Source organism: Asanoa iriomotensis (genome assembly GCF_016862515.1).
GTDB lineage: Bacteria > Actinomycetota > Actinomycetes > Mycobacteriales > Micromonosporaceae > Asanoa > Asanoa iriomotensis.
The window spans coordinates 1-113,655 of sequence record NZ_BONC01000020.1; the positions used below are offsets into that span (position 1 = coordinate 1).

General features: G+C 71.5%; 104 protein-coding genes and 2 pseudogenes (1 of these 106 only partly in view). 50 read left to right on the forward strand and 56 right to left on the reverse strand.

The window, feature by feature from the left end; translation table 11 throughout:
• From kdpB to Air01nite_RS15910, 3 genes are all read right to left on the reverse strand, one after another.
• The coding region (gene kdpB / locus Air01nite_RS15900; RefSeq protein ID WP_203703141.1) for a potassium-transporting ATPase subunit KdpB at positions 1 to 1,761 on the reverse strand (1,761 nt) is incomplete at its 3' end.
• A 7-nt stretch (positions 1,762 to 1,768) separates the two neighbouring features.
• A complete protein-coding gene (gene kdpA, locus Air01nite_RS15905) occupies positions 1,769 to 3,424 on the reverse strand; it encodes a potassium-transporting ATPase subunit KdpA (protein ID WP_203703142.1) in 1,656 nt (551 codons plus the stop codon).
• A complete protein-coding gene (locus Air01nite_RS15910; protein WP_203703143.1) occupies positions 3,424 to 3,513 on the reverse strand; it encodes a potassium-transporting ATPase subunit F in 90 nt (29 codons plus the stop codon). Before Air01nite_RS15910 ends, kdpA begins: the two co-directional genes overlap by 1 nt.
• A gap of 195 nt (positions 3,514 to 3,708) precedes the next feature.
• Between Air01nite_RS15910 and Air01nite_RS15915 the strand changes: the two genes are divergently transcribed.
• Positions 3,709 to 4,320: a pyridoxamine 5'-phosphate oxidase family protein gene (locus tag Air01nite_RS15915; RefSeq protein WP_203703144.1), complete on the forward strand. Its 612-nt coding sequence runs from the start codon at positions 3,709 to 3,711 to the stop codon at positions 4,318 to 4,320.
• On the opposite strand, the gene Air01nite_RS15920 is transcribed toward Air01nite_RS15915, so the two are convergent.
• From Air01nite_RS15920 to Air01nite_RS15935, 4 genes are all read right to left on the reverse strand, one after another.
• The gene (locus Air01nite_RS15920) at positions 4,314 to 5,546 is read right to left on the reverse strand and encodes an alanine--tRNA ligase-related protein (protein ID WP_203703146.1); all 1,233 of its coding nucleotides are present in this window, start codon (positions 5,544 to 5,546) and stop codon (positions 4,314 to 4,316) included. The two genes, Air01nite_RS15915 and Air01nite_RS15920, sit on opposite strands and share 7 nt — an antisense overlap.
• A gap of 240 nt (positions 5,547 to 5,786) precedes the next feature.
• Positions 5,787 to 6,515 carry an aminotransferase class IV gene (locus tag Air01nite_RS15925; protein ID WP_203703148.1) on the reverse strand — a complete coding sequence of 243 codons (729 nt, stop codon included), beginning with the start codon at positions 6,513 to 6,515 and terminating at the stop codon, positions 5,787 to 5,789.
• A gap of 89 nt (positions 6,516 to 6,604) precedes the next feature.
• On the reverse strand, positions 6,605 to 7,603 hold the full coding sequence (locus Air01nite_RS15930) for a S1 family peptidase (protein ID WP_203703271.1): 999 nt from the start codon (positions 7,601 to 7,603) through the stop codon (positions 6,605 to 6,607).
• A gap of 203 nt (positions 7,604 to 7,806) precedes the next feature.
• Positions 7,807 to 8,571: an enoyl-CoA hydratase/isomerase family protein gene (locus Air01nite_RS15935; protein WP_203703149.1), complete on the reverse strand. Its 765-nt coding sequence runs from the start codon at positions 8,569 to 8,571 to the stop codon at positions 7,807 to 7,809.
• A gap of 28 nt (positions 8,572 to 8,599) precedes the next feature.
• On the opposite strand from Air01nite_RS15935, the gene Air01nite_RS15940 reads away from it, so the two are divergent.
• Positions 8,600 to 9,115 (forward strand): mycothiol transferase, encoded by a 516-nt coding sequence (locus Air01nite_RS15940; RefSeq protein ID WP_308439968.1) that lies wholly within the window; start codon positions 8,600 to 8,602, stop codon positions 9,113 to 9,115.
• Here the strand turns inward: Air01nite_RS15940 and Air01nite_RS15945 are convergent.
• Positions 9,102 to 10,055, reverse strand: coding sequence for a pirin family protein (locus Air01nite_RS15945; protein WP_203703151.1), 954 nt, complete (start codon positions 10,053 to 10,055; stop codon positions 9,102 to 9,104). The two genes, Air01nite_RS15940 and Air01nite_RS15945, sit on opposite strands and share 14 nt — an antisense overlap.
• A gap of 25 nt (positions 10,056 to 10,080) precedes the next feature.
• Between Air01nite_RS15945 and Air01nite_RS15950 the strand changes: the two genes are divergently transcribed.
• From Air01nite_RS15950 to Air01nite_RS15960, 3 genes are read left to right on the forward strand one after another with little or no spacing between them, the layout of a single operon-like run.
• The gene (locus Air01nite_RS15950) at positions 10,081 to 10,815 is read left to right on the forward strand and encodes an MBL fold metallo-hydrolase (protein ID WP_203703152.1); all 735 of its coding nucleotides are present in this window, start codon (positions 10,081 to 10,083) and stop codon (positions 10,813 to 10,815) included.
• 17 nt (positions 10,816 to 10,832) lie between these two features.
• On the forward strand, positions 10,833 to 11,471 hold the full coding sequence (locus tag Air01nite_RS15955) for a DUF2461 domain-containing protein (RefSeq protein WP_203703153.1): 639 nt from the start codon (positions 10,833 to 10,835) through the stop codon (positions 11,469 to 11,471).
• Positions 11,472 to 11,488: 17 nt separating this feature from the next.
• The gene (locus Air01nite_RS15960; protein WP_203703154.1) at positions 11,489 to 12,223 is read left to right on the forward strand and encodes a PIG-L deacetylase family protein; all 735 of its coding nucleotides are present in this window, start codon (positions 11,489 to 11,491) and stop codon (positions 12,221 to 12,223) included.
• On the opposite strand, the gene Air01nite_RS15965 is transcribed toward Air01nite_RS15960, so the two are convergent.
• Together Air01nite_RS15965 and Air01nite_RS15970 are read right to left on the reverse strand one after the other, a co-directional pair.
• Positions 12,220 to 12,864, reverse strand: a complete 645-nt coding sequence (locus tag Air01nite_RS15965) for a response regulator transcription factor (RefSeq protein ID WP_203703156.1) — start codon at positions 12,862 to 12,864, stop codon at positions 12,220 to 12,222. The two genes, Air01nite_RS15960 and Air01nite_RS15965, sit on opposite strands and share 4 nt — an antisense overlap.
• Positions 12,804 to 14,708 carry a sensor histidine kinase gene (locus Air01nite_RS15970; protein WP_239090740.1) on the reverse strand — a complete coding sequence of 635 codons (1,905 nt, stop codon included), beginning with the start codon at positions 14,706 to 14,708 and terminating at the stop codon, positions 12,804 to 12,806. The genes Air01nite_RS15965 and Air01nite_RS15970 overlap by 61 nt, the downstream gene beginning before the upstream one ends.
• Positions 14,709 to 14,841: 133 nt before the next feature.
• Here Air01nite_RS15970 and Air01nite_RS15975 point away from each other — a divergent pair, with 133 nt between their 5' ends.
• Both Air01nite_RS15975 and Air01nite_RS15980 read left to right on the forward strand, forming a co-directional pair.
• A complete protein-coding gene (locus Air01nite_RS15975) occupies positions 14,842 to 15,600 on the forward strand; it encodes an ABC transporter ATP-binding protein (protein WP_203703158.1) in 759 nt (252 codons plus the stop codon).
• Complete coding sequence (locus Air01nite_RS15980) at positions 15,585 to 17,108, forward strand: hypothetical protein (protein WP_203703159.1); 1,524 nt, start codon at positions 15,585 to 15,587, stop codon at positions 17,106 to 17,108. Before Air01nite_RS15975 ends, Air01nite_RS15980 begins: the two co-directional genes overlap by 16 nt.
• A gap of 65 nt (positions 17,109 to 17,173) precedes the next feature.
• On the opposite strand, the gene Air01nite_RS15985 is transcribed toward Air01nite_RS15980, so the two are convergent.
• Positions 17,174 to 17,860, reverse strand: a complete 687-nt coding sequence (locus Air01nite_RS15985; RefSeq protein WP_239090741.1) for a fasciclin domain-containing protein — start codon at positions 17,858 to 17,860, stop codon at positions 17,174 to 17,176.
• A 219-nt stretch (positions 17,861 to 18,079) separates the two neighbouring features.
• Between Air01nite_RS15985 and Air01nite_RS15990 the strand changes: the two genes are divergently transcribed.
• A complete protein-coding gene (locus Air01nite_RS15990; protein ID WP_203703161.1) occupies positions 18,080 to 21,196 on the forward strand; it encodes a putative bifunctional diguanylate cyclase/phosphodiesterase in 3,117 nt (1,038 codons plus the stop codon).
• On the opposite strand, the gene Air01nite_RS15995 is transcribed toward Air01nite_RS15990, so the two are convergent.
• The gene (locus Air01nite_RS15995; protein WP_203703163.1) at positions 21,193 to 22,089 is read right to left on the reverse strand and encodes a Gfo/Idh/MocA family protein; all 897 of its coding nucleotides are present in this window, start codon (positions 22,087 to 22,089) and stop codon (positions 21,193 to 21,195) included. The genes Air01nite_RS15990 and Air01nite_RS15995 overlap by 4 nt on opposite strands.
• Here Air01nite_RS15995 and Air01nite_RS16000 point away from each other — a divergent pair.
• Positions 22,088 to 22,513, forward strand: a complete 426-nt coding sequence (locus tag Air01nite_RS16000) for a hypothetical protein (RefSeq protein WP_203703164.1) — start codon at positions 22,088 to 22,090, stop codon at positions 22,511 to 22,513. The two genes, Air01nite_RS15995 and Air01nite_RS16000, sit on opposite strands and share 2 nt — an antisense overlap.
• Complete coding sequence (locus Air01nite_RS16005; protein ID WP_203703165.1) at positions 22,506 to 22,925, forward strand: hypothetical protein; 420 nt, start codon at positions 22,506 to 22,508, stop codon at positions 22,923 to 22,925. The genes Air01nite_RS16000 and Air01nite_RS16005 overlap by 8 nt, the downstream gene beginning before the upstream one ends.
• A gap of 145 nt (positions 22,926 to 23,070) precedes the next feature.
• Here the strand turns inward: Air01nite_RS16005 and Air01nite_RS16010 are convergent, their stop codons facing one another.
• The 5 genes from Air01nite_RS16010 to Air01nite_RS16030 all read right to left on the reverse strand — a co-directional run bounded on the left by Air01nite_RS16010 (position 23,071) and on the right by Air01nite_RS16030 (position 27,839).
• Positions 23,071 to 23,493, reverse strand: a complete 423-nt coding sequence (locus Air01nite_RS16010) for a hypothetical protein (RefSeq protein ID WP_203703166.1) — start codon at positions 23,491 to 23,493, stop codon at positions 23,071 to 23,073.
• Positions 23,494 to 23,502: 9 nt separating this feature from the next.
• Positions 23,503 to 24,588 carry a helix-turn-helix domain-containing protein gene (locus Air01nite_RS16015; protein WP_203703167.1) on the reverse strand — a complete coding sequence of 362 codons (1,086 nt, stop codon included), beginning with the start codon at positions 24,586 to 24,588 and terminating at the stop codon, positions 23,503 to 23,505.
• 76 nt (positions 24,589 to 24,664) lie between these two features.
• Positions 24,665 to 25,417: a 3-oxoacyl-ACP reductase FabG gene (gene fabG, locus Air01nite_RS16020; RefSeq protein ID WP_203703168.1), complete on the reverse strand. Its 753-nt coding sequence runs from the start codon at positions 25,415 to 25,417 to the stop codon at positions 24,665 to 24,667.
• 43 nt (positions 25,418 to 25,460) lie between these two features.
• Positions 25,461 to 27,113, reverse strand: coding sequence for an alpha-amylase family protein (locus tag Air01nite_RS16025; RefSeq protein WP_203703169.1), 1,653 nt, complete (start codon positions 27,111 to 27,113; stop codon positions 25,461 to 25,463).
• 48 nt (positions 27,114 to 27,161) lie between these two features.
• Positions 27,162 to 27,839 (reverse strand): SDR family oxidoreductase, encoded by a 678-nt coding sequence (locus Air01nite_RS16030; protein WP_203703170.1) that lies wholly within the window; start codon positions 27,837 to 27,839, stop codon positions 27,162 to 27,164.
• Between the two features lie 93 nt (positions 27,840 to 27,932).
• Here Air01nite_RS16030 and Air01nite_RS16035 point away from each other — a divergent pair, with 93 nt between their 5' ends.
• The 4 genes from Air01nite_RS16035 to Air01nite_RS16050 all read left to right on the forward strand — a co-directional run bounded on the left by Air01nite_RS16035 (position 27,933) and on the right by Air01nite_RS16050 (position 30,795).
• Complete coding sequence (locus Air01nite_RS16035; protein ID WP_203703171.1) at positions 27,933 to 28,496, forward strand: TetR/AcrR family transcriptional regulator; 564 nt, start codon at positions 27,933 to 27,935, stop codon at positions 28,494 to 28,496.
• Positions 28,493 to 29,329: a hypothetical protein gene (locus tag Air01nite_RS16040; RefSeq protein ID WP_203703172.1), complete on the forward strand. Its 837-nt coding sequence runs from the start codon at positions 28,493 to 28,495 to the stop codon at positions 29,327 to 29,329. Before Air01nite_RS16035 ends, Air01nite_RS16040 begins: the two co-directional genes overlap by 4 nt.
• A gap of 26 nt (positions 29,330 to 29,355) precedes the next feature.
• Positions 29,356 to 29,832, forward strand: a complete 477-nt coding sequence (locus Air01nite_RS16045) for an RBBP9/YdeN family alpha/beta hydrolase (RefSeq protein ID WP_275408205.1) — start codon at positions 29,356 to 29,358, stop codon at positions 29,830 to 29,832.
• Positions 29,833 to 29,961: 129 nt separating this feature from the next.
• On the forward strand, positions 29,962 to 30,795 hold the full coding sequence (locus Air01nite_RS16050; RefSeq protein WP_203703174.1) for an alpha/beta fold hydrolase: 834 nt from the start codon (positions 29,962 to 29,964) through the stop codon (positions 30,793 to 30,795).
• On the opposite strand, the gene Air01nite_RS16055 is transcribed toward Air01nite_RS16050, so the two are convergent.
• Entirely contained in the window at positions 30,792 to 32,135 is a 1,344-nt protein-coding gene (locus Air01nite_RS16055; protein WP_203703175.1) for a DUF1501 domain-containing protein, read from the reverse strand. The two genes, Air01nite_RS16050 and Air01nite_RS16055, sit on opposite strands and share 4 nt — an antisense overlap.
• Positions 32,136 to 32,139: 4 nt before the next feature.
• The gene (locus tag Air01nite_RS16060; protein WP_203703176.1) at positions 32,140 to 33,927 is read right to left on the reverse strand and encodes a DUF1800 domain-containing protein; all 1,788 of its coding nucleotides are present in this window, start codon (positions 33,925 to 33,927) and stop codon (positions 32,140 to 32,142) included.
• Positions 33,928 to 34,068: 141 nt separating this feature from the next.
• On the opposite strand from Air01nite_RS16060, the gene Air01nite_RS16065 reads away from it, so the two are divergent.
• From Air01nite_RS16065 to Air01nite_RS16095, 6 genes and pseudogenes are all read left to right on the forward strand, one after another.
• Positions 34,069 to 34,353, forward strand: a complete 285-nt coding sequence (locus tag Air01nite_RS16065; RefSeq protein WP_203703283.1) for a DUF6412 domain-containing protein — start codon at positions 34,069 to 34,071, stop codon at positions 34,351 to 34,353.
• 151 nt (positions 34,354 to 34,504) lie between these two features.
• Positions 34,505 to 35,179: a YidC/Oxa1 family membrane protein insertase gene (locus Air01nite_RS16070; RefSeq protein WP_239090742.1), complete on the forward strand. Its 675-nt coding sequence runs from the start codon at positions 34,505 to 34,507 to the stop codon at positions 35,177 to 35,179.
• Between the two features lie 75 nt (positions 35,180 to 35,254).
• Positions 35,255 to 36,622: a carbohydrate-binding protein gene (locus Air01nite_RS16075; protein WP_203703178.1), complete on the forward strand. Its 1,368-nt coding sequence runs from the start codon at positions 35,255 to 35,257 to the stop codon at positions 36,620 to 36,622.
• 156 nt (positions 36,623 to 36,778) lie between these two features.
• Positions 36,779 to 37,564 (forward strand): annotated as a pseudogene (locus Air01nite_RS41935) (cellulose binding domain-containing protein); the annotation flags it as partial.
• A 1-nt stretch (position 37,565) separates the two neighbouring features.
• Positions 37,566 to 38,548, forward strand: a pseudogene (locus Air01nite_RS16090) (chitinase); the annotation flags it as partial.
• An 86-nt stretch (positions 38,549 to 38,634) separates the two neighbouring features.
• On the forward strand, positions 38,635 to 40,188 hold the full coding sequence (locus Air01nite_RS16095) for a cellulose binding domain-containing protein (RefSeq protein ID WP_239090743.1): 1,554 nt from the start codon (positions 38,635 to 38,637) through the stop codon (positions 40,186 to 40,188).
• A gap of 55 nt (positions 40,189 to 40,243) precedes the next feature.
• Here the strand turns inward: Air01nite_RS16095 and Air01nite_RS16100 are convergent, their stop codons facing one another.
• Positions 40,244 to 40,684 (reverse strand): VOC family protein, encoded by a 441-nt coding sequence (locus Air01nite_RS16100; protein ID WP_203703179.1) that lies wholly within the window; start codon positions 40,682 to 40,684, stop codon positions 40,244 to 40,246.
• A 118-nt stretch (positions 40,685 to 40,802) separates the two neighbouring features.
• Between Air01nite_RS16100 and Air01nite_RS16105 the strand changes: the two genes are divergently transcribed.
• Positions 40,803 to 41,096 (forward strand): DUF1330 domain-containing protein, encoded by a 294-nt coding sequence (locus tag Air01nite_RS16105; protein WP_203703181.1) that lies wholly within the window; start codon positions 40,803 to 40,805, stop codon positions 41,094 to 41,096.
• Positions 41,097 to 41,465: 369 nt separating this feature from the next.
• On the opposite strand, the gene Air01nite_RS16110 is transcribed toward Air01nite_RS16105, so the two are convergent.
• The 5 genes from Air01nite_RS16110 to lysX all read right to left on the reverse strand — a co-directional run bounded on the left by Air01nite_RS16110 (position 41,466) and on the right by lysX (position 48,525).
• Complete coding sequence (locus Air01nite_RS16110) at positions 41,466 to 42,245, reverse strand: inositol monophosphatase family protein (RefSeq protein WP_203703182.1); 780 nt, start codon at positions 42,243 to 42,245, stop codon at positions 41,466 to 41,468.
• A gap of 17 nt (positions 42,246 to 42,262) precedes the next feature.
• On the reverse strand, positions 42,263 to 42,919 hold the full coding sequence (locus tag Air01nite_RS16115) for a DedA family protein (RefSeq protein ID WP_203703183.1): 657 nt from the start codon (positions 42,917 to 42,919) through the stop codon (positions 42,263 to 42,265).
• 73 nt (positions 42,920 to 42,992) lie between these two features.
• On the reverse strand, positions 42,993 to 44,432 hold the full coding sequence (locus Air01nite_RS16120) for an FAD-binding oxidoreductase (protein ID WP_203703184.1): 1,440 nt from the start codon (positions 44,430 to 44,432) through the stop codon (positions 42,993 to 42,995).
• Positions 44,433 to 44,491: 59 nt separating this feature from the next.
• Positions 44,492 to 45,172 carry a DUF998 domain-containing protein gene (locus Air01nite_RS16125; RefSeq protein WP_203703185.1) on the reverse strand — a complete coding sequence of 227 codons (681 nt, stop codon included), beginning with the start codon at positions 45,170 to 45,172 and terminating at the stop codon, positions 44,492 to 44,494.
• On the reverse strand, positions 45,169 to 48,525 hold the full coding sequence (lysX, locus tag Air01nite_RS16130) for a bifunctional lysylphosphatidylglycerol synthetase/lysine--tRNA ligase LysX (protein WP_203703277.1): 3,357 nt from the start codon (positions 48,523 to 48,525) through the stop codon (positions 45,169 to 45,171). Before lysX ends, Air01nite_RS16125 begins: the two co-directional genes overlap by 4 nt.
• A 134-nt stretch (positions 48,526 to 48,659) precedes the next feature.
• On the opposite strand from lysX, the gene Air01nite_RS16135 reads away from it, so the two are divergent.
• From Air01nite_RS16135 to rocD, 6 genes are all read left to right on the forward strand, one after another.
• Entirely contained in the window at positions 48,660 to 49,469 is an 810-nt protein-coding gene (locus Air01nite_RS16135; protein ID WP_203703186.1) for a hypothetical protein, read from the forward strand.
• Positions 49,470 to 49,514: 45 nt separating this feature from the next.
• Positions 49,515 to 50,660, forward strand: coding sequence for a carboxylate-amine ligase (locus Air01nite_RS16140; protein WP_203703188.1), 1,146 nt, complete (start codon positions 49,515 to 49,517; stop codon positions 50,658 to 50,660).
• Entirely contained in the window at positions 50,653 to 52,029 is a 1,377-nt protein-coding gene (locus tag Air01nite_RS16145) for an FAD-dependent oxidoreductase (protein ID WP_203703190.1), read from the forward strand. Before Air01nite_RS16140 ends, Air01nite_RS16145 begins: the two co-directional genes overlap by 8 nt.
• A gap of 59 nt (positions 52,030 to 52,088) precedes the next feature.
• The gene (locus Air01nite_RS16150; protein WP_203703191.1) at positions 52,089 to 52,820 is read left to right on the forward strand and encodes a thrombospondin; all 732 of its coding nucleotides are present in this window, start codon (positions 52,089 to 52,091) and stop codon (positions 52,818 to 52,820) included.
• 234 nt (positions 52,821 to 53,054) lie between these two features.
• Positions 53,055 to 53,903 carry a dimethylargininase gene (ddaH, locus tag Air01nite_RS16155; RefSeq protein WP_203703192.1) on the forward strand — a complete coding sequence of 283 codons (849 nt, stop codon included), beginning with the start codon at positions 53,055 to 53,057 and terminating at the stop codon, positions 53,901 to 53,903.
• Positions 53,900 to 55,114 carry an ornithine--oxo-acid transaminase gene (rocD, locus tag Air01nite_RS16160; protein WP_203703193.1) on the forward strand — a complete coding sequence of 405 codons (1,215 nt, stop codon included), beginning with the start codon at positions 53,900 to 53,902 and terminating at the stop codon, positions 55,112 to 55,114. Before ddaH ends, rocD begins: the two co-directional genes overlap by 4 nt.
• A gap of 259 nt (positions 55,115 to 55,373) precedes the next feature.
• Here rocD and Air01nite_RS16165 read toward each other — a convergent pair whose 3' ends face one another.
• Genes Air01nite_RS16165 through Air01nite_RS16175 form a run of 3 tightly spaced genes read right to left on the reverse strand, consistent with a single transcriptional unit; the run spans position 55,374 to position 57,863 of the window.
• The gene (locus Air01nite_RS16165) at positions 55,374 to 56,480 is read right to left on the reverse strand and encodes an FHA domain-containing protein (RefSeq protein ID WP_203703194.1); all 1,107 of its coding nucleotides are present in this window, start codon (positions 56,478 to 56,480) and stop codon (positions 55,374 to 55,376) included.
• Positions 56,477 to 56,770 carry a 4a-hydroxytetrahydrobiopterin dehydratase gene (locus Air01nite_RS16170; protein ID WP_203703195.1) on the reverse strand — a complete coding sequence of 98 codons (294 nt, stop codon included), beginning with the start codon at positions 56,768 to 56,770 and terminating at the stop codon, positions 56,477 to 56,479. Before Air01nite_RS16170 ends, Air01nite_RS16165 begins: the two co-directional genes overlap by 4 nt.
• Positions 56,771 to 56,822: 52 nt before the next feature.
• Positions 56,823 to 57,863, reverse strand: a complete 1,041-nt coding sequence (locus tag Air01nite_RS16175) for a cation diffusion facilitator family transporter (RefSeq protein WP_203703196.1) — start codon at positions 57,861 to 57,863, stop codon at positions 56,823 to 56,825.
• A 90-nt stretch (positions 57,864 to 57,953) separates the two neighbouring features.
• On the opposite strand from Air01nite_RS16175, the gene Air01nite_RS16180 reads away from it, so the two are divergent.
• Complete coding sequence (locus Air01nite_RS16180) at positions 57,954 to 58,715, forward strand: hypothetical protein (protein WP_203703197.1); 762 nt, start codon at positions 57,954 to 57,956, stop codon at positions 58,713 to 58,715.
• A 52-nt stretch (positions 58,716 to 58,767) separates the two neighbouring features.
• Here Air01nite_RS16180 and Air01nite_RS16185 read toward each other — a convergent pair whose 3' ends face one another.
• The 4 genes from Air01nite_RS16185 to Air01nite_RS16200 form a co-directional block, all read right to left on the reverse strand.
• Complete coding sequence (locus tag Air01nite_RS16185) at positions 58,768 to 59,769, reverse strand: fatty acid desaturase family protein (protein WP_203703198.1); 1,002 nt, start codon at positions 59,767 to 59,769, stop codon at positions 58,768 to 58,770.
• A gap of 134 nt (positions 59,770 to 59,903) precedes the next feature.
• Positions 59,904 to 63,392, reverse strand: coding sequence for an SCO7613 C-terminal domain-containing membrane protein (locus Air01nite_RS16190; protein WP_203703199.1), 3,489 nt, complete (start codon positions 63,390 to 63,392; stop codon positions 59,904 to 59,906).
• A gap of 48 nt (positions 63,393 to 63,440) precedes the next feature.
• Positions 63,441 to 64,481, reverse strand: coding sequence for a 1-acyl-sn-glycerol-3-phosphate acyltransferase (locus Air01nite_RS16195; RefSeq protein WP_203703200.1), 1,041 nt, complete (start codon positions 64,479 to 64,481; stop codon positions 63,441 to 63,443).
• A complete protein-coding gene (locus Air01nite_RS16200; protein WP_203703201.1) occupies positions 64,481 to 65,329 on the reverse strand; it encodes a patatin-like phospholipase family protein in 849 nt (282 codons plus the stop codon). The genes Air01nite_RS16195 and Air01nite_RS16200 overlap by 1 nt, the downstream gene beginning before the upstream one ends.
• A gap of 101 nt (positions 65,330 to 65,430) precedes the next feature.
• Here Air01nite_RS16200 and Air01nite_RS16205 point away from each other — a divergent pair, with 101 nt between their 5' ends.
• The gene (locus tag Air01nite_RS16205; protein WP_203703202.1) at positions 65,431 to 66,726 is read left to right on the forward strand and encodes a serine/threonine-protein kinase; all 1,296 of its coding nucleotides are present in this window, start codon (positions 65,431 to 65,433) and stop codon (positions 66,724 to 66,726) included.
• On the opposite strand, the gene Air01nite_RS16210 is transcribed toward Air01nite_RS16205, so the two are convergent.
• Positions 66,691 to 67,962 carry an ABC transporter ATP-binding protein gene (locus Air01nite_RS16210; RefSeq protein ID WP_203703203.1) on the reverse strand — a complete coding sequence of 424 codons (1,272 nt, stop codon included), beginning with the start codon at positions 67,960 to 67,962 and terminating at the stop codon, positions 66,691 to 66,693. The two genes, Air01nite_RS16205 and Air01nite_RS16210, sit on opposite strands and share 36 nt — an antisense overlap.
• Positions 67,963 to 68,114: 152 nt before the next feature.
• On the opposite strand from Air01nite_RS16210, the gene Air01nite_RS16215 reads away from it, so the two are divergent.
• The 3 genes from Air01nite_RS16215 to Air01nite_RS16225 are packed head-to-tail and all read left to right on the forward strand — an operon-like array spanning position 68,115 to position 70,215.
• Positions 68,115 to 69,416, forward strand: coding sequence for a sensor histidine kinase (locus Air01nite_RS16215; protein WP_203703205.1), 1,302 nt, complete (start codon positions 68,115 to 68,117; stop codon positions 69,414 to 69,416).
• A complete protein-coding gene (locus Air01nite_RS16220) occupies positions 69,407 to 69,568 on the forward strand; it encodes a hypothetical protein (protein ID WP_203703207.1) in 162 nt (53 codons plus the stop codon). The genes Air01nite_RS16215 and Air01nite_RS16220 overlap by 10 nt, the downstream gene beginning before the upstream one ends.
• On the forward strand, positions 69,556 to 70,215 hold the full coding sequence (locus Air01nite_RS16225; protein ID WP_203703209.1) for a response regulator: 660 nt from the start codon (positions 69,556 to 69,558) through the stop codon (positions 70,213 to 70,215). Before Air01nite_RS16220 ends, Air01nite_RS16225 begins: the two co-directional genes overlap by 13 nt.
• On the opposite strand, the gene Air01nite_RS16230 is transcribed toward Air01nite_RS16225, so the two are convergent.
• The 10 genes from Air01nite_RS16230 to Air01nite_RS16275 form a co-directional block, all read right to left on the reverse strand.
• On the reverse strand, positions 70,209 to 71,030 hold the full coding sequence (locus Air01nite_RS16230) for a hypothetical protein (protein ID WP_203703210.1): 822 nt from the start codon (positions 71,028 to 71,030) through the stop codon (positions 70,209 to 70,211). The genes Air01nite_RS16225 and Air01nite_RS16230 overlap by 7 nt on opposite strands.
• Before the next feature lie 42 nt (positions 71,031 to 71,072).
• Positions 71,073 to 71,228, reverse strand: coding sequence for a hypothetical protein (locus Air01nite_RS16235; protein WP_239090744.1), 156 nt, complete (start codon positions 71,226 to 71,228; stop codon positions 71,073 to 71,075).
• A 69-nt stretch (positions 71,229 to 71,297) separates the two neighbouring features.
• Positions 71,298 to 74,699, reverse strand: coding sequence for a metalloprotease (locus Air01nite_RS16240; protein WP_203703212.1), 3,402 nt, complete (start codon positions 74,697 to 74,699; stop codon positions 71,298 to 71,300).
• A gap of 258 nt (positions 74,700 to 74,957) precedes the next feature.
• The gene (locus Air01nite_RS16245) at positions 74,958 to 76,490 is read right to left on the reverse strand and encodes a S1C family serine protease (RefSeq protein ID WP_203703213.1); all 1,533 of its coding nucleotides are present in this window, start codon (positions 76,488 to 76,490) and stop codon (positions 74,958 to 74,960) included.
• 5 nt (positions 76,491 to 76,495) lie between these two features.
• Complete coding sequence (locus Air01nite_RS16250) at positions 76,496 to 78,127, reverse strand: sensor histidine kinase (RefSeq protein WP_203703214.1); 1,632 nt, start codon at positions 78,125 to 78,127, stop codon at positions 76,496 to 76,498.
• Between the two features lie 8 nt (positions 78,128 to 78,135).
• Complete coding sequence (locus Air01nite_RS16255) at positions 78,136 to 78,837, reverse strand: response regulator transcription factor (protein ID WP_203703215.1); 702 nt, start codon at positions 78,835 to 78,837, stop codon at positions 78,136 to 78,138.
• A 73-nt stretch (positions 78,838 to 78,910) separates the two neighbouring features.
• Positions 78,911 to 79,498, reverse strand: coding sequence for a PadR family transcriptional regulator (locus Air01nite_RS16260; RefSeq protein WP_203703216.1), 588 nt, complete (start codon positions 79,496 to 79,498; stop codon positions 78,911 to 78,913).
• On the reverse strand, positions 79,495 to 80,325 hold the full coding sequence (locus Air01nite_RS16265) for a DUF4097 family beta strand repeat-containing protein (protein ID WP_203703217.1): 831 nt from the start codon (positions 80,323 to 80,325) through the stop codon (positions 79,495 to 79,497). Before Air01nite_RS16265 ends, Air01nite_RS16260 begins: the two co-directional genes overlap by 4 nt.
• Positions 80,326 to 80,399: 74 nt before the next feature.
• Complete coding sequence (locus Air01nite_RS16270) at positions 80,400 to 81,239, reverse strand: lysophospholipid acyltransferase family protein (protein ID WP_203703219.1); 840 nt, start codon at positions 81,237 to 81,239, stop codon at positions 80,400 to 80,402.
• Positions 81,236 to 81,967: a GNAT family N-acetyltransferase gene (locus Air01nite_RS16275; protein WP_203703221.1), complete on the reverse strand. Its 732-nt coding sequence runs from the start codon at positions 81,965 to 81,967 to the stop codon at positions 81,236 to 81,238. Before Air01nite_RS16275 ends, Air01nite_RS16270 begins: the two co-directional genes overlap by 4 nt.
• Before the next feature lie 121 nt (positions 81,968 to 82,088).
• Between Air01nite_RS16275 and Air01nite_RS16280 the strand changes: the two genes are divergently transcribed.
• The 7 genes from Air01nite_RS16280 to Air01nite_RS16310 all read left to right on the forward strand — a co-directional run bounded on the left by Air01nite_RS16280 (position 82,089) and on the right by Air01nite_RS16310 (position 91,834).
• Complete coding sequence (locus Air01nite_RS16280; RefSeq protein WP_203703278.1) at positions 82,089 to 82,730, forward strand: hypothetical protein; 642 nt, start codon at positions 82,089 to 82,091, stop codon at positions 82,728 to 82,730.
• Positions 82,731 to 82,794: 64 nt separating this feature from the next.
• Positions 82,795 to 83,709 (forward strand): ABC transporter ATP-binding protein, encoded by a 915-nt coding sequence (locus Air01nite_RS16285; protein WP_203703222.1) that lies wholly within the window; start codon positions 82,795 to 82,797, stop codon positions 83,707 to 83,709.
• On the forward strand, positions 83,706 to 84,536 hold the full coding sequence (locus Air01nite_RS16290; RefSeq protein ID WP_203703223.1) for an ABC transporter permease: 831 nt from the start codon (positions 83,706 to 83,708) through the stop codon (positions 84,534 to 84,536). Before Air01nite_RS16285 ends, Air01nite_RS16290 begins: the two co-directional genes overlap by 4 nt.
• A gap of 133 nt (positions 84,537 to 84,669) precedes the next feature.
• Entirely contained in the window at positions 84,670 to 88,425 is a 3,756-nt protein-coding gene (locus tag Air01nite_RS16295) for a multifunctional oxoglutarate decarboxylase/oxoglutarate dehydrogenase thiamine pyrophosphate-binding subunit/dihydrolipoyllysine-residue succinyltransferase subunit (protein WP_203703224.1), read from the forward strand.
• Positions 88,426 to 88,428: 3 nt separating this feature from the next.
• Positions 88,429 to 88,608: a DUF6104 family protein gene (locus Air01nite_RS16300; RefSeq protein ID WP_203703225.1), complete on the forward strand. Its 180-nt coding sequence runs from the start codon at positions 88,429 to 88,431 to the stop codon at positions 88,606 to 88,608.
• Positions 88,609 to 88,649: 41 nt separating this feature from the next.
• Positions 88,650 to 90,692, forward strand: coding sequence for a phosphate acetyltransferase (pta, locus tag Air01nite_RS16305; protein ID WP_203703226.1), 2,043 nt, complete (start codon positions 88,650 to 88,652; stop codon positions 90,690 to 90,692).
• Positions 90,689 to 91,834, forward strand: coding sequence for an acetate kinase (locus tag Air01nite_RS16310; protein ID WP_203703227.1), 1,146 nt, complete (start codon positions 90,689 to 90,691; stop codon positions 91,832 to 91,834). Before pta ends, Air01nite_RS16310 begins: the two co-directional genes overlap by 4 nt.
• A gap of 10 nt (positions 91,835 to 91,844) precedes the next feature.
• Here Air01nite_RS16310 and Air01nite_RS16315 read toward each other — a convergent pair whose 3' ends face one another.
• Entirely contained in the window at positions 91,845 to 92,030 is a 186-nt protein-coding gene (locus tag Air01nite_RS16315) for a hypothetical protein (protein ID WP_203703229.1), read from the reverse strand.
• Between the two features lie 86 nt (positions 92,031 to 92,116).
• Between Air01nite_RS16315 and Air01nite_RS16320 the strand changes: the two genes are divergently transcribed.
• Together Air01nite_RS16320 and Air01nite_RS16325 are read left to right on the forward strand one after the other, a co-directional pair.
• On the forward strand, positions 92,117 to 93,040 hold the full coding sequence (locus Air01nite_RS16320) for an alpha/beta hydrolase family protein (protein WP_203703231.1): 924 nt from the start codon (positions 92,117 to 92,119) through the stop codon (positions 93,038 to 93,040).
• 194 nt (positions 93,041 to 93,234) lie between these two features.
• The gene (locus Air01nite_RS16325; RefSeq protein ID WP_203703233.1) at positions 93,235 to 94,131 is read left to right on the forward strand and encodes an alpha/beta hydrolase family protein; all 897 of its coding nucleotides are present in this window, start codon (positions 93,235 to 93,237) and stop codon (positions 94,129 to 94,131) included.
• Positions 94,132 to 94,185: 54 nt separating this feature from the next.
• Here the strand turns inward: Air01nite_RS16325 and Air01nite_RS16330 are convergent, their stop codons facing one another.
• The gene (locus tag Air01nite_RS16330; RefSeq protein WP_203703235.1) at positions 94,186 to 95,493 is read right to left on the reverse strand and encodes a hypothetical protein; all 1,308 of its coding nucleotides are present in this window, start codon (positions 95,491 to 95,493) and stop codon (positions 94,186 to 94,188) included.
• A gap of 387 nt (positions 95,494 to 95,880) precedes the next feature.
• On the opposite strand from Air01nite_RS16330, the gene Air01nite_RS16335 reads away from it, so the two are divergent.
• Positions 95,881 to 96,831: a phosphotransferase gene (locus Air01nite_RS16335; protein ID WP_239090745.1), complete on the forward strand. Its 951-nt coding sequence runs from the start codon at positions 95,881 to 95,883 to the stop codon at positions 96,829 to 96,831.
• 7 nt (positions 96,832 to 96,838) lie between these two features.
• Here Air01nite_RS16335 and Air01nite_RS16340 read toward each other — a convergent pair whose 3' ends face one another.
• Positions 96,839 to 97,249, reverse strand: a complete 411-nt coding sequence (locus tag Air01nite_RS16340; protein WP_203703237.1) for an ATP-binding protein — start codon at positions 97,247 to 97,249, stop codon at positions 96,839 to 96,841.
• A 105-nt stretch (positions 97,250 to 97,354) separates the two neighbouring features.
• Positions 97,355 to 97,759: a superoxide dismutase, Ni gene (sodN, locus tag Air01nite_RS16345; protein WP_203703238.1), complete on the reverse strand. Its 405-nt coding sequence runs from the start codon at positions 97,757 to 97,759 to the stop codon at positions 97,355 to 97,357.
• 26 nt (positions 97,760 to 97,785) lie between these two features.
• On the opposite strand from sodN, the gene Air01nite_RS16350 reads away from it, so the two are divergent.
• From Air01nite_RS16350 to Air01nite_RS16360, 3 genes are all read left to right on the forward strand, one after another.
• Positions 97,786 to 98,169 (forward strand): S24/S26 family peptidase, encoded by a 384-nt coding sequence (locus Air01nite_RS16350; protein ID WP_203703239.1) that lies wholly within the window; start codon positions 97,786 to 97,788, stop codon positions 98,167 to 98,169.
• 99 nt (positions 98,170 to 98,268) lie between these two features.
• Entirely contained in the window at positions 98,269 to 99,453 is a 1,185-nt protein-coding gene (locus Air01nite_RS16355; protein ID WP_203703240.1) for an NAD(P)-dependent malic enzyme, read from the forward strand.
• Positions 99,454 to 99,685: 232 nt separating this feature from the next.
• On the forward strand, positions 99,686 to 100,636 hold the full coding sequence (locus tag Air01nite_RS16360) for a zinc-binding dehydrogenase (RefSeq protein ID WP_203703241.1): 951 nt from the start codon (positions 99,686 to 99,688) through the stop codon (positions 100,634 to 100,636).
• On the opposite strand, the gene Air01nite_RS16365 is transcribed toward Air01nite_RS16360, so the two are convergent.
• Positions 100,624 to 101,046 (reverse strand): hypothetical protein, encoded by a 423-nt coding sequence (locus tag Air01nite_RS16365; protein ID WP_203703242.1) that lies wholly within the window; start codon positions 101,044 to 101,046, stop codon positions 100,624 to 100,626. The two genes, Air01nite_RS16360 and Air01nite_RS16365, sit on opposite strands and share 13 nt — an antisense overlap.
• A gap of 90 nt (positions 101,047 to 101,136) precedes the next feature.
• On the opposite strand from Air01nite_RS16365, the gene Air01nite_RS16370 reads away from it, so the two are divergent.
• Both Air01nite_RS16370 and Air01nite_RS16375 read left to right on the forward strand, forming a co-directional pair.
• Positions 101,137 to 102,087 carry a diacylglycerol/lipid kinase family protein gene (locus Air01nite_RS16370; protein WP_203703243.1) on the forward strand — a complete coding sequence of 317 codons (951 nt, stop codon included), beginning with the start codon at positions 101,137 to 101,139 and terminating at the stop codon, positions 102,085 to 102,087.
• A 418-nt stretch (positions 102,088 to 102,505) separates the two neighbouring features.
• Complete coding sequence (locus tag Air01nite_RS16375; RefSeq protein WP_203703244.1) at positions 102,506 to 102,763, forward strand: WhiB family transcriptional regulator; 258 nt, start codon at positions 102,506 to 102,508, stop codon at positions 102,761 to 102,763.
• Between the two features lie 97 nt (positions 102,764 to 102,860).
• Here Air01nite_RS16375 and Air01nite_RS16380 read toward each other — a convergent pair whose 3' ends face one another.
• From Air01nite_RS16380 to Air01nite_RS16400, 5 genes are all read right to left on the reverse strand, one after another.
• Positions 102,861 to 103,259, reverse strand: a complete 399-nt coding sequence (locus Air01nite_RS16380) for a hypothetical protein (RefSeq protein ID WP_203703245.1) — start codon at positions 103,257 to 103,259, stop codon at positions 102,861 to 102,863.
• 68 nt (positions 103,260 to 103,327) lie between these two features.
• Positions 103,328 to 104,155, reverse strand: a complete 828-nt coding sequence (locus Air01nite_RS16385) for a sirohydrochlorin chelatase (protein ID WP_203703247.1) — start codon at positions 104,153 to 104,155, stop codon at positions 103,328 to 103,330.
• Positions 104,137 to 104,898, reverse strand: coding sequence for a phosphoadenylyl-sulfate reductase (locus Air01nite_RS16390; protein ID WP_203703249.1), 762 nt, complete (start codon positions 104,896 to 104,898; stop codon positions 104,137 to 104,139). Before Air01nite_RS16390 ends, Air01nite_RS16385 begins: the two co-directional genes overlap by 19 nt.
• Before the next feature lie 4 nt (positions 104,899 to 104,902).
• A complete protein-coding gene (locus tag Air01nite_RS16395) occupies positions 104,903 to 105,085 on the reverse strand; it encodes a hypothetical protein (RefSeq protein ID WP_203703251.1) in 183 nt (60 codons plus the stop codon).
• Positions 105,082 to 106,767 (reverse strand): nitrite/sulfite reductase, encoded by a 1,686-nt coding sequence (locus Air01nite_RS16400; protein ID WP_203703253.1) that lies wholly within the window; start codon positions 106,765 to 106,767, stop codon positions 105,082 to 105,084. The genes Air01nite_RS16395 and Air01nite_RS16400 overlap by 4 nt, the downstream gene beginning before the upstream one ends.
• 417 nt (positions 106,768 to 107,184) lie before the next feature.
• On the opposite strand from Air01nite_RS16400, the gene Air01nite_RS16405 reads away from it, so the two are divergent.
• Positions 107,185 to 108,567 (forward strand): glycosyltransferase family 39 protein, encoded by a 1,383-nt coding sequence (locus Air01nite_RS16405; RefSeq protein ID WP_203703280.1) that lies wholly within the window; start codon positions 107,185 to 107,187, stop codon positions 108,565 to 108,567.
• Here Air01nite_RS16405 and Air01nite_RS16410 read toward each other — a convergent pair.
• Positions 108,564 to 110,081 carry a sensor histidine kinase gene (locus Air01nite_RS16410; RefSeq protein WP_203703255.1) on the reverse strand — a complete coding sequence of 506 codons (1,518 nt, stop codon included), beginning with the start codon at positions 110,079 to 110,081 and terminating at the stop codon, positions 108,564 to 108,566. The two genes, Air01nite_RS16405 and Air01nite_RS16410, sit on opposite strands and share 4 nt — an antisense overlap.
• Before the next feature lie 20 nt (positions 110,082 to 110,101).
• Positions 110,102 to 111,136: an SIS domain-containing protein gene (locus Air01nite_RS16415; protein WP_203703281.1), complete on the reverse strand. Its 1,035-nt coding sequence runs from the start codon at positions 111,134 to 111,136 to the stop codon at positions 110,102 to 110,104.
• Between the two features lie 146 nt (positions 111,137 to 111,282).
• Between Air01nite_RS16415 and Air01nite_RS16420 the strand changes: the two genes are divergently transcribed.
• Complete coding sequence (locus tag Air01nite_RS16420; protein WP_203703257.1) at positions 111,283 to 111,570, forward strand: hypothetical protein; 288 nt, start codon at positions 111,283 to 111,285, stop codon at positions 111,568 to 111,570.
• A 55-nt stretch (positions 111,571 to 111,625) separates the two neighbouring features.
• Here Air01nite_RS16420 and Air01nite_RS16425 read toward each other — a convergent pair whose 3' ends face one another.
• Positions 111,626 to 113,212 carry an MDR family MFS transporter gene (locus Air01nite_RS16425; RefSeq protein ID WP_203703282.1) on the reverse strand — a complete coding sequence of 529 codons (1,587 nt, stop codon included), beginning with the start codon at positions 113,210 to 113,212 and terminating at the stop codon, positions 111,626 to 111,628.
• Positions 113,213 to 113,337: 125 nt separating this feature from the next.
• Here Air01nite_RS16425 and Air01nite_RS16430 point away from each other — a divergent pair, with 125 nt between their 5' ends.
• A protein-coding gene (locus Air01nite_RS16430; RefSeq protein ID WP_373310424.1) for a TetR/AcrR family transcriptional regulator crosses the window boundary here: on the forward strand, positions 113,338 to 113,655 show its 5' portion. Its footprint extends 237 nt past the window's final position; the window shows 318 of its 555 coding nt (coding positions 1-318); it begins with the start codon at positions 113,338 to 113,340; its stop codon lies beyond the right edge, outside the window.

Consider the following 113,655-nt stretch of genomic DNA (forward strand, 5'->3'; position numbering starts at 1 on the left):
CAGCTTGGTCGGGTCGGAGTCGAGGTCGACCATGTTGCCGGCCTCCTTGGCGGCCGACGTGCCCGTGTTCATCGAGACACCCACATCGGCCTGGGCCAACGCCGGTGCGTCGTTGGTGCCGTCACCGGTCATCGCGACCAGCCGCCCGCCCTCCTGCTCGCGGCGGATCAGCGCCAGCTTGTCCTCGGGTTTCGCCTCCGCGAGGAAGTCGTCGACACCCGCCTCCTCCGCGATCGCCCGGGCGGTCAGCGGATTGTCGCCCGTGATCATGATGGTCCGGATGCCCATCCGGCGCATCTCGTCGAACCGCTCCCGCATGCCGGCCTTGACCACGTCCTTGAGGTGCACGACACCGAGCGCCCGGGCCGGTTCGCCATCGATGTGCTCGGCCACCACCAGCGGCGTGCCGCCGGTGGCGGAGATGCCGTCGACGACTCCGCCGACCTCCGTCGTCGGCCGGCCGCCGTTCTCCCGCACCCAGCGCATCACCGCGGCCGCCGCGCCCTTGCGGATCCGCCGGGTGGGCGTGGAGCCCCCCTCGTCGATGTCCACGCCGGACATCCGGGTCTCCGCGGTGAACGGCACGAACTGGGCGTTGGCGATCAACCCCTCCTCGCGGGCGCGCAGGCCGTGCTCGTTCTTGGCCAGCACCACGATCGACCGGCCCTCGGGCGTCTGGTCGGCCAGGCTGGAGAGCTGGGCCGCGTCCGCCAACTCGCCGGCGTCCACCCCGCTGACCGGCAGGAACTCGGTCGCCTGCCGGTTGCCCAGGGTGATCGTGCCGGTCTTGTCGAGCAGCAGCGTGTTGACGTCACCCGCGGCCTCCACCGCGCGGCCGGACAGGGCCAGCACGTTGCGCTGCACCAGCCGGTCGATGCCGGCGATGCCGATCGCGGAGAGCAGCGCGCCGATCGTCGTCGGAATCAGCGCGACCAGCAACGAGACCAGCACGATCCCGGTCACGCCGTCGTCGTTGATGGTGAGCGTGTTCGGCGCCGCGCCCTGGAACGCCTTCGAGAAGATCGCCACCGGCTGCAGCGTCACGACGGCCAGCAGGAAGATGATGGTCAGCGCGGCCAGCAGGATGTTCAGGGCGATCTCGTTGGGCGTCTTCTGCCGGGAGGCGCCTTCGACCAAGGTGATCATCCGGTCGACGAAGCTCTCGCCCGGCTTCTGCGTGATCTTGACGACGATCCGGTCGGAGAGCACCTTCGTGCCGCCGGTGACCGCGCTGCGGTCGCCGCCCGACTCGCGGATCACCGGGGCCGACTCGCCGGTGATCGCCGACTCGTCGACGCTGGCCACGCCCTCGACCACGTCGCCGTCGCCCGGGATCACCTGGCCGGCCTCGACCACCACGACGTCGTTCTGCCGGAGCGCGACCGCGTCGACGGTCTCCTCCCGCGGCGACGCCTGGCCCGGCTGCCAGTCGACGAGCCGCCGGGCCACCGTCTCCTGCCGCGCCCGGCGCAGCGTGGCCGCCTGCGCCTTGCCGCGCCCCTCGGCGACCGCCTCGGCCAGGTTGGCGAAGATCACCGTCAGCCAGAGCCAGACGGTGATCAGCCAGGCGAACGTGGTCGGGTCCTGGATGGACAGCGCGGTGGTGAACAGCGCGCCAAGCTCCACGATGAACATCACCGGGTTGCGCCAGAGGGTCGCCGGGTTGAGCTTGCGCAGCGCGTCGGGCAACGAGCTCCAGAGCTGCCGCGGGTCGAGCAGGCCGCCGCCGATCCGGCCCGGCTGTTCCGCCACGGCGGTCATCGGCGCCTCACAGTCCCTCGGCCAGCGGACCGAGCGCGAGCGCCGGCAGGAAGGTCAGCGCGACCAGAATGATCACGACGCCGACCACCAGGCCGATGAACAGCGGCCGGTCCGTGGGCAGCGTGCCGGCCGAGGCGGGCACCGGGCGCTGCCGGGCCAGCGAGCCGGCCAGCGCCAGCACGAACACCATCGGCAGGAACCGGCCGATCACCATGCACAGCCCGGTCGCGGTGTCCCACCACTGGTCGTTGACGGTGATCCCGGCGAACGCCGAGCCGTTGTTGTTGGCCGCGGACGTGAACGCGTAGAGCACCTCGGAGAACCCGTGCGGCCCGACGTTGAGCATCGTGTCCTTGTTCTTGGTGGCCATCGCGACGGCCATGCCGATCAAGACGGTGGCCGGCGTGATCAGGAAGTAGATCGAGGCGAACTTGATCTCGCGGGAGGAGATCTTCTTGCCCAGGTACTCGGGCGTGCGCCCGACCATCAGCCCCGCCACGAACACCGCGATGATCGCGAGCATCAGGATGCCGTAGAGGCCCGATCCGACACCGCCGGGCGCCACCTCGCCGAGCATCATGTTGACCATCGGAACCATGCCACCGAGCGCGGTGTACGAGTCGAAGAACGAGTTGACCGCGCCGGTCGAGGTGAGCGTCGTGCTCGCGCCGAAGGTGGCGGAGTTCGACACGCCGAAGCGCACCTCCTTGCCTTCGGTCGCGGCGTTGACCGCGTGCGGCACCGTCCCGTTGTGCAGCAGTTCGAAGGTGTTGACCAGGATCACGCTGGTCACCGCCAGGATCACCATCACGGCGAGGATCGCGTGCCCCTGCCGGACGTTGCCGACCATCCGGCCGAACACCCGCGGCATCGCGAACGGGATCGCGAGCAGCAGAAAGTTCTCGATCCAGTTCGTCCACGGCGTCGGGTTCTCGAAGGGGTGCGCGCTGTTGGCGTTGTAGAAACCGCCGCCGTTCGTGCCGAGCTCCTTGATCACCTCCTGGCTGGCCACCGGTCCGCCCGGGATGTGCTGGGTGGCGCCGGCCAGCGTGGTGACGTCGGTGCCGCCGGAGAGGGTCTGCACCACGCCGCCGGCGATCAGCACGATCGCCCCGACGATCGAGATCGGCAGCAGCACCCGGATCGTGATCCGGGTGAGGTCGACCCAGAAGTTGCCGAGGGCCTGGGTGCGGCTGCGCGCGAAGCCGCGGACGAAGGCCACCGCGACCGCGATGCCGACGGCCGCGGAGGCGAAGTTCTGCACCGCGAGCCCGGACATCTGCACGACGTAGCCGAGCGTCGACTCACCCGCGTACGACTGCCAGTTGGTGTTGGTGACGAAGCTCGCCGCGGTGTTCCAGCCCTGGTGCGGCGACATGGCCGGGAGGCCCAGCGAGAGCGGCAGCTTGCTCTGCAGCCGGGTCATCCCGTATAGGAACAGCAGGCTCAGCAGCGAGAACGCGAACACGCTGCGGGCGTAGACCGGCCAGCTCTGCTCCCCGTCCGGGTTGACGCCGACCAGGCGGTAGATCAGGCGCTCGGCCCAGGAATGCCGGGTGCCGGTGACCACGCGGTAGAGGTAGTCGCCGAGGTAGCGGTACGCGAGCGCGAGGAACAGCACCAGCGAGAGCACGAAGAAGACGCCGGCGATGGTCGTCGACATCAGAAGCGCTCCGGGAACAGCAGCGCCACGACCAGGAAGATCACCACGAGGAACGCGATGACCAGGCCGGCCAGGTTGACCGCGTTCACAAGCGCTCCACCTGCCGCACGATGATCGCGAGCACGACGAACAGGGCCACCGAGATCAGGATGTACGCCACGTCGTGCACGGTGACTCCTCCGCCACTAAAGGGGATGAAAACCTCCTCTCATATGAAACCCCCCAAAAGAACTCGGTGTGGAGCTTTGCGGCAATCGCCTAGAGTCGGCCTCTGGGGAGGGCGAATGAGCGCAGTCACGTCACACGAAGAGCTCCGCGAGCTGCTCGGCACGCCGGGCAAGAGGGCCGCCGAGAAGGATCGCAAGGAGCTGCACCAGCTCGACCGCGACTGGCTCGCGGCCTCGCGGTTCTGCCTGGTGGCAACCGCGGGCGCCGACGGCAGCTGCGACGTGTCGCCCAAGGGCGACCCGGCCGGGTTCACGCTCGTGCTCGACGACACGACGATCGCGATCCCGGAGCGGCCCGGCAACAAGCGCGGCGACGGGTTCCACAACATCATCGACAACCCGCACGTCGGGCTGATCTTCCTGATCCCGGGCCGCACCGACACGCTGCGGATCAACGGGCGGGCGACGATCATGCGCGACGCGCCGTACTTCGACCGCATGGTGGTCAAGGGCCACCGCCCGGAGTTCGCGCTCCAGGTCGAGATCGAGCAGGTCTTCTACCACTGCGCCAAGGCGTTCCTCCGCTCCGACCTCTGGAAGCCCGACACCTGGCAGCCGGACGTGCTGCCGCGCCGCGCGGTGCTGATCAAAGAGGTGGAGCGGCCGGCCGAGACCCTCACGGACCTCGACCGGCACTACGGCCCCGGCTACGCGGAGAACCTTTACTGACGGGTCGCGCGGCTGCGCTCGCGATGCTCGCGCATCAGCCGCGCGAAACCGTCGGTGTCCACCGACACGCCGTGCTCCCGCGCGATCTCGACGGTGAGATCGACCGGGAAGCCGTACGTGTCGTGCAGCTTGAACACCGTCGCACCGCCCAGCGGACCCTGGCTCAGCGCCGTGTCGAGGAGCCGGTTGCCCGCCCGCAGCGTGCGCCGGAACGCCCGCTCCTCGCGCTCGACGACCTCCCGGGTCTCGCCCGCGAGCACCCCGGTCACGCTGTCCGCCACCGGGCCGAGCACGGGCTCGTCGACGCCGAGCAGCACCAGCCGCCGCACCGCCCGGCGGAGCAGCCGGCGCACGACGTAGCCGCGACCCTCGTTGCCGGGCCGCACGCCCGCCGCGATCAGGACGACCGCCGTGCGCACGTGATCGGTGACCAGGCGGTGCGCCGCCGGCTCGTCGTCGCGCCCGGTCGCCTCGCGGACCGCGCGCAGCGTCGGCGTAACGACGTCGATCGACTGCAGGTTGTCGACACCCTGCAGCACCATCGCGAGCCGGTCGAGCCCCAGCCCGGTGTCGATGTGCCGGCCGGGCAGGTCGCCGAGGATCTCGTCGTCGCTGCGGCCCCGCTCGTACTGCATGAACACGAGGTTCCACAGCTCGACGAAGCGCTCGCTGTCGACCGCCGGACCGCCGTCCCGGCCGACCGCCGGACCCCGGTCGTAGAAGATCTCCGAGGTCGGCCCGCTCGGCCCGGGCATGTCCATGCTCCAGAAGTTGTCGTCAGGACCGAGCCGCTGGATGCGCTCCGCGGGCACGCCGAGGCCGCGCCACAGGTCGACGCTCTCCTCGTCACCCCGCAGCACGGTCATCCACAGCCGGTCCCGCTCCAGCCCGAAGCCGTCGGTGAGCAACTCCAGCGCCCACGCCATCGACTCGCGCTTGAAGTAGTCCGCGAACGCGAAGTTGCCGAGCATCTCGAAGCCGGTCCCGTGCCGGTCGGTCAGGCCGATCCGGTCGATGTCGACGGTGCGCACGCAGCGCTGCGCCGTCATCAGCCGCGGATGGGGCGGGCGGGACAGGCCCATGAAGAAGGGCTTGAACTGGACCATGCCCGCGTTGGTGAAGAGCAGGCCGCGCTCGTCGGTGACGAGCGGACCGGGTGGGCGCTCGAGGTGGTCGAGGCCGCCGAAGAAGTCGAAGAAGGTCGCACGTATCCGGTCGGATCGCATGATCTGCCGCCGTTTCGGGAGGACAGCGCGAACACGTTCACGACCCCGGCTGTCGAAGCGGGGCCCTCACCGCGAGACGTCGCGAACGCGTGGATGGGTTGGCGCACACACGCCGAGCCGGCACCGAGGATCAGGCGAGGACGATGGTGTCCCCGACGATCGGCTCGGCGCGGCTAGCTCGCCGCACACCCACGCACATGGATCAATCATGACCGTCACCCGGCGGCGTCGACAACCGCTTTAGATCGGATCCCACGGCACGGCGGCGAAAAGCTCGTCGAGATCCGCCATGAGCGCCGGATCCGGCAGCATGGGAACGTCGTCGATCGACGCCACCGCGACGTGGCCGATCGAGTTGGCGACGAAGGCGCCGCGGAAGCCGCCGAGGTCGGCCAGGGTGATCCGCTGCCGGGTGGTGGGGCGGTGCTGCTCGATCAACAGCATCGCGGTGCCGTGCAGCCACGGCGGGGTGGGCCAGACCACCGCGCCGTCCGCGGCGAAGAACCCGATGTTGGCCACCGACGTCTCGGAGATCTCGCCGTCGCCGGCGGTGAGCAGCGCGTCGTCGTAGCCGTCCAGCCGGACCCGCCGCGCCCACTCGCCCTGCGCGAACCCGCCGAGGTGCTTGAGGTGCGGGAACGGGCGCAGGTACGGCACCGTCCGCAACCGGTGCGGGCTCACCACCGGCGGCGTCGGCGGCGCGACCGAGACCGCCACCCGGCGCGGCTCCCGCACGACGACCCGCACCGCGGCGTCCACGTCACCGGCGAGCGCGTGCCGGATCAGGCCGCGCACCTCGTCGGGCTCCAGCGGCTCGCCGAACAGCTCCCGGTTGGCGGCGTCGAGCCGGTCGAGGTGGTTGGCCAGTCCCTGCACGCCGCCGCCGCGCACCTGCATCGCGGTGAAGTGGCCGTAGGTCGAGAACAGGTCGGCGGCGGCCGCCGGCCGTCCGTTGACTTCGATGCGCACCCGCCCATGGTCGCGCGACGGCCCCCGGCTCGGGGGTCCGGGGGCCGTCGCGTCCGTCGCTCAGCAGCGCCGGACTGGGGGGAGGGCGATCAGAAGACGCTCACGCCGTAGACGCTCAGCGGCTCGGTGACCGGCTGGAAGTAGGTCGTGCCACCGGTGCGGCAGTTGCCGGAGCCACCGGAGGTCAGGCCCAGCGCCGAGGTGCCGCGGTAGAGCGGGCCGCCGCTGTCGCCGGGCTCCGCGCAGACGTTGGTCCGGATCAGGCCGCTGACCGTGCCTTCGGCGTAGCGGACGGTCGAGTTGAGGCCGAGGACCGTGCCGCTGTGCGTGCCGGTCGTGCTGCCGCGGCGGGTGACCGCCTCGCCGACGCTCGGGGTGCGGGCGCTGGTGATGTCCTGGCTGCCGACCGTGCCGGAGATGGTGATCGACGTGTTGGTGTAGCGAACGATGCCGTAGTCGTTGCCGGGGAAGCTCGTGCCGGCCCGGGTGCCGAGGACGGTCGTCTGGCCGGAGTTGGCGTACCAGGTCGAACCGATGTTGGTGCAGTGACCGGCCGTCAGGAAGTAGTAGGTGCTGCCGGACCGCACGTTGAAGCCGAGCGAGCAGCGACCGCCGCCGGTGTAGATCGCGTCACCGCCGGAGATGTTCTTGCTCAGCTTGCCGGGGAGCCGCTCGAGCCGGGCCGCGCCCTTGCTGGCCGCGACGGCGGCCTCGATGGCGGCCAGCTTGGCGCCCTTGACCGTGGTGTCGACGTCGACGACGACCTGGTTGGCGACCGGGTCGACCGAGAACGCCGTGCCGGTCACGCCCTTGTCGAGGCTGGCGCTGAGGCTGTTGAGCTCGGCGGCGCTGCGCTCGACGAGGCGGGCCTTGCCACCGCGGGCCTTGACCGTGGCGGCGGCGCCCGCGTCGGTGACCGTGACGACCGTCGCGCCGGACGAGTCGACGTAGGTGCCCGCGGAGCGGTCGGCGCCGAACGAGTCGGCGAGGACGTTGGCGGCGTCCAGGGCCAGCGGGGTCTGTGCCGCTTGCGCCGGAGCCGCGAACAGCGCTCCCGCCACCAGGGTCGTGGCCGTGGCGGAGAGCATGACGCGTCGGGTGATACTCACTGATCCTCCCGGGGGATGTGGACCGGCCGCTCGGCCGATCCGGAGGCATCGATCTGCCGACATGTTTCCAGCCGAATAGACCAGCGTCAACGTTTTGCGGACGACCGATCCTGACCATTAGGTCGACGTCATACCACCGGGATAATGGAAGAGGTCATTGACCGCAATAAATGCTCCAGCGGTCACGGCCGCCAGGAAAAGTTCGCGCGGCGGCGTTCGAGGAACGCGGCCGCGCCCTCTGCGACGTCACCCGAGCGCAGCATCTCCGACTGCCAGTGCGCCTCCCGCTCGGGCGACGGCCGGCCCGCCACGGCCAGGTCGATCGTCTCCTTCGCCGCCGCGATCGAGAGCTGCGAGCGTTCGGCGATCGTGTCGACCAGCCGGGCCACGTGCGCGTCCAGCTCCTCGGCCGGCACCACCTCGTCGACCAGACCGATCGCGGCCGCCCGCCCGGCGTCGATCTGGTCCGCGGTGAACAGCAACCATTTGGCCGCCGACGGGCCGACCAGGCCGAGCAGCCGGCGGGTGGCCGGGCCCGGGTAGACGATGCCGAGCCGGGCCGGTGGCACCGCGAACCGGGCGTCCGTCGCCACGATCCGCAGGTCGCAGGCCACCGCGAGCTGGCAGCCGCCGCCGACGCAGTGCCCGCGTACCCGGGCGATCGTCGGCTTCGGAAACGCCGCGAGCGACTCCTCCGCCCGGGTCGGCGGGCTGTCCGCGCCGACCAGGTCACGCACGCCGGTCAGGTCGGCGCCCGCGCTGAACGTGGCGCCGGCGCCGGTCAGCACCAGCGCGCGCACCGCGGGGTCGGCGGCGGCGGTGTCCAGCAGATCCGGAAGGCGGCGCCACATCGCCGGGGTGAGCGCGTTGCGCCGGGGCGGGTTGCTGATCGTGATGGTCGCGGCGTGTCCGGTGACGGTCAGCTCGACCGTGCCTTCGTCTTTCACGCGCCGACGCTAACCAATGCGGGGCATCATGGTGCGAGTGAACATCAACGACCTGCTGAGCGACTCGTTCGGCCGGCTGCCCGGGCTGGTCCGCGGCGCGGTCGCCGGCCTCGACGCCGAGCAGCTGCGCCGGCCGCCGGCGCCGGGCGCCAACACCGTCGGCTGGCTCGTCTGGCACCTCACCCGGATCCAGGACCACCACGTGGCCGAGCTGATCGGCGACGACCAGATCTGGGTGACCGGGCCGTGGGCGCCGCGGTTCGAGCTGGACGCGGACCCCGACGACACCGGCTACGCGCACGGCCCCGACGAGGTGCTCGGCGTGCGGCCGGCCAGCGGGAAGGTGCTGGTCGACTACTACTCCGCGGTGCACGAACGCACGGCCGCGCTGGTGCGGGCGGTCACCGAGGAGGACCTGAGCCGGATCGTCGACCGCTCCTGGGACCCACCGGTGACGATGGGCGTGCGCCTGCTCAGCGTCCTCAACGACGACCTGCAACACGTCGGCCAGGCCGCCTACGTGCGAGGCATCATCCTCCGCTGAGCGTATTGCCGTGCCGGTCCCGAACCTTGAGCTTCGTCGTGGGAAGCGCCGGGGCGGGCAAGGCCTCGCCCGCGTAGCCACGGACCACGCCGAACCGGTCGCCGGCCGTCCACTCCTCGCGCGCCTGGCGGATCTCGGCGTCACTGCGGGCCACGAAGTTCCACCACATCACCAGCGGCTCCTCGAACGGCTCGCCGCCGAGCAGGAACAGCCGCGCTCCCCCGGTGCTGGTGACCGTCGCCGCGGTGCGCTCCTCGCCCAGGTAGAGCAGCCCGCCCGGGGTCAGCTCGGCGCCGTCGACCTCGGCCGCGCCGTCGAGCGAGAGCAGCCCGTACTCGAAGTCGGTCCGCAGCTTCAGCTCTGTCCGCGCGCCCGCCTCGAGCAGCAGCTCCGCGCCGAGCAGCGGAGTGTGCACCCGGGCCGGTGAGCGCAGCGCGCCCAGCTCACCGACGACCACCGTCGTGGTGACCCCGCCCGCGGTCGCGGCCGGCAGCTCGGCGTGGTGCTCGAACCGGGCCGGCTGGTGCCGCGCGTCCTCGGGCAGCGCGACCCAGAGCTGCAGGCCGTGCATCAGCGGCGGATGCTCGGCCGGCGACTCCTCGGAGTGGGAGATGCCGTGCCCGGAGGTCATCAGGTTGAGCTGGCCGGGCAGGATCGTCTGCAGGCTGCCGAGGCTGTCGCGGTGCAGCACCTCGCCGGCGACCAGCCAGGTGACCGTCTGCAGGCCGGTGTGCGGGTGCGGCGGCACCTGCATACCGGGCCGGTTGAGCACGTCGTCGGGGCCGAACGCGTCGACGAAGCACCAGGCGCCGATCATCCGGCGGGGTCGTTGCGGCAACAGCCGCCGCACGGTCGTGTAGCGGCCGAGCGGCACGTCGTGCCCGGGCAGGAGCACGCTGGCGGGCAACCCGGCCAGCGTGACGGCACCGTCTGTACTCACTCTTCAGAGAGTAGCCTCGGTCCTCGTGCGGCTGACCGTGCTCGGCGCCCGGGGCGCCTTCCCCGAAGCGGGCGACGCCTGCAGCGGCTTCCTGGTCGAGCACGACGGGTTCCGGATGTTGCTGGACGCCGGTTATGCGACGTTTCCGCGCCTGCTCGCCCATTGCACCGCCGCGGACGTCGACGCCGTCGTGATCACCCACGGCCACCCGGACCACTGCGTCGACCTCAACCCGCTGCTGCGGGCACGGTCGCTGGCCGACGACCCGCCACCACCGTTGCCGGTGTACGCACCGCCCGGCGCCCTCGACGCGGTGCTCGCGCTGGACCGGCCCGGGATGCTCGACTACGCGCTCCACCCGGCCGGCGACGGCGACCGGCTGCGGATCGGTCCGTTCACTGTGGACGTCCGGGCGCTGCCGCACTTCGTGCCGGACAACGGCCTGCGGGTCGCGGCCGGTGGCGTGGCGCTCGCCTACCAGGGCGACAGTGGCCCCACCACCGATCTGGCCGCCCTCGCCGACGGCGCCGCTGCGCTGATCGCCGAGGCGACCTACCCGCTCGCTGTCCCCGACCACAGTGCCGGGCGGCTCAGCAGTGCGCTGGACGCCGCTGCCGCCGCGCGCACGGCGGGCGTGGGCCGGCTGCTGCTCACGCACCTCTGGCCCGGGCTGCCGGGTGACACGGCCGTCGAGGCGGCCCGGTCGGGTTACGCCGGACCGGTCGACCTGGCCGGTGCCGGTCAGGTCTGGAACCTCTAGCGGATAGGGTCGACGACGTGGCGTTTCGCGGGTGGCCGAGCGAGGCCCTGGAGTTCTACGAGGGGCTCGAGGCCGACAACTCGAAGACCTACTGGACGGCGCACAAGGACGTCTACGAGGACCAGGTCCGCGCGCCCATGCAGGCGCTGCTCGACGACCTCGAGGCCGAGTTCGGCGCGGGCCGCATCTTCCGGCCCTACCGCGACGTCCGGTTCAGCGCCGACAAGTCGCCCTACAAGACCGCGATCGCGGCGCGCCTGGAGCGTGGCGGCTACATCCACCTCTCGGCGACGGGGCTGGGCGCCGGCAGCGGCATGTACGTGATGGAGCGCGACCAACTCGCCCGCTACCGCGCGGCGGTCGACGACGACAAGACCGGGCCGCTGCTCGCGGCGATCGTCGCGGAGGCGGCGGCCGACGGTGTCCGGATCCACGGGCACGACCAGCTCAAGCGGGTGCCGCGCGGCTACCCGGCCGACCACCCGCGCGCCGATCTGTTGCGGCACAAGGGCGTCGTCGCCTGGAAGGAGTGGCAGGTCGCACCGTGGCTGGGCACCGCCACCGCGAAGCGCCGGGTGGCAGACTTTCTGCGCGCGTCGGTCCCGCTCAACCAGTGGCTGGCCTCTTATGTGGGGCCCAGCATCCCCGACGCCTGACCGATAGGAGTCGCTCCGTGTCCGACATCGCGCCGTACGAGCCGCTGACCGAGGACTGGCAGCGGGCGCTGGCCGTGGTGGCCCACCCCGACGACCTGGAGTTCGGTGCGGCGGGCGCCGTGGCGCGCTGGACCGCGCAGGGCAAGGAGATCGTCTACTGCCTGGTCACCAGCGGCGAGGCGGGCATCGACGGGCTCGCGCCCGACGAGACCAAGGTGGTCCGCGAGGCGGAGCAGCGGGCCTCGGCCGGCGTGGTCGGCGTTTCCGAGGTGGAATTCCTCGGCCTGCCCGACGGCATCCTCGAATACGGCGTCGCGCTGCGCCGCGAGATCACCGCCGTGGTCCGCCGGCACCGCCCGGACATCGTCATCACCAACAACTTCCGCGACACCTGGGACGGCGCCGAGGCGCTCAACCAGGCCGACCACATCGCCACCGGGCGGGCGACGCTCGACGCGGTCCGCGACGCCGGCAACCGCTGGATCTTCCCGGAGCAGGGCCTCGAGCCGTGGAACAAGGTGCGCCAGGTCTGGGCGGCGGGCTCCCCCGACGGCCGGCACGCGGTGGACATCACCGGCACGTTCGACCGCGGCATCGAGTCGCTCCAGGCGCACGAGGCCTACCTGCGCGGGCTCGGCGAGGGCGTCTTCGACCCGGAGGAGTTCCTGGAGGGCATCGGCCGCGCCGCCGGCACCCGCCTGGGCACCCGCTACGCCGCACCCTTCGAGGTCTTCACGATCAACCTGTTCTAGCGGGTGCCGTCGAGGTAGGCGAGCACGGCCAGGACCCGGCGGTTGTCGTCGTCCGAGACCGCCAGGCCGAGCTTGCCGAAGATGCTGGCCGTGTGCTTGCCGACCGCGCTCTCGCTCAGGAACAGCCGCTGGCCGATCGCCGCGTTGGACCGGCCCTCGGCCATCAGCTCCAGCACCTCGCGCTCGCGCGGGGTGAGCCCGCCGATCGTGGGGTCGCCGCGCGCGAACAACTTGGCGATCACGTCGGGGTCCATCGCGGTGCCGCCGGCGGCGACCCGGCGCACCGCGTCGACGAACTGCTCGGCGTTGAACACCCGGTCCTTGAGCAGGTAGCCCACCCCGCCGGTGCCGTCGGCCAGCAGTTCGCGCGCGTAGAGGCGCTCGACGTGCTGCGAGAGGACCAGCACCGGCAGCCCCGGCACCTGCCGGCGGGCGGCCAGCGCGGCCTGCAGCCCTTCGTCGGTCTGGGTCGGGGGGAGCCGCACGTCGACCACCGCGACGTCGGGCCGCTCGTCGAGCAGCGCCCGCAGCAGGTCGGGGCCGTTGTCGACGGCGGCGACGATGTCGAAGCCGTGCGCGGTCAGGAGCTGCTTGAGCCCTTCCCGGAGGAGGTAGAGGTCCTCGGCGAGGACAACGCGCACGGCACCTCCAGCGTCACGACGGTCGGCCCACCGGGCGGGCTGACCACCCGGACAGTACCGTCGAACGCCGACAGCCGGTGCCGCATGCCGCGCAGCCCGCTGCCCAGCGCGGGGTCGGCGCCACCGCGCCCGTCGTCGGTCACCACGGCGGTGAGCACGCCGTCGACGTGCCCGAACTCCACCGTCACGGCCGACGCGGCCGCGTGCTTGGCCGCGTTGACCAGCGCCTCACTGACCGCGAAATAGACCGCGGCCTCGACCGGCTCGGGCGCGCGACCGGACAGCCCGGCGGACACCGTGGCCGGCACGGGGCTGTCCAGCGCGAGCGCGCGGACCGCCTCGACCAGGCCGCGTTCGGCGAGCACGGGCGGACGTACGCCGCGGACCAGGTCCCGCAGCTCGGCCAGGGCGCGGGCCGTGCTCTCGCGGGCGTCGGCGACCAGCCGGCGGGCCGCGGCCGGGTCGGTGTCGATCAGCGCCTCGACCGCGCCGAGCGCCAGCCCGACCGCGACCAGCCGGCCTTGCGCGCCGTCGTGCAGGTCGCGCTCGATCCGGCGCAGCTCCGCCGCCTGCGCCGAGGTCGCGTCGTCGCGGCTCTCGGTGAGCTGCTCGACCCGCAGCGCCAGGCGGGCCTTGGCGGTCGGAGCCAGCAGCACGGCGGTCCACCGACCGTGCAGCCGCAGCGCCGCGGGCGCGAACGCGGTGCCGGCGACGATCAGCGCGAGGCCGGCCAGCAGCGCGAGCACCGGGCGGTCGGCGAGGATCGCGAGCGCGGGCGGGTCGTCCAGCCGCCCGAGGCGGGCCAGCGCCGGGATCGTCATGCCGACGAGGCCGTAGCCGACCGCGCCGGCCGACGCGGCCACCAGCGCACCGCCGACGATCGGGTCCGTGACCGTCCACAACAGATCACGCCAGGTCGCGGGGTCGTTCCAGATCCAGTCCAGCCGCTGGAAGAACCGGGTCCAACCCTTGGTCTTGTAGAGCGAGTCACCGACCGCGTAGAGACCGTCCGGCCGCCGCGGCGGCAGCTCCGGCTCCGGCCGGTACGGCGTCTGGATCGCCACGCCCGACCACCGCTGCGCCAACTGGCGCCGGAGCGCGGTGAACCGGCGCACGGCCGCCGCGCTCTCCGGCACGGCGCCGACGATGCCCACCGCGAACAACGAGAAGGCGACGAAGGCGAGCACGGCCAGAGCGGCGCTGAGCACGGTCAGTCCGCCGAGCGCCGCCAACTGCGTCAGCGTGACGAACCGCTTCCCCAACCACGCCTTCAGCGAGCCGAGCCCGGTGCGCGGCGCGAGCATCCGCGCGGTCCACGCGTCGTGGGCGCGCACGGCCGTCGGCGCGACGACACCGCCGAGCGCCACCATGCCGAGCCCGACGGGAACCCACCAGACCGATCCACCGCTGACGGCCACCGCCAGCCCCACGGCCACCAGCGCGGCCGGCCCGAAGCCCAGCAACCCGCCGACCACCGGGTTGGTCAGCAGCCAGCCGACGTCCCGCCAGGTCGCCGGATCACCCAGCGCCCACTCGAGGTAACGGAACTGCCGCGGCCAGAAGGGCGACCGGTAGAGCCGCCGGTCGTGCCGGTAACGCCCGTCCGGCTCCCCCTCCGGCGGCTCCGGCCGGTCGCGATAAGGCAGCGGGACCCCGCCGCAGACCCGGCGCACCAGGTTGGTGAAGAGCCGCATCGTCACGATCGGCCAGGGCAGCAGGAAGATCACACCTAGGCCGAAGCCCGGCACGAAGAGCGCGAGGTGCATGACGAGCAGCACGGCCGACCCGATCGCGAGGCAACCGCGAAGCAGGCCGCCGGCCAGGGCGTGCAGTCCGCGCGTCATGGGCACAGTCTGGCCGAACCGCGCTCAGCCGGGCAGTGCGGCCAGGCGCCGTCCACAAGGGTGTAGCTAGCCCCACCCCGGTCGGCGGCTGGACACATTCCGGCCGGCGGCCCGGCTTTCTAGCGTTCTTCCCATGACCACGAACGCACTCCGGCTCACCGGACTGACCAAGCGTTTCGGCGACAAGCTGGCCGCCGACGCGGTCGACCTGACCGTTCCGGCCGGCTCGTTCTTCGGCCTGGTGGGCCCGAACGGCGCCGGCAAGACCACCGCCCTGTCGATGGCGGTCGGGCTGCTGCGGCCCGACGCCGGCCGGGCAGAGATCTTCGGCACCGACGTCTGGCGGGAGCCGACCGCGGCCAAGCGGCTCGTCGGCGTGCTGCCCGACGGCATGGCGATGACCGAGCGGCTCACCGGGCGGGAGATGCTCACCTATCTCGGCCGCCTGCACGGCATGCCGGCCGACGTCGTCGCCGCCCGGGTCGACGAACTGCTCACCGTGCTCGACCTCGACGATGCCGACCGGACCCTGATCCTGGGCTACTCGGCCGGCATGCGGAAGAAGATCGCGCTGGCCAGCGCGCTGCTCGGGGCGCCGCGCCTGCTGGTGCTCGACGAGCCGTTCGAGGCGGTCGACCCGGTGTCGGCGCTGACCATCCGGTCGATCCTGCGGCGGTTCGTCGCGGGCGGCGGCTCGGTGGTGCTCTCCAGCCACGTGATGCCGCTGGTGGAGCAGCTCTGCGACACGGTCGCGGTGATGAACGCGGGCCGGGTCGTCGCGGCCGGCCCGACCGACGAGGTGCGCGGCGGCCGCTCGCTCGACGAGGTGTTCATCGAGCTGGTCGGTGCCCGTACCGCTGGTGAGGAGGAACTGGCGTGGTTGGCGTCCTGATCGCGATGAAGTGGCGGATCCTGCGCCACTCGTTCACCGGCACCAAGGCCACGACGACGACCACCGGCCTGGTGGGCGGGCTCGCGGCAGCCGGCTGCACGCTCTGGTTGACCATCGCGGCCGGCCCCGACCGGGCCGGCGGCGCCCTGCTGCTGACGATGGCGTCCTGGCTGCTCGGCTGGATCGTCGGCCCGATGATGGGCGGCACCGACCCGGGCCTGCGCCGGGAGCACCTGCGGCACGTGCCGCTGACCGACCGCCAGCTCGCCGTCGGGCTCCTCGGCGCCGCGCTGGTCGGCGTCGGACCGGCGGTCACGCTGGTCGGCGGCACGAGCCTCATCTGGTACGCGCTGCGCCTGGACCCGGCGGCCGTACCCGTGGCCCTGCTGGTCCTGGTGCTCTTCGTCCTCCTGCTCGTCGCCCTCGCCAACGTGGTCGTCTCCCTCGTCGGCCGCGTGATCAACGGCCGGCTGAGCGCGGCGCTGATGGCGATCCCGTGGGGCGTGCTGGTCTGCCTGGGCGCACAGGGCTGGGTGGTCATCGCCGCGATCACCGGCGGCCCGGAGACCGCGCTGCCGCCGTTCATCGCCGACAAGCTGCGCCTCGCACCCTCGGGCTGGCCGGTCGTGGCCATCGAGGCGGCGGCACGCGGCGACTGGCTGCTGGTGGCGGCGGTCGTCGCCGGCCTGGCCGCGAGCATCGCCGCCGCGCTGGGCGCCTGGGCGCTGCTGCTGCGCCGCCCGGTCAGCCCGACCGTCATCCGCGGCGCCCGCTGGCGAGGTTGGCGGCCGCCCACCGCGCTGGCCGCCGTGGTCGGCAAGGAGCTGCGCACCTGGGGCCGCGACCTGGTCCGCATCCACTTCCTGGCGTTCGCGCTGGTCTACGTGCTGACCTACGTGCTGCTCCCGCTGCTGATCAACGTGACCGACTACCTGCCGATGAGCGGCGTGTTCTTCACGGTGTTCGCGGTCGGCTGCTGCGCCCACCTGCACAGCTCCGACGGCACCGCGCTCTGGCAGACGCTGCTCACCCCGGGCGCGGAGCGGGCCGACGTCCGCGGCCGCCAGCGGGCGTGGCTGCTGCTCGTGGCGCCGGCGGCGATCGTGCTCACCCTGGCCGGCGCGATCTGGCACGGCGCGTGGGACATGGTCCCGTGGGCGGTCGGCCTGCTGCCGGTCGTGCTCGGCGGCGGCGCGGGCCTGCTGGTGCTCGTCTCGGTGTTCGTGCCGGTGCGGATCGTCGACCCGCACAAGCGCGGCAGCAACCCGGGCTCCGACGGCGGCGGCCTCTCCGGGATCGTCTGGCTGTCGCTGCTCTCGCTGACGGTGCTCGCGTCGCCGGCGCTGGCCTTGCTGATCACCGGCACGGTCCGCGACGACGAGTTGCTCCGCTGGCTGGCGACCCCGGTGAGCCTGGTGCTCGGCGTGGTGCTGGCCTGGGGCCTGGGCCGCCTGGCCATCACCCGCCTGACCACCCGCGGCCCGGAACTGCTGGCCAAGCTCGGCTGACGCACGAAAGGAACGGTCCGTTCCAATCGGAAACCGATTGGAACGGACCGTTCCTTTCGCTTGGATCAGGTCGCGGACGGCGTCGGCGTGGTCGACGGCGGCGTCAGCACCCCGTCGATCAGGTAGACCGTCGCGTTCCTGGTCTGGATGTTCCCGCAGACCACGCTCGCGGTGTTGTTGACGGTGAAGTCCTCGCCGCTGCCCGTGACGGTCAGATCCTGGCCTTCCATCGTCTTGTGCGTGCCGGCCAGGTTGGACGGGCTCAGCCGCTGCGGCACCACGTGGTACTCGAGCGTCTGCGTCAGCTGCGTCTTGTTGGCCAGCAGCGCGTTGAGCTGCGCCTGCCCGATCTTGTTGAACGCGTCGTTGGTCGGCGCGAACACCGTGATGTTCTGTGCGTTGTTCAACGTGTCGGTGAGCCCGGCCGTCTTGATCGCGTTGGCCAGCGTCGACAGCTGCGGGTTGCTGGCGACCGCGGTGGCGACCGGCTGCCCGGCCATCGACGAGAGGCTGCCGGCCCCCGAGCTCGGCAGCGAGGAACAGCCCGGACCGAAGACCTGGCCGCCGCCGGCTGTGGTCGCCGTGCCCGTCGGCTGGGGGGTGCGGGTCGAGCCCCCGCCGGGCGACGTGGCCGTCGCGCCGCCGGTCGGCTGGAGGGCGGTGGACGGGCTGGTGTCCGAGCCGCACGCCGCCATGGCCAGGGCCATCGCGGCCACCGTGACGGCGAGACCCGCTGTCCTGAAGACACGCATGATGCTGAAATCCCCTCGCGTCGGTTTTGAGTGCTTTACACAGATTCGTACCAGCATGCACCGACCGATGGAGCCTACTTGACGTAATCGAGACATAGCGTTGGGTGATGGTCATTGGCCGTCAGGCTCGGTTCGGCGATCGGACGCCGTCAACGCTCGACGTCCCCACGGGCGTAACGTATAAATGCGTCTTTAGCCGCAATTGAACGGAGCTGGTGAATGTCGCGGCGGGTCGGGCTGGCCGCGTACGGACTGTGGATGGCCATGTTGACGGTCGTCTACTACGTGGCGCCGGATTCCTGGCGCATCGGGATGTGGACGGTGATCAGCGTCAGCAGCGTGCTGGCGATCTTCGCCGGCATCCGGATCAACCGTCCGCGAATGCGCGGCACGTGGCTGCTCTTCCTGTTCGGCATGATCCTGTACGCGGTGTCGGACCTGTCGTTCAACCTGACCGTGCCGGGCGGCCCCGCGCGACCACCACTCACGCTCACCGACGACGTCATCCTGCTGGGCTCGCTGGCCCTGGTCGCGACCGCGCTGTTCAGGTTCGGGCGCGCCGCGGACCCTAGACCCGACCGACCGGCGCTGATCGACGCGCTGGTGCTGGTCCTCGGCACGGGCCTGCTCGCCTGGGTGCTCACCATCGAGGCCCGGTTCGACCAACCCCACGTCGGGATGATCACCGCGGTCCTGCTGATCGCCTACCCGGTCACCGACATCATCGTGCTGGGCCTGGTCGCCCGCCTGGTCACCGCCGTGCGCTTCACGCCGGCCGTGGCGATGCTGGCGATCGGCGTCATCGGTTACGTCGTGGCCGACGCGCTGTTCCGGATCGGCCGGATCGACGACGTGTGGCTGGTCCGCACTCCCTTGGACATCGGCTACATCGTTCTGTACACGCTGTGGGGCGCGGCCGCCCTGACGCCCTCGATGCGCAACATCACCGATCGGCGGATGCCGCGGTCCCGGGAGACGACCGTGTTGCGGCTGGTGCTGCTGGGGCTGTCGGCGATGATCCCGCCGACCATCCTGCTCTACGAGACGCTCGCGTTCGGCACGGTCCGGCACGGCGAGGTGATCGCGGTCGCCTCGCTGGTGATGTTCCTGCTCGTGCTCGCCCGCCTGGTGAACCTCGCGAACCGGCTGCGCGACCAGGTCGGCCGCGAACGCGGCCTGCGGGCGGTGAGCACCGCCATGGTCGCCGCGGCGGACGACAAAGGCATCGCGGACGCCCTGGACCTGGGGATCCGCGGGGTCCTGGCCCCCGGCACCAGCTACCGCTTCCTCCTGCTGACCAGCGGCGGCGCCGACCTCAACCCGGTCGGCCGGCACCTGGCCGTCCTGCCGGCCGGCGCGCCGGGCGACGCGATACGGCAGCTCGGCGAACCCAGCCTGCTCTCGATGGACGAGTTGCCCGGGCCGATCGCGGACGCCCTCGGCGCCAGGCACGGCGGCGACGGGCACGACACGCTCACCCTGGCGTTGCCGCTGTCCGTGGGCGAGCACGGCGACCCGGACGACACCGCCGGGGCGATGCTGGTCGCCGCCGAGGAGCGCGCGCTGTCCACCGCGCAGGACCGGCTGGCGGTGCTCGCCTCCCAGGCGGCGCTCGCCATCGACCGGGTCGCGCTCAACGAGCAGCTCCGCCGGCGCACCAGCGAGGAGTACTTCCGCGCGCTGGTGCACAACGCCGCCGACGTGATCCTGATCGTCGACAGCGAACAGCGGATCGCCTACGCGAGCCCGTCCGCCGAGGCGATGTTCGGCGAGGTCGAGCTGGCCGGCACCGCGCTGCTGGACCACGGCGACCCGACCGAGCGGGAGCGGGCCGAGCGGGTGTTCCGCCGGATCGAGGCGCGGCCCGTCGGCAGCGTCGAACCGGACAACTGGGGCAGCACCGACTGGACGCTGCGCCGGCCCGACGGCACCGCCGTGCAGGTCGAGATCTCGGTCCGCGACCTGCGCGCCGACCCGACGGTGCGCGGACTCGTCTTCACCCTGCGCGACGTCACCGAGAAGCGCCGGCTGGAGCGCGAGCTGACGCATCGGGCCAACCACGACGCGCTGACGAGCCTCGCCAACCGTTCGCTGTTCGCCGAGCGGATGCAGAAGGCGATCGACGCGCGCCGGGGCGTCGTCGGCGTGCTCTTCATCGACATCGACGACTTCAAGATCGTCAACGACACGCTCGGGCACGCCAGCGGCGACCAGGTGCTCAAGGCGGTCGGCCAGCGGATCAGCGCCGCGCTGCGCCCGCACGACACCGCGGCCCGGCTCGGCGGCGACGAGTTCGCCGTGCTGATCGACGACGCCGCCGAGCCCGCCGACGTGGAGGACGTGGCCGACCGCATCATCCGGTCGCTGCGGGAGCCCTACAACGTCGGCGGCGAGCTCGTGAGCTGCTCGGCCACCATCGGCATCGGCACCACCGCCGACGCGTCGGACGGCCCAGAGCTGTTGCGGCAGGCCGACCTCGCGCTCTACGTGGCCAAGGGCGCGGGCAAGAGCCAGTGGCGGCGCTACCAGCCCGAGCTGCACACGACCTTCGTCGAGCGGTTGGAGCTGCGGGCGGAGCTCGACCACGCGATCCACGAGGGCGGGCTGGCGCTCGAGTTCCAGCCGATCGTCAGCCTCGCCGACACGCACACCGCGGGCTTCGAGGCGCTGCTGCGGTGGAACCACCCGACCCGCGGCCGGCTGCTCCCCGACGCGTTCATCGACGTCGCCGAGGAGTCCGGGCTCGTCGTGCCGATCGGCGAATGGGTGCTGAAGACCGCGATCGCGGCCGCCGCGACCTGGCGCCGCGGCCAGCCCTACGGAGCGCCGTACGTGGCCGTGAACGTGTCGGCCCGGCAGTTCCGTACACCCGGCTTCGTCAGGTTGGTCAAGCGCGAGCTGGCGGCGAACGAGCTGCCGGCGTCGTGTCTGATGCTGGAGATCACCGAGAGCCTGCTGCTCCGCGACGACGACCAGGTCTGGGACGACCTCGCCGAGGTGCGCCGCCTGGGCGTCCGCGTGGCGATCGACGACTTCGGCACCGGCTACTCGTCGCTGAGCTACCTACGGCACGTCCCGCTCGACGTCCTCAAGATCGACAGGCTGTTCACGGGTACGGTCGCCACCTCGACGCAGCAGCGCGCGCTGGTCGACGGCATCGTGCGGCTCGCACACACCCTCGGCCTCGAGGTGGTCGCCGAGGGCATCGAGACGAGGGACGAGCGCGACCTGCTGCGCCGCATCGGTTGCCCGTACGGCCAGGGCTTCCTCTTCTCCCGACCGATGCCCCTGCCGGAGGCGCTGCGCTGGCTGCGCCGCGCGGAGATGGCGGCTTAAAGCTTGATGATCCGGCCGTCGGCGCGCGAGCGCTCGGCGGCGGCCAGCACCGCGACCACGTCGCGTCCGAAGTGGACACCGACGTCGTGCTTCGTGCCGGCGATCTCGGCCCGCAGCACGTCGATGGCCCGGCCGAAGGCCGCCCGCACCTCGCCCTCGCCGCGTGGAACCTCGGCGATACCGTGCTCGCCGTAGAACGTGATGTCGCGCAGCACCGCCGCCGGCGGCGCGTCGACCGACAGCGTGACCGTGCTGACCGCGCCGGACTCGTGCCGCAGCAACAGGTTCGTGCTGCCGCGCGGTCCCTCGATCGCCGACACCTCGGCGACCGGGCCGAGCACCGGCAGCACCTGGGACAGCGCGTGCGGGCCGACGTCCCAGAGCCCGCCGTGCTGCCGCCGCCAGGGCGACGCGCCGTACGGGTTGCCGGGCTGGAAGATCGAGCTCAGGTGCGCCACCCGGCTGCCCTGCCAGCCGCCGGTCGCGGTGAGCTCGCGCAGCGCGGCGGTCACGTTGTCCATGAACCGGGCGGTGAAGAAGACGACGGAGGCCACCCCGGCCGCGTCCGCGGCGGCGACCACCCGGTCGGCGCCCTCGACGGTGAGCGCCAGCGGCTTGTCGAGCATCAGGTGCCGGCCCGCCTTGGCGGCCCGCTCGGCGATCTCGGCCTGCACGTCCGGCGGCAGCGCGACGGCGACGGCATCGACGTCGGCGAGCAGCTCGTCGACGTCGGCGTAGGCGCGGACCCCGGACTCGCCGGCCAGTGCGGCGGCCTTGGCCGGGTCACGACCCCAGACTCCGACGAGCTCGGCGTCGGGATGAGCGGCGATCGCGGGCGCTTGCGTGGCGGTGGCCCAGGGGCCGGTGCCGAAGAGGCCGAACCGGAGAGGCATGTGCCCCAGTCTGCCCGACGGCCTGGTGCGCCCGGCGTGCGAGTACGGTGTGCCCGTGAACGGCACCCTTTCCGGCATAGTGATCGCCCTCTCGCTGCTGGTCGGCGCGTGGGCCCTGGTCGAGGCGCTGCGCGACCGCGCGCCCGGCCGCGGTCACCTGATCGGGTTGGGCGTCGTCGAGGTCGCGCTGGTCGTGCTGCTGGTGGCGGCCGCGTTCGCGGCGGCCGGCGGCGACCGCCCGGCGAGCGGCGTGACCTTCCTCGGCTACGTCGTGACGATCATCTGCCTCCCACCACTCGGCGCGGTGCTGGCCAGGCTGGAACCCACCCGCTGGGGCTCGGTGATCATCCTCGTGGTCTGTCTGACGATCCCGGTGCTGGTGTTGCGCCTGCACCAGACGTGGCAGGTGGTGACAAGTGGCTGAGCGCACCGCGCCGCGCACCTTGGGCACGGGCCCCGGCCGGGCGCTGATCGCCGTCTACGGCATCTTCGCGCTGTCGGCCACCGCAAGGGCCGCGGTGCAGATCGGCTCGAAGTTCACCGAGGCACCGCTGGCCTACCTGCTGTCGGCGTTCGCCGCGGTCGTCTACATCATCGCGACGGTCGCGCTGGCCAAGGGCGGCGAGACCTGGCGCCGGGTGGCCCTGGTGAGCTGCTCGATCGAACTGGCGGGCGTGGTCGCGGTGGGCCTGCTCACCATCTTCGACGCGACCGCGTTCCCGGACGACACGGTCTGGACGGACTTCGGCCGAGGCTACGGCTACGTGCCCCTGGTGCTGCCGGTGATCGGCCTGCTCTGGCTTCGCTATGCGGGCCGCAACCGCGCCGCCGCGTAGGCGGAACACGGCCCGCTCGCCGTTACGACGAAAGCCACTTCTCGAACGAAGCGCGGTCGTATACGCCAGGTGGCATGCCACGTCGCTCCTGACGAAGCGTTTGCGCGTACGACCAAACGGTGTCGGCGTCGATCATGCCGCCTCGTTATGCGACGCGAAGAAGGTCGAAGGTGGTCACCACCCTGATGCCCTGCTCGTGCGCAAGGACGGGTACGGCCGAATCGTCACTGGCGAAGATGCCTTTGAGCTGTCGACAACTCATGATGGCTAACGTCTCGGCTTCGCCGAGATGCCGGAGTCTCGCGTCGCCGGGCCGCGCGAGACGGGTGCGGAGTGCCTGAGTCATCACGTGCTCGACGCGGTTCTCCGGACGTAGCGGCTCTCCGAAGATCGCGTGCGCATCCGACATCGCCTCGAGCCCAGGCATCTTGGCTGACCGGTCACACTCGTCAGCCACCGAGGCGCACCAAGCTCCGTGACGTGCCAGCCTGGCAAGCAGGTCCATCCGTTTGAGGCGAGCAAAGTTGATCAGTACGGTGTTGTCTGGCAAGACCAGCAACGGCGGCACCTGGCACTCCTACAGGCCGAGGGCGTTGGCAAGCGCGTCTGCTGACATGGGTTCAGGCCGCGTTGGTTCATCGACTTCCAGCGTGCTTTCCGCTACGGCGAGCATCCAGGCCAGCGTCGCCTTGGGCAGCACCCCCTGCGCGATCAGCGCCAGGTGGGCCTTTTGGAGCGCGAGCGGAAACTGCCTTGTCGCGGCATCGTCCATGCGTCGGGTGATCGGATCGTCCGGCGGGCCTTCTGCCCAGTGCGACCGGAGCAGCCGTTGGGTCGGCTGGTTCTTCCATTCGTCGACCAGCCTGGATGCCGAGATGGCAAGGCTGCGGAGCCGAGTCGCCAGCGCTTCGGTGGATACCCCTGCGTCCCAGACCCGACTCGCGAGATCTGCCGTGGTGAGGTCATTCCAGTTAGCGGATTTCATGGCCTGAGCCGGAAGTAGGAGTTCCGCCGCGAAAGCGTTCGCCGCCGCTTCATGTGCGTCGCGAGAGTCGGTTGTGCCCTCGGGATCCGTGTGCCCCAGAACGAGATGGCCGAGTTCGTGTGCGAGGCACCAGTTTTGGCGGAACCAGTTGCCGTCCGCAGGAACAAGAATCACCCCGCGGCCCGACAGCGTGAAGCTGTACGAGGTGGATAGCTCGGATAGCCGAACAACGTCGATGTCCAGCCTGCTTGCCAGACGGTCCACAAAGGGCCGAACGAAGTTCGGCCCGAGAGCCGCACATGCGTCCCCCACCGAGGACGGGATGGCTGAGTCCGGAAGCTGGGCCGTAGCCGCCTGCCGGTAGGCCAGCGCCACGTCCTCCAGAATTTCCTTGTCGAGGTCGGCACCACGCACTTCGCGCCGCCCCGTCAGCTGATCGAAGTCGTGCCGCGCGACCATGCGCAGGCGCAACGGATCGGGCTCGCCTGTGATCAGGTAGTGAACGTCTGCCTTGAGTCGTTCCGCAACCTTGGCGAGCTCGATGGCGGAGAAGCCGCGCTGGCCGTTGAGTGCTCGCGAGAACGCGTCAGGCGTCATGCCGATGCTCGCCGCAACCTCGCGGTGCGTACGGTCAGCCGGCAGCAGTGCGCGGACCCTGTCCCCGATGCCGTCTCCCATACGTCCACCGTACCGGCACGTTGGCAAAATCCCAACGTGGCCGAGATTGCGACAAACGGAGCGAAGAACGTGGCGCCTAGAAGCCGGAGGACGGGCCGCCCGACACGTAGATCACCTGGCCGCTGACGAAGCCCGCGCCCTCGCTGGTCAGGAACGAGATCGTGTGGGCCACGTCCTCGGGTTGGCCGACCCGGCGCACCGCGATCTGTTCGGAGGCGCCCTTCTTGAGGGTCTCGAAGTCGACGCCCATCCGGGCGGCGGTCGCGGCGGTCATGTCGGTCTCGATGAAGCCCGGCGCGACCGCGTTGGCCGTCACGTTGTAGCGGCCCAGCTCGATCGCCAGCGTCTTGGTGAAGCCCTGCATGCCCGCCTTGGCCGCCGCGTAGTTGACCTGGCCGCGGTTGCCCAGCGCCGACGTGCTCGACAGGTTGACGATCCGGCCCCACTTCGCGGCCACCATGTGCGCCTGCACGGCCCGGGTGACCAGGAACGCGCCGCGCAGGTGCACCGAGAGCACGATGTCCCAGTCGTCGTCGGTCATCTTGAAGATCAGGTTGTCGCGCAGCACGCCGGCGTTGTTGACCAGCACGGTCGGCGGGCCCAGCTCGGAGACCACCCGGGTCACCGCGGCCTCGACCTGCTCGCGGTCGGCCACGTCGGCGCCCACCCCGACGGCGGTGCCGCCCGCCGCGGTGATGCCATCCACTGTGGACTTGGTCGCCGTCTCGTCGAGGTCGAGCACCGCGACCGCCAGGCCGTCGGCGGCCAGCCGTCGCGCCGTCGCCGCACCGATTCCGCGCGCGGCACCCGTGACCAGCGCTACCTTCATGATCGACCTCCCCTTGGTTACCGCAGGGTAGCGGAAGTCCGGCTCAACCGGCAGGGGCGCGGTTGAGGCGGATCCAGCGGTAGCCGTAGCCCGCCAGCTTCAGGGCGGTGAGGTCGCCGACGTCCGGATAGCGCTGGTCGGCCAGCACGTCGTTGGGGTGGTCGGCCTCCTCGGCGAGCTTGCCGAGGTCGACGGTCGCGGCGCGTTTGCCCAGATTGTGCAGGAACAGCATGCAGCCGGTCGGGCCGTCCGCGCGATGGGCGAGCACACCGGTCGGCACCGGCACGTCGACGTGCGCGCACGATCCGGCGCCGACCTCGGGCGCTTCCCGCAGCGTGCGGATCATCCGCTCGAACCAGGAGAGCAACGAGTCCGGGTCGTGCCGTTGCGCCGTCACGTTGACGGTCTCGTAGCCGAACTCGCCACCGGTGACCACCGGCCGCACCAGCTTCTCGGCTGGCGCGGTCGAGAAGCCGCCGTTGGGAAGGACAGACCATTGCATCGGTGTACGGATGGCGAAGCGCCCCGTCAGCGACAGGTCCTCCCCCATCCCGATCTCCTCGCCGTAGCGGAGCACGGGGGTGCCGCGCAGGGAGAACTGCAACGCGTAGGCCAACTCCAGGCGCCGCCGGTCGTTGCCGAGCATGGGTGCCAGCCGGCGCCGGATGCCACGGTCGTAGAGGCGCATGTTCTCGTCCGGCCCGAAGGCCTCGTACACCTCGTTGCGTTGTTCGGTGGTGAGCCGCGACAGGTCGATCTCGTCGTGGTTGCGGATGAACGTGGCCCACTGCCCGCCCGCCGGCAGTTGCGGGGTGTCCCGCAAGGCGTCGATGAGCTGCTCCGGGTCCTCCCGAGCCAGCGCGAGCACCAGCCGCCCGTTGAGCATGAAGTCGAACAGCATGTGCACCCGGTCGTTGGCCTCGCCGCCGTCGCCGAAGTAGTCGACCAGTTGCGCCGGCTCGACGTTGGCCTCCGCGAGCAGGACCGCGTCACCCCGCCGCCATTGGACGTGCTGGCGCAGCTCGGAGATGTAGGCGAAGTCCTTGGGCGAGTCGGGGTTGCCGGGCTCGGTCAGCTCGATGATGAACGGCAGCGCGTCGATCCGGAAACCGGAGACGCCGAGCTGGAGCCAGAACGCGACGATCCGCTTGATCTCCTCGCGTACCGCCGGATTGGCGAAGTTGAGGTCGGGCTGGAACTTGTAGAACCGGTGGTAGTACCAGGCCTTGGCGGTGCGGTCGTAGCTCCAGGTCTCGTCCTGCTCGCCGGGGAAGACCATCCCCTGGTTGCGGTCCGCGGGCGCGGTGTCGCTCCAGACGAACCAGTCGCGGTACGGCGAGGCGGGCGAGGAACGCGCCGACTGGAACCAGGGGTGCTCGTCGGAGGTGTGGTTGACGACGAGGTCGATGATGACGCGGATGCCCCGGTCCTCGGCCTGGTGCAGCAGTTCGGCGAAGTCGCCGAGCGTGCCGATCCGTGGGTCGATGCCATAGAAGTCGGTGGCGTCGTAGCCGTCGTCGTGACCCGGGGTGGGGTGGATCGGATGGAGCCACAGGCACGTGACACCCAACCTGGCCAGGTAGTCGAGCCGGCCGATGAGCCCCCGCAGGTCACCGACACCGTCCCCGTCGGAGTCCTGGAACGTGTCGACGTCGAGGCAGTAGACGACAGCCTTCTGGTACCACCGGTCACCCATGGCTGTTTCTGTTAACCGGGCGGCGGCCGGGGCAAACGCGCGTCTTTTTCAGAGGGTCGCACCGCCGCCCAGGCCGGCCCGGACCGTGCGGGTGATCTCGTCGGCCAGCACCTCGTCGACGCCGGCCTCGATGCCGTCGACGGCGGCCCGGGCGACCACCCGCGGGTCGCTCTTCGGCTGTGTGACGTGTGCGGCCATGTCGGTGTCGAGGTAGCCGACGTAGAGCCCGGTCACTCCGATCCCCCGGTCCCGCAACTCGGCGCGGAGGTGGTTGGTCGCGGACCAGAGCGCCGCCTTGGTCGCGCCGTAGGCGCCGCTCGGCAGCCAGGAGAGCACGGAGGCCACGTTGAGGACGTGCCCGCCGCCGTTATTGGCGATCACGGGTACGAAGGCCCGCGTGACGTCCAGCACGCCGAACAGGTTGGTGTCGAACTGGCGCCGGATGTCCGCCGGGTCACCGTCGACCAGGCTGCGGCTGTAGGTGTCGATGGCGGCGTTGTTGACCAGCAGCGTGACGCCACCGGCCGCGGCGGCCGCGCGCGCGATCGAGGCCTGGTCGGTCACGTCGAGCGCGATCGCGGTGGCGCGCGGGTTGGTCACGGTGCTGGGGTCGCGTACCCCGGCGTAGACGGTCTTGGCACCGCGCTCCAGAAACTCCTCGACGAAGGCCTTGCCCAGGCCGCGATTGCCGCCGGTCACCAGCACGGTGGCCCCGTTGATCTCCATGTCCGCTCCTCTTGCCCATTGGGAAACCGATCGGTTTCCAACACCGTAAACCGATCGGTTTCCGATGGCAAGAATTGGCGCTAGGCTGTGGCGATGGCAACGGGGACCACCACACGCGACCGCCTGTTGGCGGCGGCAGCCGACCTCTTCTACCGGGAGGGAGTGACGGCCACGGGCGTCGAACGCCTGTGCACGACCGCGGGTGTCTCGAAGCGCTCGATGTACCAGCTCTTCCCCACGAAGGACGCGCTGGTGGCGGAGGCGCTGGCCACCGTCGGCCCGGAGACGAACCGGATGTTCCTGCCGGACGATTCCGAAACCCGCCCCCGGGAACGCATCCTGCACGTGTTCCGCAGCCAGGAGTCACTGGCGTCACAGCCGGGCTTCCTGGGTTGCCGCTTCGTCAACACGGCGACGGACCTGCGCGACCCTTCCCACCCGGCGTCGGCTGTTGCCAGGGACTTCAAACAGCAGCTGACGGACTGGTTCGCCGCCGAAGCCCGCGCGGCCGGCGCCGCGGACCCGGCGTTGCTCGCCAGACAACTCACCATGGTCTTCGACGGCTTCGCCGCCCGCGCGATCGTCACGGGCACGGACCTGGCCGACCTGAGCGTGACCACGGCATCGACCCTGCTCGACGCGGCCGGCGTCCGGTGACGCGACCTTACGAGGTGTCCGCGGCCGCGCTGCGGCCGCTGTTCGAGATGTTCTGGACGTCCGAAGGTTGGCGAGACCAGCCTTTGCCGCTGTCGGACGTGGCGGTCGAGGCCGGTTTGATGTTCGTCGAGCCGCGGACCCTGTGCCATGACGAGTGGGTGGCCGCGGCCCGCGCGGCGGCGGCGTCCCTGGACGTCGGTGAGGTCTCGAACGCCTTCCTCGCCAGCCTTTCCACGCGCCGCCTGGACCTGCGGTCGGCCCTGGGTTCGTACGCGATCGCCCGGGTCCTGCCCGACCATTCCTTCGCGGCGCGGGACGGCACCTGCGATGTCTGCGGCTTGGCGGAGGTCGCGACCGAGGACCTCAACGTACTGAACTTCGAACGCTTCAAGTGGGGTGGCGTGCGGCGCGACGAGATCCCTTACCTCACCCTGGATCTCGAACAGTTCGCCCTGGCACCGCGGCCGGCGGCGTCGGCCGAGGACCTCCGCATCGGCCGCGAGCTGATCAGCACGCTCGATTCGTTACCGGCTCGCGTCACCGCCGCGCAGGCGGTCGGCAAGCTGACGATGGTCAAGGGCAACAAGGACGAACGCGGAGTCCTGCTCGACATCCTCGGCGTGTGCGACATCCTGCACGACGACGAACACCGCGGCTACCGCGAGGGATTCGTCACGGCCGCGGACCGAGACCTGCCCACCAAGAGATTCGTCGAGCACGCCTACCCCACCTGCTGGTGGACCGGAAGCAACGGCATCGACCACACCGCGCTGCCCGAGTTCCTACCCGCCCTGCTGCCAGTCGGTCTCTCCAGTGATCGGCGGCGTCTGTGATCGCTACGGGCGTGCGGTATCTGCTTGTGCCTGGTCGAGGTGTGGCGTTGCCGGATCACTGGATGCGGCGGTTCGCGCAGCGGCCCGGCTTCGAGTGGGCGCCCGAGCCGCCCGGCCCGCCGTACGCGCCCGACGAGCGGGTGGCGGCGTTGCAGACCGTGGTGAGCGCGGGCGAGGCGCCGGTGGTGCTGGTCGCGCACAGTGCGGGCTGCTTGACCGTCGCGCTGTGGGCCGCCCGGCACACCGGCCCGGTGCGGGGTGCCCTGCTGGTCACCCCGCCGGACGTTCCGCCTGATCAGATCGTCGTCCCGCGCACGCGGCTGCCGTTCCCGTCGATCCTGGTTGCCAGCCGCAACGACCCCTACACCTCCGTGGCAGGGTTCCAGGCGCTCGCCGACGACTGGGGTGCCGACCTCGTCGACGCCGGCGACGTCGGTCACCTCGACAGCGCCACCGGGTTCGGTTCGTGGCCCGACGGCGAACGGCTTGTCGCGCGGCTCTAGCGTCCCGGTTTCATCAGCTGTAACTGGCGCTACGTGACGGCCGCCGCGGATCGTGAGAACTCCCGCACGCTCATCGTTACGCACCTAGCGTCGGAGGGAAGTTGACCGTCGTTCCAACGGGGGAAGCAAGTGACTACCGGACATGTTTCGACCAAGGACAACAACGAGATCTTCTTCAAGGACTGGGGCAATCCCAACGGGCAGCCTGTGGTGTTCAGCCACGGGTGGCCGTTGACCGCCGACGCGTGGGATGACGCCATGATGATGGTGGCCGAGAACGGTTACCGGGGCATCGCGCACGACCGGCGCGGTGGTGGGCGCAGCAGCCAGCCCTGGGAGGGCAACGATCTCGACTCGTACGCCGATGACCTCTCCGCTGTCATCGACTCGCTCGATCTGCACGATGCGGTGCTGGTGGGCCACTCCACCGGTGGTGGCGAGATCACGCGCTACGTCGGGCGGCACGGCACCTCGCGGGTTTCCAAGATGATGCTCGTCAGCGCGATCCCGCCAGTGATGATCAAGTCGTCGAAAAACCCCGAGGGCCTGCCCAAGGAGGTCTTCGACCAGCTTCGTGACGGGATGTCGGCCGACCGGTCGCAGTTCTACGAGGACCTCAGCGCACCCTTCTTCGGTGCCAACCGCAAGGGGTCCCACGTTTCACAGGGACTGCGCGACCAGTTCTGGCAGCAGTCGATGACGTGCGGCCTCAAGGGTGCGTACGACTGCATCCAGGCCTTCTCCGAGACCGACCTGACGATGGACCTCGAGGCGATCGACGTGCCCACGATGTTCATCCACGGCGACGACGACCAGATCGTGCCGATCGACGACGCGTCCCGCAAGGCCGTCAAGCTCGTCGACAACGCGGAGCTCAAGGTCTACCCGGGTGCGCCGCACGGGCTCACCAGCACGCTGAAGGACGAGTTCCACGCGGACCTGCTGGCCTTCCTGAGGTCCTAGCGGAAGATGCCGATCTTCTTGGCCGTGTAACCGGGGAAGATCTTCTTCCAGTCCTTCACACCCATGCGGGCGCCGAGGAGCTCCGTGATGACGTCGCGGTAGTCGTTGGCGCCCGCCAGGTCGCCCTGGTCCAGTGAGCCCGAGGCCAGGCCCGGCCACCGGCCGTGCACCTTGCCGCCGTACATCCCGCCGCCCAGCAGCATCATCAGGCCGCCGTGGCCGTGGTCCGTGCCCGAGTTGCCGTTGGCCTCCACCCGCCGGCCGAACTCGCTCATCGTCACGATCGACGTCTCGTCGAGGGCCGGGCCGAGGTCCGTCGCGAACGCGCCCAGCGCGCCCGCCAGCTCGTTGAGGCGGTTGCGCATGTCGCCGCCGTCCGGGCCGCCGATGTTGGTGTGCATGTCCCAGCCGCCGATGTCGACGGCCGCGACCCGCAGGCCCACCTTCGCCTTGATCAGCCTGGCCACGTCCTTGAGCTGGTCGGCGAAGCCGCCGCCCGGCCACTGCGCGGTGGACTGGTAGTCGGACTGGGCGATCTTCCGGGCCGTCGAGATCGACTTGAGCGTCTCGGCCGCCTGGGCGCCCAGCGGGTGGTTGCCGACGCCGGTGTACAACGCCTTGAGGGCCGTCAGCGACTTGTCGCGCATGCCGCCGCCGCCCCGCAGGTCGAACTCGCGGATGCCCTGCAGCACCAGCTTGCTCTGGCCACCGACCAGCGACCGGGGCAGCGCCGAGCCCTCGGCGACCGCGCGGAACGTGGTGCCGGGGCCGAGCTGCTCCAGCACCCGGTCGAGGAATCCGGTGTGGACGGCCGTCGACGCCGCGCCCCGCTCCAGGCAGTCCTGCGCCTGGAAGTGCGATCGGCTGGCGTCCGGCGAGGCGACCGCGTGCACCGCGGCCATCTTGCCCGCCTCCCAGAACGGCGCCAGCGGCGCGAGCCCCGGATGCAGGCCGAACCGGTCGTCGCCGGCGAGCAGCGCGCCGGGCTGCACGGCGATGTCGCGGCGGGCGTTGAGATAGTTGCGGTCGCCGCGCGGCACGATCACGGACAGGCCGTCCATGCCGCCGCGCAGGAAGACCACGACCAGCGTGCGGGTGGTGGTCGACGGCGCACCGAACGCGACCCGGGTGGTGGCCACCTGGTTGGCCAGGCTGGCCACACCGACCGCGCCCGCGCCGGCCAGCACGCGGCGCCGCGTGAAGCCCTTGCGCCACTGGTCGCGCTGCGCCTGCAGGTCGGCGGCGACCGCCTCCGCCTGGACCCGGATCGCGGCCTCGGGCAGGTTCGGGCCCCGGCGGGCCAGCTCGGCCCGCGTCGAAGGTCCATCAGGGACAGTCATGGCCTCACCGCAACGCGTGGTAGATGGAGTCGAACAACAACGGCGCCAGATACTCGATCTTGCCGCCCAGGCTGCCGTTGCGTACCGCCGTGTTGTCCTTCGCCGACAGGAACGACAGCAGCGCCTTGCGATGGGTCGCGGCAACCGGCTGGAAGAGCAGCCGGGCGGCGAGACTGTCGATGTAGGGGCCGGTGGTGGCCGGCCGCTTGCCGACCAGACCCTCGACCTTCGGGTACGACAGCCCGCGCTCGAACCCGCCGACCAGCGACCGGTGCGCGTTCCACAGCGAGAGCGTCGCGTGCGCGGACCGCCACGCCGCCGAGACATCGGGATAGCCGTTCGGCGGCACCCAGGCCAGCGGCGCGTTGCCGAACCGCTGCGTCATGAAGTAGAGGCCCTCGACGCCGGCGCGCACGTCGGATCCCGGTGCCACGCCCAGCGCCCGCGCGGTGGCGACGAAGTTTTCCAGCGGTCGCCGGGTCTTCATGCCGGTCGCGATCCAGAACTCCTGCGACCGGAACAGCACCCGCAGCACGGGCGCGATCGCGGTGCCGTTCTCGAGGTAGGTGTCGGCGAGCCGCTGCACGAGCCCGTTCGGCGGCGCGTCGCAGACGAACCGCACGGCCAGCTTGCGCGCGATGTTCTTCGCCGTGGCGGGATGAGTGGCCAGATAGGACAGATACTTCTCGCCGACCTCGAGGCCCTTGGACCGGGACGGGTTCTTGTCCTTGAAGCCGAGCACCTTGACCGGGTCGACCCAGTGCCGGTTCGACTCGTACCGGAACTCGCCCTCGTTGGTCACGGTCCGGCCCGTCAGGATGTACGCGCTGTTGCGCACGTCCTTCTCGTTGTAGCCGCCGTCGATCCCGACCGTGTGCAGCTCCAGCAGCTCGCGCCCGTAGTTCTCGTTGACCGACCGCCGGTCGGACGCCGCGTTGTCGAGATAGCGCAACATCGCCGGGTGCCGGGCGCTGGCCTTGAGCATGTCGACGAACTTGCCCAGCGCGTGCTTGCGGATCACGTCGTTGTCGTACGACGTCCGCACGTCCCACCCGCCGTCGAACGGGTTGGTCACGTTGAGGTGGTTGGACCAGAAGTCCACCATCACCTCGAGGAGCTGGCGGTTGCTCCACATCTGCCGGGCGATGGTCGCCTGGCCGAGCTCGAACTGCGCCTGGTAGTCGAACTCCTTGACCGTGCGCCGGATCTGCGCGGTGCTCATCGCGACGGTCGGGAACGCGCCCAGCGCCTTGGCCGAGACCGCGTCGTCCACCTTGCCCGGGTTGAGCTGCTGCTCCAACCACTCGTCGATGCCCGTCTTGGTGGCCGCGTCGACCAGCGCCCGGGTCGGCCCGAACGTCGTGCGCCGCAGCATGTGCAGGATCGGGTCCCGGCTGAGCATGTTGGGGTTGGTCGGCTTGGCCTTCGCGGCGGCCGCGGCGGCCGCACCGGGGGTCTCGGCCAGCCCGGCGGCGCCCAGGTCGATGGAGTCGCCGAGCGACTGCGTGTAGCTGGCGTCCCGGTCGGCGAACGCACCCGCGTCGCGCGGCGAGCGGGTCGAGGTGGCGCTGTCACCGAGCGCGGCGGAGATGCCACCGCCACCGCCCATGACCGCGGCCGCCGAGCCCACCGCGCCGGTCGCCACCACGGCCGCGCCCGCGCCGATCAGCACCTGCCGCCGGTTGCGCACCAGCTTGAGCAGGGTCGGCTCGCTCGCCCGGGCCAACCGGGCGACCTTGGGCGCCAGCGGATCAGGAGCCCGGTGCCGCGACGCGGCACGCCGTTCCGCCATCCCCCCACCCCTTGCTGTGTCGACACGGATCCAGGGCGGACCATAGATGCAGGTACGCACCTGTCTCAATGCGAGCGGTCGTTTGTTAAGCCGGCCCTAAAGATCGTCGCCGGCTTGCGGCCGAGTGGTTGACTGGACGTCGTGCGGTTGGTCATCTCCGCGCTCACCGGGGCGCTGCTGTTCGCGCTGGTCGACGCCAGTGACGCGGCGTCACCATGGGCGTTCCTGGCCGCCGCCCTCGCCGCCGCCCTGCTGGTTGCCGCAACGCTCGGCGCCCTCGCGCCCGGCCGGCACCAGCGCGCCGACGCCACCACCCGCGGCGCCACCCTGCGCGCCCGTGCCCAGCGCCGCCGCATCCCGCGCGCGCTCGACCCGGACGGGCGTGGTCGTCCCCGCCCGCGGGCACCCTCGCTCCACCTCGCCTGATCCGCCCAAATCTCCGCTGCCGCCACCGCGCGGCGGCTCCTCCGCGCCCGGCTCTGCTCTGCTTCCACATGCGCACCACCCCGGCTGACCTGCGGTGCGTATCTGTAAGCAGAGCAAAGCCTCGGCGCACGATCAGTCGAGGAAACCGATCATGCTTGCGTTTGCTCCACTCGACGGCGCCGTGGGCGTCGCCGGGTCTGCCCTGTCCGGAATCGCCGCCTTTATCGCTCCGCTCGCGGGCCCGTACGCGATGGTTCTGGCGATCATCCTGTTCACCGTCGCCGTGCGGCTCGCGGTCGCGCCGCTCAGCATCGCCGCCGTCCGTGGCGAGCGCCGCCGCAACGCGCTCCTGCCCAAGATCCAAGAAATCCAGCAGCGGTACGCCAAACAGCCCGACCGCCTCCGCACCGAGCTCACGGCCCTCTACCGGGAATCCGGCTCGAACCCGCTCGCCGGCTGCCTGCCATCCCTCGCCCAGGTGCCGTTCTTCCTGGTCATGTACCGCACCTTCACGATCTCGCCGCCCGCCGGCGAGCTGTGGGGCGTCCCCCTCGGCCACCACCTGGCGGCCGGTCTCGGCGGTGCGGTTCTGCCGGTGTACGGCGTACTCCTGCTGCTGTTGATCCTGCTCGCGGTCTTCTTCGCGCGCCGCTCGCGGCGGGCGCTCGGTCCACAAGCGACCGGATTGGCCCGGGTGATGCCCTTCATGTCCTTTCTCACCGTGCCGGCGGCCCTCGTGCTGCCCCTCGCGGGCATGTTCTACCTGGTCACCACCACTGCGTGGACCGCGCTGGAGCACTTCGTGCTGCGCCGGCCCGGCCATTGACAAACGTCCCTATGTCCGTTACAACCCGTCTGAGAGCGCTCTCACGGCCCGTCCCCCGCTCGAGAGAGGCCACATATGAACCGTCGCGTCCTGTTATCGATCGCCACCGCAACCATCACCGTCGCGGCCGTCGCCACGGCGGTCACGGCCAACGCCTCCGTGCCGGCCACGCCCTCGGGCTGGACCCTGGCCTGGAGCGACGACTTCAACGGCTCCGCCAACACCCTGCCCTCGTCCAGCAACTGGATCATCGACACCGGCACCAGCTACCCGGGCGGGCCCGCCAACTGGGGCACCGGCGAGATCCAGAGCTACACCAACAGCACGTCCAACGTGAGCCTCGACGGCTCCGGCAACCTGCGGATCACCCCGATCCGCAACGGATCCGGGCAGTGGACCTCGGCCCGGATCGAGACCCAGCGCAGCAACTTCAAGGCGCCGTCCGGCGGTGTGCTGCGGATCGAGGGCCGGATCCAGATGCCCAACGTGACCGGGGCGCAGGCGGCCGGCTACTGGCCCGCGTTCTGGGCGCTCGGCGCGCCGTTCCGGGGCAACTACTGGAACTGGCCGGGCATCGGCGAGTTCGACATCATGGAGAACGTCAACGGGATCAACTCCGTCTGGGGCGTGCTCCACTGTGGAGTCGCTCCCGGCGGGCCGTGCAACGAGTTCAACGGCATCGGCGCCTCGCGGGCCTGCCCGGGATCGTCGTGCCAGTCGGCGTTCCACACCTACCGGTTCGAGTGGGACGCGAGCGTGAGCCCGCAACAGCTGCGCTGGTACGTGGACGGCGCGCTCTACCACACCGTCACGCAGTCGCAGATCGGCGAGCCGCACTGGACCAACATGACCAGCCACGCCGGCTACTTCATCCTGCTCAACGTCGCGATGGGGGGCGCGTTCCCCAACGGCGTGGCCGGCTCGGCCACCCCGACCGCTTCCACGGTCTCCGGCCGGCCGATGCTCGTCGACTACGTCGCCGTGTGGACCCGCGGTGGTGGCGGCGTCCCGACCGACCCGCCGCCGACCGGTGGCGGTGGCTCCGCGTACAGCCAGATCCAGGCCGAGTCGTTCAACGCACAGAGCGGCGTGATCGTCGAGGCGTGCAGCGAGGGCGGCCAGAACATCGGCGCGATCCGCAACGGCGACTGGGTCCAGTTCAACAACATCAACTTCGGCTCGACCCCGGCCCGGGACTTCGTCGCCCGCGTCGCGTCGGGCGCCGCCGGCGGCGTCAGCGGCCTGGTCGAGGTGCGCCTCGACAGCCGCAGCAACGCCCCGATCGGCAGCTTCGCCCTGGCCAACACCGGCGGCTGGCAGAGCTGGCGGTCCGTGCCCGGCAACATCACCCCGACCACGGGCACGCACACGGTCTTCTTGACCTTCACCAGCGGCCAACCCAACGACTTCGTCAACGTCAACTGGTTCCAGTTCCGAACCTAGGTATTGACAAGTATCTGTAAACAGTCTTAATAATTGGCCATCTATCGATGTAAGCGCGGGCCTGGGGAGGACTTCATGCGCTTGCGGACCCTGATGGTCACCGCGGCGGTCACCCTGCTCGGTGGGGTGGCCGCCGTCGTGGGTGCGACGCCCGCGATGGCCGCCGGACCGACCGCCACCTTCGTCAAGACCTCCGACTGGGGCACTGGTTGGGAGGGGAAATACACGATCACCAACGGCGGCACGACCACCATGAACGGGTGGACGGTCGCCTTCGACCTACCGTCGGGCGCCTCGGTGAGCAGCTTCTGGGACGCGGACATGACCCGCTCCGGGCAGCGCTTCAGCTTCACCAACAAGTCGTGGAACGGCACGCTCGCGCCGGGCGGCACCGCCTCGTTCGGGCTGATCGGCGCCGGTGCCGGGTCGCCGGCCAACTGCACGCTCAACGGCGCGTCCTGCGGCGGCACGACCGACCCCGGCACGCAGCCACCGGGCACGCCGGGCGCGCCCAGCGTCACCGGCGTGACCCAGACCAGCATCTCGCTGGCCTGGGGTGCGAGCAGCGGCACCGTCACCGGCTACCGCGTCTACGAGGGCAGCACGCTGCGCGCGACCGTGACCGGCACCTCCGCCACGATCGGCGGGCTGACCGCGAACACCACGCACACCTACACGGTCGCCGCCTACAACACCGCGGGTGAGTCGGCCCGCAGCGCCGCCGTCACCGGCACGACCAGCGGCGGCACCGGGCCGCAGGTGCCCGGCACGCCCGGCAACGTGCGGGTCACCGGCACCACGGGCAGCGCGATCTCACTGGCCTGGAACGCGTCGAGCGGGACCGTCACCGGCTACCGGGTCTACGAGGGCACGACCGTGCGCGCCACCGTCACCGGCACGACCGCAACGATCAGCGGGCTGCCGGCGTGCGCGTCCCGGACGTACACCGTCGCCGCGTACAACACCGCCGGCGAGTCGGCCCGCAGCGCGGCCGTCAGCGGCACCACCACCGGTTGTTCCACGGGACCGCTGCCGGCGCACTTCCTGACCGGCTACTGGCACAACTTCGTCAACCCGGCCGTCGAGTTGCGGCTGCGGGACACGCCGGCGGCGTACGACCTGATCGCGGTTGCCTTCGCCGAGGCCACCAGCACGCCTGGCGCCGTCACGTTCGCCGTCGACCCGGGGCTGGCCTCGGCGCTCGGTGGCTACTCCGACGCCGACTTCCGCTCCGACATCGCCACGCTGCACTCGCGGGGCAAGAAGGTGATCCTGTCGGTCGGCGGTGAGGCGGGCCGGGTCGCCGTCAACGACGCGACCAGCGCCACCAACTTCAGCAACTCGATGTTCAACCTCATCCAGTCGTACGGCTTCGACGGCGTCGACATCGACCTGGAGAACGGCCTCAACCCGACCTTCATGGCCCAGGCGCTGCGCAGCCTCCGCAGCCGGGTCGGCGCCAACCTGATCATCACGATGGCGCCGCAGACGATCGACATGCAGAACCCCACGGTGTCCTACTTCAAGCTGGCGTTGGACATCCGCGACATCCTGACCGTCGTACACACCCAGTTCTACAACTCCGGCTCGATGCTCGGCTGCGACCAGTCGTTCGCGTACAGCCAGGGGACGGTCAACTTCATGACCGCGCTCGCCTGCATCCAGCTGGAGGCCGGGCTGCGGCCCGACCAGGTCGCCCTCGGCCTGCCCGCGGGCCCCGGCGCCGCCGGCGGTGGCGTCGTCTCGCCGAGCCTGGTCAACCAGGCGCTGGACTGCCTGGCCCGCGGCACCAACTGCGGCAGCTTCCGCCCGCCGCGCACCTACCCGGGCATCCGCGGCGCGATGACCTGGTCGATCAACTGGGACGTGAGCAACGGCAACCAGTTCGCCAACACCGTCGACCCGCACCTGTCCACCCTGCCGTGAAAGGAACGGACCGTTGTTAACGCTTTCCGCATAACAACGGTCCGTTCCAATCGCTCTCCCGTCCCCGAGCACGGTTGGAGATCTCCGTGAAACTCATCAGCAGAACGGCCGTCACCGCCGGCCTGGCCGCGGCTGCCATGGTGGTCGGCATAGCCGTCGCACCAGCCGCCTCCGCGGCCACCGCGGCCTTCGTCCGCACCGCGAGCTGGGGTTCCGGCTACGAGGCCAAGTTCACCGTCACCAACAACACGTCCTCGACCATCACCTCCTGGAACGTCGTGTTCGACCTGCCGAGCGGCACGTCGATCAGTTCCTTCTGGGACGCCGACATGACCCGGTCGGGTCAGCGGTTCACGTTCGTCAACAAGTCGTGGAACGGCACGCTCGGCCCGAACGGCACGGCCAGCTTCGGGTTCATCGCGGCCGGCAACGGCGACCCGACCAACTGCACGGTCAACGGCTCGTCCTGTGCGGGCGGGCCGCCGCCGAACCCGGGCACACCCGCGACGCCCGGCAACGTGCGGGTCACCGGCACGACCGCCAACTCCATCTCCGTCGCCTGGAACGCCTCGACCGGGGCCACGGGCTATCGGGTCTACGAGGGTACGACCGTGCGCGCCACGGTGACCGGCACCAGCGCGACGATCGGCGGGCTGCCGGCCTGCACCTCGCGGTCCTACACGGTCGCGGCATACAACGCGCAGGGTGAGTCGGCCAAGTCCGGTGCGGTGTCGGGCACGACCACCGGCTGCACCGGCGGCGGGGGCGCGATGAGCGCGGCGCCGTACATCTATTCCTGGGGCAACGTGCCCAACCTGAACACCGTGATGTCGGCGACCGGCATCAAGTGGTTCACGAAGGCGTTCGTGCTCTCGGGCGGCGGCTGCACCCCGGCGTGGGACGGCAACCGGCCGATCAACAGCGCCGGCGACGCGCAGCAGATCGCGTCGATCCGGGCCGCGGGCGGCGACATCATCCCGTCGGTGGGCGGCTGGAGCGGCAACAAGCTGGGCCCGAACTGCTCCTCGGCGTCCGCGCTGGCCGGTGCGCTGCAGCAGGTCATCAACGCGTACAACCTCAAGGCCATCGATCTCGACGTGGAGAACACGGACGAGTTCGAGAGTGAGGTCGTGCAGGACCGGATCCTCGGCGCGCTGAAGATCCTCAAGCAGAACAACCCGAGCCTGAAGACGATCGTGACGATCCCGACCGCGGTTTCGGGGCCGTCCTGGTGGGGCACCCGCCTGATCAACCAGGGCGCCGCGCTGCAGGCCAATGTGGACGTCTGGACCATCATGCCGTTCAACTTCGGCGGCGGTGCCGACATGTACGCGTCGACCGTCAGCTCCGCGGAGGGGTTGCGCAACGCGTTGAAGACGGCGTTCGGTTGGTCGGACGCGACCGCGTACGCCCACATGGGCATCTCGGGCATGAACGGCCGGTCCGACCAGAACGAGATCACGACGACCGCGCAGTGGACCTCGATCCGCGACTGGGCGAAGGCCCGCGGCCTGGCCCGGCTGGCCTTCTGGTCGGTCAACCGCGACCGCGGCTGCGCGGGCGGCCCGCTCAGCTCGGACTGCTCGAGCATCGCCCAACCCGACTGGGAGTTCACCCGCATCACGGCCCAGTTCAGCTGACGTTCCCGATCCATCCGCCGCCACTCCCGTCCGGGGGTGGCGGCGGCTCTTTTCTTCAGCCCAGTTGCTCGGCCAGCCCCACGACGATCCCCTCGGGCCCGCGGACGTAGCAAAGCCGGTAGACGTCCTCGTACCGCGCGATCTCGCCGACGAGACTGGCGCCGTGGGCGACCAGCCGGGCGACGGTGTCGTCGATGTCGTCGACGGCGAACATGACCCGCCGGATGCCCAACGTGTTGGCCGGCGCGTCCTTGGGCTCCGGGCTGATCGCCTTCGGCGCGTGGAACATCGCCAGCTCGATCCGGCCGTTGCCGTCGGGCGTACGCAGCATCGCGACGTCCTGCCGGACGTCCTGGATCCCGATGACCTGCTCCACCCACGGTCCTTCGATCGGCCCCTTGCCTTCCAGCACCATGCCGAGCTCGACGAAGAACGCGATCACCGCGTCCAGGTCGTCGACGACGATGAGGACGTTGTCCATCCGTTGGATCGTCACGTCGCGCCTCCTCTTGTTCTGTCCTGGGACGGAGTCGCCGGCACAGCTTCGACGTCACCCGTCCCGGATGTGGCCGAGGCCACATCGATCCTCTCTGCTTTGCGCGCACCATTGGGCCATGACCGCTTACTGGATCAACACGTTCACCGCCATCCACGACGAGGCCAAGCTCGCGCGCTACATCGAGCTGGCCGGCCCGGCGATGCGGGCGGCAGGCGGCGAGTTCCTCGCCCGCGGCAACCCGGTGCACGTGCTGGAGGGGTCGGCGGCCCTGCGCACCACGGTCATCCGCTTCGCCAGCGCCGACGCGGCGGTCGCGGCGTACCACAGCCCGGGCTACCAGGAAGCCCTCGCCGCGCTCGGCGACGGCGCGGAACGCGACATCCGCATCCTCAACGGCGTGGAGGGGTGAGGACTCGCGCGCCGTTCCACGTCTCCGTCTGAGACGGCTCCCCCGCGACGGATCCCCCGGGCCGCGGTCGCCGTGGTAGCTCTCGCGCAGCCGCCGCAGCAACACGGCTCCGTCGTCCACAACCCATCCGTCTTGGAGCACGGCTCGAGCGCCCGGTTCGGTGATGTCGTCGGTTATGAGGCGGCCGTCAACGGCCGCGGGTTACCCGATCTCGATCTCGGCTCGCCCGATGTCCGTAGCCTGCTGCGCCGCGGAGTGGCGTTCGGTTGGCTCGCGCTCGACCGGCTCCGGGCCACCGAGTTGCCGCAGGCGGTTGTCGCTTACGTCAGTGCCGCCCCGATGCTGTGCCGGATCGCTGAGGCGGGGAAGTCATATCCGCCCCTGTTTGCGGGTCAGCCGGAGCAGCGTCTCGTGGGTTTCCGCGTCCGCGGCGACGATCAGGCCGCCGATGCCCGTGTCGAGTGGCTGGCCGTCCAGGCCCGTGATGATGCAGCCCGCCGCCTCGCAGATGGCCAAGCCCGCCGCGAAGTGGACGCTTTCCCGTTGGTAGCCGTCCGTGACGTAGGCCGCGCGGCGGCCGGCCGCCACCCACGTCACCGCCAGCGTCGTCGACAGGACGCGGGGGCCGAACTCCGACTGGAACTCGGGATCCGCGAGCAGCGTCGTCGCCAGGAAGTCAGGGGCGTTCGGGAACGGTGGGTCCAGGTTCACGTCGACCAGGCGGGACCCCGCGGACGGCACGAGCGCGGCATCGACCCCGTCGCGGCGGACCCACGACGTCGTGCCGTCCGTCCAGAAGATCTCGTGTGACAGCGGGTCCGCGGCCGCCGCGACGCCGCCCAGGGCCACGTTGACCGCGACCAGGGGCGTCTCGACAGCGAAGTTCAGGGTGCCGCAGAGTGGATCCACCAGCCACACCCGCGACGCCGCAGGGCCACCGCGGCCCGACTCCTCGCCCACGAAGGCGTCCGCCGGGCGGTGTGCGCGGATCACCGCCAGGATCGCCCGTTCGGCCTCCAGGTCCGCGGTCGTGGCGAAGTCTCGGGGAGACTTCGCGAAATGCTCGACCTCGGAGCCGTAGTAGCGGCGGACCACCTCCGCGCCTGCCGCGGCCGCCGCTACCGCTACCTCCGCGTCGGTCAGGATCATGGGCGACAGCGTAGGTGTCAGCGGGTCAGTGCGCGTGCCCGCCGGCGCTTGCGGACCTTCTTGCGCACCCACAGCCCGACCATCACCGCGATCAGCGCGAAGATGGCGTAGTCGAACCACTGCGCGTACTGGTCGACCAGGTGCCACCGCGAGCCCAGCGCGAAACCCGCCCCCACGAACAGCGTGTTCCACACCCCGCTGCCGATCGCCGTGTAGAGCACGAAGCGGCCCAGCGGCATCTCGTTGGCGCCCGCCGGGATCGAGACCAGGCTGCGCACCACCGGCACGCACCGTCCGAAGAGGACCGCCGCGTTCTCGTGCCGCTCGAACCACCGGTCGGCCTTCTCCAGGTCCTCGGTGTCGACCAGCGGGATGTGGTCCAGCCAGCGCTTCAGGCGGTCCTCGCCCAGGCTGCGGCCGAGCCAGTAGAGGATCAACGCACCGACCACCGCGCCGGTGGTCGCGGCGACGATCACCAGGGGGAAGCTCATCCGGCCCTGGTTGGCGAGGAAGCCGCCCAAGGTCAGCACGATCTCGCTGGGGATGGGCGGCACCAGGTTCTCCAGCGCGACCAACAGGCCGACGCCGACGGTGCCCAGGGAGTCGATCACCCCGGCTACCCATCCGGTCAGTCCACCTAGATCGCGGGGGTCGCCTTCAGCGGCCAGCGCCATTCCTCACAGCTCCTCACGGATTATCGGACGGGTTGTGCATTCCTACCCGAAGAAGCTGAAAGCATGCTGATGATCAGCTGGTGGCGACCGGCGTGATGTTGTTGTTGGAGCGGAACACGTTGTCCGGGTCGTATTTCGCCTTGATCGACGCGAGCCGCCGCAGGTTGGCGCCGAAGGCGCTGGACACCGCCACGTCCGCCGGCTCGTCGGACCGGCCCGTGAAGTTCAGGTAGACGCCGTCGTCGCCGAACTGGGCAGAAAGGCGGAACGTCTCGCGTACCCACGCGATGTTGGCCTCGTTGTCGGCCGGATCGGTCCAGTTGCCGTCGATCGAGAGCAGGAACGGCGACGAACGCTGCGCGAAGGCGGTCGCGTCCGGTGGCACCGCGGCGATCGCCCCGCCCATGTGGAACAGGTTGACCAGCGTGACCGGGCTGGGCCGGGCGGCCGCCCGCGCCGCGACGAAGTCGATCGCCTCGTCGCTCAGGGACGACAGATAACGCGACTTCCAGTACGCCTGCAGCGTGTTGCGCGGGAAGAACGCGTCGAAACCCTGCTGCACCGCGATGTACGGCATCGGCTGGGACATGTCCAGCAGCGGCGTGCCCAACTCCCGCAGCGGCGCGAGGATGTCCATGCCGGTGGCGGCATCGCCCGAGTAGACGCCGCCCACCACGATGCAGGCCCGGTTGTGCACCGCCGGAGGCAACTCCGGGTCGGCCGGCATCGTGATCGTCAGGCAGCTCGCGGTGACCTCGTCGGGCGCGACCGCGACGTAGTTGCGCCAACCGCGCAGCACGTCGGCGGCCTCCTCGACCGGATAGAAGGTGCCGGCGAACGCCACCGTCGGCCCGACCTCCTCCAGCGCGAAGGTGAACCAGGTGACCACCCCGAAGTTGCCGCCGCCGCCGCGCAGCGCCCACAACAGGTCGGTGTTCTCGGTCGACGACGCGACCCGCACCTGGCCGTCCGCACCGACCACCTCGGCCGCCACGAGATGGTCGCAGGACAGCCCGTACTTCCGGCGCAGCCAGCCGTAGCCACCACCGAGCGTGAGCCCGGCGACCCCGGTGTCCGAGACGACACCTCCCGGCACGGCCAACCCGTACGCCTGGGTCTCCCGGTCGACGTCGGCCCACACGGCACCGCCCTGCACCCGGGCCAGCCGGGCGGCCGGATCCACCTGCACGGCGTGCATCGGCGCCAGGTCGATCAACATGCAACTGTCCGACGCGGACAGCCCGGCGATCGAGTGCCCGCCGCCGCGCACCGAGACGACCAGGCCGTTGTCGCGCGCGAAGGTGACCGCGTCGCGCACGTCGGCCGTGCCGAAACAGCTGATCACCAGCGCCGGGTCGCCGGGGTGCATCGCATTGAACACTTCGCGGATTCCGTCGAAGCCGGGATCGTCGGGCGCCAGCACCGGGCAGTGCACCCGCTCCCGCAGTTCCTCGATGACCTCATCCGTCAGCGTGGTCAGGCCGCCTTGCACGGTCGTCGCGGTGATCGACATAACGCAACACCCCCGAACCCGAATATTCTACGCATATCCGGTACGCGCACGAGGGCGATTCAGGCCGACCGCCGCGGTGGTTGCTGACTGCGCACCGCCGCGTAGATCAGCCATCCGGCCAGGTTGAGCAGCTCGAGCCGCTGCCAGACCGCCTCCTCCACGCCGGTGTCGGTGCGCAGCAGCTCGACCAGCAGCCCCAGGTTGATCGCCACGGCGCCGACGGTGAGACCGGCCGCCCAGGTGCGGTCCGTGCTGCCGTCCCGGGACGCCGCCCAGAACGCGGCGATCGAACCGAGGCCGCCGATCACCGCGAGCCCCGAGGTGATCGTGTGCGGGTCCGACACCGCGCTGAGCACCCCGCCGGCGAGCGGAGCCGCGCAACCCGGGTCGATCGACGGTGCGCAGGGCAGCGCTGTCAGGCTCCCGTCGCAGATCGTCGCCACGCCGAACAGCGCCGCGAACAGCCAGGCCGCCCGCTCGGCTCGGCCGAGCCGGCGCCACCGCCGCCGGTCCCGCCGGCCGCCGAGCAGCATCCGGGCGGAGCCGAACACCACCAGCCCGCCCGCGACCACGTCGCCGAACCGGAACAGGTTGTGCCAGGGCTGGTCGGACGCCGCCAGGTCGCTGGCCAACCCCGTGGTCAGGCCCAGCTCGGGGTTGAGCCACGGCGCGAGCAGCCACGAGCTGTAGGTCACCGCCGAGAGCCCGAAGGCGGCGGCCGGCCAGCGGGGCGGCCTCACGACGCCGCGCGGACGAGCGGGAACGGCAGCGTCTCGCGGATCGACCGGCCGGTCAGCAGCATCACGAGCCGGTCGACGCCGATGCCGAGGCCACCGGTCGGCGGCATCGCGTACTCCAGCGCCTGCAGGAAGTCCTCGTCGAGCTCCATGGCCTCCGGGTCGCCGCCGGCCGCCAGCAGCGACTGCTCGGTGAGCCGGCGGCGCTGCTCGACGGGGTCGATCAGCTCCGAGTACGCGGTGCCCAGCTCGAAGCCGAAACCGACCAGGTCCCAGCGCTCGGCCAGCCGCCCGTCGTGCCGGTTCTGCCTGGTCAGCGGCGACACCTCGGTCGGGAAGTCCTTGTAGAACGTCGGCAGGTCGGTCTTGGACTCGACCAGGTGCTCGTAGAGCTCCAGCAGCACGGCACCGCGACCCCACTTCGGGTCGTACGCGATCTCCGCCTTGTCGCAGTAGCGGCGCAGCGTGGCCACGTCGGTGTCCGCGTCGACCACCTCGCCGAGCGCGGTGGACACCGCCTCGTTGACCGTGCGCACCGGCCAGTCCCCCGAGATGTCCACCTCCTCGTCGGTGCCCGGCCGGCGCGCCACCGCCTGCCCGTACGCGGCGATCGCGGCTTCCTGGATCAGCTCCCGGGTCAACCGCAGCATGGTGTCGTAGTCCCCGTAGGCCTGGTAGGCCTCCAGCACCGTGAACTCCGGGTTGTGGCTGTAGTCGGCGCCCTCGTTGCGGAACGTCCGGCCCAGCTCGAAGACCCGCTCCACCCCGCCGACCGCGAGCCGCTTGAGATACAGCTCCGGCGCGATCCGGAGATACAGCTTCAGGTCGTACGCGTTGATGTGTGTCGTGAAGGGTTTGGCGTTGGCGCCGCCGTGGATCCGCTGGAGGATCGGCGTCTCGACCTCGAGGAAGCGGCGGCCGACCAGCGACTCGCGCAGCGCGAAGATGGCGTTGCCGCGCGCCCGCAACAGGTCCCGCGCCCGCTTGTTGGTCACCAGGTCGAGGTAGCGCTGCCGCACCCGCGCCTCCGGGTCGGCCAGGCCGCGGTGCTTGTCCGGCAGCGGCCGCAGGCACTTGGCGTTGAGCTGCCAGGAGGTCGCCTCGACGGTCAGCTCGCCGGTCCGGGTGGTGATCACCTCGCCGGTCACGCCGACGTGGTCGCCGATGTCGATCGTGTCGTCCCAGCCGTCCACCGACTTCCGGCCGGTGAGCATGACCTGGAGGTCGCCGCTCCAGTCGCGGATCGTCGCGAACAGGATGCCGCCGTGGTCGCGCATCAGCATGACCCGGCCCGCCACGCCGACCTTGTCGCCGCTGCGGGTGTCCGGCGCCAGCTCTCGGTGGGCGGCGGCCACCTCGGCGCAGGTGTCGGTCCGGGGATAGTTCACCGGGTACGGGTCGATGCCCGACCCGATCAACCGCTCGCGCTTGGCCAGCCGCACCCGCATCTGCTCGGGTGCCTTGTGGTCGACCTCGCCCGGACCGGGCGGCGCTTCGGCGGCTTCGATCGCCTCGGCCTCCCGTGCCCGCACGGCCGCGTCCGGCGGCAACGTGTCTAGCTGGTCGCCGCTGGTGCCCGGCAGGGCGAGGAAGCCCTCGGCGATCGCCGACGACAGGCCGACCCGGACCAGCTCGCGGCGCTCGCCGAAGCACAGGAAGCGCGGCTGCCAGACCGGGTGGTACTTGGCGTTGGACCGGTAGAGCGACTCGAGCTGCCACCACCGGGAGAAGAACAGCAGCAGCTTGCGCCACGCCCGCAGGATCGGGCCCGCGCCGATCCGGGCGCCTTCCTCGAACACCGCCCGGAACACGGCGAAGTTGAGCGACACGCGGTCCACGCCGAGCCGGGGTGCGCCCTCCATGAGCTCGGAGACCATGAACTCCATCGCGCCGTTCTCGGCGTCGGGTGCGCGCCGCATCAGGTCCAGCGAGAGGCCGTGCGTCCCCCACGGGCTGAACGAGATCATCGCCTTGACCTCGTTGTGCTTGTCGACCGCCTCGACCAGCACGCAACGGGCGTCCGCCGGGTCGCCGAGCCGGCCCAGTGCCATCGAGAAGCCGCGCTCGCTCTCCGTGTCGCGCCAGGCCGTGGCCAGATGCGCCAGCTCCTTCATCTCCGCCTCGGGGATGTCGGAGTGCCGGCGGACGGTGGCCGTGTAGCCGGCGCGCTCGACCCGGTTGACCGCCTGGCGCACCGGACGCATGTCGCGGCCGTCCAGGGTGTACTCGCGGGTCAGCAGGATCGCCTCGTCACCGAGGTGGATCACCTTGAGACCGGTGCGGGCGTACGCGATGGCGCCCTCCTCGCTGGCGCCCATCACCGCCGGCGTCCAGGCGTAGTAGCGGGCCTGTGCCAGCCAGGCGTCGATCGCCGGTCCCCAGGCCTCGGGGTCGCCGACCGGGTCGCCACTGGCCAGGCTCACCCCGTTGACCACCCGGTAGGTGACGGCCGACTTGCCGGTCGGCGAGAAGATCGCGGACTTGTCGCGCCGGGTGGCGAAGTAGCCGAGGGAGTCGCGGTCGCCGTACTTGGCCAGCAGGGTGCGTATCTGCCGCTCGTCGCCGGCGTGCAGCTCGGCGTTGCGGCGCTGGGAACGCAGCAGCGTGGCCATGGCGGCGAACACGGCTACCGCGCCGAACAGGCCGAGGACGAAGCTGACCCAGCCGGGCGCGGCGCCGATCCGGGTGATGTCGAAGGAGAAGCCGCCGCCGAGCACCCGCTCGGTCGCGTACGCGGCCTGGTTGGCCGTGCCCTCCAGGCTGCCGGGGAACGCCGCGACCAGGCTGAGCCCGAGCCCGACGCCGACCGCCAGCGTGCCGACGAAGACCGCCAGCGCCCGGCGCACGCTGCCCTTGGCCACGTGCGCGTAGAACTCGCCGCGGAACAGGATCAGCAGGGCCAGCGCGACCACCGAGACGCCGAGGCCGCTCCACAGCAGCGCGAGGTCGCCGGTGCCCTGGTAGAGGTGGTTGCCCGCGTCGTCGACCAGCTCGGCGTCCGGCACGAACGAGACGATGATCCCGATGATCGTGTTGATCAGCACGCTCAGCCCGAAGTAGACGGTGAGCAGCCACCAGGCGACCCGTTTGCGGCGCAACGTCGCGGTCGCGAGCACGGCGAGGAACACGGCGTAAGCGACGTTGGCCGGCGCCGGGATGATCGCCGCGTCGATGGTCTCCCGGACGGCCTGGATGTCGGACCGGAAGATACGGGCGATCGCGGACACGAACGAGATGATCGCGACGATCCACATGACCGTCCCGAAGATGCGCGGAATCTGCCGGCCCCAGTGCAGCCCCGGCGGGCGGGCTATCGGCCGCGCGGCGGCGGTCTCGGCGACCTCGTCGACTGTCATAGCCACGGCGCGACCTCCCGGTGCCTCTACCAGGCCGCAGGGATAGCGGCAGATCCCAACTTCGACCATAGGCAGCTACCTAGAATGATTCTCATAAAACGGACTTAAAAGACGGCGAGGGGGTGGGTACGCCGATGGTGGACTGGTTCAACCGCACGATCGTCGATACGGGGCGCCTGCCCCTGTTCTGCTTCTTCGCGGGCTTCATCGTCACGTTCGCGTTCATCCGGTTCTCCGTGCGGATGATCCGGGCGAACGTCAAGTGGTGGCCCGGCAACGTCAGCCCGGGCGGGCAGCACATTCACCACGTGGTGTTCGGGGTGATCTTCATGATCATCGCGGGTGTCACGGGCTTCGCGCTGAACACCGACAACACGGCCGCCAACGCCGTGTTCGCCGGCATATTCGGGCTGGGCGCGGCCCTCGTACTCGACGAGTTCTCGCTGATCCTGCACCTGGACGACGTCTACTGGTCCGAGAAGGGGCGCACCTCGATCGACGCGGTGTTCATCGCGATCGCGTTCACCGGGTTGCTGCTGCTCGGCGTGCGGCCGATCGGCGTCGACAACATCACCTCGGCGCGCACCGCCGGCGAGTCCACGATCACCGCCTGGGTGGTCGGCTCGGTCGTCCTCGTGGTCAACTTCCTGCTCGCCGGCATCACGCTGATCAAGGGCAAGATCTGGACCGGCCTGATCGGGCTGTTCATCCCGATCCTCATCCTGGTCGGCGCCATCCGGCTGGCCCGGCCGCACTCCCCCTGGGCGCGCTGGCGCTACCGGAGCGACAAACCGCGCGCCAAACGCAAGATGGACCGCGCGATCGTGCGGGAGAGACGGGTCCGCATGCCGATGATCGCGGGGAAGGACTGGCTGCAGAACATGATCGCCGGCCGGCCCGACGGGCCGGCGTCAGGGGATCGCACGGACGTGACGTCCTCCTGATCACGGCAGGCTTCGCCTAACGGAAGGCTGGGTAACGATGGGCGCATGTCGGACGTGGTGGCAGATGCCGCACCTGAGCGGGACGTTGACCGCGCGTTGCTGACCGTCGGCGTCGAGGAGGAGTTCCTCCTGGTCGACCCGGCGACCGGCATGGCCGCCGAGGCGGTCGACGCCGTGCTCACCGAGGTCCCGCCGGAGCTGCGCGGGCAGGTGCAGCACGAGTTCCTCACCAGCCAGATCGAGATCGGCAGCCCGCCGGGCCTGCAGTTGGAGGCGCTCGCGCACTCGCTGGGCCTGCTGCGCTCCGGCCTGTCGGGTGCGGCCGAGCGGGCGGGCTTCCAACTGCTCGCGGTCGGCACCGGGCCATCGGGGCCGGACGGTGACCAGAGCCCGCGGATCTTCGACAACCCGCGGTTCCACCGGATGATCGAGCGGTACGGCAACATCTCGCCCGGCCCCGGCTACAACGGGATGCACGTGCACGTCGGCATCCCGGGGCCGGAGATCGGCGTCGAGGTGCTCAACCACATCCGCCCCTGGCTGCCGGTGCTGCACGCGGCGACCACGAACTCACCGTTCTACAACGGACGCGACACGGGCTACGCGAGCTGGCGCTCGGTGCTCTGGAACCGCTGGCCCCCGGTCGGGCCGACGCCGTGGCTGGAGTCGCACGCCCACTACGTCTCGCTGGTCGACGAGCTGATCGACACCGGCATGCTGCTCGACGAGGGGATGCTCTACTGGTACGCCCGGCTCTCCGCGCACCTGCCGACGGTCGAGGTCCGGATCGGCGACGTGTGCCTGACGATCGACGACACGATCCTGGTGGCCGCGCTGATCCGCGGTCTGGTCGCCGCCGCCATCGAGGACATCGAGGCCGGCCGCCCGGCGCTGCCGATCGAGCACCACGTGCTGGTCGCCGCACACTGGCGGGCCGCGCACGACGGGCTCGAAGGCATGGCCTGCGACCTGTTCGACGGCGGCACCCACCCGGCCTGGCAACTGGTCCGCCGCCTCTTCGACCGGGTCGGCCCGCACCTGGAGCGGCACGGCGACCTGGAGACCGTGAGCTACCTTCTGGGACGGTTGCACACACACGGCACCGGCGCCGCCCGGCAGCGCTCGGTCTTCACCCGTACCGGAGAGATGAGCCAGGTGATCGACTACCTCGCGGTGCAGACCCGTGGCTGAACGCCTCGTCGTGATCGGCGGCGACGCGGCCGGCATGTCCGCCGCCTCCCAGGCCCGGCGGCGCCGCCCCGCCGAGGAGCTGTCCATCGTGGCGTTCGAGCGTGGCCGGTTCACGTCCTACTCCGCCTGCGGCATCCCGTACTGGGTCGGCGGGCTGGTCGACGACCGGGACGACCTGATCGCCCGGCCGCCCGAGGTGTTCCGCGACGACTACGAGATCGACGTGCGCACCCGGCACGAGGTGGTCGACATCGACCTCGACCGGCGCGAGGTGGTCGCCGTGGCGCTCGACGAGGGCCGCCGCGAGGTCCGCGAGCCGTTCGACCAACTCGTGTACGCGACCGGCGCCGTGCCCGTGCAGCCGCCCTGGGCGACCTCGGGCGTCACCGGCGTGTTCGGGGTGCAGACCCTCGACGACGGTGACGCGCTGCACGCCTGGCTCGACCGCGACCCCGCGCCGAAGCGCGCGGTGGTGGTCGGCGGTGGCTACATCGGTGTCGAGATGGCCGAGGCGATGGTCAACCGCGGGCTGGCGGTGACGCTGGTCGAGCGCGGGCCGCAGCCGATGTCGACGGTCGACCCCGACATGGGCGCGCTGGTCACCGACCGGCTCAGCGGCCTGGGCATCGACGTGCGCACCGGGCTCGCGGTCACCGGGCTCGACCACCGCGACGGGGTGGTCGCCGCGGTGGTCACGGACTCCGAGCCGATCCCGGCGGACATCGTCGTGCTCGGCCTCGGCATCAAGCCCAACACCACGCTGGCCCGGACCGCCCGGCTGCCGCTGGGTCCGACCGGCGGCGTCCGGGTCGACCTGCGGATGCGGGTGGTCGGCCTGCCCGGAGTCTGGGCCGCCGGTGACTGCGTCGAGTCGGTGCACCGGGTCTCCGGCCAGCCGGTGCACATCCCGCTCGGCACGCACGCCAACAAGCAGGGCCGGGTCGCGGGCATCAACATCGGCGGCGGGTACGCGACCTTCCCCGGCGTGATCGGCACCGCGGTGACCCGGGTGTGCGACCTCGAGGTGGCCCGCACCGGGCTGCTCTCGACCGAGGCCGACGCCGCCGGCTTCTCCTTCGTCACCGCCACGGTGGAGTCCACGAACCGCGCCGGCTACTTTCCCGGCGCCGACTTCATGACGATCAAGCTGCTGGCCGAGCGGGGCACGGGCCGGCTGCTCGGGGCGCAGATCGTCGGGAAGTCCGAGGCGGCGAAGCGGATCGACGCGCTCGCGGTGGCACTGTGGAACAACATGACCGTCGAGGAGATGGTCGGGCTCGACCTCGGGTACGCACCTCCGTACGCGCCGGTCTGGGATCCGGTCCTGATCGCGGCCCGGAAGGCGGTCGACGCCCTCGGGGTGAAGTGAGGCATGGATCTCGGCCACTTTGGGTAAGCCGCCTCGCGTAGCCCTTATGGAGGTGTGCTGTGGTCAAGATTCCGTCGTTCGCCCGGCGCGAGGAGAGCGCCGATGTGGACGAGAGCCGCACCGCGACCGATGAGACCGTGGTCCGGGACCGGACCACCGACCGCCAGACCGAGGTTCCGGACCGCGTCGACGATGCCGACCGCACGCGGCGCGCCGGTCGCGGTGACCGGCCGACGCTGTTCGGTCGGTGGTCCGACCGTGACCGCGGCCGGGTGAGTGACACGTCGACCGGCCGCGCGACCCCGGTCGCGCCGGTCAGCCCGAGTGCGCCGGCGGGGCCGAACGCGCCGACCGCCGACGAGCGCCGGCTCGCCGGCACCGACCTGGAGACCGACAAGCGGGTCGACGACACCCGCCCGACCGAGCCGGTCACCGAACCCACCCCCGACGTGGTTCCCGCCGGGCCGCGACCGCGCACCAGCATGCTCGCGACGATCAGCCTGATCCTGTCGATGATCGGAGCGTTCTTCGTGCTCAGCGGCGCCCTCGCCGGTTACGGCATCGCCGTGGCCGCGATCGGCTTCCTGCTGGCGGTGCCCGCGTTCGCCGCGACCCGCAAGCGGCACGTGGCCGGCAAGCTCGACGCCACCCTCGGCCTGCTGATCGGCGGCGCCGCCGTGGTCATCGGCATCCTCGCCTTCACCGGCACGTTCACCTGGCCGAACACGGACGGTGACTGGGTGGAGCGCCTGCGCGGGTGGCTCGACTCACAGTTTGTGGACCGGTTCTGACGGGCACTTGATCTCTCGGAGCGGCACGGACAATCCGCTCCGGCGAGACCAATGGGTGACGTGGTTCACCGATCCCCTGGTTGTGCTTGGGGGGCAGCGATCCGCTGCCCCCCATAACGCTGTCTGGGGCGCGCAACGAATGGTTGGTGGGGCCCGGTCAGCACGCAACGATCTTCCGCAGGACGCAATTCTTTCCCATGGCCCCCGTCCGACCTGCGCACATAGCGTTGCCGCATGACGTTGGACGCGGTTGGCGGGCGGCGGCGGTACCTCATGTGCCGGCCGACGTACTTCGCCGTGAATTACAAGATCAATCCGTGGATGGACCCGACCGCGCCCTATGACACGGCGCTGGCGATCGACCAGTGGACCCACCTGCGGGAGACGTTCGTCGACCTCGGCCACACGGTGGAGGAAATCGACCCGCTGCCCGGTTTGCCCGACATGGTGTTCGCCGCCAACGGTGCGACCGTGGTCGACGGGACCGTCCTCGCCGTCCAGTTCCGCGACCCGGAGCGCGCCGACGAGGGGCCGGCCTACCGGTCGTGGTTCGAGCGCGCCGGCTACGCCGTACACGAGGCGAAGTTCGTCAACGAGGGCGAGGGCGACCTGATGCTCGCCGGCGACGTCGTGCTCGCCGGCACCGGGTTCCGCACCACGCACGCCGCGCACGCCCGCGCCCAGGAGGTGCTCGGCCGGCCGGTGATCACGCTGCAGCTGGTCGACCCGCGCTTTTACCACCTCGACACCGCGCTGTGCGTGCTGTCGGGTTCCGACGGGGTCGGTCCGGTTCGCATCGCCTACCTGCCCGAGGCGTTCTCGCCAGGCTCGCAGGCGGTGCTGCGCCGGCTGTTCCCCGACGCGGTGATCGCGACCGTGGCCGACGCCGAGGTGCTGGCCCTCAACGCGGTCAGCGACGGGTCGACGGTGGTGCTGCCGGTGCAGGCCACCGGGCTGACGGCGGCGCTGCAGGCGCGTGGTTACCGCACGATCGGTGTAGACATGTCTGAACTACGTAAAGCGGGCGGCGGCCCGAAGTGCTGCACGCTCGAACTGCGTCCGGGCGGAGGGGCCGACTCATGATTCTCGATGACGTGCTGCGTACGCCGGCGGCCATCCGCGACGCCGAGCGCCACACGGCGCACAACTACCACCCGCTGCCGGTCGTGATCGCGACCGCCGAGGGCTCCTGGGTGACCGACATCGACGGCCGGCGCTACCTGGACTTCCTGGCCGGCTACTCGGCGCTCAACTTCGGCCACCGCCACCCGGCGCTGACCGCGGCGGCGCACGCCCAACTCGACCGGGTCACGCTGACCAGCCGGGCGTTCGTGCACGACCAGTTCGCCGAGTTCTGCGCGCGGCTGGCCGCCCTGTGCGGCAAGGACCAGGTCCTGCCGATGAACACCGGCGCCGAGGCGGTCGAGACCGCCATCAAGATCTCGCGCAAGTGGGGCTACCGGGTCAAGGGCGTGCCGGCCGACCAGGCCACGATCGTGGTCGCGGACGGCAACTTCCACGGCCGCACGACGACGATCATCTCGTTCTCGACGGACCCGGACGCGCACGACGACTTCGGTCCGTACACGCCGGGCTTCCGGATCGTGCCCTACGGCGACCTGGCCGCGATGGCGGACGCGATCGACGAGACGACGGTCGCGGTGCTGATCGAGCCGATCCAGGGCGAGCAGGGCGTCGTGGTGCCGCCGGACGGCTACCTGCCGGGGGTACGCGAGCTGTGCACGTCGCGCAACGTGCTGTTCGTGGCCGACGAGATCCAGTCGGGCCTCGGCCGCACGGGTGACACGTTCGCCTGCGACCACGAGTCGGTAGTCCCGGACGTCTACATCCTGGGCAAGGCCCTCGGCGGCGGCATCGTCCCGGTCTCGGCGATCGCGGCGAACAGCGACGTGCTCGGCGTGATCAAGCCGGGCCAGCACGGCTCGACCTTCGGCGGCAACCCGCTGGCCTGCGCGGTGGCGATCGAGGTCGTCAAGCTGCTGGAGACGGGCGAATACCAGGCCCGGGCCAAGGAGCAGGGCGCCTATTTGCAGGCCGGCCTGCAGGGCCTGGTCGGCTCGGGCCTGCTGGAGGTCCGCGGCCGCGGCCTCTGGGCGGGCATCGACGTCGACCCGGACCTGATGACGGGCCGCGAGGCCTGCGAACGCCTCGCCGAGCGCGGAATACTGGCCAAGGACACCCACGGCTCAACCCTGCGCCTGGCCCCACCGCTGATCATCGACAAGGACGACATCGACGTAGCGGTCGCGGCCCTACGCGCGATCTTGAAGTAGTCATTGCACAAACGACGAGCCCGGCGCCTCTGCGGAGGGGCCGGGCTCGTCGTTCGTGCGGTGAAATCGCAGATCTTGGTAGGGATTGCTGCTGCAGCAGCAACGAACTACCAAGATCCTGACGTGCGCGAGCTGCGGGCACTGCCCGCCGGATCCTGACCTGGCGGCGACCCCCAGCGGGCCTGGCAGCGCAGCGAAGCGGAGCGGTGTCCGGCGGGAGCGACGGTCCGGACCACCGCGGGCTCGGGACCCGTCTGGTTTATCTGTCGAGGGCGCGCATCGTCGTGGTCGGCGCCTCGGCCATGACCGAGCTCGGGTTGGTCACGCCGCCGGTGGTCCAGGTGCGCGACCGGGCCACCTGGACGCCCGGGTAGAGCTCGACCACGTCGCCCATGCCCAGGGCGCGGGCCTGTGACTTCAGGGTGATCCGGTTGTCGTCGTCGATCGAGCCGCCCGGGCGCAGGCCGGTGCCGTTGGTGCTGACGTCCTGGACCACCAGGTCCGGGCCGTGCAGCTCGAAGCGGACGTGGTTGCGGCTGATCCAGCGGCGGGCCTCGTCGGTGAGCCACTGGCCCAGCATCACGCCTCGGTCCGGGGCCCGGCCGACCGTGATGGGCTGGTCGGCGGCGACCACGAAGCGCTGCCGGACCACGCCGCCGACCCGAGCCGACATGACCTCGGCCCGCGGGCGTGGGCCGCCGTCGCCGAGGCGCTGCTCGTGTCGCGGGCAGGTGGGAGCGCCGGTGCGCAGCGTCGGCGGTGGCTGGCCGCCGGGCCGGCCCGCGGGCTTGGCGCCGTAGGCCGAGCAGCCTGGCTCCGGGCAGCGCCACAGGCGGGACAGCAGCTTCATGCCCACCGGTGACGGGTCGCCCGCGCTGGGTTGCGCGCCCCCGCCCACGCGGGCGATCAGGGTCGGGCCGCCAGGGCCCGACACCGGGGCGAGCAGCCGGCCCGGCTGGGCCAGCCAGCCGTATCGCTGCCGGGCGCCGTCGAAGCGGTTGCGGCTCAGGACCGGCAGGCCGAGCAGTTCGGCGACCTCGAGCAGGCGGTCGCCGGGGTCGCGGAGCACCTCGATCCGGCCGTCGTCGGCCCAGCGGCGCACCACCATGCGTTCGTTGGAGGTCAGGTCCGCGTCGGAGATCAGCCCGCGCGGGGCGATCACGTAGACCGGGACGTTTTCCTCTTCGAGCTGCCGGCCGAGCGCGTCGACTGCGATGCCGAGGCGCAGCAGCGTCGCCGGGCGGCCGCCGTCGAGGTCGACGAACCGGCTGACCTCGGCCAGGTCGACCACCGCGCGGGCCAGGGCCGGGTCGAGGCAGAGCCGGCCCTCGATCGCGTCGAGTACGCGCGATATCTCGAACCTCATGCGGCTTCCCGGATGATCGTGTCGATGCGGCTGGCCAGGTCGAGGTCCTTGCGGGTGACGCCGCCAGCCGAGTGCGTGCTCAGCGTGAACAGCAGCCGCCGCCAGCGGATGTCGATGTCGGGGTGGTGGTCGAGCTCCTCGGCCACCTCGGCGACGCGGTCGACCACCGCGATCGCACCGGGAAAGCTGGCCAGCTCGGCGGTGCGGCTGATCCCCGAGGGGTCACCCGCCCAGCCGTCGAGCCCGGCCAGCGCCGTCTGAAGTTCGTCGGCGCCCAACACCTCTGCCACGCACCAGACCATACCGCCCACGCGCATGGGCGCAATGCCCGTTACGAGCAGCTCACGGGCGGTGGTGATGCGCCACCACCGCATGGTGGTCGGCACCGTTCGGGTCCGCGTGAACGAGAGCCGAACCCAGCCGGGGTACGGCGTGCAGCAGCCGATGTTCGGCGGCCACCGCGATGTCGTGCGCCGCGACCACGTCCAGACGCGCGTCGACCACGATCTCGCACTCCGCCCGCAGCCGGTGGCCGATCCAGCGCAGCCGCGCGGTGCCGATGTCGAGCACGCCGGCGGTCTCCCGCAGCGTCCGCTCCACGGTGTCGAGCAGGGCGGGGTCGACGGCGTCCATCAGCCGCCGGTACACCTGCCGCGCGGCGCCGGCCAGCACCACCAGGATCGCCGCGGTGATCAGCAGGCCGACCACCGGGTCCGCCCAGCGCCAGCCGAGCGCCAGGCCGCCGGCGCCGACCAGGACACCGAGAGAGGTGAAGCCGTCGGTACGCGCGTGCAGGCCGTCGGCGACCAGCGCGGCCGAGCCGATCCGCCGCCCGACCCGGATCCGGTACTGGGCGACCACCTCGTTGCCGAGGAAGCCGAGCACGCCGGCGAGCGCGACCGCGGGCAGGTGGTCGACGTCGGCCGGGTTGAGCAGCCGCCGGATCGCCTCCACGGCCGCGAAAACCGCCGACGCCGCGATGAACACCACGATCACGATGCCCGCCAGGTCCTCGGCGCGCCCGTAGCCGTAGGTGTAGCGCCGGTTCGGGGGCCGCCGCCCGACCACGAACGCGATGAACAACGGCACGGCGGTCAGCGCGTCGGCCACGTTGTGCAGCGTGTCGCCGAGCAGCGCGACCGAGCCCGACAAGGCGACGACGACGGCCTGCAGCGCCGCCGTCACCGCGAGCACGGCCAGCGAGACCCAGACGGCGCGGATGCCGGCCTTGCTGCCCTCTAGCTCGCGGTCGACCTGGTCCGCGGTGTCGTGCGAGTGCGGGCGCAGGGCGTGCCGCAGCCGGTGCCAGCGGCCGGGCTCGTCGTGCTGGTGCTCGCCCGACCCCGGGGCGTGGTGGTGGCTGGTCACGTGCGGCTCGTGCATGCGGTCATCATCACCCGGCTCGGCCGCCGATTCGCCGAATGGCTCTTGATCGACGTTTGCCGCTGGGGTGGATCGGGCACGTTTGCCCGCATGCGACGACTAGCGACCTCCGGGCTCGGCGTGTTCGCCGCCCTCTGCATCGGGCTCGCCGGTTGCGGCACCTCGACCGCACCGGGCGTGGCGCCCACCCCTTCGGCCGGCTCCGGTGAGCCCTCGGCGCCCAGCGCGGCGACCGCGGAGCTGACCGCCGCCGCCCAGAAGCTCAACGACGACACCGTCAAGGTCACCCTCGAGTCGGCTGCCGTGAGCAGCACGGGCAACCTCGACCCGAAGGCCGACAAGGCCACCATGAGCCTGAAGATCGGCACGAACTCCACCGTCGACCTGCGGTCGATCGGCCCGGACGCCTGGCTGCAGGCGACCGGCGTGCCCGGTGTCGAGCCGGGCAAGTGGCTGCACATCGACGGCGCCCGGCTGTCCGGCACGAGCTTCGACGCGCTGCCCGACGGTGACGCCGCCGGCGCCGGCAAGTTCGTCGAGCGGATGGCCGACGTCGACAAGTCAGGCGACGGCAGCTACCAGGGCACCATCGACCTGACCAAGGTCGCCGGCAGCGGCGTGTCGGTCGACGTGCTGGGCGGCAAGGGCAACGCCGTGCCGTTCACCGCGACCGTCGACGACCAGGGTCGGCTCTCGCAGCTGACCATCGACCTGACCTCGATCGACGCGCAGCTCGGCAAGATGACCACCACGTACTCGGACTTCGGCACGCCGGTCACCGTGGCCGCGCCGCCGGCCGCCCAGGTGGTCGAGGCACCGGAGTCGCTGCTCCAGGCGCTCGGCGCCAAGTAGGCATTACTCTCCCCCGGCCCGTGCCCCCGCTTCGGCGGGGGCACGGGCTTTTTCAGCGCCCCACGCTGTCCATGTAGCGCAGCGCCTGCCGGTAGGAGTCGATCAACCCGGTCCAGTGGTACGGGATGCCGTGCTCGGCGCAGTGTGCCCGCACGATCGGCGCCGCCCGGCGCAGGTTGGCCCGCGGCATGCTCGGGAACAGGTGGTGCTCGACCTGGTAGTTGAGCCCGCCCAGGGCCACGTCGACCCAGCGCCCGCCGAGCACGTTGCGCGAGGTCAGCACCTGCTTGCGCAGGAAGTCGAGCTCGTCGGCGGCGGTGAGCACGGGCATGCCCTTGTGGTTGGGTGCGAACGAGAGCCCCATGTAAACGCCCCACAGCGCCTGGTGCACCGCCATGAAGGCGAACGCCTTGCCGACGGGCAGCACGGCGAAGACGAGGCTCAGGTAGCCGGCGGTGTGCAGGAACAGCAGCAGCGCCTCGGTCCGGCGGTGCCGCATCGGCACGTTGAACAGCGCCTTGATGCTGGAGACGTGCAGGTTGAGCCCTTCGAGCGTGAGCAGCGGGAAGAACAGCTTGGCCTGGTTGCGCGCCATCCAACGGCCGAAGCCGGTGCGCTTGGCCGCCTGCTTCTCGGTCCAGACGAGCACGCCCTCGCCGACGTCGGGATCGTGGTCCTCGTGGTTGGGGTTGGCGTGGTGCCGGTTGTGCTTGTCGATCCACCAGCCGAAGCTGAGACCGGTCGCGAGGTTGCCCGCGGTCAGCCCGGCGACCTCGCTCATCTTGCGGCTGCGGAACATCTGGCGGTGCCCGGCGTCGTGGCCGAGGAACGCGACCTGGGTGGTGGCCACGGCGAGCAGCGCGGCGACGGCGAGCGTCCACCACGAGTTGCCGACGAGGACGAAGGTCGCCCAGGCACCGGCGAACAGCAGGCCGGTCAGGCCGATCGTCACCGCGTACCGGCCGGGTCTGCGCCGCATCAGGCCGGCCCCGGCGATCTCGCGGGAGAGCTGGGCGAAGTCACTTCCGCGTCGTTCCTGGGCGATCACAGTCATGCCGTTGAGCCTCCCGGGCTGGGGCTTCTCGATGAAGCCAGCGGTCCCCCTAACCGCTGGTAGTGCCAGCCCTACCGGGGTCTCGCCGGTGGATCAGGGTGGTGCGACACACTAACCCACGACGGCTCGCCGTCCTAGGTCATGCGGGCCAGAGCTCCGCGGACCTTGCGGAGGTCGCGGCGCCGTCGCTCGTAGGTCATCGCGACCGAAATCAAGATCAGACCACCACCGGCGAGGTACGCCCAGCGGGGCAGCAGGTCCCACACCGCCAGCTCGTGGATGGTCAGCACGACCAGCGTGAGTCCGCCGGCCACGACGGGTGCCCGCCAGCGGCGGTGTGTCCCGATCAGCACGATCGCCACCGCGCCAGCCCCGAGCAGCACGCGCCGGATCAGTTGGCCGTCCGCGACCAGGATCGACGTCAGGCTCGGCAACAGCGCGGCGGCCAGTCCGGGGCCGAGGGCCAGCCAGCTACCCAGCCGCGGGTCGCGAAGAAGCGCGATATATCCGGCGGCGAGGGCGATTCCGGCCGCCGGGAGCGTGTAGGCCTCCCGCAGCGCGACGTCCTCCGACAGGAGCAGGAGCCACCAGGCGAGCAACTCGGCGCCGGCGGCGCCGAAACCCAACCGCCAGCGGGCGCCTTGAGCCGGCAGGACGGCCCGGATGCCGAGCACCGCGCCCCAGATCGTCGCCACGGCCGCGGCTGTCCGGGCGTCGTTCCAGGTGAGCACCAGGGCGGGCAGCACGGCGACGTGGCCGAACGCGTCGACGGCCGGTCCCTCGACACCGGGACGCTTCCGGCGCAGCAGGTAGCCCAGGCCGAGCGCGACCGCCCCGACCGCCAGCACGGGGAAGGACGCCCGGCGCAGGGGGAGGTCCGCGGCGAGCACGGCGGCGACGGCGAAGTTCGTGGCCGCTACGACGGTGGCCAGCCAGCCCGCCACCCGGGCGACCTCGGCGGTGCCGGCCGCACCCACGACGGCGCCGGCCGCGATGAGCGCACCGAGCGCGGCGAGGGTGGCCGGCTCGGTCGGCAACAGCCCCGAGAAGCCAGACCCGATGAGGAGCGCCGCCGGCACGACGGCGCCGGCCGCCGACCGCACGGCGGCGGTGAGCGCACAGGCGATGCCGGCCGCGAGCGCGACCGCCGGCACGACGGGCCACGGCACCGCCGCCACCACCAGCACGGCCAGCAACCCACCCAGCCCGAGGAATCCCGCCAACACGGCCAGCACACCGGCATGGGCGCCACCGACCAACGGCTGCCCGTCCTGGGCCCCGACCAGCCCCGCATCGGTGGGCGAGCCGTCCGTATCGGCCGGTCGGGTGCCCGGCGAGCCCTGCTCGTCACCATCATCCGCGCCGTGCGCGATGGGCGAGGACGACGCGTCGCCGCTCTCAATCCCCGACCGCACGACGGCGGACCCTCCCGCAGTGGCTGGGACACCTCCGCCGGCCGGGTGGGCGAGCGCCGTGTCCGGACGCAGGAACAGGGCCAGCGCGGCGGCCGCGAGGATCAGCAGGGTTGCCGCCGGGCCCGCGGTGATGTCGAGCGAGTTCGACGGGGTCAGGCCGACGCCCGAAGGCGCACCGGTCCAGGCGTGGTCCCACCAGGCGTAGGGCGCGAACAGCACCGTGCCCAGCGCCGGCGCAGCCGCGAACAGTGACAGGGCCGCGACGGGGACCGCCGCCACACCGACCACGAGCCGGCCGACCGCCGCCGGCCGGACGAGCAGCGCGACCGCGAGCACCAGCAGCGCCACGGACGGGTAGACGCCGGCTGGTTCGTCCACCTCGGACAGTGCCGGCCACCCGCCGGCCACCGCCGCGCAGGTGGCCAGCGCGACCACCGCCGGGGTGGCGTACCCGACGAGCCTGGGCAGTCGACCGAACAGCAGCGTCGCGCCCAGCGGGACGGCGACGGCCGCCAGCCCCGCGCGGGCCGGCCAGGCACCGCCGGCACCCGCCGCGTAGACCGTTGCGGCAACCGCGGCCGGCACCGCCGCGAGCCCGACCGCGCACCACCACGCCGCACCCCGCCGGGTCCGGACGGCCGCGGCCGCGCCCAGCAACGCCAGCGCCCCGAACACCGCCGCCGTCGACCACGGCCGGGCCAGCCCCACCACCACGGCGTGCCCGGCCAGCGCCGCCGCCGCGAGCGTCGTCTCCAGCGCCGGCCGCGCGACCAGCACGACCACCGCCGCCACCGCGAGGTCGAGGGTGGACACTGCCCACCACGGCATCGCCAGCGACGTCGGCAGGGCCAGCACCACGAGCAGGCCGCCGCCGACGGCGACCGCGGTGCGGGCCGCGGGCGGCACCAGCAGGCCGAGCGCGACGGCACCGAGCACCAGCGCCACCGGTAGCTGCCAGTCACCGGTCAGCGAAACCGGGCCGCCGGCGACGAACGGCGGCAGCGAGCCCACCATCGTCTCGACGGCGACGGCCACCGCCATCAGCCCCGGCACCGTCAGGAACGCCCCCGCGGTGATCAGTGCGCCGATCCTGGCGACCCGCAGCCGGAGCGCCACGAGCGCGATCGCCAGCACCACTCCGGCGGCGGTCACCAACAGCACCGACTCCGCCAGCACGGTGACCGGCCGGAGCACGGCGACCGCGACGGCCGGCGGCACGGTGGCGGCTCCGGCGACGGAGAGCCACCGCACCCGGCCGACCGGGCCCGCCGCCGCCAACAGCACCGCCACCAGCAGCGTCGGGACCCCGGTGAGCAGGACCGGTGTGCCGTCGTCGAAGACCAGCACCGCGAGGGCGCACACCCCCGAAGCAACCTGTGCGCACCCGAAACCGATCCAGCCCAGCACCCGCAGAGGCAGGCCCGCGGTCCGGACCAGCGCCAGGTCGAGCGCCGCGGTGCAGGCGAACATCAACGCCCAGCCCCACGCCGTGGCGTCCAGCCAGTACGCGAGCAGCGGCAGCACGGGCTGCGCCGCCACCAGTGCGGCCAGCCCGGGCGCGCCCAGGCCCGTCAGCCGCCCGTAGGCACTCCCGACCGCGGCGGTCACCACGCATACCACCGCCGCGTAGAGAGCGCCGTCGACGGCACCGATGCCGAACAGGTCCGCGTACCAGGCGGCGTACCCGTCGAGCACCACCAGCAGCATCCCCAGCGCCGCGAAGGTCTCGGCGGTGGAGCGCAGACCCCGCCGGGCCGTCAGTGGCGGCACCGCGAGCATCAGCGCCGTGACCGCCGCCAGGATCACCGCCCGCGCGCCGACCCCGTAGGTCGCCCACGCCACCCCGGTGAACACGATCGCCGCCGCGCCGACCAGCAGGCCGCCGAGCACGAACAGCACGTTCTGCGCGGTCCTCGGGCTGGTCTCGGCCCGCGGGGGCGCAACGGGTGCCGGCGCGGGCGGGCCGGCGAGGAACGCCGCCGCCCGGACCCGCGCGGCGACCTCCTCCCGACGCCGGTTGACCGCCGCATAGCGCGCCGACAGGTCGGCATAGGCGCGGCGCGCCTCCTCGAGCGGGCCGCTCAGCTCGGCCAACTCCGCGTTGAGCCGCAGCACCTCGGCCGCGTCGGGGTCAGGACCCCGACCGCAGTTGGGACAGCCGGTCGCCAGCGTCGCCGGCGCGTGGCAGGACGGGCACGGATAGGTCACGCCCAGCATCCTGGTCGGACGGACGGGTGCCCTACAGAGTGCGCGTACTCAGGTGGCTGTCAGGTGGTGCTCAGGCGGACTGACGCTCGGCCTGTTCTCCTCGATCCACGCGTCGATCTTGGCCCACCAGTCGTACAGCCACTCGATCCGCTGTTCGCGCTCCTGCGGCACCTCTTCCGGCGGCACCGACCAGAACCGCATGGTGAGCTGCTTGTCCATCGGCAGCTCGCGCCACACGTCGCCGACGGTGAGCATGCGGTCGAGACCGGTGTGCGCCACGAAGATCACGCCCGCGTCCGGCGCGGCGTCCATCGCCGCGAGCAGGCCGCCCGGGCGGGGAGCCAGCACGTTGCGCATCTTCTCCGCCTTCGCCGCCATCCGGTGCAGCCCGCGCGCGCGCAACAGCTCGATCGCCCGGATCCGGCGGCGCGGCGTGAAGTTGCCGCCTTCTGGGAAGATCACGAACGCGTCGTTCTCGTCGAGGCCGACCGCGAGGTTGCCGACCAGCTTCTCCACGCCGTCGGGGTCGCGGCGCGGCGCGATGAACCGGTTGGGCAGCCGGTTGAGCATCACGTCGACCGCCGGGTCCCACTGCAGGCTGTCCTTGAGCACGATCCGCGGCTCCCGGTCGAACCAGTTGACCAGCGCGTGCACGAGCACGAACGAGTCACCGGGGCCGGCGTGCCGGCAGACCACCAGCTCGGGCCGCCCGGGCTGGGCGGTGTCGGGGTCACTGCCGGCGATGTCGAGCCGCAGCTTGAGCGTCCACTGGGCTTGTGCGAACAAGAAACGCAGGAACGCACCGGTGAGTACGTAGTGCGCGCGCTGGAAGGCCGGCGAGCGCACCTTCCACCCGAAGCCGGACGCCACCCACAACACGAACAGGGTGATCAGGGCGCAGGCGTCCCAGACCACGTAGACGGTGCCGAGCCAGATCACCCGCAGCGGCCGCAACCGCCCGGGCACCAGCGGCGACGCCGCCGAGGCGAGCAGCAGCCAGGCGGGCAGCGTGGTCAGCAGCAGCACGGCGAACGCGATGACCAGCGGCGCCAGCACGATCCGCCGCAGCCAGCGAGGTGGGAGCGGCATCAGCCGTCGCCCCGCCCCGCGGAGGGATGCTGGGCGAGATAACGCCGGGACGCCGTGTACGCACGGCTGATCCGGCGGCCTACCGCGGCCATGTCGCGATAGGCCCAAGGCGTGTCGTCACGGGGCTCCAGGCCCCCGGTTGGAAGCACGTGCACATGTACATCGTCGGGCAAGGCCGCCAGCTCACGGGCGAAACGGTGCCTTCGCGCAATCTCGAACGCCACCTGGGCCACCTCCCACGGCCGACGCGGAGGCGTCAGCGGGCGCTCGATCCGGCCGACCTGGAGCACGAAGATGTGCCGTGCCCCACTGCTGACCGCCTCGCCGATGGGGATCGAGTTCACGATCCCGCCGTCGACGTAGTGCTCCTCGCCGATCTGCGCCGGTGGCAACAGGCCCGGCACGCTGGCGCTGGCCAGCACCGCGTCGACCAGCGGACCCGTGGAGAACCAGTGCTCGGCGGCCCGCTCGATGCTCGCCGCGCAGCACCGGAACGGGACCTTCAGCTCCTCGAACGTCGTGCCCTCGCCGAGCTCGCGCTCCAGCAGGCGGCGCAGGGGACGCGGTGAGTGCAGGTGCGTACGCGCGGCGAAGCGCCGCAGTTGCCGGGCCACCGAGTCGCCGTACACCTCGCTCGCCTCGGGGCTGGCCCACAGCCGCACCAGGCGGTCCGTGACGGCCTCGGTCGGGTCGGCCGCGACCATCGCGCCGTTGACCGCGCCGATCGAGGTGCCGATCACGAGGTCGGGTTTGATGTCGGCGCGGAACAGCGCGCGCAGCATGCCGACCTCGACGGCACCCAGCACACCGCCGCCACCCAGCACGAACGCCACCCGACCACCGCCCACACCCACATCCTGGCACGACCGCGTTCCGGCTTCCGGTTGACAAGCCACGGGGCATCGCCGAGATTGAATCGATCCCCACACCGCCGGCAGGTGCAGACCTCATGTCCACGCTCACTCCGGGCGCCCTTCTCGCCCGCCGCTACCGGCTGATCGACCGGGTCGGCGCGGGCGGCATGTCGGTCATCTGGCGGGCCCGCGACGAGGTGCTCGACCGCACCGTCGCCGTCAAGGTCCTCTCCGCCGCGCTGGCCGCCGACGCCCGGTTCCGCGACATGGTCCGCGACGAGGCCCGTGCCGCCGCCCAGCTCGTGCATCCCAACGTCGCGACGGTGCACGACTACGCCGAGACGGTGGCGCCGGACGGCACGGTCACCGCGTTCGTGGTGCTGGAGCTGCTCACCGGCGAGGAGCTGGAATCCCGGCTGACCGCCGGGCCGCTGCCCTGGCCGGAGGCCGTGCGGGTGTGCGCCGAGGTGGCCGAGGCGCTGGCCGCCGCGCACCGGCTCGGCATCGTGCACCGCGACGTCACGCCGGCCAACGTGATGCTCACGCCGATCGGGGCCAAGGTGCTCGACTTCGGCATCGCGACCCGGATCGGCGCGCCGGACGAGGACGCCGAGGGTGAGACGTTCGGGACGCCGGCCTATGTGGCGCCCGAGCGGCTCGACGGGACACCGGCCCAGCCGGCGACCGACAGCTACGCGCTCGGTGTGCTGCTCTACGAGACGCTGACCGGGCGGGTGCCGATGCCGGCCGAGACCTGGGACGAGCTGACGCGGGCGCTGAAGGCCGAGCGCGCGCCGACCCCGCCCGACGTGCCCGGTCTGCCGCCGTCGGTGGCCGAGCTGTGCATGCGCTGCCTGGCCAGGGATCCGCTGGCCCGGCCGACCGCGCACGTCGCCGCGGCGGAGCTGCGGGCCGCGGTGGCACCGACGGAGCCGGCTCCCCTTGTCGCGGAGCCGGTCGCGTCCCGCCGGCGGACCGTCCTGGTCACGGCCGCGATCGCCGCCGTGCTCGCGTTCGGCGCCGCCACCCTGGTCGCGCTGTTCCGCGACGGTCCCCACCCGGGCGCGACGGTGGCCCAGCCGACGGCACCGCCGTCGACACCCGCCGCACCGGCTTCGACGCCGTCCGCCGCCGCCGTCGCGACCTCGCTCGGTGAGGCGCTGCGCCGGCTCGAAGGCGTGATCGCGGAGGGCCAGCAGGCCGGCGACATCCGCCACGACACGGCCCTCGACCTGCGCAACCTCCTGCCCGCCCTGCGTGCGGCGGACACCCGGGCCGACCGGCTCACCCTGCTGCGCGAGAAGGTCGCGGTCCGCGCGGACGAGGGTGCGATCAGCGGCGCGTACGCGGAACGCCTAGACCTGGCTCTGGCGGGTTTCCCCACCGGCTAGGCGGATGCGCGCGCCGACCCGGTCGAACAGCAGCAGCCGGTCGAGGTCGACCGCCAGCCGCAGGGTCTCGTCGCGCCGGGGCAGGCCGACGGCGGGCACCCGGACCACGACCTCGCCGACGGGCGGAGGCTCGCCGGGCAGCTCGGGGTCGTACGCGGGATAGAAGCCGTATTCGGTGCGCGCCGCCTGAGGCCTGGGCCTCTCCCGCATCAACGCCGCCGCCTGCGGCCCGGGCAGCTCCAGCCGGGAACGCTCGGTCGAGGTGGGCAGCGCGCCGGTGTCCACGTGCACGAGCGCCTCGTGGCCGAGGTGCTCGACCTGGCGGACGGTGCCGGACAGCACCGGGCCGGCGTGGTCGGCGGGCGCGAGCGTGAGGGCGTCGGCCCGCAACGCCACGCTCACCCGGTCGGTGTGCCGGGACCGCACGGGATGGTCGGCGGGCAGCTCGATCACCTGGGACCCGAGGTCGACCACCACCCGGTCGCCGTCCGCGTAGACCGCGCCCTCCAGCAGGCTGGTCCGCGGCGTGCCGAGGAACGCGGCCACGAACAGCGTCGACGGGTCGTTGTAGACCTGCTCCGGCGGCCCGACCTGCTGCAGCACGCCGCGGCGCAGCACCGCGACGCGGTCGGCCATGGTCATCGCCTCGGCCTGGTCGTGCGTGACGTAGACGGTGGTCACGCCGAGCCTGCGGGCGAGCGCCGCCACGTCCGAACGCAGCTCCGCGCGCAGCCCGGCGTCCAGGTTGGACAACGGCTCGTCGAGCAGGAAGCCGAGCGGCCGGCGGATGATCGCCCGGGCCATCGCGACGCGCTGCCGCTCGCCGCCGGAGAGCGCGCCGGGCAGCTTGCGCAGCAGCGGGGTGATGCCGAGCTGGTCGGCGACCTCGCCGACCCGGGCGGACACGTCGGTCGCCGTCTCGTGCCGGACCCGCAGCGGGAAGCCGATGTTCTGCGCGACGGTCAGGTGCGGATAGAGCGCGTAGTCCTGAAAGACCATGGCCAGCCGCCGCTCGCGGGACGGCAGGTGGTCGACGATCTCGCCGTCGATCAGCACGTGCCCCGACGTCGGCACCTCCAGCCCGGCGACCAGCCGCAGGATGGTCGACTTGCCGCAACCGGTCGGCCCGAGCAGCACCAGGAACTCGCCGGGCGCGACCTCGAGGCTGACCCGGTCGACCGCGACCGTGCCGTCGTCGAACACCTTGGTCAACAGATCCGTGGCGATGGCCACCACCGCGAACACCTCCTTGCCCGCAATGGTGAAACGTCGATGACCATCAACACCAGAGCAATCTCGGACGTGTACGGGGAGTAGAGCTGGCCCTACCCCATAGTTATCCACAGGGGTAGGGCGCCGGCCCTCTCCCGTCACTAGCGTCTCTGTCCATGACCGCGTTGCGAGCCCTGGCCAAACCGACGTTCCTGCGCACCGCCTGGCCCTGGCGGGCCGTGGGCTACCTGATCAGCACGGCCCCGGTGGGCCTGCTCGCGACGCTGGTGTTCGGCACGGTCGCGCTGCCCTGGGTGATCGCGGCCGACCGCCTGATCCGCCACGGCGTCGAGCTGTCCGGCAGCCAGTTCGCGCTGCTGGTGATCTCCGGCACCGTGCTGCTGGCCACGGTCGCGCCGGTCAGCGGCGTGATCCTGGCCGCCGTCGAGCGTTTCCGGCTACGCCTGATCGACGACCGTCCCCTGCCTGGCCTACCACCGCCGGCGCCCGGCGAGTGGTGGCGCTGGCTACGCGACCGCTACACCGACGCGGCGACGTGGCGGGCGGTGGTCTACGGCTTCGCCCTGGGCTCGCTGGTGCCGCTGGTCTACTTCGTCCTCGGCATCGCCCTGCTGGTCGAGATCGCGCTGCTGTTCAGCCCGTTCATCGTCACGGCCGGCGACCCGATCACCATGGGCCGCGCCCCGGTCGACACACCGGCGGAGGCACTGCCCTACGCGCTGCTGGGCCTGGTCCTCCTGCCCGCGGTCCCCTATCTGCTGGGCCTGGTGGCCGGCGCACACGGCGCACTGGCCCGCGTGCTGCTCAGCGGCGCCGACGAGCAGGCCCGCCGCCGCCTGGCCGAGGTGGTCAGCTCCCGCGCCCGCCTGGTCGACGGCTTCAGCGCCGAACGCCGCCGCATCGAACGCGACCTGCACGACGGCGCGCAGCAACGCCTGGTGAGCTTGACGCTGCAGTTGGGCGTGGCGCGGCTGGACCTACCACCGGACAGCCCGGCCGCACACAGCGTCGGCGTCGCCCACGACCAGGCCAAACAGCTGATGGCGGAGCTACGCGAGCTGATCCGCGGCATCCACCCGCAGGTCCTGACCGACAGCGGCCTGGCGGCGGCGGTCGGTGAGCTGGCAGACCGCTCGACGGTCCCGGTGACAGTGGCGATCGACCTGCCGGAGCGCCCACCGGAGCAGGTGGAGTCGACGGCCTACTTCGTCGTCGCCGAAGCCCTCGGCAACGTGGCCAAACACAGCGACGCCCGCGCGGTCCGGGTGTCGGCGACGCGCGCCGGCCGCACGCTGGTCATCGAGATCACCGACGACGGCCAGGGCGGCGCGGATCCGGCCCGCGGCAGCGGCCTGACCGGCCTGGCCGACCGCGTCGCCGCGGTAGGCGGCACGACCCGCCTGTCCAGCCCACCCGGCGGTCCGACTCTGCTCCGGGCGGAGTTGCCGTGGCGCTGACCCGGACACCACCGGCCCACTTCGGCTCGTCGCCGCGGGACCCGCTGGCCGGCGGGCTCGGCCGGGCTCGACTCGGCGCGGCCGCCGCGGGGGGCGTCAGCAACCGACCGGCGACCGCGCACGTGACCGGGGAGCGGATGTGGTGGCGGTGATTCGGACCGTCTTGGCCGAGGACGGCATGCTCTTGCGGGAAGGGCTCACCGGCATTCTGGAGCGGTTCGGGTTCGCCGTGACCGCCGCGGTCGGCGACGCGGCCGCGCTCGTCGCGGCCGTCGGCGCCGATGTCCCTGACCTGGTCGTCACCGACATTCGGATGCCGCCCGGGTTCACCGACGAAGGGTTGCGGGCCGCGGTCGAGCTGCGGCGCCGGCACGCGGGTCTGCCGGTGGTGGCGCTGAGCCAATATGTGCAGCAGAGCTATGCCGCCGAGCTGCTCGACTCCGGTGCCGGGCGGGGCGTCGGCTACCTGCTCAAGGACCGGGTGGTCGACATCGCGGAGTTCGTCGCGGCGCTGCGGCAGGTGGCGGCGGGCGGCACCGTGGTCGATCCGCAGGTCGTGTCGCAGCTCCTGCGGCGGCAGCGCGACCCGTTGGCCAAGCTGTCCAACCGGGAGCGCGAGGTGTTGCAACTCGTCGCCGAGGGGCACTCCAACGCGGCCATCGCCCGGTTGCTGGTCGTCTCCGAGGCCGCGGTCGGCAAGCACGTCGGCAACATCCTGGCGAAGTTGGACCTGCCGCCCGACGACGACCGCAACCGGCGGGTGGTCGCGGTGCTCACCTACCTGCGCAGCGCTCAGTGATGGACGGTGCGGTCCATCCAGCCGTCGCCGTTGTCGTCGTACATCGTCTTCTCGAAGACGCCGTCGCCGTCCTTGTCGTAGTCGGCCGAGTTGACCAGGCCGTCCGCGTCGGTGTCGTGGCCGACGAAGTCGATGCGGCCGTCGCCGTCCTTGTCGACCAGGATGTCGACGCCGCCGTCGCCGCGGCTGAGCAGCACGTGCTTGTCCCAGTTGCCGTCACCGTCGACGTCGACCCGGGTGTGGTAGCCGGCCGGCAGCGCGGTGCTCGCGCTCTCCGCGAGCCCGTCGCCCTGGCCGGCCGGGGCCGGGCCGAAGCCGGCGGTGGCGTCGACGGCCGGTGCGGCCGGAGCGTGGCCCATGCCGCTCACGCCGGAGGGTGTGGTGTCCTGCAACCCCTGGCCGATCTCGTCGCCGAAGCCCGACAGCCCGCCCATGCCGCCGTGGGTGCCCTCGGCCTGCGCGTACGGGCCGAAGCTCGCACCGTCGTGCCCGCCCGACCCGAACCCGTCGTGGCCCGCCATGCTGTGAAAGCCGGTGGACGCCGCCTGGCCGAGGCCCGACGTGCCGGCGACCGGCGGGCCGTCGGCGAGCAGCCCGCCGAGCGAGCCCAGCAGGCCGAACGTGCTCGACTGGTTGGCCCGCGTCTCCACCGCGTGCTCGGTGGGGGCGGCGCCGCCGACCTGCGTGTGCAGCAGGGCGATCTCGTCGTCGCTCAGCGAGTAGCTGGCCAGCGCCAACCCCGGGTCGGACGCGAGCGCGCTGGCGAACGACGGGTCGACCACCAACCGTTCCAGAACCTCGTCGAAGTCACTCATCGCCGGCCCCTCCCATCGACGCGCGCTCCTACGGTAGCGCCGTCAGTCCAGCTCCGGCATCGGCACCGGCTGGGGACGCGGCCGGCAGGTGCCGCACTGCACGGCGTCCTCGACGACCAGGCCCTCGGCGCGGCCGCGGGTCTCCGAGCGGTGCACCTCCAGCAGGAACGGCCCGAACCGGGCGTGGTCCTCGCACACCCCGCGCCCGCAGAACCGGCACGACCCCCGCGCCGACTTAGGACAAAACCAACAGAGCACTAGCTCTCCTCATCCAATAATCGGGATGCAAGGACCGAGCCGGACCGTGATCTCGTCCGAATCCGTTTGTTTGATCCCGTCTACCGCGGTCACCCTGATGACGACTGCGAAGCCACCCTGTGAGGTCTCGCGCCCGTAAGGGATCGACACCTGCCCTCGGAAGGTTCCATCACCCTTCAGCGAGAAGCCGCCACTTTGTTCGAGCTGCGAAATCGACCAGGAGCCGTCAACGGAGACCAGGTCTTCGTCGCTGACATCAACGCTGACGTTCGTCGTGGCGCTGCCGCCACAGGGACCGTCCATCGGGTTCGGATCCGCAGAGAGGCCGGTCACCGACGGAGGATCATTAGGCGGTGGTGGATCCGACGTCGGTGGGTTCGTCGGCGGTGTTGTCGTCGGAGCCGTAGTCGGTGGGTTGCCCGGAGGCGGGTTGCCCGGTGGTGGGTTGCCCGGAGGCGGGTTCCCACCAGGCGGCGGGTTGCCGCCCGGAGGCGGATTGCCCTCGGGGTCCGGGTTCCCAGGCGTCGGCGTGGCGGTTGGCGTCGCGGTGGGCGACGGCGAGTCGGTCGGGCTCGGTTGCTCGCTCGGCGACGGCTCCTCGGTCGGCCCGGCCGGCCGCGGCACCTCGAGGCCGTCACCGCAGTCCAACGGCGCGTCGGTCTCGGGCGCGAGCTGGCCGTCGACCCGCACCTCACCCGCGGAGACGACGCTGCCGCCGCCTGCGCTCACCCTGTACCAGGCCTCACCGTCGTTGACCAGCCGCATCCCGGTGGCATCCAGCGACAGCGCGAGCGGCAGGAACGTCCCACTCGTGCTCGCGGTGTCGACCAGCACCCGACCGTCGGAAAGCCGCAACGTGCCATGCGGCCGCGTGCGCCGGTCGCCCTCGCTCCACAGTGCACCGACGGACACGCCGCTGCCCGCGCACAACACGGTCACGGCGCCGCCGCGGAAGGTCAGCGTCGCCGACGAGCGGTCCCGCAGGCGCACCTGGTCGCCCTCGGTCACGTAGACCTTGTCGCCCGAGGTCAGCTTCACCGGCCGCCCGTTGACCGACGCGTCCGCCGTGCCGCGGGTGGTGGCCAGCAGCGCGCGGTCGGCCGGCATCTCGGCCCAGGCCGGCCCCGGGAGCAGGTTCGTCGCGGTCAGCAGCAGCGCGAGCAGCAGGAGCAGCGCGGTCAGCCACCACAGCCGCCGCTCGAAGCGCCCGTCCACGTTCTCGTCGATCACCGGCGGCGGCCCGGGTGGCGCGGCCAGCGGCGGGTACCCGCCCGTCGGGTGCACGCCCGCGCGGGGGCCCGCGCCGACCGCCGACGCGACGACCGAGGGGTCGGCGCCGAGCAGCAGCGGTACGCCCGGCAGCGCCGGCACCGTCCACAGCCGGGTCGGCGTCCGCGCGGTCGCCACGATCCCGCCGGGGCCGTCCCCGATCGGGCCGATCAGCGTGCCCCGGCGCAGTTCGGTGCCGTCCGGCAACAGCACGCTGCCGGACTCGATGACCACGGCGTCGGTCGCGCCGCTCAGCGTCACGGGTTCGCCCGGCGCGAGCATGGCGGGCCGGGCGGCGGAGACCAGCCCCATCCGGTCCTCGGCCGACAGCGACTGCAGCGCGGGCGCCTCCGCGAAGAGCCGGTCGGCCTGGTCCCACTCCGCCGGCGGCGGCCCCGGCACCGGGCCGATCGCCCGCGACACCGCAGACGACGGCAGCGACAGCAGCGTCGTGCCCGCGGTGTGCCAGGCCAGCGCGGCCGGTGCCCCGCTCAACGCACTGGCCAGCCCGACCACGCCGCCGGCGCCGATCCGCTGGCGGACCAGCCCGGACGGGTCGTCGGGGCGGCGCGCCTCGAGAGCGCCGTCGACCACGACGTAGACGGCGCGTTGTGCCGCGCCCGCGAACACCAACTGCTGGCCGGTGCGCGGACGCACCCAGGTGGCGGTCGCGGCGAGGTCGGCGAGCGCGGCGCCGGGCAGCCGGCCGAGCGGCGAAGCGCGCAGGGCGTCGAGCCGGCGCGGTGCGTCCAGGTCGCGACGCCGCCGTTCGAGCCGGTGGCGCAGCGCGCGCACCCGGCCCGCGACCCAGCCGAACGCGAGGTAGACCAGCGGCGCGGCGAGCCCGCAGATCACGGCGAACAGCAGGATCCGGGCCGGCCACCCGGAACGCCACAGGCCGATGGTCAGCCCGGCGACCCGGTCGGTCCAGATCCGCCAGCCCAGGTTGACCGCGATCGCCACCCAGAGCACGGCGACGGTCCCGTAGAGCGCGACCAGCCGCCCCTCGCGGTCCAGCTCGGCCCAGCGCGGCGGGCGGCGGCGCAACCGGCTGACCACGTAGGTGAGGCCCCTGGCCCGCAGGTTCGGGATCTCCAGCCAGTCCATCAGCAGGTAGTAGCCGTCGAGCGCGAGGAACGGGTTGAGGTTGAACAGCGCGTTGAGGTACCACGCGAACGCGAGCTTGAACGTCCACGGCGCGGCCTCGGGCACGAAGACGCCGACCAGCCCCGCGATGCCGGCCAGCACGAGCCCGGTGGCCGGCCCGGCGGCCGTGGTGGTCATCCGCGCCCGGCGCCCGGCCATCCACACGTCGGTGGTGTCGACGAAGACCGAGGGGATGCCGAAGTAGACGAGGAAGCCGGCCGCGGGCACCCGCCGACCGGCGTGCTTGGTGGCCAGGGCGTGGCCGAGCTCGTGGCAGGCCAGCGCGAGCACGTTGAGCCCGAGCAGCACGGCCGCGCCGACGGCGTACGAGCCTCCGGTCAGGAAGATCGCCTCTTCGCCGTGCCACCAGGTCCAGCCGAACGACACCAGGCCGGCCACGGCGACGAGCCCGAGCAGCGCGACGACGGCCTTGTGGAAGAGCAGGCGCCCGCCGGCCCGGTAGAGGAACGTGACCAGCGGGTCGATGTTGGCGACCACGGTGCGGCGGCCCTGCGCGAACGCCAGCAGCGTGCGACCGAGCCGCAGCGGCCAGGGCCGGCGGCGCACCCGGGCCAGCGGTTTGAACGCGTCGACCGGCAGCTCGGCCAGCATCCGGTTGGCGGCGAGGTCGGCGACCACCCGGGTGACCTGGTCGGGCGCGAGGCGCCCACCGATCCGGGCGAACTCCGCGACGAGCCGGGCGACCGTGCGCGTGCCGTCCATCAGCGTCGCGAGCTGCCACTCCTCGGGCGTCAGCCGCAGATAGCAGGCCCCGCCGCGGTCGTCCGGCGAGCGGAGCATCACGTACGGCACACCGCGCACGGAGACCAGGTCGACCTGCTCGATGCCGGCGCGCAGCACGGGCCGCGCCCGTGCCGGGTTGAGCCGCTCGACGACGGCTGCCCACATGCCGGGGTCGTGCGGACCCACCGGCTGCCCTGGCGCCCGCCCGGCCAGCGCCTCCCACACACTCACCCGGGTCTCGACGACCGTCACGGTGCCCCACCCTCCGACTCCCCCACCGGGGTTGGAGACTAGGCCCGCTCATCGATCGTATTCGACTCCGCGTCCGCTACCCGACACCCACACACAGGCAGGATCGGCCGGCGGTCACCGGCCGATCACCTACCGCAGACAAAGTGGTGGCGGGTGACACAGCCAACCCCCGAGGGCCGTGTCACCCGCCACCTTTTGGGAGGAGGACCGTCACCGCGGGTCACGCGGACTTCGAGTCCCAGGTGTGCGCTCTTGCAGTTATGACGCTTCGGTGAGCGTCACGGTTGCGGTGTTTTCCGAACCGTTCCGGGTGTACGTGAGTTGCACCTGGTCACCGACCTTGTGCGACTGCACCGCGGCGACGAGCTCATCGGAGCTGGTGATGGCCTCGTCGCCGAACTTGGTCACCACGTCGCCCTGCTGCAGCCCGGCCTTGGCGGCCGCGCTGTTCGGGGAGACGGCGGAGATGATCGCGCCGTTGCCGTTCTCCTGGTCGGCCACCTGCACACCCAGCGCGGCGTGCGAGACCTTCTCGCCGTTGCGGAGGGCGTTGGCGACCTGCTCGGCCTTGGCGCTCGGGATCGCGAACCCGACGCCGATGCTGCCGTTGCCCTGGCCCGAGGTGGCGATCGCGGTGTTGATGCCGATCACCTCGCCGTTGGTGTTGACCAGCGCACCACCCGAGTTGCCCGGGTTGATTGGCGCGTCGGTCTGCAGCAGGCCGGACAGCGACGTCGCGGTCGGCTGCTGCTGGCTGTCGCCGCCGCCGAACGGGTTGGGCTGTTGCTGCTGCTCGGACTGGGTGCGGATCGTGCGGTCCTTGGCGCTGATGATGCCGGCCGTCACCGAGCCCTGCAGGCCCAACGGGCTGCCCAGGGCCAGCACCGTGTCGCCGACCTGCACCGCGGAGCTGTCGCCGAACTTGGCCGGGCTCAGGCCCGACACGCCGGTCGCCTTGACCACGGCGAGGTCGCTCTTGGGGTCGGTGCCGACGATGGTCGCGCTGGCCCGCTTGCCGTTGTCGAAGACCACCTGGACGGTGTCGCCGCCCGCGCTGGCCACGACGTGGTTGTTGGTCAGCACGTAGCCGTCGTCGGTGAGCACCACGCCGGAGCCCTCGCCGCTGCCGGTGGTGACCGAGACGATGCTCGGCTCGACCTTCTGCGCGATCTCGGCGAGCGACGACCGGTTGACCACCGGCGCCGCGGCCGCGCGGGCCCGGGCGTTGTCGTTGTCGTTGCCCTGCAGGGCCGCGCCGATCACGCCGCCGACCAGGCCGGCGCCGAGCAGCAGCACGAGCGCGACGGCGAGACCGGCGATCCACCGGCCGACGCGGGTGGGTCGCTGCGGACCTGGCGCGTGCTGCCAGTGCTGCCCGGGCGGCGGAGGCGGCGCGCCCGGACCACCGCCGGCCCAGGGGATGGGAGTGCCGTGCTGGCCGCCGGCGGGGTAGCCGGTCTGGCCGTAGGACGGGTAGCTGTACTGCGGGTAGCCCGAGCCGGTCTGCGGATATCCGCCGGCCTGTGCGTAGCCGCCCGCCTGCGGCGGCTGCGGAGCCGGCGCCTGCCAGGGGCTGCGCGGCGCTTCCGCGGGCTGTGCCGACACCGGCGTGCCGCTGACCGGCTGGGGGTTGGTGGGGAGGGTGGGCTGCTGGGCCGTGGGCTGCTCGCCCGCCTGGTGCGCCGTGGGCTGCTCGCCCCCGTGCGGGCGCGGCTGCTCCGGCGCGGGCCCGGAGCCCGGTTCGGCGTCCCGCTCGGGGTCGTGCCGGGGGTCGCTTTCGTGCTCGGTCATGCCGTTTACCTTTCCCCACCGCTCTGCGACCCGCCTGGGGCCGGGCTGAGCGTTGTCTGAGAGTGCCCGTGCGGTTCCGCGCCGTTGCCGCCCGGGCCGTGCCCGTCCTGGTCCGGGAAGTCCTGGTCGTCGTCGCCACCGCCGGCCAGCGGCAGCCGGACCCGGAAGGTGGAACCGTGGCCGGGCACGCTGTCGACCTCGACCGTGCCGCCGTGCGCGCGGACCAGGGCCGCGACGATCGCGAGCCCCAGGCCGGTGCTGTTGGCCTCACGGTCGCGCCGGCGTGCGGCGTCCGCCCGGTAGAACCGTTCGAAGACGCGTTCGGCCTGCTCCGGCGGGAGACCCTGGCCGGTGTCGACCACCTCGACGATGGCCGAGCCGCCGTCGGAACGCAGCCGCACGGTGATCTTGGCGTCCGCCGGCGTATGGATGATCGCGTTGGTCAGCAGGTTGCCCAGCACCTGGCGGAGCCGGGCGTCGTCGGCCCGCACCACCAGCAGCCCCGCCCGCGGCGCCACCTCTATCGAGATGTCGCGCTCGGGCGCCATCGCCTGCGCGGCCTGCACCGCCTCGCTGGCGAGCACGCGCAGCTCCACCGGGGACAGCGACAACGGTCGCTCCCGATCAAGACGGGCGAGCAGCAGCAGGTCCTCCACGAGGAGACCCATCCTGGCCGCCTCGTCCTCGATGCGACGGACCAGCCGTGCGGTGTCGCCGGGCGACGCGGCCGCGCCCTGCCGGTAGAGCTCGGCGAAGCCACGGATGCTCGTCAGCGGCGTACGCAACTCGTGTGAGGCGTCCGCGACGAACTGCCGCATGCGTTCCTCGGAGCGCAACGCCCGCGACTCCGACGCCTGCGCGGCGAACGCCGCGTCCCGGGCGGCGGCCTCCGACTCGGCCCGTGCGGCGAACGCGGTCTCGATCTGGGTGAGCATCGTGTTCAGCGCGCGGGACAGCCGGCCCAGCTCGGTCTTGGGCTCGTCGACGCCCGGCTCGGGGTCGGGCACACGTTGACTGAGGTCGCCGGCCGCGATCGCGACCGTCGTGCGTTCGATCTGGCGCAACGGTTTCAGGTTGCTGCGGACTATCGCCGCGCCGAGCGTGGCCAGCACGATCAGCACGGTGCCGCCCGCCAGCCCGTCGATCCAGAGCAGCTGTTTGACAGTGTGGTCGACGTCGGCGAGGTTGTAGCCGACGACGACGATCGCGGTGCTGTTCTGCGGCTGGACCATCAGCACCCGCCAGCGCGTCTGGCTGCCGATCGCCTTGATCGTGTACGGGTCGTTCTGGTGCTGCCGCAGCGACTGCTGTAGGCCGGTGTAGTTCTGCGGCAGGTCCGGGCCGTCGGGCGTGAAGAGCTGGCTGGGCCGGCTGCTCAGGTCGTTGAGGGTCGGCTGGTCCGGGGTGGACGCGACGGCGAACGCGTTGTCGCCCACCGCGAACTGGATGTTGTCGCGGAGCAGCGTCTGCACGTTGTTGTTGAGGCTGCGCAGGTTGCCGTCGACCTGGTCGAGCAGGTAGTTGCGCAGGAAGAACGTGCTGGCCGCACCGATCACCAGCAGGGCCGCGGTGACCAGCGCCAGGACGGCGGCGACGAGCTTGACGCGCAGCGGTGTGCCGCGCAGGGGGGCCATCATGAATGGCCCTAGGCGGCTGGCTTGCGGAGCACGTATCCGACACCACGCAGGGTGTGGATCAGCCGCGGCTGGCCGTTGTCGATCTTGCGACGCAGGTAGGAGATGTAGCTCTCCACGATGTTGTCGTCGCCGCGGAAGTCGTAGTTCCACACGTGGTCGAGGATCTGCGCCTTGGACAGCACCCGGTTGGCGTTGAGCATCAGGTAGCGCAGCAGCTTGAACTCGGTGGGGGAAAGCTGGACCCGCTGGCCCGCGCGGTAGACCTCGTGGGTCTCCTCGTCGAGCTCGAGGTCGGCGAACGTGAGCCGGGAGGCGCTCTGGTCACCGGAGGTGGTGCGGCGCAGCACGGCCCGGATGCGGGCGGTCAGCTCCTCGAGGCTGAACGGCTTGGTGACGTAGTCGTCGCCGCCCAGCGTCAAGCCGCGGATCTTGTCGTCGGTGGCGTCGCGGGCGGTCAGGAACACCACGGGTGTACGGGTGCCGCCTTCCCGCATCAGCCTTATCACCTCGAAGCCGTCGAGGTCGGGCAGCATCACGTCGAGGACGACGAGGTCCGGCCTGCGGTCCTTCGCCGCGCTGACTGCCGAGCTGCCGCTGGTCGCCGTGCTCACTTCGAAGCCGGCGAACTTGAGACTGGCGGAGAGCAGCTCGAGGATGTTGGGGTCGTCCTCGACGACCAGCAGGCGTGCCTCGGTCTGTGGTGCGGCCATGACACCATCATTGACCCGCACGCTGTGGCGGCGCTGGATTGAAGCTGAAAGTCCGCTGTGCGTGACCTACGCCTCACCGCTGGAGCCGGCGCAGGCCGTCGAGCACGCCGTCGAGCAGGCGGGACGCGGTGCGGAGCTGGTCGTCGCTGAACCGCCCACGGCGGACGATAGCGCGCACCTCGTCGGTGAACGCCGCCAGCCGGCGGTCGAAGTCCTCCTGCGGATCGCTCTGTGCCCGGGTGCCGATCTGCACCTCGAAGACCCAGGGACTCCTCTTCGTCTGCCGCGTCGCCTCGCGCAGCTCGCGCTTCAGGTCGCGCGCCGAGCCGCGTACCTCCGCCTGGATCTCGGCCGCCAGGTCGCTCACCGACTTGTTGATGTCCTGCTCGAGGTCGGCCAGCTCACCGGCCCGTTGGCGCAGCTCGGCCCGCCCGCCCTCGGTGATGGAGTAGGTCTTGCGCCCACCCGCGGCGGTGTGCGTGACCAGACCCTCGGTCTCCATCCGGGCGAGCCGGGGATAGATCGTGCCCGCGCTGGGCGCGTAGGTGCCGTGGAACCGGTCGGCCAGCAGCCGGATGAGCTCGTAGCCGTGCTTCGGGCCGTCGTCGAGCAGCTTGAGCAGGTAGAGGCGCAACCGCCCATGGCTGAACACGGCCGTCATTCCGGCGTATCTCCTTCCGTGTCGACCGGTCGCGCCAGCAACGCGATGCTGCCGGAAACGGTCGTCGCCCAGAGTTTGCCGGTGCCGCGGCCCAGGACGCCGCGCCGGTCCTGCCGCACGCCGCGCTGCTGGTGGCCGAGCTGCGGGAAGGCGCTGGTGATCTGGCCCGACTGGGAGTGCAGGTCGACGGTCAGGTCGGCGTCCTGCCGGACCCGCACGGTGACGCTGCCGGAGGTGGTGCGCAGCCGCAACTCGCGGTGGTGCGGGTTGTCAAGATCACAGGTGACCGCGCCGGACACGGTCGTCATCTCGACCCGGTCGGCCGCGCTGTCGGCGAGTACGAGCTCACCCGAGACGGTCTTCATGCTCAGGTCGCCGTCGACGCCGAGCGCCTCGACCGGGCCCGAGACGACCTTGGCCCGGGTGCGCCCGCCCAGGCCCATCAGGGTGATCCGCCCGGACGTCAGGTCGACCTCGGTGTCCTCGCGGAGGCCGGCGGCGACCACGGCGCCGTCGACGAGCCGCAGGTAGGCGGCGGTGGCGTGGGGCACGGCGATCGAGACCTCGACCCGGAACCGGCGGTGGAGCTGCCCGATCCACCACAACACTCCCGGAAAGCGCGGAAGGCGGTTGTGGCGGACGACGAGAGTACGGTCGACCACCTCGACGATCACCGGGGTGCGCCCGGCCCGGGTGATGTCGAGCCGCGCGGGGCCTTCGCCGCCGACCAGGTTGATCCGGCCGGAGACAAGGTTGACGTCGACGCGGTCGACCGGCGCGTCGATGCTGATCTGGCGTGGCTCCTCGACGACCCAGCGGTTGGACACGACCCACCTCCCAAGTGCCGCTTGAGCATATCGCGATGTATCGCGTTACGCCAGCGGCCCTCGGGCAGGTGTCGTCAGGCGGCCAGCGCGAGCGGCACCGGGATCGGGGTCTCCTCGACGTCGACCGGCACGGGCAGGAACACCGGGGTGCCGACCGCGGCCTGCGCCACGCGGGCCAGCGCCCGGCGGGAGGCTTCCGGCTCCGGGTGCAGGGCCGGCGCGACGGACACCGAGGCGACCGGCTTCGGCAGCGCGAGCACCCGGCGGACGGAGGCCCACAGGGTCTCGTCGCCGATGAACGACGCTTCCGGGCCGCCGTACCGCAGCGTGACCGGAACGATCGTCGCACCGGCGTCGATCGCGGCCTGGAACATCGCGGGGCGGAACGTGCCGACGGACGCGCCACAGCCGGTCGTGCCCTCGGGGAAGACCGTCACCACGGCACCGGACCGCAGGGCGGCGGCGACGTCGGCGACCGTGTCGGGGAGCGTCTTCGGCCGGGCCCGGTCGACGAAGATCGTGCCGCCGGAGGCGGCCAGCGCGCCGAACAGCGGCCAGCCCTTGACCTCGACCTTGGCCAGCATCCGGCCCGGCGCGACAGCGAGCAGCGCGACGATGTCGAGCCAGGAGACGTGGTTGGCGACAACCAGGGCCTTGCCGCGCGGCGGGCGGCCGCGCAGCCGCAACCGCACGCCCAGCGCCGCGAGCGTGAGCCGCCCCCAGGCCTTGCCGGCCCGGTCCCGGCCACGCTCGGTGAGCAGCGGCAGCACCGGCACCAGCAGGGCGCCGGCCAGCACCGCGCCCAGCAGCCGGACGAAACGCAGCACCTGCAGCGCCTTCGGCGCCTCGGTCCGCTCGTCGCCGGTCGCCAGGCAGTCGTTGCCGCAGTCGTTCTGCGGACGCCACAGACTCACTGATCGACTCCCAGGAAGTGCCGGCGGTAGCGCGGGTCGATCCGGTCCGTGGAGAGCAGCACGTAGAGGTCGGCGCAGTCGAAGTCCGGGTCGTACGCCGGCTCGCCGCAGACCCAGGCGCCCAGCCGCAGGTAACCGCGGAGCAGGGGCGGCATGGCCGCGCTCGACGCCGCCTCGGCCGACGGGACCTCCCACGGGTGGTGCGGGCTGACCCGCATCCGCGGCGGCGAGAGGTGCTTGGTGCGCACCCGCTCCCAGACGGAGCCGGCCATCTTGCCGCCGTCGTCCAGCGGGATCGACGCGCAGCCGCCCAGCCACCGCTTGTTGTGCAGGTGCAGGTAGCGGGCGATGCCGGCCCACATCAGGTTGATCACCGCGCCGGAGCGGTGCTCGGGTGCGACACACGACCGGCCGGTTTCGACCAGCGCGTCGCGCAGCGGGTCCAGCGCGGTCAGGTCGAACTCGGTGTCGCCGTATCGGCGGTCCACGCGGCCGGGGGGCAGCATCCGGTAGGTGCCGACGATCGCGCCCGACTTGTCGTCGCGGACGATCAGGTGGTCGCAGGCGTCGTCGAACTCGTCGACGTCGTGCCCCGGGACCGTGGTGTGCAGCGTGGCGCCAAGCTCCTCGGCGAACACCTGGTAGCGCAGCCGTTGAGCGGCGGCCACCTGCTTCGCGTCGTCCGCGATCAGCAGGGTGTAGCCGCCGGTCCTGGTCAGGAGGTCCATGCGTTCTGTGTAAGTGTGCTGGCTACCACATGCGTGTCGGCCAACGGGTGCGTGGATGTCGATTGCGTGAACGCCGGACCTCGGCGCTCTGTGCGAAGGTGTGCAGGTGGACAGCCGTTCGATGATCATCGCGAGCCGGTTCAACGGCCCGCCGGGCACTGGCAACGGTGGATATTCCGCCGGTACGTTCGCCGTTCTCGTGGACGACGGCGTCCCCGAGGTCACGTTGGTCAAGCCACCGCCGCTCGAGGTGCCGCTGGCGGCGTCCGCGGGGTCCGTCGTCGACCCGGCCGGCGAGGTGATCGCGGCGGTCCGCGCCGTGCCGTCGTTCGAGCCCGTGGCGCCGCCCGTCACGCTGGACGCCGCGGTCGAGGCGGCGACCCGGTACGCCGGCTTCGCCGACCATCCGTTCCCCACCTGCTATGTCTGCGGCCCGGAGCGCTCCGACGGGTTGCGGGTCTTCCCCGGCCCGATCGACGGCGCCGTGGCGGCGCCGTTCACCGCGCCGGCCTCGGTGACGGCCGAGACGGTCTGGGCCGCGTTGGACTGCCCCGGCGGCTGGTCGGTGCTCTCGCCCGGCCGGGCGTACGTGCTGGGCCGGATGGCCGCGATCGTCGGTGCGCTGCCGGAGCCCGGCAGCCAGTCGGTCGCGGTCGGCATGCTCTCGTCCGTCGAGGGCCGCCGCGCGGCGGTGCACACCGCCCTCTACACGCCGGCCGGCGACCTGTTGGCCCACGCCCGCGCCACCTGGGTGGCGATTTGAGGACACCGCTTGTCACACCCCGCCGGTATGGTGTGCGCGTCATCGTCCCGGGGGGAGGAGTGAGATGTCCGACGGCCAGATAGTCGTCTCAGGTCTCACCAAGCGCTACAAGAACCTGTTGGCAGTCGACGACCTGTCTTTCAGCGTGGCCTCCGGCCGCGTCACCGGCTTCCTCGGCCCCAACGGCGCCGGCAAGACGACGACGCTACGCATGCTGCTCAACCTGGTCACGCCGACCGGCGGCACGGCCACCATCGGCGGCCGGCGCTATGCCGACCTCACCGACCCTTTGCGCACGGTGGGCGCGGTGCTCGAGGCGTCCAGCGCCCACCGGGGCCGCACCGGCCGCAACCACCTGCGGGTGCTCTGCGCCGCGGCCGGCCTGCCCAGCCACCGCGCCGACGAGGTGCTGGAGATGGTCGGTCTCACGCCCGCGGCGAAGCGCAAGTTCAAGGGCTACTCGCTCGGCATGCGCCAACGCCTGGGCATCGCGGCCGCGATGCTCGGTGACCCGCACGTGCTGATCCTCGACGAGCCGGCCAACGGCCTCGACCCCGAGGGCATCCGGTGGATGCGCAGCTTCCTGCAGGGCCTGGCCCAGCAGGGCCGCACCGTGCTCGTGTCGAGCCACCTGCTCTCCGAGATGGAGCTCCTCGCCGACGACGTCGTGATCATCGCGGCCGGCAAGCTGGTCCGGCAGGGCCCGGTCGCCGAGGTCCTGGCGTCGATGACCACCACCGCGCACGTCCGGGTCCGCACGCCGCAGGCCGAGGCGTTGACGGCCGCCCTGACCGAGGTCCCGGGCGCGAGCGTGACGCCAAGGTCCGACGGCACGCTGCTGGTCACCGGCGTCGAGGCACCCGCCATCGGCAAGGCGGCCCTGGCCGGCGGCGTCGAGCTGCACGAGCTGACCCCCGAGCGCCCCGACCTCGAAGGCGTGTTCCTGGAGCTCACGGCCGGAAAGGCGGGCATCCGATGAGGCTGGTCAAGGCCGAGGTGGTCAAGCTGCTGACCACCAACACCTGGTGGCTGTTCGCGCTGGGCGCGCTCGTCACCTGGGCGGGCACGTTCGCCATCAACGCGACCGTCGCGCACTTCACGATGGGCGCCGCCGCCCCCGAGGGTGTCTCGACCGAGGACGCGGCCAACTTCGCCGTGGTCAGCGACCAGATCTACCAGGCGGCCAACCTCTACACGTCGGGCCAGTTCTTCGGCCTGCTGTTCGTCGTGCTGCTCGGCATCGTGATGGTGACCAGCGAGTTCTACCACCAGACGGCGACGTCGACGTTCCTGACGACACCGCACCGCACCGCCGTGATCAGCGCCAAGCTGGTCGTCGCGGCGGTCGCCGGCCTGCTGTTCTGGCTGTTCACCACGGCACTCAACATCCCGGCCACGATGATCTTCCTAGGTGCCGAAGACCTGCCGACCCACCTGGGCGACAGCATCGTGCAGCGGGCGATCCTGCTCAACGGCCTCGCCTACCTGCTGTGGGGCATCCTCGGCGTCGGCATCGGCGTGCTCATCCGCAGCCAGATCGCGGCGACGGTCACCTCGGTGCTGGCCTACCTGCTCGGCACGGCCCTGATCGGCGTCCTGTTCACCCTGCTGGCCGGCTGGCTCAACCAGGACTGGATCGAGAAGATCCAGTACGGTCTGCCGTCGGTCGCTTCGGGCCTGATGGTCGCGGGCCGCAACCTACCCAACCAGCCCGACTACTGGGTCGGCGCGGTGGTCCTGATCATCTGGGCGGTCGTCACCGGCACGATCGGCACCCTCATCACGCGCAGGCGGGACATCTCCTAACGCCCTCTAGCGTTTTAACCTGTGAGACGTGACACGGACGGACGTCGGCGACGGCCGTCCATGTCGCGCGGCGTAGCCTTGAAAAGGTCTTCTCACACAAACACACAGCGCGCGGAAGAGGCGATTACCGGCCGTGTCGAGCCAGCAGACATCCGATAACCCACTGGCGGGTTTCGGCCCCAATGAGTGGATTGTCGACGAGATGTACCAGCGCTATCTCGCGGATCCGACGAGCGTAGACCCGGCGTGGCACGACTTCTTCGCCGACTACCGGCCAGACAACGACGGCACGTCGCCCACCCAGGCGACCGCGGCCACGGCGCAGCAGAGCGCCGCCCGGGCCGGCACCGACGCCCCCGGCGCGCCGTCGTCCCCCGAACCCCGCGCGGCCGCCGCCAAGCCCGCCGCCCCGGCCACCGCGAAGAGTGACGGCAAGGTGAAAACCGCCACGAAGGCCCCGGCACAGCCCACTCTGGCTCCCGCCAAGGCCAAGGCACCCGCTCCCGCGCCCGCGCCCGCGAAGGAGCCGGCCGAGAAGACGGCCGAGACCACCCCGCTGCGCGGCGTCGCCGCCCGGATCGTGCAGAACATGGACGCCTCGCTCGCGGTGCCGACCGCGACCAGCGTCCGGGCCGTGCCGGCGAAGCTCCTCGTCGACAACCGCATCGTGATCAACAACCACCTGGCCCGCGGCCGCGGTGGCAAGGTCAGCTTCACCCACCTGATCGGCTGGGCGATGGTCCGCGCGCTGCGCGCGAACGCCGAGATGAACAACTCGTTCACCGAGGTCGGCGGCAAGCCCGCGGTCGTGCAGCCCGCGCACGTCAACCTCGGCATCGCGATCGACCTCAAGCGCCCCGACGGCACCCGCTCGCTGGTCGTGCCGTCGATCAAGGCCGCCGAGACGATGGACTTCCGGGGCTTCTGGCAGGCCTACGAGGACATCGTGCGGCGGGCCCGGCGCAACGAGCTGACGATGGACGACTACGCCGGCACCACGATCTCGCTGACCAACCCGGGCGGCATCGGCACCGTGCACTCCCAGCCGCGGCTGATGGTCGGCCAGGGCACGATCATCGGCGTCGGCGCCATGGAATACCCGGCGCCGTACGCCGGCATGTCCGAGGAGAAGCTGGCCGAGCTCGCCGTCAGCAAGATCATCACGCTGACCAGCACCTACGACCACCGGATCATCCAGGGCGCGCAGTCCGGCGAGTTCCTCAAGACCATCCACGAGCTGGTCCTGGGCGAGCACGGGTTCTACGACCAGATCTTCACCTCGCTGCGCATCCCCTACGAGCCGGTCCGCTGGATGCGCGACGTCGCGGTCAGCTCCGAGGGCGCGATCGACAAGACCGCGCGCGTGATCGAGCTGATCCACGCTTATCGCGTGCGCGGCCACCTGATGGCCGACACCGACCCGCTCGAGTTCAAGATGCGCAAGCACCCCGACCTCGACGTGCTCGAGCACGACCTGACCCTGTGGGACCTCGACCGCAGCTTCCCGGTCGGCGGCTTCGCCGGCAAGCAGACGATGAAGCTGCGCGACATCCTCGGCGTGCTGCGCGACAGCTACTGCCGCCGGGTCGGCGTCGAATACATGCACATCCAGGACCCGGAAGAGCGGCGCTGGATCCAGGAGCGCATAGAGCGCAAATACGAGAAGCCGGGTGTCGAGGACCAGAAGCACATCCTCAACCGGCTCAACGCGGCCGAGGCGTTCGAGACCTTCCTGCAGACAAAATTCGTCGGCCAGAAGCGGTTCTCGCTCGAGGGTGGCGAGTCGCTGATCCCGCTGCTCGACGAGGTGCTGCAGACCGCGGCCGAGGGCGACCTCGACGAGGTCGTGATAGGGATGGCACACCGCGGCCGGCTCAACGTGCTGGCCAACATCGTCGGCAAGCCGTACGAGAAGATCTTCTCCGAGTTCGAGGGGCACATCGACCCGAAGTCGGCGCACGGCTCCGGCGACGTGAAATACCACCTCGGCCAGAACGGCAAGTTCACGACGCCCGACGGCGAGCACGCCATCAGCGTCTCGGTGACCGCCAACCCGTCGCACCTCGAAGCGGTCGACCCGGTGATGGAGGGCATCGTCCGGGCCAAGCAGGACCGCATCGACCTCAAGCTGGAGGGCTACACCGTCCTGCCGCTGGCGATCCACGGTGACGCCGCGTTCGCCGGCCAGGGCGTGGTCGCGGAGACGCTCAACCTCTCGCAGCTGCGCGGCTACCGCACCGGCGGCACCGTGCACGTGGTGGTCAACAACCAGGTCGGCTTCACCACCGCACCGGAATACTCGCGCTCCTCGCTCTACTCGACCGACGTCGCCCGGATGATCCAGGCGCCGATCTTCCACGTGAACGGCGACGACCCCGAGGCCGTCGTCCGGGTCGCCCGGCTGGCCTTCGAATACCGCCAGGCGTTCAACAAGGACGTGGTGATCGACCTGGTCTGCTACCGGCGGCGCGGCCACAACGAGGGCGACGACCCGTCGATGACCAACCCGCTGATGTACGCGATCATCGACCAGAAGCGCTCCGTGCGGAAGCTCTACACCGAGGAGCTGATCGGCCGGGGCGACATCACCGTCGACGACGCCGAGGAGCTGCTCCGCGACTACCAGTCCCAGCTCGAGCAGGTGTTCAAGGCGACCCGCGACGCGGCCGCCGGCGGCACCCGCCCGGCGCGCACCCGCACGGCCGAGCCGGAGCCGGCGGTGGAGACCGCGGTCTCCGTCGAGGCGGTGCGCGCGGTCGGCAACGCCCACGTCGACCTGCCGGAGGGCTTCACCCCGCACAAGCGGCTGCTGCAACTGCTCGACCGGCGGCACAAGATGTCCGTCGAGGGCAACATCGACTGGGGCTTCGGCGAGATCATCGCGTTCGGCACGCTGCTCGCCGACGGGGTCACCGTCCGACTGGCCGGCCAGGACTCGCGCCGCGGCACGTTCGTGCAGCGGCACGCCTCGGTCGTCGACGCCGACACCGGCCGCGACTTCCTCCCGCTGGCCACGCTCGCCAAGGACCGCGCGCGGTTCTTCGTGCACGACTCGCTGCTGTCCGAATATGCGGCGATGGGCTTCGAGTACGGCTACTCGGTGGAGAACCGCGAGGCGCTCGTGCTCTGGGAGGCGCAGTTCGGCGACTTCGCCAACGGCGCACAGTCGGTGGCCGACGAGTTCATCAGCTCGGGCGAGGTCAAGTGGGGCCAGCAGTCGGCGCTGACGCTGCTGCTCCCGCACGGTCACGAGGGCCAGGGCCCCGACCACACCTCGGGCCGGCCGGAGCGCTGGCTGCAGATGGCGGCCGAGGACAACATCCGGGTGGCCATCCCGACGACGCCGGCCAACTACTTCCACCTGCTGCGCCGCCAGGCCCTCTCGCCGAAGCGCAAGCCGCTGGTGGTGTTCACGCCCAAGTCGTTGCTGCGGCACAAGCTGGTCACGTCGCCGGTCGAGGACTTCACCACGGGCACGTTCCAGCCGGTCATCCCCGACACCAGCGGGCTCGACCCGGCACGCGTGCGGCGGGTGCTGCTCTGCTCGGGCAAGGTCTACTACGACCTTGTCCAGGCGCGCACCGAGCGGAAGATCACCGACACCGCGCTGCTGCGCGTCGAGCAGCTCTACCCGCTGCCGGTCGACGAGCTGAAGACCGCCCTCGCGCAGTTCCCGAACGCGGTCGACTTCGCCTGGGTCCAGGAGGAGCCGGCCAACCAGGGTGCCTGGTCGTTCGTGGCGCTCAACCTGCTGGAGCACCTCGAGGGCGTCCGGCTGCGGCGGATCTCCCGCCCGGCCGCCGCGGCGCCGGCGGTGGGTTCCACGAAGCTGCACGACGCGGAGCAGCACGCGCTGGTCGAGGCCGCGCTGCCCCGGCTCCCGGAGTAGCCCGTGTACTTCACCGATCGCGGCATCGAGGAGCTGATCAAGCGCCGGGGCGCGGAGACGGTGTCGCTGGAGTGGGTCGCCGACCGACTCCGGGACTTCGTCGACGACAACCCGGAGTTCGAGACGCCGATGGAGCGCTTCGCCACCTGGCTGGCGCGCCTCGACGACGAGGACGACGACTAAGATCACTGCGCCCCACACACCTGGCTCGGTAGGTTGGGTGCGTGGGGCGCAGTGTCTATATCGCGGGTTTCGGCGAAGGCGGCGGCAAGTCGACGGTGGCGCTCGGCCTGGCCGAGCTGCTGTCCCGGCAGGTCGGCCAGATCGGGGCGTTCCGCCCGCTGGTCACGTACCCGGGTCATGATCCGATCCTGGACCTGCTGCGCGGGCGCTACGCGATCTCGCTGCCGGCCGCCGACCTGCACGGCGCCACCTACGCCGAAGCCGCCGCGCTGGTCGCCGCCGGGCGCCGCGAGGAGCTGATCTCGCGGATCGTCGAGCGCTACCGGGCGGTCGAGCGCCAGGTGCCGGCGATGGTGGTGATCGGCAGCGACCTCGAGGACAGCGACGACCCGCGGCAGTTGGGCTTCAACACCCGGCTCGCGACGGAACTGGGCAGCGTGGCCGTCGCTGTGGTCGACGGGCAGACCGACGACCCGGCGTCCGCGATGAGCACCGCGTACCACAGCCTGACCGACCTGGGCGCCACCGTGCTCACGGTGATCGCCAACCGCGCGCCGGCCGGCGTCGTGCCGCCGAAGCTGCCGGTGCCGGCCTACGTGATCCCCGAGGTGCCCACGGTCTCGGCTCCGACCGTCGGCGAGGTGGCCACCGCGCTGGGCGCGACCGTGCTCTCCGGTGACGCCGGTGCCCTCGACCGCGACGTGCTCGACCTGGTCGTCGGCGGCGCTCACGTCCCGGCCTTCCTGGACCATCTCACCGACGGCTGCTTGGTGATCACCCCTGGCGACCGGGCCGACCTGATCGTCGCCGCGCTGAGCGCGCACGCCAGCGGCCTCGTCGCGGTGGCCGGGCTGATGCTCACGCTCGGCGAACGCCCGGACCCGCGGGTGCTGCGACTGATCGACAAGCTCGACGCCGGGCTCGCGGTGCTCGCGGTCGAGTCCGACAGCTACCACACGGTGGCGGCGGCGTCCCGGATCGAGGGCCGGCCGAGCACGACCAGCCCGCGCAAGGTCGAGGCGGCGCTCGGCGCCTTCGAGTCGCATGTGGACACCACCGCCCTGGCGTCGCGGCTGCAGGTGGCCCGCTCGTCGCGGGTGACGCCGCTGATGTTCGAGTACGACCTGATCGACCGCGCCCGCTCGGCCCGCCGCCGGCTCGTGCTGCCCGAGGGCACCGAGGAGCGCATCCTGCGGGCGGCGGAGGTCCTGCTGCGCCGCGGCGTCGCGGACCTGACGCTGCTGGGAGCGAAGGACGAGATCGCCCGCCGGGTACGCGAGATCGGCGTCGACATCTCCGGCGCCTCGGTGGTCGACCCCGCGACCAGCCCGTGGCGGGACGAGTTCGCCAGCACCTACGCGCGGCTGCGGTCGCACAAGGGCGTCACGCTGGACCTGGCGCACGACGTGGTCGCGGACCCCAACTACTTCGGCACGCTGATGGTGCTCGCGGGCCAGGCCGACGGCATGGTCTCGGGCGCCACCCACACGACGGCGGCGACGATCCGCCCGGCGTTCGAGGTGATCAAGACGGTCCCGGGCGTCTCGGTGGCGTCGAGCGTGTTCTTCATGCTGCTGGCCGACCGGGTCCTGGTCTACGGCGACTGCGCGGTCAACCCGGACCCGGACGCCGCGCAACTGGCGGACATCGCCCTGTCCAGCGCGGACACCGCGGCGGCGTTTGGCATCGAGCCCCGGGTCGCGATGCTGTCCTACTCGACCGGCACGTCGGGTGCGGGCGCCGACGTCGACAAGGTGGCGGCGGCCACGGCCCTGGTCCGCGAACGCCGGCCGGACCTGCCGGTGGAGGGCCCGATCCAGTACGACGCGGCGATCGACGCCGAGGTGGCGGCCACGAAGCTGCCGGGCAGCGAGGTGGCCGGCCGGGCGACGGTCTTCATCTTCCCGGACCTCAACACGGGCAACAACACCTACAAGGCGGTCCAGCGCTCGGCGGGCGCGGTGGCCGTCGGCCCGGTGATGCAGGGCCTGCGCCGCCCGGTCAACGACCTCTCCCGTGGCGCCACGGTCAAGGACATCGTCAACACCGTGGCCATCACCGCGATCCAGGCGGCCGCCCGATGACCCGCGTCCTGGTGCTCAACTGCGGATCGTCGTCCGTGAAGTACCGCCTGCTCGACGTGCCCAGCGGCCGCGTCGACGAGGTGGAGCCGGCCGTCGTCGCCAGCGGGACCGTCGAGCGGATCGGCGAGGACGCGCCCGGTGCGCCGCGCGACCATGCCGAGGCGCTCGCCACGGTCATGGCGGGGCTGCCGCTGGACGGGCTGACCGCCGTCGGGCACCGCGTCGTCCACGGTGGACTGACCTTCACCGCGCCCGCGATCGTCGACGACACCGTGATCGCGGCCATCCGGGAACTGGTGCCGCTGGCGCCCCTGCACAACCCGGCCAATCTCGCGGGCATCGAGGTCGCGCGGGCGCTGCTGCCGGGCGTACCCCAGGTGGCCGTCTTCGACACCGCGTTCCACCGCACGCTCTCCCCCGCCGCCAGCACCTACGCGATCGACGCCGAGACGGCGACGCGGTACGGCATCCACCGCTACGGCTTCCACGGCACCTCGCACGCGATCGTGTCGCGCCGGACCGCGACCCTGCTCGACCGGCCGCTGGCCGAGGTCAACACGATCACCCTGCACCTCGGCAACGGCGCCAGCGCGTGCGCGGTCGAGGGCGGGCGCAGCGTGGCCACCTCGATGGGGCTCTCGCCGCTGGAGGGTCTCGTGATGGGCACCCGCAGCGGCGACCTCGACCCGACGATCATCTTCCACCTGCACCGGGTCGCCGGCATGCCGATCGACGAGATCGACGACCTGCTCAACCGGCGCAGCGGGCTCGCCGGGCTGGCGGGGGTCAACGACATGCGCGGGCTGCTGGCCCGCCGCGCGGGCGGCGACCGGGCCGCGGCGCTGGCCTTCGAGGTCTACTGCCGGCGCATCCGCTCGTACGTCGGCGCCTACTACGCCGAACTCGGCCGGCTCGACGCGATCACGTTCACGGCGGGCGTCGGCGAGAACGCGCCGGCCGTGCGGGCGGCGGCGCTGGCCGGCCTGGACCGGCTCGGCATCGAGGTCGACCCGGTCCGCAACGACACACCCGAACGCGGGGCGCGGGTCATCTCACCGCCGGGCGCGCCCGTGGCGGTGTGCGTGGTGCCGACCGACGAGGAGTGGGAGATCGCCAGCCAGACGCTGGGCGTCGTCAGCTAGGCCCGGGTCGTCAGCTGAGTGCCAGGACCAGCACGATGACGACGACAACGGCGACGACCACACCGCCGATGAGCAGCGGCATGCGGTTGGTGGCCGGCGCGGCGGGGGTGGCGCTGGGGGCAGGGGCCTGCTCGCGGGCCGCGAAGGCGCGGAAGGCCTCCGTGTTGCCGCTCGGGTCCCGGTAGTCGTCTGACATGCCGACGACCATAGCGAACCGGTTCGACCACCCCAAACACCAAAAAGGCTGACGTCTGTCCGGTTCCCAGCACTTACCGTGTGCTCATGGGGGGAAGGCGGTCGGTGCTCGCATTGCTCGCCTTGCTGCTCGTATTCGCAATCTCCGCGTTTGTCCCCGCAGTGTCCGCCGCACCAGGCGCCCCGACCACCGCCGCACCGGGCGCGTACCCGGTCGGCGTCCGGACTCTCTTCCTCGACCGCGGCGCGGCCCGCCCGCTGCCCACGACGGTCTGGTATCCGGCGGGCCCCGCGGCCGGCAACCCCGGCACCGGCACGGTCAGCCGCGACGCCGCGCTCGCCGCCGGCCGCTTCCCGCTGGTGATATTCAGCCACGGCCTGCAGAGCCGCCCGGAAGACCACGTGCAGATGACCACCCGCTGGGCGGCCGCCGGCTTCGTGGTGATCGCACCCGCATATCCGCACACCAAGAAGAACGCACCCGGCTACACCCGCAACGACCTGGTCAACCAGCCCGCCGACGCGTGGGCGGTGGTCACCTCGGTGAGCCGCCTGGACGCGACGCCCGGTGACCTCTTCGCCGGCCACCTGGACACCAACGACGTGGTGGCGGCGGGGCACTCGGGCGGCGCCTACACGGCGGCCGCGATGTTCCAGCGCGGCCACTCCAGCCACCTGAGGGGCGCGATCGTGATCGCCGGCGCCCGCCCCCGCTTCGAGTTCGGCGGGCCACCGGCCGCGATGCTCTTCATCCACGGCGACGCGGACCCGACGGTCCCCTACAGCACCGGCCGCGCCGTCTACGCACGGGTCCCGTGGGACAAGGGCTTCCTGACCCTGCACGGCCTCAACCACGGTTCCTACCTGAGCCCGGGCCGACCCGGGTTCAATGAGGTCATGACGTCGACCACGGACTTCCTGCGCTGGCGCCTCGACGGCGACAACCATGCCCGTTGCGAGCCAGGCCCCCTCCGCACCGCCTTCGGCCCCGACAAGCCCCTGTGCGGATGAGGCGGAGGTTTTCGTCGGGCGCGTGGTCGGTCGCAGGCCGTCGTCGGTTCTTCCCGGCTTTACCCGGGTCCGCGGTGGGCACGACCGTCGCTCCCGCCGGACACCGCTCGCTCCGCGTCGCTGCCACGTCCGCGCCGGGTCACGCTTCAAGCGCGATCAATCGGCGGTTGCGCGCCGCCCTAGGCGGTGCGGCGATGGTCGGGGCGGTGTTGCTCGCGGGGTGTGGCGTTGCGGCAACGCCGCAGACCCCGATCGGCCGGACGGCGCCTCCCTCGCCGCCCAGCGTCACCACGGTCACGCCGAAGGTGCGCGGGACCGCGCCGGCGCGGGCGTTCGAGGTGGCCGTGCGGGAACTCGACTTCTCCCGCCAGGGGCGGGCGCTCAAGACCACCGTCTACTACCCCGAGGGTGCCGGGCGGTTTCCGCTGGTGCTGTTCAGTCATGGGCTGGGCGGGCGGCCCGCGGACTACGCGCCCCTGTTGCGGCGGTGGGCGGCCGCCGGCTTTGTCGTGGCCGCGCCGGCCTATCCGCACACCAACGGCGACACCGACGACTACGACGTGATCGACGTCGTCAACCAGCCCGCCGACGCTTCCTACGTGATCGGGCGGGTGCTCGCGCTCGACGCGCGCCGCGGTGACCGGTTCTTCGGGCGGCTCGCCACCGACCGGGTGGCCGCGGCCGGGCACTCGGCCGGTGGGATCACCACGGTCGGGCTGTTCACCCTCGCCCGTGACGCACGGCTCGACGCCGGGATCGTGCTGTCCGGCAACGGGCTCGGTGCCGGCACCGGGTTCCGCGGCGCACCGGCGGACATGCTGTTCGTGCACGGTGAGCGGGACGAGACCGTCTCGTACGCCTCCGGCAAAGCCGCCTACGACGCCGTGCCCTGGCCCAAGGCGTTCCTGTCGTTCCCCCAGGGTGACCACGGCACCAACCTGCTGCGGGACGGCGGCACGTCGTTCGACGTGCTGGCCGGCACCACGACGGAGTTCCTGCGCTTCGCGCTCTACGGCGACCCGAACGCCAAGGGACGGATCCCCAAGGCGGCCGCGAACGACGGCGTCGCCACGCTCGACGACCGGCTCTGAACACGCGAGCGGCGGGGTCCGATGTGGACCCCGCCGCCCGTGCGTGTCAGCTTGCTACCGGACCGGCTTGCGGTTGTCGGCGAACAGGTTCGTGCTGTTCTGCCAGCTGATGCCCGACTGGGTCGGGCGCGCGATCACGCCGTAGCGGAAGTCGCGGCCGAACAGGTTGTCGCGGAACACGATGCCCGAGCCGTTGAGGTCTTCCCGCACACCGATCGAGTAGTTGCCGCCGTTGCAGTAGTTCTGCTCGTACAACAGGTTGGTGACGCTCGGACCGGTGGTCGACCCGATCATCAGGCAGGCGTTGAACGGGTCCTTGGTGTTCGGGTTGTACGCCTCGATCGTGTTGTGGCGCACCACGATGTTGGAGCCCGCCGTGGTCTGCATGGCGTCGTTGTGCGAGCCGTCCGCCCGGGTCAGGTGGTGGATCCACGAGTCGATGACCTGGCTGTTGGTGCCCAGCCGCGGGCCGTCGATGGTGTTGAAGATCTCCACCTTCTTGAGCGTGTAGCCACCGCAGCACACCGTCGCGGAGTTCTTGCCCTGGCCGTCGATCGTCACGTTCTCGACGAGCAGGTTGGCGTTGGCGTCGCTCACCCTGATCGAGTAGTTGCTGCCGCAGCTGATCTTCGAGTTGCGGATCGTGACGTTCCTGGCGGTGACCGTCACGCAGCCCTTGATGTCGAGCCCGGTGACCACCTGGCCGGCCTTGGACAGCGTCAGCCCGCCCGAGGCCTTGAGCGCGGTGCCGTCCGGCACGCCCGTGTTGCCCGGTCCGGGGAACGAGCTCGGGATGCCCGGGCCCTGGCCGCCACCTGCGGGCGGCGGCGGGTTGGCCGGCTTCGTCGGAGCCGTGGACGGCTTGGCCGTCGCGGTCGGCGTCGGCGTCGGCGTCGCGCTGGCCGTCGCGCTCGGCGTCGGCGTCGGGACCGGCTTGGCGGGCACGCCCGGCGCGGCGACACCGCCGTCGACGTTGACCGCCTGGCCGTTCCACGTCGAGTCGATGATCGTCGCGGGAGCGGCGTCGGAGTACATGAAGCCGTTGCGGCAGCCGTGCAGCTCGACCCGTACGGCGGTGTAGTTGCCGAACACGACCCCGTTGGTCTTGCTCGCCTGGCAGAAGATCTTCGTGTCTTCGATGCGTGTGCCGTCGAATCCTTCGTACACCCGGAGCGAGTGATATCCGCCGTAGCGAATGGTGGTATTCCGGATGGTTACGTTGTCAGCCTTTACGTACAGGTATCCGTTGATCGTCTGTCCGTCGATCACCGTGCCCGGCTTGGTCACGGTTACGGACCCGGACTTCGCGACCGCCACCCCGACGCCCGCGGCGCCAAGAGCGAGCGTGGTCAGCGCCAACACCAGAGCGCGCCCCGGCCGCCGGAAGCCGAAGCGCCTTCCGGTGGTGTGCGGTGCTCGTCGGGTGCCTTTGTGGGCTGCCGAAAACATCGAGATCTGACTCCTTTGAAGAGCTTTCCGTGGGTGCCACCGCGGAACGGGCCCGACTTTACCGGCCGTAGGAGAACGCGCAGACGGACAGAAAATCCGTTGTGGATCTAGTCTTTAGCAAACCTTAAGAGCCCCTGTGCGGATGCTTACATCGCCGATTGCGGTTCGCTTATAAGCAGCATTCGTCCGATTTGATCTCTCCCAAAAGTCCGGTTTCTCGGTCAGCCGCGATTGGGGCATCCCGGAGCCCCTAACGGGTGATCCATTTGCCCAGCTCCGGGGCCGTGCACAATGCCAGCCATGCGGGATCGACCGGCCGGGCTGCCCGACCAGGACGTGATCGCCGGCCTGCGCGCGGGCTGGGGCATCCAGGTCCGCGAGGCCGGCTACCTGCCGTTGGGCGCGGGCAGCTACCACTGGTCGGTGGTCGCGGACGACGGGCAGCGATGGTTCGTCACCATCGACGACCACGGCGCGGACGCGGACGCGTTGGACCGCGCCCTGACCACGGCGCTGACGTTGCACGACAAGGCCGGCCTGGACTTCGTCGTCGCACCGGTCGAGACGCGCGGCGGAAGGGCCACCTGGCGGCTGTCGCCGCGCTACACGGCGTCGGTCTTCCCTCTGCTCGACGGCGTCGGCGGCGCGTTCGGCCCACACCGCCCCCAGGACCGCGGCGCGGTCGTGGCGATGCTGGCCACCCTGCACCGGGCGACGCCCGCGGTCGACACCGTCGCGGCCCGAGCGGACCTCGACCTGCCCGACCGCGACGAGCTGACCCGGACGCTCGCCGACCTCGACGTGGAGTGGCACAGCGGACCGTTCGCGGAGCCCGCCCGGGCACTGCTCAAAGACAGCGCCGACCGGATCGAGGGTTGGCTCGCCGACCACGACCGCCTCGTCGCCGAGGTCCGCACGAGCACCCGGCCCTGGGTCGTCACCCACGGCGAGCCCCACCCGGGCAACGTCGTAAGAACCAACAGCGGCCTGCGGCTCGTCGACTGGGACACCGCCCGCCTGGCACCGCCGGAACGCGACCTCTGGCTGGTCACCAGCGACGCCGACCTGCTGGCGCGCTACACAGAAGCCACCGGCCTGACGGTCTCGCCGACCGCCATGGACATGTTCCGGCTGAGATGGAAGCTGGCGGACATAGCCGCGTTCGTCGGCGACCTGCGCCGGCCACACGGAGCGGGGGAAGACCCAGCGGCGGCGCTGCACTACCTGACCGGCTATCTCCGGGACAGGTAGGTGCCGGTCAGGCGATGCCCGTGCGGCGCGTGATCAGCCGGATCCGCGCCTTGCCGCCCTCGACCTCGGCGCTCGCGGAGCTCGTCAACGCCGTCAACACCTTCCAGGCGAACGAGCTCTCCGCCGGCAGCCGCGCGCCGCGCACGGTCGGCACCTCGACCTCGACCAGGAGGGCGTCGTCGGTGACCGAGAACCGGCAGTCCAGCTCCGCGCCGGGCGTGGCGACGACCAGCAGCATCGCGCAGGCCTCGTCGACCGCGATCCGGAGATCCTCGATCTCGTCGAGGGCGAACTGCAGCCGGGCGGCGAGGGTGGCGGTGGCCGTGCGGAGCACGCCCAGGTAGCCACCGTCAGCGGGCACGGACAGGAGCACGACGTCGTCGTCGAACGTCGCTCCGGAGTCTTGCTCGGTCGTCATCTGGCTCACCGGTTGCGGACTCTACCGGGTTGCTGACACGCCTGCTGACGGCACCGGCCGGCACCCGCGACGGGTGCCGGCCGGGCTGTCGACGCAAGGGCCTGATCAGGCCTGCTTGGTCTCCCAGAAGATCTTCGCGATCTCGTCGATCTTCGCCAGCAGCTTGTCGCCGTCGGCGGGGTCCACCGACTCCTTGGTGCCGGCGCCACCCGCGAGCTTGGTGGCCTCGTTGAAGAGCTGGTGCAACTGCGGGTACTTCTCGAAGTGCGGCGGCTTGAAGTAGTCGGTCCACAGCACCCACAGGTGGTGCTTGACCAGCTCGGACCGCTGCTCCTTGATGATCAAGGCGCGGGTGCGGTAGACCGGGTCCTGGTTGGCCTGGTACTTCTCCTGAATCGCCTTAATCGACTCGGCCTCGATGCGGGCCTGCGCCGGGTCGTAGACGCCGCACGGCAGGTCGCAGTGTGCGCTGACGACCGTCCGCGGCGTAAGGAAGTTAGGAAGTCGCATCAGGACTCCTCCAAAGGAAGCTTACGATGATCCTCACGGAGGACATTACCCCCGGTGCTGCACCGAAACATCGCGGAGGTCCGTTCGTGGCGTCACTTTTCGCCGCTCTGGTGCGGGGTCCGTCGATGGCGCCCACCTTGCGCGACGGCGACGCCCTGCTGGTGTTGCGGGGTGGCCGTCCCGTCCGTCCCGGCGATGTCGTCGTCGCCACTTTCCGCGCGCGCCCCGACCTGCTGGTCGTGAAACGCGCCGTCCGGCAACAGGACGGCGGCTGGTGGCTGCACGGCGACAACGAGTTCGTCACCGACGACTCGCGGGCCTACGGCGTCGCCGACCTGAAGGGCCGCGTCCTGCTCCGGTACTGGCCGCGACCAGTGCGAATCAGGTCAAGGATTATGCTCGACAGTTAGCGGGCAACCCCCGCGTGCTTCGCCGGTCACCGCTGACCTCGCGTCGAGCCGGCACCTCTCTGCCGGCTCACACCTCGACGCGATTTGGAGTACCTGCAAATGTCCGCAGAGTCCACAGACGATCCGGTTTTCCAGCTGCACCGCGGCGGCAAGATGGCGGTCACCTCGACGGTCCCGCTGACCAGCCGCGAGGACCTCTCGCTGGCGTACACGCCCGGTGTGGCCCGGGTCTGCGAGGCGATCGCCGCCGACCCCGCGCTGGTCGACGACTACACCTGGGTTTCACACACGGTGGCCGTGGTCACCGACGGTTCAGCCGTGCTCGGCCTCGGCAACATCGGCCCGCGCGCCGCGATGCCGGTGATGGAAGGCAAAGCGGTGCTGTTCAAGCAGTTCGGCGGCGTCGACGCCGTGCCGATCTGCCTCGACACGCAGGACATCGACGGCATCATCGACACGGTCACGGCGCTCGCGCCGTCGTTCGGCGGCATCAACCTCGAGGACATCAGCGCGCCGCGCTGCTTCGAGATCGAGCGCCGGCTCGACGAGGCCCTGCCGATCCCGGTCTTCCACGACGACCAGCACGGCACGGCGATCGTCGTGCTCGCGGCGCTGCGCAACGCCGCGAGCCTGTTGGAGCGCAAGCTGACCGACCTGCGCGTGGTGGTCAGCGGCGCCGGCGCGGCCGGCATCGCGGTGACCAAGATGCTCGTCGCGGGCGGCGTCAACCCGGCCGAGGTGCTGCTGGTCGACTCCCGCGGCATCCTGCACAGCGACCGCCCGGACCTGTCCGCGCCGGCCGCGGTGGTCAAGGCCGAGATGGCCGCGCTGACGAACCCCCACCGCCGCGCCGGCGGCATCGCGGAGGCACTGTCCGGTGCCGACGTTCTCATCGGCGTCTCGGGCGGCGAGATCCCGGAGTCGGCGGTGGCCACGATGGCCTCGGGCGCGATCGTGTTCGCACTGGCCAACCCGACCCCCGAGGTGCACCCGGAGGTCGCGTCGCGGCACGCGGCCCTGGTCGCCACGGGCCGCAGCGACTTCCCCAACCAGATCAACAACGTGCTGGCCTTCCCGGGCGTCTTCCGCGGCGCCCTGGAGGCCCGCGCGACGCGCATCACCGAGGGCATGAAGGTGGCGGCGGCCGACGCGATCGCCGGCGTGGTGGCCGACAACCTCCACCCGGACGCGTTCGTCCCGTCGCCGCTCGACCCACGCGTCGCCCCGGCGGTCGCGACCGCGGTCGCCGAGGCGGCCCACCGCGACGGCGTCGCCAGGGCATAACAACCAGGCACTTTCCCGGGTCCGCCGGGGGCACGACCGTCGCTCCCGCCGGACAAATCTCGCTCCGCTTCGAGCCAGGCCCGCGGTGGCACGACCACCGCGGGCCTGGTCATATCCCGCCGCTTTGCTCTGCATCCAGATACGCACCACCCCGGCGACAAGGTGGTGCGTATCTGGATGCAGAGCAAAGCCGGTCCGGCGACGCCCGCGGTCAGCTACTAGATTCCTAACCATGCGCGCTGCTTTCGCTACTAAATTCGACGACGCCGACCCGCTGTCCGCCCTCGCCGTCGGCGACATGCCCGAGCCCGAGCGGCGCGACGGCTGGACCACCGTCGAGGTGCGGGCCAGCTCGCTCAACCACCACGACCTCTGGTCGCTGCGCGGTGTCGGCCTGCGCGAGCAGCAGCTCCCGATGATCCTCGGCTGCGACGCCGCCGGGGTCGCGCCGGGTGGCGAGGAGGTCGTCGTCTACCCGGTGGTCACCACGCCGTCAGACCCGCGCGGCTACTCGCTCCTGTCCGAGCATTTCCCCGGCACCCTCGCCGAACGCGTCGCCGTGCCCGTGGAGAACCTGGTTCCCAAGCCCGCGGACCTGGACTGGGCCGACGCGGCGTGCCTGCCGACCGCGTGGCTGACCGCCTACCGGATGCTGACCACCAAGGGCCGCGTCGACGAGACCGACGCCGTGCTGATCCAGGGCGCCGGCGGCGGCGTCGCCACCGCCGCGGCACTGATCGCGGTCGCGATGGACAAGCGGGTGTACGTCACCAGTCGCGACCCCAAGAAGCGCGAGCGCATCGGCGCTCTCGGCGTGACCGCCCTGGAGCCGGGCGCCCGGCTGCCCGAGCGGGTCGGCGTGGTCATCGAGACCGTCGGCGAGGCCACCTTCGAACACTCGCTCAAGTGCAGCGCACCCGGCGCGCGGATCGTGGTGTCCGGCGCCACCTCAGGCCACCTGCCGAAGGTCGACCTGCGCCGGGTCTACGCGATGCAGCTGGAGATCCTCGGCAGCTCCATGGGCACCCCCGGCGAGCTGGCCGCTCTGCTGTCCTTCTGCGCCGACAAGGCGATCCGGCCCGTGGTCGACGAGGTGATCGGCTTCTCCGAGGTCGAACGCGCCTTCGCCCGCCTCCACGAGGGCGACGTCTTCGGCAAGGTTGTCCTGGATCACACCCGCTGATCGGGGGCGCCGACGCCCAGCGCGCGGCTGCTCGGCGGCGCCAGCATCAGGCCGCAGAGCAGCAGCCCGAGCGCGATCAGCAGGACGCCCAGCCAGGCCAGGCCGCCCTGGATCATGTAGTAGCCGACCGCGCAGAGCATGAGCTGCAACACGATCGCGGGCCCGCGCGCCCCGGCCCGGCCCTGGCCCAGCGCACGCCCGATGAGGAACAGCACCAGGGCGCCGAACGCGGCGAACGCGGTGAGCAGGAGGGCCGACGTGGTGTCGACCGCGTCGGCCGTCAGCACCTCGTAGGCCAGGTAGGCCGTGAGCACGACCATGCCGGCCGCCTCCGCGAACAGCAGCCACACGGCGGCGCGCAACGTCGTGGGCGCGGGCTCGGCAGGGGTTTCGGCGGGCGTCTCGGGCACGCGGCCACGATACCGCCGTGCTGAGCGACACAGCTCTCGGGCGTGTGGAAGGCGCACGGAGGGTGACCAAGCCCAGGTACAGTCCGGCTCATGAGGGCCTTGCTGGTGGTCAACCCGAAGGCCACCACGACCTCCGAACGCAGCCGTGACGTCCTGATCCGCGCCTTGCGCAGCGCCGTCGACCTGCGGGTCGAGTTCACCCGGCGGCGGGGTCACGCGGTCAAGCTGGTCCGTGAGGCGGCGCTGCACGGTGTCGACGTCGTCGTCACCCTCGGTGGGGACGGAACGGTCAACGAAGCCGTCAACGGACTGATGGCCGCCCTGCCGGAGCTGTCGCCGCTCGGCGGCGCCACGCCGGCCGAGCGGCTGCCGGCCCTCGCGGTCGTGCCCGGCGGCTCGACGAACGTCTTCGCGCGGGCCATCGGGCTCCCGAAGGACTGGATCGAGGGCACCGGCGTGATCCTCGAGGGGTTGCGCGGTGGCCGGTTCCGCACGATCGGGCTCGGCCGGGCGGACGACCGCTACTTCACTTTCTGTGCAGGCTTCGGGCTCGACGCGGCGGTCATCCGGCGGGTCGAGCGGGCCCGTTCGCGCGGCCGGGTGTCGACCTCGGCGCTGTATCTGCGATCTACGTTCGGTGAGTATCTGGCCACCGACCGCCGGCATCCGGCGATCTCGATCGAGCGTCCGGCCGAGACGGCCGTCGATGAACTCTCCACGGTGATCATCCAGAACACCACGCCGTGGACCTATCTCGGCGATCGGCCCGTAAGCCCCAATCCGGACGCATCGTTCGACCTCGGACTTGACTTACTGGGCGTTCGTCAGCTAGCGGTCGCGAGTGCGACACGCACAGTAACGCAGATCCTGTCGTCGCGGACGAACCCGCACGGCCGGCACGTCGTCCAACTCCACGACGTTCATGAATTCACACTGCTCGCAAGCCGTCCGGAGGCGTTCCAAGTGGACGGCGACTATCTCGGCGAGCGGGAAAAAGTCAGATTTACCTCCGTGGCGCGTGCGCTGAGAGTAATCTGCTGAGGAACGGGTACGGGGTGTCCAGGCGCCGATTGTGGCAGCCGCAGGGGTGACACGTGCCGGAAATGCCAGTAATGTGGCCCGGACCGTACTACATTGATTGCGGCTGGCGAAATCCGGGTGCCGGGCAGATGCTCGAAAACCGGACAAAGGGGTCGTGAGCTTGCTCACCCGCTCAGACTTTTTCGCGGCGTCCCCCTTGACATCGCGACAGTTCGTGAAAGTATTCACAAGCGAAAACGAGTTACGGGAACGTTGCCCGCGAGCACTTAGTAAGGACCCTCGGCGCCGTTCCCCAGAGCTAGTCGCCTGCCCACGTGGTGCCGACGTGCCGGATGCTCACCGTCACGGAGTGCAACGCGCGCGCATATAAAGAACCACCCGCATTGTTTGCCATCGCAGAACGAGGAGTGTTGCCGCCATGGACTGGCGCCACCATGCTGCCTGCCGCGACGAAGACCCGGAGCTGTTCTTCCCGATCGGGACCTCCGGTCCGGCTCTGTTGCAGGTCGAGCAGGCCAAGGCCGTCTGCCGGCGGTGCTCCGTGACCGACCAGTGCCTGCAGTGGGCGCTGGAGTCCGGTCAGGACGCCGGCGTCTGGGGCGGGATGAGCGAGGAAGAGCGGCGCGCGGTCAAGCGCCGCGGCGGCCTGCGGGTCCTGCGCGCTCACTCCGCCTGATTCAACAGCACCAACGCAAGGACGCCCCGGGAAACCGGGGCGTCCTGCGTTTGGCCTGCGCGGCTTAACCTGCCGTTCACCTCGCGGCGCGACCCGGCTAACGGACGCTGATCACGTCACAGGTGCCCCCCGGTGCCGGTGCGTCCAGCGACGTCGTCTCCTCCACCTGCACCGTCTTTCCCGACGGCACGTTCCAGGCGGTCGCCGAGTCGGTGTCGATGCGGATGCCGTCGGCGTCGACGTACTCGATCTGGATGTGTGCCGATCGGGTGGCCGGGCCGGTGTTGTGCACCGCGAGGACGACCTTGCCCGTCGACCCGCTCAGGTCGCACGAGGTCACCTCGACGGTCATCTCCTCCGCGCGCACCCGGTTGTCCCGGTCACCCAGCCAGACGAAGAGCGTGACCAGGCCGAGCAGGCCGATGATGGTCACCGCACCCGGGATCGTGGTGTAGAACGGGGGCTTCGTCGCCCCGGACGACATGTCGCTGGTCACGGGCGCAAGTTATCCGCCCAAAACGCCCTCGCCCGGCATTCACTCCAACGTGGGCTTGCCCACGTTGGTCAGGCCGCGTGCGCCAGGTCGCAGACCGGCTCGCGAGCGGTCCGGCCCCGGGCGAGCACGAGACTGGCCAGTTCCGGCGCGCCACCCAGCGGCTCTGCCACCACTGCGGCACCGGCCGAGCGGGCCGCCGTGACAACCGTCTCGTGCAACAGGCCCGGCGCCAGGAAGTACGACGCGACTCCAATGTGGCGCGCACCACCGGCGCGCAGCGATGCGACCGCCTCGCCACCGGTCGGTGCGGCCGCCGACGCGTACGCCACCGCACACGGCAACCCGCCCAGCGCGGTCGACAGATTCCCCGCGACGGCCTCCACCGTGCCGCGCGCCGCCTCGTCCCGCGTGCCCGCCGCCGCCAGCACGACGCCGTCCAGCGGCAACGTCCCCGGCGCCCAGACACCCGCCGCGGACGCGGCCACCGCCAGCCGCCGGCGCAGCGCGGCCAACAGGTAGGGCGACGTCACGCCCCCGACCGGGCCGAGCACGTCCGCGACCGACACCGGAATCCGCAGCCCCCGCCCGCGCGCGTCCATCAGCGCCGCCGGGATGTCGACCCGACCGTGGTAGGCCGAGGTCAGCAGCAGCGGTGCCAGCGTCGCGCGCGCGGCGCCGGACGCCTCGAGGTCCAGCAGCACGTCGGCCGGCCGCGGCCCGGCGTGGTCGAGGAACGACAGCCGCACCGTCGTGCGGGGCACGACCCGGCGCACCGCCTCGGCCAGCGCCTCGTTGGCGCGGGCGGCGCGCGGGTCACGGCTGCCGTGCGCGACCAGCACCAGCGGACCGGTCGCGGCGGGTTGCCAGAGGCGCATGCTCATACGTGCAGGCCGCATTCCGTCTTGTCGAACATCGCCCAGCGCCCGGCCCGCGGGTCCTCGCCGGCCTTGGTGCGCCGGGTGCACGGCCAGCAGCCGATCGAGCCGTAGCCCTGCTTGAACAGCTCGTTGACCGGCACGTTCCAGCGTGAGATGTAAGCGTCCACGTCCCCCTGGCTCCAGGCGGCGATCGGGTTGATCTTCACCTTGCCACGCTTGGGATCGAACGCCACGACCGGGGTGTTGGCCCGGGTCGGCGACTCGTCGCGGCGCAGCCCGGCGGCCCAGGCGTCGTAGTCGCCGAGCGCCCGCTCCAGCGGCTCGACCTTGCGCAGGAAGCAGCACTCGTCGGGGGCGCGGTTGAACAGGCGCGGGCCGTACTCGCCGTCCTGCTGGCCGACGGTCATCCGCGGGCGGATCGAGCGGACGTTGACCGGCATCGTGCGGGCCACCGTATCGCGGACCTTGAGGGTCTCGGGGAAATGCAGGCCGGTGTCGAGGAACACCACGTCGACGCCCGGCGCGACGCGGGAGACGAGATGGGCGACCACACCGTCGGCCATCGAACTGGTCACACAGAACCGCGATCCGAACGTCTCGGCCGCCCAGCGGGCGATCTCCAGCGCCGGTGCGCCTTCCAGGTCACGCCCGGCCGCACTGGCCAGCGCCTCGAGCTCGTCGGCGGAACGCCGGCCGGCGGTCTCGCGAGCAGCGCCGCCCAGCGACACCAATCCCAGGCCCAACCCGTTCACCGCAGTCATCGGGCTACCTCACCTCTTTCCCGTCCGTGGATAGGAGACCCGCTGCGCGCAGGCCGAGGAACTTGACCGAGAAGACCCGCTGGCAACCTCGGCACTCCCAGGCGCCGTGCGCCTCCTCGTGCGGGCGCAGGTCCTCTTCGGCGCAGTAGGGGCAGTACATCGGCGCCGCCCGGCTCTCTGAACTCATCGCAGCGCCTCCTCGTCGGCGCGCATGACCCACTGTGCGAACGCCTCGTCCGGGCCGGTGCGACCGTCGAGGTACCGGCGGGCCAGCCGCTCGACGTACTCCGGAAGCTCCTCGGCCGTGGTCTTGAGGCCGCGCAGCTTGCGGCCGAAACCGGCGGTCTGGCCCTGCGCCATCCCGAGGCCGCCGCCGAGGTGCACCTGGAAGCCTTCGACCTGGCGGCCGTCAGGGCCGACCACCAACTGTCCTTTGAGGCCGATGTCGGCGGTCTGCGTGCGGGCGCAGGCGTTCGGGCAACCGTTGATGTTGATGGTGATGTCGGCGTCGATGTCGCCGAGCCGCTCTTCCAGGCGGGCGACCAGTTCCTGGCCGCGCGCCTTGGTCTCGACGATCGCCAGCTTGCAGTATTCGATCCCCGTGCAGGCCATCGTCGCGCGCCGCCAGTTGGACGGGCGGGCCTCCAGCCCGATGCCGCGCAGCCCGGTCACCAGCGACTCGGTGCGCTCCTCGGGCACGTCGAGGACCAGCAGCTTCTGGTACGGCGTGAGGCTGACCCGGTCGCTGCCGTGCGCCTCGACGACGTCGGCCAACGCCGAGAGCTGCGAGCCGGACACCCGGCCGACGACCGGCGCCGCACCGACGTAGTAACGCCCGTCGCGCTGCCGGTGCACGCCGATGTGGTCGATCGGCTTGTCCGGCAACGCCGGCGCCGGACCGTCCACAAGCGACCGACCCAGGTATTCCTTCTCCAGCACCTCGCGGAACTTCTCGACACCCCAGTCGGCGACGAGGAACTTGAGCCGGGCCCGGTGCCGCAGCCGGCGGTAGCCGTAGTCGCGGAAGATCGAGACGACGCCCTCCCAGACGTCGGGGACCTCCTCCAGCGGCACCCAGACACCCAACCGCTGGGCCAGCATCGGGTTGGTCGACAGGCCGCCGCCGACCCAGAGGTCGAAGCCCGGGCCGTAGTCGGTGTGTTCGACGCCGAGGAACGAGATGTCGTTGACCTCGTACGGCATGTCGGCGAGCCAGGAGATCGACGACTTGAACTTGCGCGGCAGGTTGGAGAACTCCTTGTTGCCGACGAACCGCTCGACGATCGTGTCGATGGCCGGCGTCGGGTCGACCACCTCGTCGGCGGAGACGCCGGCGACCGGGCTGCCGAGCACCACCCGGGGACAGTCGCCGCACGCCTCGGTGGTCTGCAGGCCGACCGCCTCCAGCCGCCGCCAGATCTCCGGGACGTCCTCGACCCGGATCCAGTGGAGCTGGATGTTCTGCCGGTCAGTGATGTCGGCGCTGTCGCGGGCGAACTCGGTGGAGATCTGCGCGATCACCCGGAGCTGCTCGAGGCTGAGCTGGCCGCCGTCGACCCGGACGCGGAGCATGAAGTGCTCGTCGTCGAGCTCGTGCGGCTCGAGGATCGCGGTGCGGCCGCCGTCGATGCCCGCCTTGCGCTGGGTGTAGAGGCCCCACCAGCGGAACCGGCCGCGCAGGTCGGCGGGGTCGATCGAGGCGAAGCCGCGGTGGGCGTAGATGTTCTCGATCCGGGCCCGCACGTTGAGCGGGTCGTCGTCCTTCTTGGTGCGCTCGTTGGCGTTGAGCGGCTCGCGGTGCCCGAGAGCCCACTGGCCCTCGCCCCGGGCGCGGCGAGGCGAACGGGCTGGGGTGCTGCTGACCGCCATCGCGGCGTTCCTCCGAAGGTCGGGTTACGGCGCGTCGCGCGAGCCGCCTTCGGTGGAAGACAAAAAAATGCCCGGCGCGGACGCGCCCGGACGTGAGTCGGGCGTCGTCAGTGAGCCGGACACATGGCACTGCGAACACGGCCGTAGTCGACGTGGCGACGGACCGTGAGGCCCAGGGTCACCATGCGACGGTCGGCGGTTGCAGTCATGCTCATCATGCTGCCACAGCAAGCTGCTGTTACCTCAGCCAGTCCCAGATGCCGGGCCCCGGTGTGGCCCGCTTCACGTTAGGCTGATCCGGCAATAGGGACATTTGCGGCGCACTCGGGGGAGCCGCCGGTGACACAGCAGCTCGATCGGGTCCGCGCGGCGGCGGCCGGGCCGCGCCGGTTCCTCACCGGACCGTGGGCGCCGGTCGTGCCGGCGGTGCTGACGCTGCTCGTCGCCGGCTTCCAGCTCGACCGGGCCCCCCTCTGGCGCGACGAGCTCGCGACCTGGAGCGCGGCCACCCGGCCGCTGCCCGACCTGTTGCGCATGCTCGCCGGCATCGACGCCGTGACCGGGCCCTATTACCTGTTCATGCACGGCTGGATCGCGTTGTTCGGCGACTCGGCGTTCTCCCTGCGGCTGCCGTCGCTGCTGGCCATGGTCGGCGCCGCGGCGCTGCTCACCCGGCTCGGCGCGCGCCTGTTCGACGGGCGGACCGGGCTGATCGCGGGCACGCTGTTCGCGCTCGTGCCGACCACGTCGCGCTACGGCCAGGAGGCCCGGGGGTACGCGTTCGCGGTGCTGTTCACCGTCCTCGCCACGCTGCTGCTGGCCCGGGCGGTGGACCGGCCGGGCTGGGTGCGGTGGACCCTCTACGCCCTCGCCGTGTTCGGCCTCGGGCTGTGCAACCTGGTCGCCCTGCTCGTGGTCGCCGGCCACGCCGCCGCGGTGATCGGACGGGGCCGGGCCGCCGCCGGTTTCGCCGCCGCGGTCGCCGCCGCCGCACTCCTGCTCGTGCCGCTGGTCGCGGTCGGCCGCGGCCAGGCGGGCGTGCAGCTCGACTGGGTGTCCCGGCCCGGCCCCGGTGACCTGCTCGCCCTGCCGGGCAGCCTGCTCCAGGCCGGGGTGGTCGGCGGCGCGCTGGTCGCGCTCGCGGCGCTGGGCTGGGCGCTCTCGGGCGGGCGGTGGCCGGCCGTGCTGGGCCTGTGTGTCCTGCTGCCGGCCGGGCTGCTGTTCCTGGCGGGCCTGTCCGGTCCGTACTGGGTGCCGCGCTACCTGATCGGGACCGTGCCGCTGGCCTGCCTGCTCGCCGCGCTCGCGCTGCGCCGGGTCCGGCTGGTCCTCGCGCTGGTGCTGGTCCTGCTGGTGGCGGCGCTGGGCGCGCCCGCACAGGCCGCCCTGCGCCGCACGCACGAGTTTCCACGCTCGGCGCCGGTCGACTACCCGGCCGCGGTCGCGGTGATCCGGGCCAACGCCCAGCCGGGTGACGGGATCGTCTACGACCCACGCGGCGGCTGGAAGATGCTCGACGTCGCGGTGGCGTACGGGCTGGCCGGCGCGGCGCCGCGCGACGTGTTCCTGTGGCAGAGCGCGGTGCAGCGGGGTGAGCTGCGCCCCGCCGAGTGCCCCGACCCCACCGGGTGCCTGTTCCAGGCGGCCGCGCCGCGGATCTGGCTGCTGACCACCGGCGACCGGGCCGAGCCGCTGGCCACCGTGCCGGGCGAGAAGGGCGCGGCCCTGCGCGCCGGCTACGCGACCCGCCAGGTCTGGCACGAGCCGGGCCTGACCGTCGCCCTGCTCACGCCGCGTTAGCCGGATTCGCCCTGGCGGGCCTTGCCCAGTGGCACGACCAGGACCGCTTCCGTGCCGCCCTCGGCCCGGTTGCGCAGCTCGATCGAGCCGCGCAGCTCCCCCGTGGCCAGCGCCCGGACGATCTGGAGGCCGAGCCGCCCGCCCTTGTCGGGGTCGAAGTCGGGCGGCAGGCCGCGGCCGTTGTCGGCGACGGTGACGTGTAGCTGCTTGCGGAACCGGTGCACGGCGACGACCACCTCGGGGTCGACCGAGCCGTCGCCGGAGAAGCCGTGCTCGGCGGCGTTGAGCAGCAGCTCGTTGAGCACCATGACCAGCGACGTGGCGATCTCCGCGGGCAGCACGCCGAACGAGCCCTCGCGGCGCATCCGCACCGACAGCTCGGTGCTGGCCACCTCGGTCGCGGCGCCGGCCACCTTGTCGACGATGCCGTCGAACTCGACCGCCTCGTCGCTGGACATCGACAGCGTCTCGTGCACGAGCGCGATCGACGCGACCCGGCGCACCGACTCCTCGAGCGCCGCCCTGGCGGCCGGGATGCCGACCCGCCGGGCCTGCAGGCGCAGCAGCGCGGCGACGGTCTGCAGGTTGTTCTTCACCCGGTGGTGGATCTCCCGGATGGTGGCGTCCTTGGTGATCAGCGCGCGGTCGCGGCGGCGTACCTCGGTGATGTCGCGAACCAGCACCAGCGAGCCGATCGGCACACCCGCGGGCATCAGCGGCAGCGCCCGGTGCAGCACGGTGGCGCCACGGGCGTCGACCTCCTTGCGGGCCGGCGCCTCGCCGCGCAGCGAGGCCAGCACGCGGTTGGCCGCGTCGGTGCCCTCCAAGGGGTCGTCAGCCAACCGCTTGATCAGCACGGCGAGGTCCTCGCCGACGAGATGGGCGGCGAAACCCAGGCGGCGGTACGCGGACTGCGCGTTGGGGCTCGCGAAGGTGACCTTGCCGCTGGCGTCGAGCCGGACGAGCCCGTCACCGACCCGGGGCGCCGAGGTGGTCTCACCCGGGTGCCGGCGCGGCGGGAACGTGCCGTCCGAGGTCATCTGGGCCAGGTCGTCGGCGGTGGTCAGATAGTTGAGCTCGAGCTGGCTGGGCGTCCGCGCCGTCGACAGGTTGGTGTCCCGGCCGACCACCGCGATCACCGCGCCGCCCTCGCCGTCGGCGGAGCGCAGGCGCACCGGGATCGCCTCGTGCCGGGCCGGGGTGTCGCCGTACCAGACCGGGTCGCCCTCCCGCCAGATCCGGCCCTCGCGGTAGGCGATGTCCAGGTGTGCCACCTCCGGGCCGCCGACGATCCGGCCGACCTGGTCGTCCTGGTAGGCGGTCGGCGCGGTGGTCGGCCGGACCTGGGCGACGCAGAGGAAGCCACCCTCGTCGTCGACCGGCACCCAGAGCAGCAGGTCGGCGAAGGACAGGTCGGAGAGCAACTGCCACTCACCGGCGATCCGGTGCAGGTGGTCGATGTCACCGCCACGCAGCGCGGTGTGCTCTTCGACTAGGTCACGGAGGGTCGACACGTAGACCAGCGTGCCACGCGTCAGAGGGTGCTCGTGACTTTGGCCAGGCCGCGAGGTGCGTCGGGGTTCTCGCCGCGGGCCAGTGCCAGGGCCAGGGCCAGGCGTTGCAGCGGCAGGATGTCGAGCAGCGGGGCCAGGCGTTCGTCGACCTCCGGGACGGCGAGCCGGGCCGAGGCGCCGGCGACGTCGGCCGGGCCGACGGTGACCACGTCGGCGCGGCGCTCGTCGAGGCGGGCGAGCACGTCGCGCATGGCCGCCCCGCCGGGGCCACCGCCGACGACCGCGAGCACCGGGACGTCGGGGTCGGCCAGGGCGAGCGGGCCGTGCAGCAGGTCGGCGCCCGAGAACGACAGGGCCGGCAGGTAGGAGGTCTCCATCAGCTTGAGGGCGGCCTCGCGGGCGGTCGGGTAGGCGTAGCCGCGCCCGGTCGTGACCATCCGGGCCGCGAACCGGTAGCGCCGCGCCAGGTCGGGCGCCGTCGGGTCGGCCAGCGCCGTCGTAGCCAGGTCGGGCAAGGCGGCGAGGGTACGCAGCTCGTCGGCGGGCACCCGACCGTCGCCGCCGCGGATGCCCTCGACCAACAGGAGCAGCGCCATCAGCTCGGCGGTGTAGGTCTTGGTCGCGGCGACCGCCCGCTCGTGCCCGGCGGCCACGTCGACGTGCAGCTCGGCGGCCCGCGCCAGCGCGGATTCGGGATTGTTGGTGATCGCCAGGGTGAGCGCCCCGGTCTCGCGGGCCACCTTGACGACCTCGGTCAGGTCGGGCGAGCCGCCGCTCTGGCTCACGCCGACGACCAGCGCGTCGGACAGGTCGGGCCGGGCGCCGAACACCGTGACCGCGCTCGGCGAGGCCAGGCCGGCGGGCAGCCCGAGGCGGATCTCGGCGAGGTAGGCGCCGTAGAGCGCGGCGTGGTCGGAGGTGCCGCGGGCGGTGAACACCACGTGCCGCGGCCGCCGGCGCACGATCGCGGCCGCGACGGCGGCGATCGGGTCGGCGTGTGCGGGCTCCAACAGCCCCGCGAACACCTCCGGCTGCTCGGCGATGTCGGCGGCCATCCCGGTGCCAGGTGTACCCATCCGTGCCTCCCCTGCGCGGTCCCTGCTCAATTCTGCACGGAACTCCGGTTTATCGCAACGTTCCGAGCAGCCGTAGGCACGCGCACTCACGCGCCCGCCATCGACCCGGCCCTACCCTCACCGCCGTGGGCAGGACGACGAAGGCGGCGCTCTGGGTGTTCGCGGCGCACGTCGCGGTGCTCGCCCTGTGTCTGGTCGGCGTGCTGGCGCAGCCCGCGCACTACCCCGCGGGCGAGTGCCACGGCATCGCCGGGGCGTGCTCCGACTTCGGGGGCCCGCGCTTCGACGCGCTCCTCCGGTTCGTCTTCGGCTGGCTGCCCGCGGCCGCCTGCAGCCTCCTGGCCTGCCTGACCGTCGTCGGCGTCATCGCCGTGGTCGAGGCCCGGGACGGCCCGCCGGAACGGATCGACTAGCGCACGAGGAACGCCCCCGGAACGGTCCGGGGGCGTTCTTCGTGCGAGGTGCGCGTCAGTCGGCGACCGCCTCGGCCTTGGCCAGGGCGACCTCGGCCTCGTCGGCCGGGGTCTCCTTCTGGTCGCGGCCCGGCTGGTCGGTGGTGCCGCGCAGCGGGATCTCCTTGACGAACCAGGCCAGCACCGGGACCAGGACCACGATCACGGCCGCCCAGACGAAGACGTACGCGATCGAGTCGGCCAGGCCGCCCATCACCGCTTCGCGGATCTGCGCGGGGAGGTTCTGGAGCGCGGTCGGGTCGACCCCCGCCCCGCCACCGTCACCGGATAGCGCGCCGCCCGCCGGCGACGCAGCCAGATGGTGCACGAAGAGCGCACCGAAGAGCGCGATGCCGATCGAGCCGCCGATGGAGCGAAAGAACGTGGCCGCGCCGCTGCCGGCGCCGAGGTCCTTCTGCTCGACGCTGTTCTGCGCGATCAGCATCGAGGTCTGCATCAGGAAGCCCATGCCGACGCCGAGGACGACCATGTAGAGGGACAGCACCAGCTTGGTGGTGCCGGCGTCGATCGTGGACAGCAGCACCATGCCGGCCAGCAGGGCGACGCCGCCCAGGATCGGGAAGACGCGGTAGCGGCCCGTCTTGGTGATGAGCCGGCCGGTGATCACCGAGACCACCAGCATGCCGAACATCAGCGGCAGGAGCAGCAGGCCGCTGTTGGTCGCCGAGGCGCCCTGCACGGTCTGCTGGAACAGCGGCAGGAAGTTCATCGCGCCGAACATCGCGAAGCCGAGCAGGAAGCCGACCCCGGAGATCAGGGCGAAGTTGCGGTTGGCGAACAGGTGCAGCGGCAGGATCGGCTCGGGCGCGCGGCGCTCGACGAAACCGAAGAGCACGAGGGCCACCACGGCCAGCGCGCCGAGGCCGAGGATCTGCGGCGAGGTCCAGTCGTACTCGTTGCCGCCCCAGGTGGTGATCAGCACGAGCGCGGTGATGCCGACCGAGAGCAGCCCGGCGCCGAGGTAGTCGATCCGGTGCTCGGTGCGGTAGCGCGGCAGGTGCATCCGGGTGGCCAGCACCAGCAGGGCCAGGCCGCCGAGCGGCAGGTTGACGTAGAACGCCCAGCGCCACGAGAGGTGGTCGGTGATGAACCCGCCGACCAGCGGGCCCGCGACCATCGCGATCGCCATGATGCCGGCGATCATGCCCTGATAGCGGCCGCGCTCGCGGGGCGGCACGAGGTCGCCGATGATCGCCATGACGCCGACCATCAGGCCACCGGCGCCCAGGCCCTGCACGGCCCGGAAGGCGATCAGCTCCATCATGCCGTCCTCGCGGCCGCCGAACATGGCGGAGCCGGCCATTCCGCAGAGGGCCGAGCCGATCAGGAAGATAATGATCGACGTCAGGAAGATTGACTTGCGGCCGTAGAGGTCGCCGAGCTTGCCCCAGATCGGCGTCGAGACGGTCGTGCCGAGCACATAGGCGGTGACCACCCAGGTGAAGTGGTCGAGACCCCCGAACTCGCCGACGATGCGTGGCAGTGCCGTGCTGACGATCATGTTGTCGAGCATCGCTAGCATCATCGCGATCATCAGACCGCCGAGGATGACGCGGATCTTCTGCGGGGTCATGGCCCGCATCGCGTCAGTGGTCAATCGGAACGCCCCCCTGAGTGATCGGACTTACTTGCCGACCGGCTAGTCTCCTTACTAGCCGTACGGTAAGCTTCGTCCTAACCGGGCGTCAAGTCAGTTTGGGAGTCAGAGTGACGGAGAGCACGCGAGGGCGGATCCAGGCCGTCGCGCTCGAGCTCTTCACGGAGAACGGGTACGAGAAGACCTCGCTCCGGGAGATCGCCGAGCGGCTCGGGGTGACCAAGGCCGCCTTGTACTACCACTTCAAGAGCAAGGACGAGATCGTCTCGAGCTTCGCCGAGGATCGGCTGCGGCGGCTCGACGAGATCATCGAGTGGGCCGAGGCGCAGCCGCCGGGGCTGGAGCGGCGACAGGAGCTGCTGTCCCGCTACGCCGACGAGTTCTTCGGCGGCAACCACCCGTCCGTGATGCGGTTCTTCGAGCAGAAC

Bases quoted from the DNA above. Each gene is read 5' to 3' on its own strand.
- kdpA (WP_203703142.1), bottom strand. From the start codon at position 3,424: ATGTCGACGACCATCGCCGGCGTCTTCTTCGTGCTCTCGCTGGTGCTG.
- Air01nite_RS15915 (WP_203703144.1), top strand. From the start codon at position 3,709: ATGAGCGCAGTCACGTCACACGAAGAGCTCCGCGAGCTGCTCGGCACG.
- Air01nite_RS15920 (WP_203703146.1), bottom strand. From the start codon at position 5,546: ATGCGATCCGACCGGATACGTGCGACCTTCTTCGACTTCTTCGGCGGC.
- Air01nite_RS15930 (WP_203703271.1), bottom strand. From the start codon at position 7,603: ATGCTCTCCGCCACGGCCACGACCCTGGTGGCGGGAGCGCTGTTCGCG.
- Air01nite_RS15940 (WP_308439968.1), top strand. From the start codon at position 8,600: ATGGTGCGAGTGAACATCAACGACCTGCTGAGCGACTCGTTCGGCCGG.
- Air01nite_RS15970 (WP_239090740.1), bottom strand. From the start codon at position 14,708: ATGACGCGCGGACTGCACGCCCTGGCCGGCGGCCTGCTTCGCGGTTGC.
- Air01nite_RS15975 (WP_203703158.1), top strand. From the start codon at position 14,842: ATGACCACGAACGCACTCCGGCTCACCGGACTGACCAAGCGTTTCGGC.
- Air01nite_RS15985 (WP_239090741.1), bottom strand. From the start codon at position 17,860: ATGCGTGTCTTCAGGACAGCGGGTCTCGCCGTCACGGTGGCCGCGATG.
- Air01nite_RS15990 (WP_203703161.1), top strand. From the start codon at position 18,080: ATGTCGCGGCGGGTCGGGCTGGCCGCGTACGGACTGTGGATGGCCATG.
- Air01nite_RS16000 (WP_203703164.1), top strand. From the start codon at position 22,088: ATGTGCCCCAGTCTGCCCGACGGCCTGGTGCGCCCGGCGTGCGAGTAC.
- Air01nite_RS15995 (WP_203703163.1), bottom strand. From the start codon at position 22,089: ATGCCTCTCCGGTTCGGCCTCTTCGGCACCGGCCCCTGGGCCACCGCC.
- Air01nite_RS16015 (WP_203703167.1), bottom strand. From the start codon at position 24,588: ATGGGAGACGGCATCGGGGACAGGGTCCGCGCACTGCTGCCGGCTGAC.
- fabG (WP_203703168.1), bottom strand. From the start codon at position 25,417: ATGAAGGTAGCGCTGGTCACGGGTGCCGCGCGCGGAATCGGTGCGGCG.
- Air01nite_RS16025 (WP_203703169.1), bottom strand. From the start codon at position 27,113: ATGGGTGACCGGTGGTACCAGAAGGCTGTCGTCTACTGCCTCGACGTC.
- Air01nite_RS16030 (WP_203703170.1), bottom strand. From the start codon at position 27,839: ATGGAGATCAACGGGGCCACCGTGCTGGTGACCGGCGGCAATCGCGGC.
- Air01nite_RS16035 (WP_203703171.1), top strand. From the start codon at position 27,933: ATGGCAACGGGGACCACCACACGCGACCGCCTGTTGGCGGCGGCAGCC.
- Air01nite_RS16055 (WP_203703175.1), bottom strand. From the start codon at position 32,135: ATGACTGTCCCTGATGGACCTTCGACGCGGGCCGAGCTGGCCCGCCGG.
- Air01nite_RS16060 (WP_203703176.1), bottom strand. From the start codon at position 33,927: ATGGCGGAACGGCGTGCCGCGTCGCGGCACCGGGCTCCTGATCCGCTG.
- Air01nite_RS16070 (WP_239090742.1), top strand. From the start codon at position 34,505: ATGCTTGCGTTTGCTCCACTCGACGGCGCCGTGGGCGTCGCCGGGTCT.
- Air01nite_RS16075 (WP_203703178.1), top strand. From the start codon at position 35,255: ATGAACCGTCGCGTCCTGTTATCGATCGCCACCGCAACCATCACCGTC.
- Air01nite_RS16105 (WP_203703181.1), top strand. From the start codon at position 40,803: ATGACCGCTTACTGGATCAACACGTTCACCGCCATCCACGACGAGGCC.
- Air01nite_RS16110 (WP_203703182.1), bottom strand. From the start codon at position 42,245: ATGATCCTGACCGACGCGGAGGTAGCGGTAGCGGCGGCCGCGGCAGGC.
- Air01nite_RS16115 (WP_203703183.1), bottom strand. From the start codon at position 42,919: ATGGCGCTGGCCGCTGAAGGCGACCCCCGCGATCTAGGTGGACTGACC.
- Air01nite_RS16120 (WP_203703184.1), bottom strand. From the start codon at position 44,432: ATGTCGATCACCGCGACGACCGTGCAAGGCGGCCTGACCACGCTGACG.
- lysX (WP_203703277.1), bottom strand. From the start codon at position 48,525: ATGACAGTCGACGAGGTCGCCGAGACCGCCGCCGCGCGGCCGATAGCC.
- Air01nite_RS16135 (WP_203703186.1), top strand. From the start codon at position 48,660: ATGGTGGACTGGTTCAACCGCACGATCGTCGATACGGGGCGCCTGCCC.
- Air01nite_RS16140 (WP_203703188.1), top strand. From the start codon at position 49,515: ATGTCGGACGTGGTGGCAGATGCCGCACCTGAGCGGGACGTTGACCGC.
- ddaH (WP_203703192.1), top strand. From the start codon at position 53,055: ATGACGTTGGACGCGGTTGGCGGGCGGCGGCGGTACCTCATGTGCCGG.
- rocD (WP_203703193.1), top strand. From the start codon at position 53,900: ATGATTCTCGATGACGTGCTGCGTACGCCGGCGGCCATCCGCGACGCC.
- Air01nite_RS16165 (WP_203703194.1), bottom strand. From the start codon at position 56,480: ATGAGGTTCGAGATATCGCGCGTACTCGACGCGATCGAGGGCCGGCTC.
- Air01nite_RS16175 (WP_203703196.1), bottom strand. From the start codon at position 57,863: ATGCACGAGCCGCACGTGACCAGCCACCACCACGCCCCGGGGTCGGGC.
- Air01nite_RS16180 (WP_203703197.1), top strand. From the start codon at position 57,954: ATGCGACGACTAGCGACCTCCGGGCTCGGCGTGTTCGCCGCCCTCTGC.
- Air01nite_RS16185 (WP_203703198.1), bottom strand. From the start codon at position 59,769: ATGACTGTGATCGCCCAGGAACGACGCGGAAGTGACTTCGCCCAGCTC.
- Air01nite_RS16195 (WP_203703200.1), bottom strand. From the start codon at position 64,481: ATGCCGCTCCCACCTCGCTGGCTGCGGCGGATCGTGCTGGCGCCGCTG.
- Air01nite_RS16205 (WP_203703202.1), top strand. From the start codon at position 65,431: ATGTCCACGCTCACTCCGGGCGCCCTTCTCGCCCGCCGCTACCGGCTG.
- Air01nite_RS16215 (WP_203703205.1), top strand. From the start codon at position 68,115: ATGACCGCGTTGCGAGCCCTGGCCAAACCGACGTTCCTGCGCACCGCC.
- Air01nite_RS16230 (WP_203703210.1), bottom strand. From the start codon at position 71,030: ATGAGTGACTTCGACGAGGTTCTGGAACGGTTGGTGGTCGACCCGTCG.
- Air01nite_RS16245 (WP_203703213.1), bottom strand. From the start codon at position 76,490: ATGACCGAGCACGAAAGCGACCCCCGGCACGACCCCGAGCGGGACGCC.
- Air01nite_RS16250 (WP_203703214.1), bottom strand. From the start codon at position 78,127: ATGATGGCCCCCCTGCGCGGCACACCGCTGCGCGTCAAGCTCGTCGCC.
- Air01nite_RS16255 (WP_203703215.1), bottom strand. From the start codon at position 78,837: ATGGCCGCACCACAGACCGAGGCACGCCTGCTGGTCGTCGAGGACGAC.
- Air01nite_RS16260 (WP_203703216.1), bottom strand. From the start codon at position 79,498: ATGACGGCCGTGTTCAGCCATGGGCGGTTGCGCCTCTACCTGCTCAAG.
- Air01nite_RS16275 (WP_203703221.1), bottom strand. From the start codon at position 81,967: ATGGACCTCCTGACCAGGACCGGCGGCTACACCCTGCTGATCGCGGAC.
- Air01nite_RS16280 (WP_203703278.1), top strand. From the start codon at position 82,089: ATGATCATCGCGAGCCGGTTCAACGGCCCGCCGGGCACTGGCAACGGT.
- Air01nite_RS16285 (WP_203703222.1), top strand. From the start codon at position 82,795: ATGTCCGACGGCCAGATAGTCGTCTCAGGTCTCACCAAGCGCTACAAG.
- Air01nite_RS16290 (WP_203703223.1), top strand. From the start codon at position 83,706: ATGAGGCTGGTCAAGGCCGAGGTGGTCAAGCTGCTGACCACCAACACC.
- Air01nite_RS16310 (WP_203703227.1), top strand. From the start codon at position 90,689: ATGACCCGCGTCCTGGTGCTCAACTGCGGATCGTCGTCCGTGAAGTAC.
- Air01nite_RS16315 (WP_203703229.1), bottom strand. From the start codon at position 92,030: ATGTCAGACGACTACCGGGACCCGAGCGGCAACACGGAGGCCTTCCGC.
- Air01nite_RS16320 (WP_203703231.1), top strand. From the start codon at position 92,117: ATGGGGGGAAGGCGGTCGGTGCTCGCATTGCTCGCCTTGCTGCTCGTA.
- Air01nite_RS16325 (WP_203703233.1), top strand. From the start codon at position 93,235: ATGGTCGGGGCGGTGTTGCTCGCGGGGTGTGGCGTTGCGGCAACGCCG.
- Air01nite_RS16335 (WP_239090745.1), top strand. From the start codon at position 95,881: ATGCGGGATCGACCGGCCGGGCTGCCCGACCAGGACGTGATCGCCGGC.
- Air01nite_RS16340 (WP_203703237.1), bottom strand. From the start codon at position 97,249: ATGACGACCGAGCAAGACTCCGGAGCGACGTTCGACGACGACGTCGTG.
- sodN (WP_203703238.1), bottom strand. From the start codon at position 97,759: ATGCGACTTCCTAACTTCCTTACGCCGCGGACGGTCGTCAGCGCACAC.
- Air01nite_RS16350 (WP_203703239.1), top strand. From the start codon at position 97,786: ATGATCCTCACGGAGGACATTACCCCCGGTGCTGCACCGAAACATCGC.
- Air01nite_RS16355 (WP_203703240.1), top strand. From the start codon at position 98,269: ATGTCCGCAGAGTCCACAGACGATCCGGTTTTCCAGCTGCACCGCGGC.
- Air01nite_RS16360 (WP_203703241.1), top strand. From the start codon at position 99,686: ATGCGCGCTGCTTTCGCTACTAAATTCGACGACGCCGACCCGCTGTCC.
- Air01nite_RS16370 (WP_203703243.1), top strand. From the start codon at position 101,137: ATGAGGGCCTTGCTGGTGGTCAACCCGAAGGCCACCACGACCTCCGAA.
- Air01nite_RS16375 (WP_203703244.1), top strand. From the start codon at position 102,506: ATGGACTGGCGCCACCATGCTGCCTGCCGCGACGAAGACCCGGAGCTG.
- Air01nite_RS16385 (WP_203703247.1), bottom strand. From the start codon at position 104,155: ATGCGGCCTGCACGTATGAGCATGCGCCTCTGGCAACCCGCCGCGACC.
- Air01nite_RS16390 (WP_203703249.1), bottom strand. From the start codon at position 104,898: ATGACTGCGGTGAACGGGTTGGGCCTGGGATTGGTGTCGCTGGGCGGC.
- Air01nite_RS16395 (WP_203703251.1), bottom strand. From the start codon at position 105,085: ATGAGTTCAGAGAGCCGGGCGGCGCCGATGTACTGCCCCTACTGCGCC.
- Air01nite_RS16400 (WP_203703253.1), bottom strand. From the start codon at position 106,767: ATGGCGGTCAGCAGCACCCCAGCCCGTTCGCCTCGCCGCGCCCGGGGC.
- Air01nite_RS16415 (WP_203703281.1), bottom strand. From the start codon at position 111,136: ATGGCCGCCGACATCGCCGAGCAGCCGGAGGTGTTCGCGGGGCTGTTG.
- Air01nite_RS16425 (WP_203703282.1), bottom strand. From the start codon at position 113,212: ATGCGGGCCATGACCCCGCAGAAGATCCGCGTCATCCTCGGCGGTCTG.